The organism is Paenisporosarcina indica (assembly GCF_001939075.1).
GTDB lineage: Bacteria > Bacillota > Bacilli > Bacillales_A > Planococcaceae > Paenisporosarcina > Paenisporosarcina indica.
The window spans coordinates 1-115343 of sequence record NZ_MPTA01000007.1 but is presented as its reverse complement, the minus strand read 5'-3'; the positions used below and the strand labels follow the sequence as shown (position 1 = coordinate 115343).

The following is a 115343-nucleotide window of genomic DNA, read 5'->3' as shown; positions in this document are numbered from 1 at the left end:
AAAGAATATGGCGGAGGAGGACACCCGCTCGCTTCAGGAGCTTCCGTTTACACATGGGATGCAGCAGACGAAGTTATCTCAAAACTTATAAAAATATGTCAGTAAGTTGAAAGGGGGAAGGGTCGATGAATTCTGTCTATCCACAAGTAGGTACATCAGCTGATTTACTCAATAGTACGATTCGATTGGAAGCATTGATTCCTTTCCTTCAACAACAACAAGCTACAGCTGTGGCAATCACTAACCAACGCTTATATGGCGTCTTACCTTTTTATCAATCGGTAAAAAAAGCAGGTCTTCACCCGGTGATTGGATTATCATGCAAAGTTGAATTGACTGAAGGTGTAATCGTCAGTGTTCAATTGTATGCTCAATCTAATCAAGGATATCAAAATCTATTAAAGATTAGTAGTGCATTAGAAGTGAAATCACTTTCTTCGTTGCCCATTAAATGGTTACATGCATATAAAAAAGATTGTCTTGCAGTGGTTACCTTAACAAAGTTAACAACGAGCGAAGAAGCAGCAAATGTGCTGGATATGTTGCAACAGTGCTTAGGAGCAAATCTTTATGCTGGGGTGGAACGACCTGGTGGAGTTGTAGCAGATCTAGAAAATGAATTCATCCTCCTGTGTGAACATAAAAGAATTCAAATTATAGCGACTCATCAAGCAAACTATCTGAGTGCATCAGATGCGTTTGCCTTTGAAGTGGCTCAAGCGATTTCCAATGGAGTAAAACTACAAGACAAACATCGGCAAAAACCTGTGCATGAGCACTTCTATTTGCCTACTCGCCAACAATGGATTGAATGGTTCGCTGACCGTCCCGAATGGCTTGATGAAGCTGAAAAGCTGTTGCTAAGCTGTCACGTTGAATTAACTACCAATCAACTTCATATGCCAAAATTCCCATTACCAGAAAATGTTCAAACAGAAGATGTGTTAAGAGAAAAATGTCTAGCAGGACTTGAAATCCGATTAGCATATGTGGATGATGCCTATTTGAAACGGCTGGAAATGGAGCTACAAGTTATTATTAAAATGGGCTATGCAGACTATTTTCTGATTGTGGCAGATTTTATGGAATATGCAAAAAAACGCTTAATATTGACTGGTCCCGGGCGTGGTTCTTCTGCAAGCTCGCTGGTTGCTTATTCCTTATTCATTACACATGTCGATCCATTGCAATTCGGCTTATTGTTTGAGCGTTTCTTAAATCCCAATCGAGTATCAATGCCCGATATCGATATTGATTTCGCAGATCATCGTAGACAAGAAGTGATTCAATACGTAGCTCAAAAATATGGACAAGCGCATGTTGCGCAGATTGTCACGTATGGGACGTTGTCTTCAAAAGCTGCAGCTAGAGATGTGGCGCGTGTATTTGGATTTGATAGTTCAGTTCTTGAAATGATTTCAAAACAATTGCCGAATAAGCCTGGAATGTCGTTTGAAGAAGCGGTGAAAAGTTCAGTCAACTTGAAAAAATGGATTGAATTGGACGAACTTCATCAGAAGTGGTTCGATGTCGTGAAACAACTAGAAGGGTTGCCTCGAAACTCGTCTACACATGCAGCTGGAATTGTTTTATCACCGGTGCCGTTAGTCGAACTTTTACCTATAGAAGAAGGTCAAGAAGGCATTTATCTAACCCAGTGGCCAATGAAGGAAGTAGAACAAAGTGGTCTTTTGAAGATGGATTTTTTGGGGTTGCGTAATTTAACAATCCTTGAAAGAATTCGCACAATGATCTGGCATGACCAAAAAAAATGGTTGGATTTTGAGAAGATCCCTCTTCACCATGAAGACACGTTTATACTCCTACAGCAAGGAGAGACAACCGGTGTATTCCAATTAGAATCTGACGGAATGCGACAGGCTTTACGCGATATCAAACCAACCCACTTTCTAGATATTGTGGCAGTGAACGCTTTGTACCGACCAGGTCCAATGGATAATATACCAACGTATAAACGTAGAAAACATCAAGAAGAACAAACGGTTTACTTGCATCCGATACTTGAACCGATTTTAAAAGAAACATATGGCGTAATTGTCTACCAAGAACAAATTATGCAAATCGCTTCTACAATGGCTGGTTTTACTTTCGGCGAATCGGACATTTTGAGACGTGCAGTGAGTAAGAAAAATCGTCAAGTGCTGGATGAACAACGACAACACTTTGTAGTCAGTGCACAGCACAATCATTTTTCAAAACAAGAAGCAAATGATGTATATGATTTAATCGTTCGGTTTGCAGACTATGGATTCCCAAAAAGTCATGCCGTGGCATACAGCTTGATTTCGTATCAAATGGCCTATTTAAAAGTTCAATATCCAGCCTATTTCTATGCTTCTCTATTAACTGGTGCAATTGGTAATCAAGAAAAAATAATGCGTTTAATTCAAGAGTTAAAGCAACGCAACATCACTCTTTTACCCCCATCTATACATAAGAGTGGTTTAACTTTTCACGTCGAGAATGGGGCCATTCGTTTTGGATTATCCGCTGTAAAAGGCGTGTCCAATGTGTTTTTAAAGAAGTTAATGGAAAACCGCAAGCAAGTACAACCGATTTGGCAAGATCTCTTTGAACTAGCAGCTAGTTTATCTGCGGAACAATTTTCACGTAAACAAATTGAACCATTAATCAAAGCTGGTGCATTGGATCAGTTTGATCAGGATCGTGCAACCTTGCTTGCTACACTGGATGCAGCAGTTAACTATGCAGAACTGGTAAGACCAAACGTAGAACAAGATTTATTTGATGGAGATGTCCATTCGTTCGGTAAACCGAAGTATGTGAAAAATAGCGACATGCCTGAAATGATAAAATTACAATTCGAATTAGAATCGCTTGGGATGTATATATCAAGTCATCCTGTTGAGCGTTTTAAAAAAGAGCTTCAGCTCCATTCGAAACCGATTCAAGAAATCCAATATAGTAAAAGTGGAGATTCTGTCATGATTGTCGGGATGATTGAAGAAATACATCGAATTCGCACAAAAAAAGGTGAATCGATGGCCTTTGTTACAATCCATGATGAGACGTCAGATGTTTCATGTACCTTTTTCCCGAAAGATTATGCCCATCACAATCTACATTTAAAAGAAAAAAATGTGATTAAAGTAGAGGGTACAGTTGAATGGAGACAAGGGAAAGTACAAATCATTGTCAAAGATAGTAAAGCATTGTCGAAGTAACGATCCAAGATGTCTGATTTTGGGTCGTTTTTTATTTTCCATTGCAACGGAACCAAATTTTTTGTATGATAGTTTTATTGAGTGGTCAGACCACTTTGAAATATATGGAAGTACGAGGGATTGACATGACCAATCAAACGACAAAAATGTACTTACAAATCGTTCGTGAACTTCGACTTCTGATTCAAGCAGAAAACATAAAACCAGGGGAGAAACTACCATCAGAACGGGAATTGGCAGAACGACTACAAGTCGGGAGATCAACCGTTCGAGAAGGATTGCGTAGTTTAGAGCTTCTAGGATTAATCGAGACAAAACGTGGCGAAGGAACGTTTCTAACAGATTATAGAAAACATAAATTAGTGGATGTGCTAGCTACTTTTATTTTACAAGACTCAAAAGCATTAGAAGATGTACAGGTAACACGTGAACTACATGAAAAAGAAGCAATCCGTATTGTTGTAGGATCATCTAAACTTAATCAACTACCTGTATGGACTAGTTTACTTAATCAATTAACAGAAGAAGGCTCAATCATAAGAGAAGATTTGATTCGTGAAATCCTTATTTCGAGCAATAATCGTTTGTCCCTAAAAATGTGGTTTTTATTAAAGCAGTTTGGTGAACATCCATTTCAAGGATATTCCACATTAGAAGAAAAGGGATACATTCAGAAACTAATTGAAGCCATTATCGATGGGGAAATTGAACAAGCGCTAGGCACTTTTGCTGCTTGGACAGATTGGTTATCAAAAGGGAGAGAGATTATATGATTATCCGTGATATATTTTCGAAAAACAGAAAAAAGAAATATGCAACCATTCCAAGCAAGGCTTCAAAAACAGATGTACCCGAGGGAATCATGACGAAATGTCCGGAGTGTAAACATATTGGCTTAACGAAAGATTTGGTCAACAATAAAAAAGTTTGTATAGCATGTAACCATCATTATAAAATGACCGCATATGAACGTGTAGCAATTTTCTTGGACGAAGGATCATTTCAATCAATGGACGATCATTTGCAAACTGTCAATCCGTTAAATTTCCCTGGCTATACGGAAAAGATTAAAGCGGATTCAGCTAAAACAGGATTGAATGAAGCGGTATTAACTGGTACTGGTTCGTTAGATGGACAAAAAATTGTAGTAGCAATCATGGATGCACATTTCCGAATGGGTTCAATGGGGTCTGTTGTCGGTGAAAAAATTACAAGAGCTGTTGAGGAGGCGACGAAACAGGGAGTTCCTTTTATCATATTCACAGCAAGTGGTGGTGCACGTATGCAAGAAGGAGTCCTATCATTGATGCAAATGGCTAAAACCAGTGTTGCATTAAAACGTCACAGCGATAAAGGTCACCTGTTTATTTCCATATTGACACACCCTACTACAGGCGGTGTTTCTGCTAGTTTTGCTTCAATAGGAGATATTAATTTGGCTGAACCAAAAGCATTGATTGGCTTTGCTGGTCGACGAGTCATTGAACAAACGGTTCGCGAAAAACTTCCTGAGGATTTCCAAACTGCCGAATTTTTGTTAGCTCATGGTCAACTAGATGCGGTTGTGCATCGTTTATCTATGAAAGAAACGGTTTCCACACTAGTGAAACTTCATACGAAAGGAGTCAACTAACATGGTAAAAACACTTCCTTTTGAAGAACCAGTCATTCAACTTCGAGAAAAAATCAGTGAGTTGAAGGAATTCACTTCAACTACTGACGTCGATTTGACGGATGAAATACAACATTTAGAAGATCGTCTTATAAAATTGGAAACCGATATTTATACCAATATACGTCCTTGGGATCGAGTCCAAATTGCACGTCATCCTGAACGCCCTACAACTCTTGACTATATTCGAGAAATATTCACGGATTTTATCGAGCTACATGGTGACCGTTTATATGGCGACGACGAAGCAATCGTTGGGGGCATTGCAGCATTTAATGGTGTACCAATTACGATTATTGGTCACCAACGAGGGAAAGATACAAAAGAAAATATTCGACGTAACTTCGGCTTGCCACATCCTGAAGGATACCGTAAAGCACTTCGATTAATGAAACAAGCAGAAAAATTCGGTCGACCGATTATTTGTTTTATTGATACAAAGGGTGCGTATCCTGGGAAAGCCGCAGAAGAACGAGGACAAAGTGAAGCGATTGCACGAAACTTATTTGAAATGGCTGGTTTTAAAGTTCCTGTGATCAGTGTTGTCATTGGAGAAGGTGGAAGTGGTGGGGCACTAGCATTAGGTTTATCGAATCATATTCATATGCTAGAAAACTCGACATACTCTGTAATTTCACCTGAAGGAGCAGCCTCGATTCTCTGGAAAGACGCAGCATTTGCACAAACCGCGGCCGAAGCCATGAAAATTACGGCTCCCGATTTGAAGCAAATGGGAATCATCGATGAAATTATTCCAGAAACCAATGGTGGAGCACATCGCGATACGAAACAACAAGCGATGTTCTTGAAAGAAACATTACAACGATCAATTGATTCATTGAGCAAGTTAAGTAGGGATCAATTAGTTGACAACCGTTATGAAAAATTTAAATCAATCGGTGAATTTATTGAATGAGGATGCGGATTTCGCATCCTTCTTTTTTTGTCGCTGACAACACCTATTCAAACGTGGTAATGTGAGTATAGGTATTTGCAAGGGAGGGAATCTTTAATGAAAAGAATAGGTGTTTTAACTAGTGGTGGAGATGCACCAGGTATGAATGCAGCGGTTCGTGCAGTAGTACGTAAGGCAATCTACCATGAGATAGAAGTTATGGGTGTCCACAATGGCTATCAAGGATTGATTGACGGAAAAATTGAAAAGCTTGACCTAGGATCAGTTGGTGATATTATTCAACGTGGCGGAACGAAATTACATTCAGCTAGATGTCCAGAGTTTATTACCGAGGCAGGACAACAAAAAGCGATTGATCAAATGAAGAAACATGACATTGAAGCACTGATTGTAGTGGGTGGAGATGGTTCTTACCGTGGAGCGATGGCGCTAACGAAAAAAGGATTCCCTTGTATCGGAGTACCAGGAACGATTGACAATGATATACCAGGGACAGATTATACAATTGGATTCGATACTGCACTAAATACAGTAATCGAAGCGATTGATAAAATTCGTGATACAGCGACATCCCATGAACGCACATTCATCATCGAAGTAATGGGGCGAAATGCCGGCGACTTAGCTTTATGGGCAGGTTTGGCTGGTGGTGCCGAAACCATTGTTATTCCCGAAGTAGCATTCGACATTGAGGATATATTATTTCGACTGAGAAGCGGGCATGAACGAGGGAAAAAACATAGTATCATCATTGTGGCAGAAGGTGTAATGTCTGCCAATGCATTTGCAGATTTACTAAAAGAGTATGGTAATATCGAAACGCGTGTTTCAGTTCTAGGTCACATCCAACGTGGTGGATCACCTTCTGCTCGAGATCGGGTATTAGCTAGCCTTTTTGGAGCTCGTGCTGTAGAGGTATTGATGGAAGGGAATGGGGGACTTGCCATTGGCATGCGTAATCATGAAGTGGTAGACTATTCAATGACAGAGGCTTTCGAAGGAAAGCGTTCTACGGATTTATCTATGTATAAACTATCAAAAGAATTAGCCATTTAGTGTAATGGAGAGGATACAACTATGAGAAAAACTAAAATCGTCTGTACAATCGGACCAGCAAGTGAGTCACCAGAAATGCTTGAACAATTAATTGAAGCGGGAATGAACGTTGCACGCTTAAACTTTTCCCATGGAAATCATGAAGAGCACGGGGAACGCATTAAACGTATTCGTGAAGCTTCTAAAAAAACAGGGAAAATTGTCGGGATCTTATTAGATACAAAGGGACCTGAAATTCGTACTCATCAAATGCAGAATGATGCAATTGAATTAGTTTCAGGACAATCATTAGCCATTTCGATGACTGAGGTATTGGGGACAAATGAAATGTTCTCAATCACATATGAACGTTTAATTGAAGATGTATCAGAAGGCTCTGTCATTTTATTGGATGATGGGTTAATTGAACTTCGTGTAACGGATATCGATCAACAAGCTGGAGTAATTCATACAATTGTCTATAATGCAGGAACTTTAAAGAATAAAAAAGGTGTAAATGTTCCAGGAGTATCTGTACAACTACCAGGAATCACAGAAAAAGACGCACAAGATATTTTGTTTGGTATTGAACAAGGTGTTGATTTTGTAGCAGCTTCTTTCGTTCGTCGTGCAAAAGATGTGATGGAGATTCGTGAATTACTAGAAAAGAATAACGGTGAATACATTCAAATCATTCCGAAAATCGAGAACCAAGAAGGTGTCGACAATATTGATGATATCATCATGGTATCTGACGGCTTAATGGTGGCACGGGGAGATTTAGGTGTTGAAATTCCAGCCGAAGAAGTGCCTTTAGTGCAAAAGAGTTTAATTGGAAAATGTAATGAAGCAGGCAAACCAGTAATTACTGCTACGCAAATGTTAGATTCAATGCAACGTAATCCGCGTCCTACCCGTGCAGAAGCAAGTGATGTTGCGAATGCAATTTTTGATGGCACTGATGCAATCATGTTATCAGGGGAAACAGCTGCTGGTTTATATCCAGTTGAATCTGTTAACACGATGCATAAGATTGCGATTCGTACAGAAGAGGCACTTGACTACCGTTCCATTGTATCTGCTAAAAGCAAGAGCAAGGAAGTCAATATGACAGATGCTATCGGTCAAGCGGTTGCTCACACGTCAATTAACTTAAAAGCAAAAGCAATCATTGCACCGACAGAAAGTGGTCATACTGCGAAGATGATTTCAAAATATCGTCAAGGGGCACCTATTATCGCTGTTACTTCTACCGACAGACCTTCTCGTAAATTGTCACTAGTATGGGGTGTGTACCCCATTGTTGGTCAAAAAGTAGGGTCAACTGATGAAGTTTTGGAACTTGCTGTTGAAGAGAGCCTGAAGCATGGGTATGTTAAACATGGAGATCTCGTTATCATAACTGCAGGAGTTCCAGTAGGAGAAGCTGGAACAACGAATTTGATGAAAGTTCATGTGATTGGTGACATCTTGGCAAAAGGACAAGGGATTGGGAAATCGGTTGCGTTTGGTCATACTGTTGTTGCGAATAATGCAGAAGAACTCTTAAATGTTGATACTGCGGGTGCCATCATTGTGACTATTGGTTCCGATCGTGATATGATTCCGGCGATTGAAAATTGTGCTGGACTTATTACGGAGGAAGGCGGCTTAACAAGTCACGCTGCAGTAGTTGGATTAAGTCTAGGAATCCCGGTAATTGTTGGGGTGAAAAATGCTACTAAGTTAATAAGTAACGGACAAGAAATTACGATGGACGCAGAATCCGGTGTCATTTATCATGGGCATGCAAGTGTTCTATAACTTTATTAAGTAAGAGGTGTTCAAAATGAGCATCAATATTGCTCATTTTGAAACTGTTTTTTCATACAAAAGCCTCAACGCAAACGTGTTGAGGCCATTTTTATAGGAGATGAGAATATGAAATGGTTAGTATTAATCTTTATTGTCGTTCCTATAATAGAAATTAGCCTATTAATTTGGTCGGGGAATACATTAGGTCTGTTTCCTACGATTGCTATCATCCTGGGAACAGGAATACTTGGTGCTTATTTAGCGAAGAAACAAGGATTGAAAGCAATCAGAGATATTCAAATCCAAATGAAAAATTTCCAAGCCCCAGGAGACGCAATGGTCAATGCACTGTTTATTTTTGCAGGAGGTCTTTTACTTTTATCTCCAGGATTTGCGACAGATCTATTTGGATTCTTCTTTTTATTTTCACCGACAAGACAGTTATTCAAGCCAATTGTTTATAAATGGATTCGAAGAAAAATGAAAAAAGGGCAAATCATTGTGAGGTAAACCATTGATGTTTACTTAAATGAACGGCAGCCAGTAATAAAAAGGGACTTAATATAATCCCTGGAACACCGAATAGCAATAATGAACATGCACTGATAAAGAATACATGGACAGAACGAATGTGCATGGTGTTTGCCCAAAGGAACGATTCAAGTAATTGACGAGTTAACAATATGAATAAATATAGCAATAGAATAATAATCCCGAGGGTTGTTTGTTTCGTTAGCATGAAAAAGATAGCCATCGGGATTAAAATTATGCCTGTGCCCAAAAATGGCAAGGCATCTGCAAAAGAGATTAAGATCGCTAGACCAATTGGTGATGGAAATTTGAGTGCATAAAAGCTAATGCAAAGCTGGAGAAAAGTCAGTAACAATAAAATGACTCCTACCTTTGTGAACTTCTCAAATAATTTTGTGGCACTTAAAAATAGTGGTTTGAAGGTCTTTCTTGTTTTGGAAGGGATATAAATAAAAAACCAGGTGCGAGATTTTAAAGACTCTTGTAGAGCAAAAAAGAGGGCAATTAGAAATACGAAGGTTTCAATAAATTGTTCGGGAAGATGTTGTATAAACAATGTGACTTTTTTGATTAATCCATCACTTACCATGGATAAAGCTTCAATGATTGATTTCCAATTTCCTATATTTTCATTAAATAAAATTTGGATTTCTTCTAAATGAATACGAAGTGGAAATAAGATCTCAAAGAGTTCCTTAACAAGTAATGTTGCGCCAAATATAATGACCGCTATTAAAGTACTTTCCAATAATAAAGCTGTAATCCATCGAGGTAAGTGACTAGTTTTATATACCCAAAAAGCGAACGGGTGTAAAAAGTAGGCAATCAATACGGCGAGTGTTACAGGGTAAATAAACCAAGTAATGAGCAAAATTAAAACAACAGGTAACCATTTTTTTAGAAATATGCCTATGGTTTCATACACATGTCCACCTCCAAAATTAGTTTAAATAATGTTTGAAAACATAGCTATATCGTTTAGACCGAATATCTCTGCTTTGCGACAAGATATCATGTTTTTTGTGAAAATTGGTGAAAATAGAGTGTTTTCATTCACAAAGAAGTCAAAATTGATTATAATGAACATGTAAGCGATTAAATAAAAAGGTTTATATTGAGCAGATGACCCATCATTCTGCATTTTTTTATGGAATGATGAAGATTAAACAGAAAAAGGAGCGAATATACATGACATCAACAAAAGGATTAGAAGGCGTGGTAGCAACACAATCAGCTATCAGCTCAATTATTGATGACACTCTTACATATGTTGGCTATGATATTGACGATTTAGCTGAAAATGCGAGTTTTGAAGAAGTAATCTACTTGCTTTGGCACCAACGTTTACCAAAAGCAGCTGAATTAGCTGAACTTAAACAACAATTAGCGGATAACATGGCGGTACCTCAAGAAGTACTTAACCATTTCAAAACATATCCAATTGATAAAGTTCACCCAATGACAGCACTTCGTACAACCGTATCTATGCTTGGATTGTATGATGAACATGCAGAAGATATGTCAGTTGAAGCGAACTACTTGAAAGCGATTCAACTACAAGCAAAAATGTCTACTCTAGTTACGGCATTTGCTCGTGTTCGTAAAGGACAAGAACCGATCGCTCCTAAAAATGATTTAAGTTATGCAGCGAACTTCCTATACATGTTAAATGGTGAAATCCCAGCTGCAATTGAAGAAGAAGCTTTCAATAAAGCATTAGTTTTACATGCTGACCATGAATTAAATGCATCGACATTCACTGCACGCGTTTGTGTAGCTACACTTTCAGATGTTTATTCTGGTGTAGTTGCAGCAATCGGTGCTCTTAAAGGTCCACTTCATGGTGGAGCAAACGAGCAAGTAATGAAAATGTTGATGGAAATTGGATCAGTTGATAATGTTGAACCTTACATCAATGCTAAATTAGAAAACAAAGAGAAAATCATGGGCTTCGGTCACCGTGTATACCGCAAAGGTGATCCACGTGCGAAGCATCTACGTGAAATGTCTCGAAAATTAACAACTATTCGTGGAGAAGAAAAATGGTATGACATGTCTGTCAAAATTGAAGGCATCGTAACTGGCCAAAAAAATCTTCCGCCAAATGTTGATTTCTATTCAGCGTCTGTATACCATTCATTGAATATCGATCATGACTTATTTACACCAATCTTTGCTGTATCACGTGTTTCTGGCTGGTTGGCTCACATTTTGGAACAATATTCAAACAACCGTTTAATCCGTCCACGTGCTGAATATACAGGACCTGGTATGCAAAAATATGTGCCAGTGAACGAGCGTTAATTTTTAAAATACAACATTAATCAGGGCTTTCCTTTGAAAAAAGTACGAGCCCTTCGAACAGACATAGGAGGAATTATTCATGACTAACGGTGGCAAAATTTCAGTAGAGAACGGTGTCTTAAACGTTCCAAATAACCCAATTATTCCTTACATCGAAGGTGACGGAATTGGCCCGGATATCTGGGCTGCATCTGCACGCGTATTAGAAGCTTCAGTTGAAAAAGCTTACAACGGTGAGAAATCAATCGTTTGGAAAGAAGTTTTAGCTGGTCAAAAAGCATTCGATCAAACTGGTGAATGGTTACCAGAAGAAACTTTAGATGTAATTCGTGAATATTTAATCGCAATTAAAGGTCCTTTAACAACTCCAGTTGGCGGAGGAATTCGTTCTTTAAACGTTGCTTTACGTCAAGAATTAGATTTATACACATGTCTACGTCCTGTTCGTTACTTTGACGGTGTACCTTCACCAGTAAAACGTCCTGAAGACACTGACATGGTTATTTTCCGTGAAAACACTGAAGATATTTATGCGGGTATCGAGTTCGCTGCTGGTAGTGAAGAAGTTAAAAAAGTCATTGCATTCTTACAAAATGAAATGGGTACTAAAAACATTCGTTTCCCAGAGACTTCTGGGATTGGGATTAAGCCAGTATCAGAAGAAGGAACAAAACGTTTAGTACGTGCTGCTCTTACTTACATCATTAAAGAAGGACGCGAGTCTTTAACATTGGTTCATAAAGGGAACATCATGAAGTTCACTGAAGGAGCTTTCAAAACTTGGGGTTACGAAGTTGCTGAACAAGAATTTGCTGAACAAACTTTCACTTGGAACCAATACGATCAAATTAAAGCTGAACAAGGTGCAGAAGCTGCTGACAAAGCACAAGCTGAAGCATTAGCTGCAGGGAAAATTTTAGTGAAAGATTCGATTGCTGATATCTTCTTACAACAAATTTTAACTCGTCCAAGCGAATTTGATGTTGTTGCTACAATGAACTTGAACGGTGACTACATTTCGGATGCACTTGCTGCACAAGTAGGTGGAATTGGTATTGCTCCTGGAGCAAATATCAACTACATTACTGGACATGCTATTTTTGAAGCTACACATGGTACAGCACCAAAATATGCAGGTTTAGATAAAGTTAACCCATCTTCAGTAATCCTTTCTGGTGTATTAATGCTTGAGCATCTTGGATGGACAGAAGCGGCTAAACTAGTGATGGACTCTATGGAGAAAACAATTTCTTCTAAAGTTGTTACTTACGACTTCGCTCGTATGATGGACGGAGCTACAGAAGTTAAATGTTCTGAGTTCGCTGACGAATTAATCAAAAATCTTTAATTAAGACATAAAGCGCTAAATGTGCACTACATTTAGTAGGAGAGGGTTTCGACCCTCTTTACATATGAATTAAGGGAGTGCTTTTGATGACGATGAAACGTAGAAAGATTTCAGTAATTGGTTCTGGTTTTACTGGTGCTACTACAGCATTCTTCTTAGCTCAAAAAGAATTAGGAGACGTTGTATTAGTTGATATTCCACAAATGGAAAATCCAACTAAAGGGAAAGCACTAGATATGATGGAAGCTGGTCCTGTACAAGGATTTGATGCGAAAATTACTGGTACTTCTAACTACGAGGATACAAAAGACTCGGATATCGTCATCATCACAGCTGGTATCGCACGTAAACCGGGTATGAGCCGTGACGATTTAGTTCAAACAAACCAAAAAGTAATGAAAATAGTTACTGGTGAGATCGTAAAACATTCTCCAAACACAACAATTATCGTCTTGACAAACCCAGTTGATGCAATGACATACACAGTTTATAAAGAATCTGGTTTACCAAAAGAACGTGTAATTGGACAATCAGGAGTTCTGGACACTGCTCGATTCCGTACATTTGTGGCACAAGAATTAAACATGTCTGTTAAAGATGTTACAGGATTTGTTCTAGGTGGTCATGGTGACGATATGGTTCCCTTGGTAAGATACTCTTACGCTGGTGGCATTCCATTGGAAACATTAATCGATGCTGAACGTCTAGAGCAAATCGTTGATCGTACACGTAAAGGTGGAGCAGAAATCGTTGACTTATTAGGAAATGGTTCAGCTTATTACGCTCCAGCTGCTGCTTTAGTTGAAATGGCAGAAGCGATTCTTAAAGACCAACGTCGTGTGTTACCTTCAATTGCTTACCTTGAAGGTGAATATGGTTTAGACGGAATTTACCTAGGTGTTCCAACAGTTCTTGGTGCTGGTGGTATCGAACAAATTATCGAACTTGAATTGACTGAAACTGAAAAAGCTGAGTTAGACAAATCAGCTGCTTCTGTACGTAACGTAATGGATATTTTAGCGTAAGTTAAGAAACAGCTAGCAAGTTAATCGCTTGTTTTCTTCGATAAACGGCCTAAAGCGAAAAGGTATTTTCGATACTGGTCTTTAAAGATATCAAACGAGTTGGTGCTTGGTGCTAGATAAACCTTTAATCGAGTAGGAATCCCTGCTCGATTTTTTTTGTAGTTATTGATACTATGAAGATAGAAATGAACAAGGGGGATATCTGATGCTGTTAGGTAAGAAACGAAAACTCGGCAGAAAAGTCGAAGATATGTCAGTTGGCGAAAAGTTAAAACTAACGGAGAAAATCGAAGATAAGGATTTACTATTATATTTGGGCTTAACTAATGATGGCAATCCATTATATATTCAACACGATTTTGCCTCTCAAACCGTTTATGAAAAACCAATTGTTCCAACCATCATGTTGACGGGGATCGTGACTTCAGCGATATCAAAATATTTACCGGGACCAGGATCACATATCGTGGAACAACAACTAAAATTCCCGAAACCAGTGTATCATTATGCAACGATTGAATTTTTGTTACAAGTTACTTCAGTGAATGTTGAGAAGAACTTAGTGGAGATTGAAGTGATTGCTACGAATGATAAAGGGGATACTGTGATTGAAGGAAAAATCACAGCGACACCACCCCGTTTGGAAAATCATTTAACATCTCAAGCAATGGAAAATTTTTAGAAGACGGTTTCGGTTTAAGATGGGGGTTTTAAATCGATGATGGGGGAAACAAAATGTCAAATAGGATTCTCGTTGTAGATGATGAAAGCTCAATCGTTACCTTGCTAAAATATAATTTGGAAAAAGCAGGTTATATTGTTGAAACTGCAAGCGACGGCCAAGAAGGATTTGATGCGGTACTAGAAAAAAAGCCTGACCTAATTATCCTTGATTTAATGCTTCCCAAAATGGATGGTATTGAAGTTTGCAAAGCATTACGATTACAAAAGATAAACACGCCCATTATTATGTTAACTGCTAAAGACGATGAGTTTGATAAAGTATTAGGACTTGAGCTAGGTGCTGATGATTATATGACAAAACCATTCAGCCCAAGAGAAGTAACGGCTCGTGTTAAGGCAGTTTTGAGAAGATCATATGTACCCGAAGAAGAAATGACTCAAAAAGGAAAAGATCATTCCTATGAATTTGGACCGTTACAAGTATATCCCGATCGATTTGAAGTTTTTCTACGGGAAGAGCCATTGGAATTCACACCGAAAGAATTTGAACTGCTTATACACTTGATGGAAAATAAGAATCGTGTCCTTACACGTGATCAATTATTAAGTGCGGTTTGGAATTATGATTTTGCTGGGGATACTCGAATTGTTGATGTACATATTAGCCATTTACGAGATAAAATCGAAGAAAATAGTCGGAAACCGCAATTTATCAAAACTATTCGAGGAATTGGGTATAAATTTGAGGAGCCAAAAGTGATATGAAATCATTTCGGCATCGGTTACTATTAACGACTCTTGCTTGGATTGGGATTCTATTGGCTGGGCTGTTTATTGTGATTGGTCAATTATTTTCGTTTTATGTGGATGCGGAAGACATAACAACCGTGTGGGTTTCTTTAGCATCCATTTTTATTGTTACCATAATCATATCGGCGGTCATTTGCAATCGAATTATTAGAATACATGCCCAGCCAATTGATAACATCACACAGGTAGCCTTGCAACTGGCAAAAGGCAATTATCGTGCACGTGCTTATGAGACGGAATCACTTGGTACGGCCCAACTTAGTACAACAATTAATATCCTAGCAAGAAATCTACAGGAAATCACTGCAGTCCGTGAAATGGAGCAGGAACGCTTAAAGACCCTTATTGAAAATATGGGCAGTGCGCTTATTATGATTGACAGACAAGGGAGAATTTCGCTTGTTAATAAGTTCTTTATGAATGAATTCGACTTGACGAAGGATGATATTCAAGAGAAGTTTTACAAAGAAATAGATATTCCACATGTACTTGAACGTTTTATTGAGAATATTTTTGTGACTGAATCACCTGCAAGAGATCAACTCGAATTCACATCCGGATTAAACAGAAAGCATCTGGATGTATATGGGGCACCAGTCCTCGGTGAACATGAGCGTTGGTTAGGTATTGTTATTGTCTCGCAGGATATTTCTGAATTGAAACGTCTGGAACAAATCAGAAAAGATTTTGTTGCAAATGTATCACATGAACTAAGAACACCGGTCACTTCAATTAAAGGATTTTCGGAAACGCTTCTTGACGGAGCCTATCAGGATGAAGCCACTTTATTGTCATTTTTGGAAATTATCCATACCGAAAGCAATCGCCTTCAACTTTTGGTGAAGGATTTGTTGGATTTGTCCAAAGTTGAACAAACTGGGTTTCAAGTGGACGTGCATCCAACCGATATGAATGAAGTAATTGGTCGTGCAGTTGAAATGATTAAACCGAGAGTTGAAGAAAAGTCGCTTCACCTGGACGTTCAACAGGAGCCTACCACTGTTCTCGGAGATGCCAATCGACTCATTCAAGTCATGATGAATTTGTTGATTAATGCCATTACATATTCTGCCGCTGATACCACCATTAAAATTCGCCTTTATCATGCGAATGGTCAAGCGGTAATTGAAGTTGAGGATGAAGGGATTGGAATTGAGGCTTCTGAAATTGGAAGGCTTTTTGAGCGTTTTTACAGGGTTGCCCGTGATCGCAGCCGTAATTCCGGGGGTACTGGACTTGGGCTATCGATTGTTAAGCATTTAATAGAGGCTCATCATGGAAAAGTGGAGGTTGAAAGTCAAATTGGCGTCGGCACCACGTTTACCGTATATTTGCCTTTATGGAGTTAATTTTAGGAGGAAAGTATGGACAAGTTACCTTTTTTGCCAATCATTGTTGGCACAGATATGAATGCCTATAATATGGCAATATCTTTTCATGAAGCATATGGCATCAAGCCTATTTTAGTTGGGAAGGACTCTCTCTCTTTTACGTCATTAAGTACCATTACAGAAACGATTGAATATCGTTCCAATCTAGCTGATTCAGATCAATTCGCCAACATTCTGATCGATGTTGCAAAGAAATACCAATCACCTGGCAAAACACTTTTATTGATTGGTACGAATGATTTGTACGTGCGTTTAATAATAGAAAATGCGGATACATTGAAAGAACGTTTCACATTTAACTATATTGATGAGAACTTAATGAACCAATTGCAAGTAAAAGCGAATTTTTACAAACTTTGCGAAGAACATGGTATCGAAACGCCTACAACTTATTTTTATGATTGCAGTTCAACGACACCGTTTGAGGAAGATATGATATATCCAGTCATTATTAAACCAAGCAATGGAATTGAATACAGTCAAAATAAGTTCGCGGGTCAGCAAAAAGTCTACAAAGTTGAAAGTTCAGAAGAGCTGCAGGAAGTCATACAAACCATCACGGCGAGTGGTTATAAAGATGAGCTAGTTATCCAGGATTTTATCCCTGGAGATGATACATTCATGTGGGATTCTGTGATCTATGCCAGTTCGAACAAGAAGACGCAGCTAGTTACGTTCGCACAAGTGGTACTTCAAGAGCATACCGTTACGGCGATCGGAAACTATACGGCATTAATTACTCGCTTTAACGAAGAAATGATGAAAAAACTGCAAAACTTCCTTGAAGCTGTGGGTTATACAGGATTCGCTAACTTTGATTTGAAGTATGATGAACGAGACGGAGTTTTCAAAGTGTTTGAAGTCAATATTCGTCAAGGACGGTCAAGTTATTACGTGACGGCTCTCGGACATAATATGGCACAATACTTTGTGGATGACTTGATTTATCAAAAAGAGAAACCCGTGACGTATTTGAATGAAGATTATTTATTTACAGTTGTCCCGAAAATCGTATTGCGAAAGTTTGTTGACAATACTGAAGTACGGAAGGATGTCATCCGTCTAATCAAAAAAGGGAAGTACGGCAATCCACTGTTTTATAAAAAAGATAGACACTTGAAACGCAAATTCTATATGTTTGCCCGCCAATTGAATTATTATAAGAAATATAAAAACAATCAGTGGTAAAATTTACATTTTATTAACACTGACTTCATAATTGATTGATAAGCTATATATGAAACCCCCTACTACCGTATATTGAAGAAAGAAGAGTCCACAATCGTGGGCTCTTTTTTCTTTTTTAGATAAGAAAGTAAATAGGGACTATCTTTTTGAGGGTGTTTTTCTGGGAGGAAATGGGTGGACGGGTAGAAACTACGTGTGAACGCGTCGAGATGTATCGCGAACTGGTAGAACGTAATCTTGAACGGGTAGAAACGACTCGCGAACAGGTAGAAAGTGATTTGAACGGGTCGAAATCAAATCCCGCTCGCTTCTTTAACAGCAGCGCAGCGAAAACTGGACAATTGTCCCAACATACTTTATTTGTGTCCATTGAAAAGTTCACTCTTATTTTCCATAATAAATAACTAAAGGACCAACGCACTTTGCCGGTTGTTCTTATTTCCAAAGAATTTCACAGCTTAACCTGTTTAACCAATTCTAAATAGAGACAGTATGAGAAAGAGTAAAACGATATAGGGGTGGAAATATTGAAGAGGAATTTATTAATATTGATTGGTCTAGTAGGAATCATTTTATATTTAACAGGGTGTAATAAAGTGGTAAGTGCTCCAAAATTGGAAGTAAAGCAAGTATTGGATGTTACTCAATTTAGCAAAATGCCTCAAAATGAACTGCTAGCTAAACTAGGAGAGCCGCTTAGGAAAGATGAATGGGTTGCTAAAAGTCGTACAGGGAAAGAATATCCTGCAACATCGTACCACTTTGAGATTGATCATGTTCCCATAGAGTTTATCTCAATTGAACATTCGATTGTAGGAATGAATGTCCTAAATCTAGAACATGATGATTACAAATTGAAAATTGAGCAGCATAAAGATATTTTACCATTGATCGGAATATCGCCAAGCAAGGATATGAAGGTATCAGTAGAGAATTCAGTTACTGCGAGGTACTCATCGATAAACGACAAGGTAGACGATGTATGGGCTACCTTAAATAACAAAACGGTAGATTTTCTGAGAGTGACATTTGATTCAAGTTACTTTGATGAGTAATATCTTCTATGAATATGAATTATCCAATAGACGTCATTTTAATTCATCTATCTTAAATGGTAAAATGAATAGAGATGACGTTTTTGAACGTCGACGAGGAGTGGAAAAACTTTGAGCAAAAATAAAGTGTTATTACTTGATGGAAATAGCCTAGCATACCGTGCATTTTTTGCACTCCCATTATTAACGAATGACAGTGGAATCCATACGAATGCAGTTTATGGTTTTACCATGATGTTACAGAAAATATTAGATGAAGAAAAACCAACCCATATGTTGGTTGCTTTCGATGCGGGAAAAACAACATTCCGCCACACGACGTTCGGGGAATACAAAGGCGGACGTCAGAAAACTCCACCTGAGTTATCAGAGCAATTCCCTTATTTACGAAAGTTGCTGACAGCCTATCAGATTCCTCAATATGAACTTGAGATGTATGAAGCAGATGACATCATCGGCACGCTGAGCAAACTAGCGGAAAAAGAAGGGAATGAAGTGGTCATTGTATCTGGAGATAAAGATTTAACTCAACTATCTTCAGATACAACGACGGTTTACATCACCAGAAAAGGCATGACAGATATTGAAAAATATACACCGGCACATATTCAAGAAAAGTATGGTTTAACTCCGATTCAAATCATTGATATGAAAGGACTCATGGGTGATGCTTCAGACAATATTCCAGGAGTTCCTGGTGTTGGAGAGAAGACTGCAATTAAATTACTGCTTGAACATCACTCCGTTGATGGTGTTTATGAAGGGATTTCCAGTCTAAAAGGGAAGTTGAAAGAAAAACTGGAAGCCAATGAAGAACAAGCGAAGATGAGTAAAATACTCGCGACCATTGAAACTCAAGCACCGATTACAGTAGGATTAGATAACCTTGCATATAGTGGACCAAATATGGAGGAAGTCATAAAGATTTGGCAAGAACTTGCGTTTAAAACGTTATTGGAAAAAACCACTTATACACAAGAGGAAGTAACGAAAACAGAAATCAATTTTAAGCAATTAACCGAAATCACTTCAGAACATTTATCAGAAGAAATGGCTGTTCATTTAGAATTGTATGATGAACAATACCATTCTGCGGACATGCTTGGAATCGCACTAGTGGATGATAAGAATGCTTATTTTATTAAAGTAGAAGATGCATTTTCATCAACAACATTCCGTTCATGGTTAATGGATGAAACCAAGAAAAAGCAATTAGTCGATTCAAAGGCAGCTCTTGCCGCTTTTCATCGAAAAGATATCCTCTTAGATGGGGTTGAATTTGATTTTGTTCTAGCTGCCTATATCGTCAATCCAGGCATTACATCTGATGATGTAGCGGTATTGGCACGTGAATTCGGCTATAATGACGTACTTACCAACGAGCAAGTGTATGGTAAAGGAGTCAAAAAATCAGTTCCTGCTGATGAGGTGCTTGGGGAACATATTGTCCGAAAAGCGATGGCTGTATGGAAACTCCGAACAGTGATGGATGATAAATTGAAAGAAAATGAACAATATGAACTTTATCAAGAACTTGAATTACCTTTAGCAACCATTTTAGGGAAAATGGAATCTGACGGAGTAAAGGTAGATCGTCAAACCCTCGTTGACATAGGTGAGGATTTGGCTGGCAAGTTAACGGAAATTGAGCAAACGATTTACCATGCAGCAGGTGAGAACTTCAACATTAACTCGCCAAAACAATTAGGTGTCATTCTATTTGAAAAACTAGGACTTCCGCCATTGAAAAAAACAAAAACGGGTTACTCTACAGCTGCAGACGTTTTGGAAAAGTTAGAAGGGAAGCACGAAGTCATTTCACATATTCTTTTGTACCGACAATTAGGAAAGTTACAATCAACCTACATTGAGGGACTACTGAAAGAAATTCATAAAACGGATGGCAAAATTCATACGAGGTACCAACAAGCGTTAACACAAACTGGACGATTGAGTTCGACAAATCCGAACTTACAAAACATACCGGTACGATTGGAAGAAGGACGTAAAATACGAAAAGCATTCGTGCCATCACAACCAGACTGGATATTGTTTGTAGCAGATTACTCCCAAATTGAATTGCGGGTATTAGCACATATGTCTGATGATGAACAATTAATTGATGCTTTCAGAAATGACTTGGACATCCATACTAAGACCGCGATGGACGTTTTCCACGTTGAAGCAGATGAGGTCACATCCGATATGCGACGTGCGGCTAAAGCGGTTAACTTTGGAATTGTTTATGGAATTAGTGACTACGGTCTATCCCAAAACCTATCCATTACACGTAAAGAAGCAGCTGAATTCATTGAACGCTATTTAAAGAGTTTTCCAGGTGTGAAAGTCTATATGGATGAAATTGTACGAGAAGCAAAACAACAAGGATTCGTCACTACCATATTAAATAGAAGAAGATATTTACCTGATATTACAAGTTCAAACTTTAACATTCGTGGATTTGCAGAACGGACTGCCATGAATACACCAATCCAGGGAAGTGCAGCAGACATAATCAAAAAAGCCATGATTGATATGGCGGATCGTTTGGAGAAAGAAAACTTACAAGCAAAAATGTTACTTCAAGTGCACGATGAATTGATTTTTGAAGCACCTCCTGAAGAGATCCCAATCTTAGAAAAAATCGTACCAGAAGTGATGGAGAATGCCATTGGACTGAAGGTGCCACTAAAAGTGGATTATGCGTTTGGTCCAACGTGGTACGATACGAAGTAAGGAGTTGTCGTATGCCAGAATTACCAGAGGTAGAGGGAGTCGTTAACTCGCTTAGACCTGTAGCTACAGGAAGGACAATTGAGCAGGTAACGATTTCTTCCGTTTTAGAAACATCACGTAAAGCAGGGAAGCAAGCCATCATAAAAGGAGTAGAACTAGCATATTTTCAACAAGTATTGAAAAATGTGAAGATTTCTCGGATCGTAAGACGTTCAAAATATATTTATTTTCATTTAGAGAAAGAAAATGAAATTAGTTTGTTGGTAACACATCTAGGTATGACCGGAGCGTGGTTCTATGTTCAAGTGGTTAGCGACATAACCGAAGAGAAGTTCAGAAAGCATATACATGTGATTTTCAGACTTGATAATGGTATGTTACTTGTCTATGCCGATATCCGGAGATTCGGTGAAATGAGGTTACTTGATTCTGAAGAACAGTTCCCTCCATTATTATTAATGGCCCCTGAACCGTTTGATGAACTGGCACTTGGTCATTTTCTTGAAATGGCCAACCTGTCTAAATATCAACAAAAGTCGATTAAAGAAACCATAATGGATGGGAAAGTAATTTCAGGCTGTGGCAATATTTACGCAACTGAAGCTTTATATCGTATGCATATCCACCCAGCAAGAACTGTGAAGCGAATCAGTAAGAAAAAACAAATTGAACTTTTTCAGACAATTGTCGATGTGTTGAATGAAAGTATTGCTGCAGGAGGAAGTTCCATTTCAGATTATCGGAACATTAATGGAGAAGCAGGTGGTATGCAAGATCGTTTGCAGATGTATAGTAAGAAACATTGTCCTAATTGCCTGATTCCTACTAAACAAGTGGTCCTGGGAGGACGAAACTCATGGTATTGTCCCTCATGTCAAAGATAAAAGGATGAACAAATAATGATTATCGGATTAACAGGAAGTATTGCCAGTGGCAAAAGTACAATTTCTGCCATGCTGAAAGAAAAAGGATTTCCCATCGTTGATGCAGATTTAGTGGCACGAATCGTGGTGGAAAGGGGAACAAAAACCTTACAAGAGATTGAAGAGGTATTTGGAAAAGAAATAATGAACGTTGACGGCACATTGGATCGAGAGGCTCTTGGACAAATTATTTTTCATAACCCAGCCAAAAGAAAACTGTTGAATGATTTGATGCATCCAGCTATACGAGCTGAAATGTTGCGACAGCGGGACAAATTAATCCAAGATGGTCATTCTACTATTATTATGGACATTCCACTGTTATTTGAAAGTAAGTTGCAACATTTTGTAGATAAAATAATGGTTGTTTCGGTTACTGAAGAGACTCAACTTCAACGTTTAATGGAGCGCAATTCTCTTTCTATTGAAGAAGCGATGGCAAGAATTCAGTCACAATTACCAATTTCGGAAAAGGAAAAAGGTGCTGATGCCGTCATTTACAACAACGGATCCAAGGAAGAATCAAAGGAACAACTAGAGCGTTTATTAGACCAGTGGGACATATAATGTCCCAATTTCTGAAAAATAGAACATTTCATTTATGTCAACTTACTGTGGTTATTGGGATTTAATGTGTTATACTAATCTACGGATAAGGATCAACAGTATAACATACTTGTAGGAGGATTTACTTATGTCAGCTTCTATAGCTATTAATGGATTTGGCCGCATTGGCCGTATGTTTTTCCGACAAGCAATACTTCAAGAGGACTTAAATATTGTGGCAATAAATGCCAGTTACCCCGCTGAGACATTAGCACATTTGATTAAGTATGACACAAATCACGGAACATTTTCTGGTGAAGTTGTCGTAGATGAAAACGCTTTAATCGTAAATGGGAAACGCGTTCAAATCGTGAGCGATCGAGACCCATTAAACTTGCCTTGGAAAGAAATGAACATTGATATCGTTATTGAAGCAACTGGTAAATTTAATGCACGTGAAAAAGCAGCATTGCATTTAGAGGCTGGTGCGAAAAAAGTAATTTTGACTGCTCCTGGTAAAAATGAAGACATTACAATTGTTATGGGTGTTAATGATGATCAATTAAACATCGATCAACATGATGTCATTTCAAATGCAAGTTGTACTACAAATTGTCTAGCTCCTGTTGCAAAAGTGTTAAATGATACTTTCGGCATCGAAAATGGATTAATGACAACGATTCACGCCTATACAAATGATCAAAAGAACCTTGACAATCCACATAAAGATTTACGTCGTGCGCGTGCTTGTGCACAGTCAATCATCCCAACATCTACAGGAGCCGCTAAAGCCTTGACTCTAGTGTTACCTGAATTAGAAGGGAAACTACATGGTTTGTCACTTCGTGTTCCAACACCAAATGTATCACTAGTAGACCTTGTAGTAGACTTACAAACGGACGTAACGGTCGAAGAAGTGAATGCAGCATTTATAGAGGCATCAAAGGGCGCAATGACAGGTATTCTTGGATTCACAATGGAACCACTTGTATCAGTTGACTTCAATTCAAATCCACATTCAGCGATCATAGACGGATTGACGACCATGGTAATGGGGTCACGTAAAGTGAAAGTACTCGCTTGGTATGATAACGAATGGGGTTACTCAGCACGTGTAGTGGACTTAACTAAAAAAGTTGCAGTTGCACTAAAAGCAAAAGTGAATTCTTAATTCAAATAATTCCATTCCACTATTTGAAGTGGATGGAATTATTTTTCTGATTCACTTGCATTGTAGCTGGATACATCATATAATGTGATTCGTGTACATAAATCAGTACGCAATTGACTGCTTAAAGGGTTAGGACCTCTCTGGACTAACTTTCCCCCGTGGTGGTCGACTTTGATGATTCAACAACCTTTAAAATAAACTTATCAAAGGGGGAAACGAACCATGGAAACAATGGGGCGTCATGTTATTGCAGAACTATGGGAGTGCGAGTTTGACAAATTGAACGATGTAACATTCATCGAACGTACATTTGTAGAGGCAGCACTTAAATCAGGAGCAGAAGTACGTGAAGTAGCATTCCACAAATTTGCACCACAAGGTGTGAGTGGAGTCGTGATCATTTCAGAATCACATTTAACAATTCATAGCTTCCCAGAACACGGTTACGCAAGTATTGATGTATATACGTGCGGCGATTTAGATCCTACAATTGCTGCTAAATATATTGCTGATGCACTTGGATCACAATCACGTGAATTGACTGAAATTCCACGCGGTATGGGTCCTGTTACAGCGGGCAAAACTCGCGTAACAGCACATGCATAACACATAAACTGTAAAAATGAGTGAGCAGAGGGAGTAATTCCTCTGCTTTTTCGATTTCTATCGTCATTTTTTGTTATAATATGAAAAGAACATAAAACGAAAAACGAATTTCAGGAGAAACTAAAATGAGATGTCCAACTTGCCAATATAATGGAACGCGTGTCGTAGATTCAAGACCAGTTGACGACAACAAAGCAATTCGTAGAAGAAGAGAATGCGAAGATTGCGGATTCCGCTTTACAACATTCGAAAAAGTAGAAGAAATGCCTTTAATCGTTGTCAAAAAAGACGGTTCCCGAGAAGAATTTAGCCATGAGAAAGTATTAAGAGGTGTAATTCGAGCGTGTGAAAAACGACCTGTATCGCTCGATGTGCTTGAGGCGGTAGTATTCTCAATTGAGAAAGATTTACGTCGAATCGGTAATTCGGAAGTGAAATCTGAAAATGTGGGCGAAATGGTTATGGACCATTTAGCGGCAATTGATGAAGTCGCATATGTACGATTTGCTTCGGTATATCGTCAATTTAAAGATATCAACGTCTTTATTGATGAATTAAAAGATTTACTAAAGAGAAACCCAGAAGACAAACAGTAAGGACTTGGAGGACGATGTGGTATGCAACTATTATTTAAAGAACTTCAACCAGTCGATAGCTTCATCATCCAAATGCCATACCCACTTGCTGATAGGGATCGTCATCTAGTGACAATGTTGTATAAACCGATTGTAGGTTCAGATGCCATGAGTTTGTACTTTACTTTGTGGTCAGAATCGGAAGCTCAAACGGTTGAAGAATTGACCCATTATTATTTGATGGACGTCTTGAACATGTCGTTGAAAAAAATATTTGATGCTCGCGTTGCTTTGGAAGCAATTGGGTTGATGAAATCGTGGAAAAAAGATAATGAATTAAAACGCACGTTTATATATGAAATACTATCTCCCTTGGATGCTGCTACGTTTTTTAGTGAACCGATACTAGCGACATCTTTATACAGCGTCATTCATGAAAAAGCATATTTACGAATACGGGAACGATTTGTGAAGAAACCCCTGTTGCAGAGCGGTTATGAAAATGTCTCACGAGATCTACAAGACGTCTTTAAAAGTAATCATGATTACACGAAGCTGAGTCACATTTTCACGCCTGAACAACTGGACCAACCGAGTCGACCAAAAAAATTACCTTTATACTCTCTGGATTTCGATTTTGATTTACTGAAATCAGGATTATCAGATGTCATGATTCCTTCAAACGTTCTTACTTTACCGATCAAAGAACTAATTGCGAAAGTGGCTTTTTTATATTCGTTAAATGCCATTGATATGCAAAAAGTATTAATGATGGCTATTGATGATCAAAATCGGATTACAGAAGAACGTTTGAAAAAAACTGCCGCTGATTATTACAAACTATCAATTTCATCAAAACCACCGCGGATTACTCAGAAATTGGAGCAACAATCGGAAGCCGTGCCACAAGAGGGCAAGCCTTCAAAAGATCAAGCATTAATTAAGTATATGGAAGAAACACCGCCTCTTGAAGTATTACGCGATATTTCAAATGGGAATGAGCCTCTTCCAGTAGAAGTTGATTTAGCGAATGAGCTCATTTTTAAATATGGTTTTCCTCCAGCTGTAGTAAATGTCTTATTGCAATTTGTATTAATCAGGGCGAAAAAGAAATTAAATAAAAATTACGTGCATAAAATTGCAGCCCATTGGCAGCGCGAAAATATACAAACTGCAGAGCAAGCTATTGAGATTTCAAGGAAAGAACATGATCAATACATGGAATGGCAAAATGCTGCTAAAACACCAGCAGCACCATATAAGCGGAAAAATGTGCGCGAAGAGAAAGTGCCAGAATGGTTCTTTAAAGCAAAAGAAGAGCGTGACACGAATTCAGTAACAGAGAATACAGTTTCTCCTGAATTAAAAGAACAACGTAGAAAACTTCTTGAAGAATTAGGCATAAAAGAAGGAAAGGTGAATTAGTTTGGAACCTATTAATGAAACTTTAAAACGAGTCATTAAATCTCCGGACTTTTCAACTCGTTATGAGTCAGTTCGAAATGAAATCATAGAAGATCCTAGCGTTCAGAAGTTTATTTCTGAGAACGACCAACAAATTACTAAATCTGTGGTTGATCGAGGACTTATAAAACTCTATGAATTTTCTGGTCAAAAACAGGACTGTCATGACTGTCCTTCTGTTAGGGAATGTAAAAACATGATGAAAGGGTTTATTCCGAAGCTAGTATTAACTCGTGGAATGATTGATTTGGATTATGTTCAATGTTCACAAAAATTAGTGGAGGATAAGCGAAACCTTGTATCAAAAATGATCTCTAGCATGCACATGCCAAAAGATGTCTTAAAGGCACGATTAGAAGATGTGGATTTTGATGAAGATGGACGGATCATTGCAGGTGTCGCTGCCAATAAATTTATTAATGCTATTAGAGAAACTGGTGAGGTACCAGCAAAAGGCTTATATTTATTTGGCAAGTTTGGTGTTGGTAAATCGTATTTGCTGGGTGCAATAGCAAATGAATTAGCTAGTATGCATATCCAAACTGTTTTGGTATATGTCCCAGAGTTTTTAAAAGAAATGAAAAATTCAATACAAGATCAAACCGTTCACGAAAAAGTCGATTATGTGAAAAAAGCACCTGTATTAATGTTAGACGATATTGGTGCTGAAACCATGTCTCCTTGGACTAGAGATGAAATATTAGGAACCATTTTCCATTATCGAATGGCTGAAAATCTTCCTACCTTCATAACCTCTAACCTCGACTTCAAAGAACTTGAAGCCCATTTGGCTACGACAGCTAAAGGGGATCAGGATTCAGTGAAAGCCGGAAGAATCATGGAACGAATTGTTTCTACAACCGTTCCGATCAAGTTAACCGGGAAAAATAGACGAATCAATCAATAAAACGGGTCAATTAAATAAAATAAATATTTTGAGTTTAATTTAAATTAAGAGTTGCATTTAAGTTTATGCAAGCGTAAAATATGCTCATACCAATAATAAAATGCCAAGAAGAGGACAATATTTGTTTGTACGACTTTCTAGAGAGAGAAGCCATGGCTGGAAGCTTCTTAAGTACGACGATCATTTTACCACCTCGGAGCAGCATCAGTGAAATAACAGTAACTGTTGACGGTAACGGCCCGTTAGCCGACTCAAAGCTTCGTCTTCTTAGTCCTGTGACTAATCAGAAGGAAGAAGGGTGGAACCACGAACTCAAACCTCGTCCCTTTCATAGGACGGGGTTTTTTTGCGTTCAATTTTTAACAAAACAACTAAAATGAGCGTTCATAGAGGAGCAAGCATTTGCGGACTTTTCGAACATCATCAAAAAAAGGAGTGTTCAGCATGTCAGAAATGATTTCATTAAAATTTCCAGATGGCGCGATAAAGGAGTTCCCGAAAGGCACAACAACGGAAGACGTTGCAGCTTCAATCAGCCCTGGCCTTCGCAAAAAAGCGTTAGCTGGTCAACTAGATAACCAACTAGTAGATTTGAAAGCACCGCTACAACATGACGGTGCAATTGCGATTGTCACTCCAGGTTCAGCTGAAGCACTAGAAATGTTGCGACATAGTTCAGCGCATGTCTTGGCACAAGCAGTAAAACGACTTTTCAAAGACGTAAAATTAGGTGTAGGTCCGGTAATTGAAAATGGATTCTATTACGATATCGATTCTCCACAACCAATTACAGCTGAAGACTTGCTGTTGATTGAAAAAGAAATGAAAAAAATCATCAACGAGAACATTGAAATCGTGCGTCATGATGTTTCACGTGCGGAAGCATTTGAAAAGTTCAAAGCAATTGATGATGAATATAAACTCGAATTATTGGAGGCCATCCCAGAAGATGAGCAAGTCTCCATATATGAACAAGGTGAGTTCTTCGACCTTTGTCGTGGTGTACATGTACCAACGACTGGGAAATTAAAAGAATTTAAACTATTGAGTATTGCTGGTGCTTACTGGCGTGGAAATAGCGATAATAAAATGCTTCAACGCATTTATGGTACGGCGTTCTTCACTAAAGATGAATTATCCGCACATTTGAAAATGCTTGAAGAAGCAAAAGAGCGCGATCACCGTAAAATCGGGAAAGAACTTAACTTGTTCATGAACTCACAAAAGGTTGGTCAAGGTTTGCCGATGTGGTTGCCTAAAGGAGCAACAATTCGTCGAATCATTGAACGCTATATTGTAGATAAAGAAGTGAAACTAGGATACGATCACGTCTACACTCCAGTAATGGGTAGCGTGGAATTATACAAAACAAGTGGTCACTGGGATCATTATCAAGACGATATGTTCCCGGTAATGAGTATGGATAACGAAGATCTAGTATTGCGTCCAATGAACTGCCCACATCATATGATGATTTACAAAAACGGCATTCATTCATACCGTAACTTACCGATACGTATAGCTGAACTTGGTACAATGCACCGTTATGAAATGTCTGGAGCATTATCAGGACTTCAACGAGTTCGTGGGATGACATTGAACGATGCACACATCTTCGTTCGTCCCGATCAAATTAAAGATGAGTTAAAACGTGTAGTTCAATTAGTTATCGATGTATATAAAGACTTTAACATCAATGATTATTCATATCGTTTGTCTTATCGTGATCCAGCAGATACAGAAAAATATTTTGATGATGACAATATGTGGAACAAAGCACAAAGCATGCTGAAAGAAGCGATGGATGAGCTTGGACTGGATTACTACGAAGCTGATGGGGAAGCCGCGTTCTATGGTCCTAAGTTGGATGTCATGGTCAAAACTGCAATAGGTAAAGAGGAAACATTATCAACTGTTCAACTTGACTTCTTACTGCCAGAAAAATTCGATCTATCGTATATCGGTGAGGATGGGAAACAACATCGCCCAGTCGTTATTCACCGTGGCGTTGTTTCAACGATGGAGCGTTTTGTTGCTTTCTTAATCGAGGAATATAAAGGTGCTTTCCCAACCTGGTTGGCGCCGGTTCAAGTACAAGTTATTCCAGTATCAAATGAAGTTCACTTCGATTACGCAAAAGGAGTCATTGAAAAACTTCAAGCAGCAGGGTTGCGTGTGGAGATGGATGAACGTGAAGAAAAACTCGGATACAAAATTCGAGAGGCACAAATGCAAAAAATCCCTTACATGTTGGTGCTTGGAGATAAAGAACTTGAAAGCGGCTTTGTAAACGTCCGTAAGTATGGGGAACAAAACTCTGCAAGTATTTCATTTGAGGACTTCCTTTCTAGCATTTTACAAGAAATTAGCTAAACTTTGTTGACACAAGAAATTCTATGTGATATTGTTATTTAGGTTAATGAATACAAAGTTTGTGGTATAAGCAGAGGCTGCCCGCTTCTCACCTGATCGACACTAGAAGTCGTTGACAGGTCGGCACACGATTGAACGTAACGTACAGAGTTGTACTTGCATATATCGGCGGGCGGACATCTATTTAAATGTCCGTCCGTTTTTTTATTGGCCCGGAACGGCGTAACTGACTCTATAGGATTTCCTATTCGAGAGATATGCCCAAACCATGTATTCGCGACACTACCTGGAGGTGGATTACTATTAGCAAAGACATGTATGTAAACGATGGCATTCGCGCACGTGAACTACGAATTATTGACCAAAATGGTGAACAATTAGGAGTTAAAACACGTAACGAAGCGCTTGAGATCGCGGCTAACGTTAATTTGGATCTTGTCCTTGTGGCCCCTCAAGCCAAGCCACCAGTCGCACGTATCATGGACTATGGTAAATTCAAGTTTGAGAATCAAAAGAAAGATCGTGAAGTTCGTAAAAATCAAAAGATTATCGTAATGAAAGAGGTTCGTCTGAGCCCTACAATCGATGAGCATGATTTCCAAACGAAGTTACGTAACGCGATTAAATTCCTTGAAAAAGGCGACAAAGTTAAGGCTTCAATTCGTTTTAAAGGCCGTGCAATTACGCATAAAGAAATTGGCCAGCGCGTATTAGATCGCTTTGCTGAAGCTTGTGCTGAAGTATCGACGGTTGAACAAAAACCGAAGATGGAAGGCCGTAGCATGTTCTTGGTTCTTCAACCTAAGAACGAGAAAAAGTAAGATTGACGAACAGTTTAGGAGGAATTCGACATGCCAAAAATGAAAACTCACCGCGGCGCGGCTAAGCGTTTTAAAAAGACTGGTTCTGGAAAAATTAGACGTGCAAGCGCATACCGCAGTCACTTATTCGCTAACAAGTCTACAAAAGCAAAACGTAAACTTCGTAAGGGTGGACTAGTTTCTTCAGGAGATTACAAACGTATCAAATCACTAATCGCTTACATGAAATAATACACAAAATTAATCGTTCGAAATAATAGCAGGAGGTAATTATTATGCCACGCGTAAAAAGCACACCAGTAACAAAAAGACGTCGTAAGAAAGTCTTGAAATTAGCTAAAGGTTATTACGGAGCTAAAAAATTATTATATAAAGTAGCAAACCAAGCAGTTATGAAATCAGGTAACTATGCTTACCGTGACCGTCGCAACAAAAAACGTGACTTCCGTAGATTATGGATTACACGTATCAACGCGGCAGCACGCATGAATGGTCTTTCTTATAGCCGTTTAATGCACGGTTTGAAATTAGCTGGTATCGAAGTTAACCGTAAAATGTTAGCTGATCTAGCTGTTACTGATGCAGCTGCATTCACACAATTAGCAGATGCTGCTAAAAAATCAATGAACAACTAGTTTTAAATACACAAAAGACTGATGGATTTTCCGTCAGTCTTTTTTTATACTTAAGCTCTATTATACGATCCTGTTGTTTATTGAATAGTTGCGCTTGCTGCACATGCACTCTCGCGTTTTCTATGCATTCTTTAAAAAAACCTAAACATATAGATAAATGATTAATAGATAAAAACACTATATTGCAAGATCGTATTGGAGGAGGGGAAATATGAGTCCAATTATTATTATTATTATCGGATTTTACATCGTCATGTCAATCATTACTTATTTCATCATGGGACATGACAAAGCTGCAGCACGAGCAGGCAAACGTCGCGTGCCAGAACGGACACTATGGAAATTTGCAATCTTTGGTGGCGGTTTGGGTGCTTATCTCGGAATGATTACATATCGTCATAAAACGAAACACCTCTCTTTCCGAATTGGCTTTACCCTACTAGCCATTGCCCAAATAGCCTTATTGATTTGGGCATATAAAACTTTTGGAAGTGACGTCTGAAAACACCAATTCCGCATGGCTAAAAAAAACCGACACAATTGTTCATTTGTGTCGGTTTTCTTGGTTATTTCATCAATTGTTCGATTGGGTTTTTCCAACTAATGCCGGCATCGGGATAATTTTTCAAAATTTCTTTTTCCATAAATAAGAAGTCGTCACGCGTAAAACCTTGTAACTCCATGGGATCTTTGGACCAAACAAAAATAGAAACAATTTCAAGAGCAGTTTTAGTGGTACCTAGATATTTCTCCCCTTCAAATAGTGCACCTTTGTAAGTAATGAAAAAGTTCTTTCGAACATTTTTTCTATCATCATAAAAATAATAAGAGCTATGCTTACGTGCATCATCAAGTTTGCGTTTCGGATCCATTAAATAAGCAATTCCACGATAGAATAAATAGATGATTAATGCAACAATCAAAAAACGAATCAATATCACAATCATAATGAACCCCCTATGTGCAGACATGTTACTATGGTATACGTGTTAAAAGACACTTGGTTTCAAGATAAATGCTAATATTTAATTATGGGAGGAATTTCAATGAATTTACAAAAACTTTTTATATTGCAAAAATCGCTTGATACATATATACAGGCAGAGAAAAACATATCTCATGATGTGTTTTTGGAGAAAGGACTTGCACTTCTGATTGAACTTGCTGAACTTGCAAATGAAACTCGTTGCTTTAAGTTCTGGAGTGACAAGGGTCCTTCTGAAAAAGACGTCCTATTAGAAGAGTATGTCGACTCTATTCATTTTCTATTATCAGTAGGGATTGAAATGAATTTCAATGATTTAGAAAACTGGCCAGAAAATCATGAGGATGAATCACTCACATTATTGTTCTTACATACACAATCATCCATCAATCAGTTTTTACTAGAACCAACAGACGACAATTATAAAGACATTTGGTCGTGGTATGGAGCTATTGCTACGAACCTTGGATTTACACATAGTGAAGTACTTCAAGCTTACCTCGAGAAGAACGAAAAAAATTATGAGCGACAACGCACTGGTTATTAAAGAATATTTTGAATACTGACAGATTTTACATTATAATAATACTCGAAGAGTATATTTAGGAGGGCGAAATAATGACAAAGCTAGATGCAACACTCACAATGCTGAAAGAATTGACAGATGCAAAAGCAATTCCTGGTAATGAACGTGAGTCTCGAGATGTAATGAGAAAATATATAGAGCCATTTGCTGATCGAATGGATTCAGATAACCTTGGGAGCTTAATCGCAGAAAAAGTAGGCGACGCAAACGGCCCAAAAATCATGGTTGCAGGCCACTTGGATGAAGTTGGATTCATGATTTCACAAATAGATGACAAGGGCTTCTTGAAGTTTCAAACAGTAGGTGGTTGGTGGTCACAAGTAATGTTAGCTCAACGAGTGACAATCGTTACGCGTAAAGGGGATTCAATTACAGGTGTAATTGGTTCAAAACCGCCTCATATCTTATCTCCGGAAGCTCGTAAAAAACCGGTTGATATCAAAGATATGTTTATTGACATCGGTGCGTCTTCGAAAGAAGAGGCGATGGAGTGGGGCGTATTACCAGGAGATATGGTCACACCTTACTTTGAATTTTCTGTCATGAACAACGAGAAATTACTTCTTGCAAAAGCTTGGGATAATCGTATCGGCTGTGCAATCGCTATCGATGTGCTAAAAGGCTTGAAAGGTGAGAGCCACCCGAATATCGTGTACGGGGTAGGTGCAGTGCAAGAAGAGGTTGGCCTACGTGGTGCAAGGACTGCTGCTACAAAAATTAAACCGGATATCGGTTTTGCTGTAGACGTTGGTATTGCAGGAGATACACCCGGAATTACAGCAAAAGAATCAACAAGTAAAATGGGTGCAGGTCCACAAATCGTGTTATTTGATGCATCGATGGTATCACATAAAGGTTTACGTGATCTTGTGGTTGATACTGCAGATGAAAACAACATTCCATATCAGTTTGAAAGCATTCCTGGCGGCGGAACTGATGCTGGGGCAATTCACTTAACTGTTAACGGAGTTCCTTCATTGGCAATTGGAATCGCAACTCGCTACATCCATTCTCATGCAGGAATTTTACATCGTGATGACTATGAAAATACAGTGAAGTTAATTATTGAGGTTATCAAGAAATTGGATCGCGACACGGTAAATAGAATTACATTTGAATAAACGATTTTCCAAAAAGCATCGCTTCGGCGATGCTTTTTTTAATGGCAGAAAACGTATATTATTTATTACTTTTAATGTGCACTTGTTTTTTATATTATGAATATTTATAATAATAATTACATAATTATTAATAGGGGTGATTTTAGTGAAGTTATTAGAATATGTAAATTTAAAAGTAGTTGAAAGTTTAAAAGGGAAAGATTTGCTTACTTGGCTTGATTATTCATCAGAAGAAATTGGTCAATTGTTGGATTTAGCAGTTGACCTGAAGGGCTTAGCCAAAAGTAATGTCTATCCTCCATTACTTGCAGAAAAAACACTTGGACTAATTTTTGAAAAACATTCAACACGTACACGTATTTCATTTGAAGTTGGGATGAATCAATTAGGTGGAAAAGCAATGTATATGCATGCAAGAGATTTGCAAATTGGTCGAGGTGAACCCATTTCAGATACTGGGAAGGTTCTTTCCGGATATTTAGACGGTATTATGATACGCGCGAATTCACATAAAATGGTTGAGGAACTAGCAGACGCAGCCACAATACCTGTAATTAATGGCTTAACCGATCTTTTTCATCCGTGCCAGGCTCTTGCGGATTTATTAACAATCTATGAAGTAAAGGGTCACTTATCAGGGCGAAAATTGGCTTACGTTGGTGATGGCAATAATGTGGCACATTCTCTCATCATTGCTTGTGCACATCTCGGAGTTGACATAACGATTGCTTCGCCAAAAGGGTTTGAAATTAGCAATGCCATTTTAGGTAAAGCGCAAAAAATCGCAACATTAAACGGTTCTATCATTCTAACGACCAATAATCCCATCGAAGCAGTGTCAAACGCTGATGTCATATATACGGATGTATGGACCAGCATGGGCCAGGAAGAAGAAACCGCAGCACGACTAAAGGCATTTGAGGGTTACCAAATAAATGATAATCTCGTAAAACATGCAAAGCCGGACTATTTATTTCTGCATTGTCTACCTGCGCATCGTGAAGAAGAAGTGGCAACATCAATCATTGATGGCCCACACTCAGCTGTGTTTCAACAAGCGGAAAATCGCCTGCACGCACAAAAAGCGATTTTGGCTTCAATCCTTTCATAATTTAAAATTAATCTGGTTTAAAAACTTTGACACAATTTTCCCAACGCATCGCTTCGGTGGTGCTTTTTCTATTCATATTTTTTATGCACAGTTCTATGTGATTACTCTTGAAATCAAACCATTTACAGATATCAAAGCCTTTATTAAACACAGAACAAAGTACTTAAATCATGAAATTTATTAATATTTCTAATCTTCCTAGAGCATTTCTCTATCACTTAATATGTTTAGCTAATTCGAAAGCAAGTCGAGAGTCTTATGTCAAAAGTAAGGCGCTTTTCTTATGCCATGAAAACGTTGATTTTGTCCTAATTGAAATAGACCAAAAAAATAATTATGTTAATTTTAGTTTACTTTATGTTAAGTATAGTATACATTATGTATATAATAATTAACATAAAGGAGTGAACTCAATGCTCCATAACCGAGTCAAAGAACTGCGTGCACGGTTTGGATTTTCACAAGGAGAATTAGGTGAGCGAGTTGGGGTAACGAGACAAACAATTGGTTTTATTGAAAAAGGAGATTTTTCACCGTCGATTACTCTTGCATTAAAATTGGCAAGAGAGTTTGAAGTGAAAGTGGATGAATTATTTTGGTTGGAAGGGGATAAATCACAATGAAAAAAGATTTTCGAGTGCAATACCCATTATGGCAAATGACATTTATTGTATTATTAGGATTTATGATTTTCAGTATTAGTGGTGCTTCAACGGAATTTATTCATAATGATGATGAACTAAGATTTGGAGTAGAATTCCCCCCTTTGGAATCCATATTATTAATTAGTTCAATTTTCTTAACTTTTCTCTTAATCGTCGTTTTTTCATTAAAGCTATCGAAGCATAACAAACAATACCCAACTCAAAAGGTATCAATGTGGCAAATACGTCCCATCGAATACTTAGAACAAGATGAAGGCATGACGCACATTACAAGAAGAGCCGCACAAAAAGTTTACACATTCTTCGTCTGGGCACTTCCATTCATGGCAGTTATTTATATGGTGTTTGAAATCCCAAGATATTGGATGATCTTTGGCATTTTATTATTAGCATTTATACAATATTTGATTTTTTACCTTGAAGTACGTAAACATATTGAGGAGGATGAGGAGTGATGTGGGAATATTTTTTAGTTTTTTTAGGGGCGGCAATCCCATGGTTGGAAATAGCATTAGTCATTCCTATAGGGATTGTTTCTGGATTATCGCCATTCTGGGTAATGGTATTGGCATTTGTGGGAAATATGCTAACCGTTGGGGTATTAATTATCGGGTTCGACAAATTTAAAATTTGGTGGATCAAACGACAAGAAGCTAAAGGAAAAACAAAATCAAAACGATCAGACCGTGCGAAGAAAATATGGAGCAGATATGGTTTACCAGGACTCGCACTGCTAGGACCAATTTTAATCGGTACTCATATAGCAGCATTCATCGGGATGACACTAGGGGCTAGTAAAAAATGGACAACACTATGGATGACGGTAAGCATCGCTCTATGGACTTTAGTATTCGGAATCTTAACAGCACTTGGGTTTGATTTCTTTATTCGCGAAATATAAATTAATGGCTATGCAGCATATAACATAACCTGATTGATACATAAACTCATAGATGTAATATTAGAGACGAAATCCAGTGATTTCGTCTTTTTTTGTCTGAGCTTATGTAAGCAAACTTTAAGAAAGAAAATATGAAACTATTTAATAGAAAATCATTAAAATAATAAGTATTATTTGCTAATGTGATAGAATGGTTTTAATATTTGTCACAAAAAATATCCAATTGTAGGTAACTGGTTATAAGGCTTACCTCAGTTTTTTATATTAACTACAAGCGATTTGGGATATCTTCGAACATCAATGAGAATATTCTACTTTGAAGGAACTGGTGATTGTTATGAAAAAAAATTTACAGAATAATAGAGGGATGACTCTCGTTGAAATTCTTGCAGCACTTGTCATACTTTCGTTAGTGTTAATTGCTTCAATGACTTATTTTACTCAATCTGCAAGATTCACGATGCATAATAAAGAAACACTGACTGAAGTTCAGGTAGCTGAAGCTGTAGTGGCTAAGATAAGGGAAAAAAACTCATTTGAGAATTTGATTGGAATCACTAAAAACAATGTTATTGTTCCTAATGAGAACTTAAAAGGAAATAAACTTCTTAATGGAACTTACAAATATACCTTATCGGGATATAAAGTAACAATTACTTTATCAGACGCTCCGAGCTCAGTAAAAGACTATTTAAGGAAAGTAAATATTTCAGTGATACCAAACGAGCATGTAAAAATGGGTAAAAGTCCGTTCTTGACAGATATGTATTTTGAGGTGTCAACACCATGAGGAATGAACGAGGAATTACACTCATTGAATTACTTGCAGTCCTTGCTATAGTAGGTATTATTGCAGTACTTATTTATTCAACTTTATCTCAAGGTATGAATGCATCAGAGAGAAATACAACAAATCAGCATTTGCAACAAGAGGCAAATGTAATCGTCGAGAAAATAAGGAATCAATATTTATTGAATTCACATCAAGCAGGATTCAGTCCAACAATAACATTGATTATAAGTGGGGATCAATTAAAAATTGAGGGTGGAGAAATCTTGTCTTCTGGGTATGAGTATACATTTACAAATCATGATCAAGGATATCCAAAAAAATTAACTATCAATAGATTAAGTAATCAATTGTTTCAGTTGACAATAAAATCCGGAAAAGCTAGTTATTTCATTGACACTACATTTAGTAAATTATAGTAAGAATAAGGAGCGTGTCCATGCGATATTTAACCAACCAAAGAGGTTACATACTCTTAATTGTTTTGATGGTAGTAATTGTCTTTTCAGTCCTAGGTATCAGTCTTCTGTCGCTAAATCAGGGAGCTGCAAAACAGTTCAACAACAAAGAAGAAAGTGTGCAGGCGAGACATGCTGCCGAGATGGGTGCGCTGCATTTTAAATCTGAGGTTACGAAAGAGTGGACAAAAACCAACTCGGAAATTAATGTGTTAATTAATGATTTTAATAGAAATGCAGTAAAGACTAGCACATTAGTAACAAATATTAATAAGAATATTGCCCAAAAAAATAATGAATTTTGTGATAAAATAAAAAACTTTGGTTTTAATGAACCTCAATTATATCAGTTAAAGCCGTTGAATAATGAAATCTCGTGTAATTCGATTCCGTCCAAAAGAACAGAGTGGAATTTTAAATTAAAAAGTAGTAGTTTATTAGACACTGTAAACACTAAACCTGCATCAGTCATTGCTGAAACTAAGCTGAAGACTTACGAGTATAGTATCACAGTCAATGGTGCTAACGTTGTATCTGATCTTAAACACCCAGATTTACCCTTAGATCTTTCGGGACAAGTAAGTACCATAGATACAAACTTAAAATATTATGCGAATTCCATAAGTGTTAAGGACCTTTCAGTGAGTACTAAAGATGTAATATTCGCTAAGGATTTGTTTGTAACCAATAGCCTTAATATGCAACCCCATTCCTGTATCAGTGTAAAAGGAGATTTCACAGTTCTTAAGTCCGTTAACTTAAAATCAAAAGCTGTAATCTTTATTTATGGAAATGCAAATCTACCATCTTCATTAAATTATCACTCAAATCACGGAGGTATATACGTTGCTGGTAAAGTGTTCATAGACGGCAAATTACAAAATCCAAAGCCTTATTTTGATGAGAATATAAAAGGAACGATTGATGGTTGTGCAGTTCCACCAAATTTTGAAATTCTAAATCCTGAGGAGAAAATTGCGGTACCAGAACTAGTTGTGACATATAATTGATTGGCTTTTAATATATAATATAAAACAAAAAGTCTCCGAAAATCGGAGACTTTTCCTATGCCTGAAACGATTGTTCCAAGTGCTTTAATACGGATTCTTTTTCAGTTTCTGGAGCGGATTGCCACCATTTTTCAAAAAATACACCGAGACCAGGTAGTAGATGTTCTTCGCCGCGCTTGATGGCGTCTTCTACGACGTCACGAATTTGTGTTGCATTGTTGCCGACCATGTTGGCAGTGATTGCATCTCGAATTTGAAAGTTCATAATCTCTCCTCCTCACACTTCATTTTGTCCGCTGCCCTCGCCACTTATACATGAATTTGTTACACTAAAAGAAAAAGGCGGTACATACAAATATGAGACGCATTGAATCTATGCAAAATACCCAAGTTAAACACTGGAAAAAACTTGTTACAGTTCGGAAAGAACGAGATAAAACGGGAGAGTTTTTAGTAGAAGGCTTCCATTTAGTCGAAGAAGCATTGAAAAATCAAGAGACTGTACTGGCACTGGTTGTTCGAGAAGGCATGAATATACCTCAAACATGGAATGTCGACAATATCGAAATCATAGAGATCACAATGGACATTGCAAAAGAAATTGCTGAAACTGAGCACTCTCAAGGGATTTATGCACATTGTAGCCAACCGAAAACGACAATCGACCAGCAGCAATCTTGGAAACGACTTTTATTTGTTGATGCCGTACAAGATCCAGGCAATGTTGGGACAATGATTCGTACAGCCGATGCTGCAGGACTTGATGCCGTAATTTTAGGGAAAGGTTCAGCCGATGCATTTAATCCGAAGACCGTTCGATCTGGTCAAGGCTCTCACTTCCATATCCCTGTAGTACGTGGCGAACTTTCGGAATGGGTGCAAACTTGTAAAGAGCAAAACATTCCGGTTTTTGGCACGTCTCTAGATGAGTCGGTCGTATACAATCATATCGAACCGCAAGAACGATTTGCATTAATTATGGGGAATGAAGGCAGTGGATTATCCCCGGAGTTACTTGTACAAACTGATGTTAACTTGAAGATTCCTTTATTTGGACAAGCTGAATCATTGAATGTCGCTGTTGCAACAGGAATATTATTGTACACTTTGGTACCGATTCAAATTGAATCTTGATGAAAAGATAAAACACACGTATAATAGAAACTAATTTGATATGACTAAAAGCTGTGACCGGGAAGAGTAAATGAAGCCCTTTTATTTAGGAAGTTTGCACCGTGACTGAAAGTGTAAATATAAAAGATTCATCGAAGTTCACCCCGTTAGCTGCCGTCAGGACCAGCATTTGCTGTAAAGATGGGCCGGTGAAGAGCCGTTAATTCAATGAAGTGATTACGTCTGGAAAGTCAGCGTAGTAATCAGGGTGGTACCGCGAAATAGTTCCTCGTCCCTTTTATAGGGGCGGGGTTTTTTTATTTTCGAAAGGAGGATGTACAGATGGAAGCACAATTACAACAATTGAAACAAGAAGCCATTGATCAAGTTCAAAACGCTTCAACCGTGAAAGAATTGCAAGACGTACGTGTTGCTTACTTAGGCAAGAAAGGTCCAATTACGGATTTGTTAAAAGGTATGGGGAAACTTCCTGCTGAAGAACGTCCGAAAATGGGGGCACTGGTCAACGTAGTGCGTGAAGAAGTGACAGCAGTTCTTGATGAGCGTCTAGTTTTATTGGAAGAGGTAGCGATTCAACAACAACTTGCGAATGAATCAATCGACGTGACTTTGCCTGGTCGTCCTGTGAAGACAGGAAATCATCATCCACTAACACGTGTGATTGAAGAAATCGAAGACTTATTCATCAATATGGGCTATCAAATTGCAGAAGGCCCAGAAGTTGAGAAGGATTACTATAACTTTGAAGCATTGAATTTGCCTAAAGGGCATCCTGCTCGTGATATGCAGGATTCATTCTATATTTCTGAGGATATTTTACTACGCACCCATACGTCACCAGTGCAAGCACGCACGATGGAAGCGAAGGGTGGGGAACCGATCAAGATTATTTGTCCTGGTAAAGTGTATCGACGTGATAGTGATGATGCGACACATTCACACCAATTCACACAAATCGAAGGTCTGGTTATTGGCGAAAACATTCGCATGAGTGATCTTAAAGGAACACTTTCTATTTTTGCGAAGAAAATGTTCGGTGATGATCGTGAAATTCGCTTGCGTCCAAGTTTCTTCCCATTCACAGAGCCTTCGGTAGAAATGGATATTTCTTGTTTTAAATGTGGTGGAAGTGGCTGTAACGTGTGTAAGAAAACTGGTTGGATTGAGATTTTAGGTGCTGGTATGGTACATCCGAATGTACTGGAAATGGCAGGCTATGATTCGAAGAAACTGTCTGGATTTGCATTTGGTATGGGTCCAGAGCGCATTGCGATGTTGAAATATGGAGTGGAAGACATTCGTCATTTCTATACAAATGATGTGCGATTTGTTTCGCAATTCCACCGGACTGAAGTGTAAGGAGGAGATCACATGCTCGTTTCAACGAAATGGTTAGCAGATTATATAGATACAAAAGGGATAGCTCCGGCTGATCTTGCAGAAATGATTACTCGTTCAGGAATCGAAGTCGATGCGGTAATCGATCGTTCTCACGGAATGACAAATGTAGTTGTCGGTCACGTCCTTGAACGTGTTAAACATCCTGAAGCAGACAAATTGGCCATTTGCCAAGTAGATGTTGGCGAAGAAGTGACACAAATTATTTGTGGTGCACCAAACGTTGCTGCCGGACAAAAAGTAATTGTTGCTCGTCCAGGTGCAGTTTTACCTGGTGGCATAAAGATTAAAAAAGCGAAACTTCGTGGTGAAGAATCAAACGGCATGATTTGTTCACTTCAAGAACTTGCGATTGAAGGAAAACTTGTACCTAAGGCCTATGCTGAAGGAATCTATGTGCTTCCTGAAGATTCCCAACCTGGTGCAGATGCACTTGAATTATTAGGTTTAAACGATATAGTACTTGAACTTGGTTTGACGCCAAACCGTTCAGATGCCATGAGTATGCTAGGGGTGGCCTACGAAGTAGGTGCCATTATTTCCGAGGAAATGAAGTATCCCGAAGTCAACTATGTGTCATCAAGTGAAGTGGCTGAAAATGTCTTGAAACTTCGTGTAGAAGACATGGATGCAAATCCAATGTACGTTGCAAAAGTAGTGAAAAACGTTGTGATTGGTGAATCACCATTGTGGTTACAACAGCGTTTAATGGCAGCGGGCGTTCGCCCACATAACAACGTAGTAGACGTTACGAACTATGTATTGATGGAATATGGTCAACCGCTTCATGCCTTTGATTATGATCGCTTACAAACGGGTGAAATTGTTGTTCGTACGGCACATGCAGGAGAAAAAATCACGACCTTGGACGATCAAGAACGTGAATTGCAACCCCACCATTTAGTCATTACAAATGGGCAAGAAGCAGTCGCGATTGCTGGTGTCATGGGTGGGGCTAATTCAGAAGTTCATGAAGGCACTACGACGGTTGTAATTGAATCAGCTTATTTCAATTCTGCATCAGTTCGTCAGACTTCAAAAGATCATAACTTACGCAGTGATGCAAGTTCACGATTTGAAAAAGGGGTAGACCCAAATCGAGTAGAAGCTGCAGCAGAACGTGCAGCACAATTGATCGCGGAACTTGCGGGTGGAGAAGTTCTTCATGGCAGCGTAAAAGTGGATGAACTGGATAAATCACAAAAAGAAGTTGTGGTTTCACCAGACTTCATTAACAATCGTTTAGGCATGAAAATCCCACTAGAAGAAATGACATCAATCTTGACTCGATTGAAATTTGATTACGAAGCTGCGAATGGCTTGCTTTATATCAATGCACCAACGCGTCGTCAAGATATTCAAATTGAAGAAGACATTGTGGAAGAAATCGCTCGTATTTATGGCTATGATGAAATTCCAATGACTCTTCCTGTAGGGGAAACAACACAAGGCGGTTTAACTCCTTACCAAGCACAGCGTCGAATTGTACGCAACTACTTGGAAAGCGCAGGCTTGCATCAAGCAATTACCTACTCATTAACTTCTAAAGAACTGGCACAAAGTTTTGCATTGGAATCAGCACCAGTAACTGAATTATTGATGCCAATGAGCGAAGAACGCAGTACACTGCGCCAATCATTGATTCCACACTTATTGGAAGCGGCGACATATAACGTGGCACGTAAAGCTGATTCGGTGACGTTATTTGAAACAGGTTCTGTATTCTTGGGTGAAACAGCTGAAGGACTTCCACATGAAGAAGAGCATGTAGCGGCAGTGATGACAGGCAAATGGCTAGACCATAGCTGGCAAGGTGAGCGCAAAACGGTTGATTTCTTCGTCTTAAAAGGAATTGTAGAAGGTTTAGTTGCTAAACTGGGATTAGATCAATTTGTTACATTTGAACAAGCACAAGTAGATGGTCTACATCCTGGGCGAACAGCAGTGATTAAACTTGCAGGTAAATTTGTTGGGTTCGTTGGTCAACTTCATCCGACAGAGCAAAAGAAACGTGACTTAAAAGAAACATACGTTATGGAACTTAATTTGGCGAAATTAGTGACATTCTCATTGGAACCATTAGTGTATACACCAGTTCCACGATTCCCATCAATCACGCGTGATATTGCATTAGTCGTAGAACGCGGGCAAGCTGCAGGTGCACTGCAACAAATTATCCGCAGTGCGGGTGGCAAGTTATTGAAAGATGTACGCATCTTCGATTTATACGAAGGAGATAAGATGGAACCAGGTCAAAAATCGGTCGCATTCTCTCTAACGTATGAAGATCCAGAACGTACATTAACAGACGAAGAAGTAGTGAAAGCACATTCGAAAGTGTTAAAAGCACTCGAAGAACAAGGGAATGCTCAGCTACGAGGTTAATTTCGTGATTTAAAATAAGAGATAGACGTAAAAAGTGCCAGTCACTTTTGCGTCTATCTCTTTTTTTATGGGAAATTAAGGTGAGCGTTGGCTCAGTTGTAATTTTTAGGACTCACGTTGTAATTATGGAGGTTCACGTAGTAAAAAATGCACATCACGTTGTAAAAAAGAGCATTCACGTAGGAATCGAACGAAAAAAGAAGGCGGTTCTAATTTACAATGTGAACATTGAAACTGCCTTCTCTTATAGATTAATCATTGACTATTCTTTAATACATCCTCAATTTTCTGATTTATATCACCAACCGAAAAACTTTCATTTGCTTCATTCGTTAGTTCATATTTCATTTTCAAGTTCAAAATTCTTTCCACACTTTCATCAATACGATCTTCACTAAGTTCTCCAGTTTTCACTGCATGTTCAATAGAATTAATAACGGAAACAATTTTGGCATAATCATGTGCCACTAAAATAAGGTCGCTACCTGCTTTGATTGATTCGACGGAAGAGCTTGTGATATCAAAGTTGTCCGTGATGGCCTTCATTGTCATATCGTCAGTGATTACCACGCCATTAAAACCAAGTTGTTTTCTCAAAACATCTTTGATAATTGGTTTTGACATCGAAGAGGGAAACTTCGGGTCAAGTTTCGGTAGTAAAATATGTGCAATCATGACAATATCAGCGCCATTAGAAATCGCTTGTTTAAATGGGATTAATTCCATTTGGTTTAACTCCTTGAGACTTTTATCAACAATCGGAAGTTTCAAATGGGAGTCTACTGCTGTATCCCCATGGCCTGGAAAATGTTTGATGACTGATATGACTTGTTGCGATTGAAGTCCTTTCATGGTTTGAATTCCTAATTCACTCACTATGCCAGGGTCATTTCCGTAAGAACGATTGCCGATAATGGGATTGTCAGGATTGCTATTGACATCCAATACAGGAGCAAAATTCAAATTGAAACCGAAAGCATTCAATTCTTGCCCTAAAATCGATCCTAGATTAAATGAATAGGAAGGGTTATTAATCTTGCCAGTTTCTTCATTTGTTGGTAGTTTAGTAATCTCTTTTGGGAGTCTCGATATTCGACCACCTTCCTGATCGATACCGAGGAAGAGAGGCAAGCTATTTTGTTCATTTGTCTTTTTTATTTGATTTAGTAGTTGAAGGGTTTGTTTTGAATTTTTCATATTTGATGCGTAAAATATGATGCCACCAACGTGATAGTCATTAATTAAAGACCGGGTGTTTTTTGTGGCAGTTGTACCAGAAATTCCCGCAACGATCATTTGACCAACTTTTTCTTCTAACGTCATTTCTTCGAGTAATGCGGCTACTGTTTGCTGTGGTTCTATTACATTAGTTACAACCGAAATATGGTGAACTTCGGGATTCGGCTGATCAACGGTAGGTTGATTCAAAATCCATTTTAGTTGATAGGTAGTGTTGATTTGATAAACCAGGATAATTTGATTCGTTGTTTGATCTACAAATGAACGAGTTTCATCTGGGGTACCCATTGTGTTTTTTATTTCATTTAACTGGATGTTATGTAAATGAGGGTGATATGAGCGTACGTCAAAAATTAGATTGTTTTTATGACCTACCGTCACATGGTGTGAGGCGAGGTAGTTTTCGTAAATGCCTTGAGTAGTAGTCGCTGAGTCTTTTGAAAGTCCCCAACTTTTCTGGAGTTCATCAAACTCAGTTTGGCCCGCAATTACAGGGGAGTCGAGTACTTTCCCTTTGTTTGCAAGATAAATAAGTTCTTTGATGAGGTCATCTGATTCGATAATTTCATCCTCCTTATAGGGTTTCTCCATATCAAAAGCGACCTGTGATTGTTCTTCGGCGTTCTCATCACCATTTAAGCGCATCTTATCTTCTAAATACAAAATAACAATTGTAGTCAAAAGAATGATTAAAAGGATAAAGCCTAATTTTTTTAACATTTGATTTACCTCCATAACATGTACAGTGTTCTTATTACTAGTGAAAAAGCATCTATATGATTGACGAGTTTAGTTTGTAAAGCGTTACATCAAATTCGTAATCTTCTTATTAAAAAACAGTAGATCATCATTAGAATCACCAAAAAACACCAGAACAAGTCAATAAAATTGATGGACGCTGGTGTTTGATAAAGTATGGAATTTGCAGCATTAATTATTTCTATTTTTACGAGCAATTTCCATGGCTTTTCCGGTATTTGCGAAATGCCTTTTAGTGATGGATGATAAAAATTCATCCCCTTTATCTACTAAAATCCTCGCTGCAATTGCATCTACTTTCGAGCCCGCCCCTTTAGGGATAGTTAATCCCGCTTTTAAACTAAGTTTATCCATCTCTTCTAAAAACGCCACGCGTGCCAGGATGGAAGCGGCAGCAACTGATACATGAAGTTGTTCAGCTTTCGTTGAGAACAAGACATTTTCACGAATAATTTCTTTTTCTGATTTGATATGATTGTAGTAAATGCCACGTTCAGCAAACTGATCGATTAATATATGGTCGGGTTTTAATGGGGCAATTTTATTTAACACATGTTTGAGTGCTTGATTATGTAACAAAGCTTTTATTTTTCCCTGTGACCATCCTTTTGCTTGCACCGTATTGTATTTTTCATTCCCTAGAATTAAAATGCTGTATGAAAGTGTTGTTTTTAAATCGGGAGCAATTTTCCGCATAAGATCATCGGTTAACATTTTTGAGTCCTTCACACCAAGGAATTGAATGAGTTCGATTTTATCGGATGGGACATAACAAGCAGCGACGGTCATGGGCCCAAAAAAATCTCCGGTGCCTGTTTCATCTGAACCAAGGACAGATTTAAAAGCAAATCCATCAGGCAATAAGTCACCTTTAGTTGAACTTGCCTTTTTTTCAGTGGTGCCTTGTATAGTACCCCAAAGTGAAGCTTCACGCGTTGAACCGCCACCTTGAAACAAAACTTTTCCGGATTTATATGCGGTGATTGAGGTATCTGCAAGTTTTGCAGCAAAAACGACGCCTGGAGCATTTCGCTCTATACGATTTTTTGCATAATGGGACATCACTTTTTTTAATTGTGTAGTAGATAATTGAATTACTTCGTTCGACATGAACACGTTCCTTTCTTTGGCTCCTTATTCACATGTGTATCAGTTTCATGGTATGATACGTAATAGGATTTTAATGAGGGGGGTAGGCTGTGTCAGAGCAACATAAAACTCGTATTTCAGTAGATATATATGGACAAACATATAAAATGGTCGGTTCGGAAACGAGCGGACATATGCGTCTCGTTGCCTCTATGGTTGACGATAAAATGCGAGAAATCCATTCGCACAATCCCTCATTAGACAGTGCGAAGTTGGCTGTATTAACTGCAGTGAACACCATGCACGAATATGTGAATTTAAAAGAACAAGTAGAACAACTAGAAGAAGAAATAAAAAGGTTAAAGGGTTGAACAAATGTTAGATATAATTTTATTACTAGTATTATTAACGGGTTTAATTGTAGGAGCCAAAAGAGGCCTTATTGTCCAATTGATTCATATGACCGGATTTATTATCGCACTCATCGTTGCTTACACTTATTATAAACCACTCGCCGAGAAATTTGTGTTGTGGATTCCATACCCAACAGTCGGTTCGAATACAAGTTTAACTTTTGCAATCGATCGACTTGATTTAGACCAGACATTTTATCAATTAATCGCATTTGCACTGATTTTTTTCGCAGTTAAATTCGCTTTGCAACTCGTAGCTTCAATGTTTGATTTCCTATCTTATTTGCCAATACTAGGATTTTTCAGTAAGATTGCAGGTGCTATTTTAGGATTTATTGAATTTTACATATTGTTGTTCATAGTGATGTATGTAATGGCATTATTACCAATTGCAATTTTCCAAAGTTTAATGGAAAACTCAATTTTAGCAGGTTCGATGCTTGATAATACTCCGTTTTTGTCGGAGACGGTTAAAAAATGGTGGTTTATCTATACTGAATAATGACTTCTCTCTTCCCGAGAGGAGTTTTTTTAGAGATTGGGGGATATTTCATGAACAAAAAAATTATCATTAAAACGTTAGAAAAAATAGCTTTATATATGGAATTAAAGGGTGAAAATCCTTTTAAAGTATCCGCATTTCGAAAAGCAGCTCAAGCACTTGAACTAGATGCCAGAAGTCTTGCAGAAATGGATGATGTCACCAAACTAAAAGGAATTGGAAAAGGTACAGCATCTGTGATCGAAGAGTTAATTGAAACCGGTAATTCTTCAGTACTTCAAGAGCTAGAGGAAACTGTCCCAAGTGGTCTTTTACCTTTATTAAAGCTACCAGGTCTTGGAGGCAAGAAAATAGCGAAATTATATGCAGAGCTAAAAGTCGACTCTAAAGAGTCCTTGATGCAAGCATGTTTGGATGGGAAAGTTCGTGGACTGGCTGGATTTGGGGCAAAAACGGAAGAAAAGCTTCTGAAAGAGCTGACACAATTCGAAGAAAGACCAGAACGTTTACCGATATGGCAACTAGAAACAGCGGTACGATTAATCGAAGAAATCCTGAGTGGAATCGAACAAATAGAGAAATTTGCTGTTGCGGGTAGTTTTCGTCGAATAAAAGAGACAAGTAAAGATCTCGATTTTATTATTGCCACGACAAAAGTCGAAGAAGTTAGAGCACAATTATTAGAAAGATTACCTGTAACAGATACGATTGCAGCAGGCGACACAAAAGTTTCAGTAACCATTGATTTTGAAGAGCTAATCGATGTTGATTTCCGATTAGTCGAACCGGCCGCTTATACGACGGCTCTTCACCATTTTACTGGGTCAAAGGATCATAATGTTAAACTTCGTCAGATCGCGAAATCACAAGGTAAGAAGATAAGTGAATACGGAGTCGAGCAAGAAGATGGAACGAACCAAACTTTTGAATCTGAAGAAGAGTTCTTCGCTCATTTTGGACTACCATATTTTCCGCCAACTGTACGTGAGGATTCACGTGAATTTGATCGCCAGGACGAGCTTACAACACTAATTCAAGGAACTGCAATTAAGTCAGATTTACATATGCACACAACTTGGTCTGATGGTGCGCATTCTTTAAGCGAAATGATCCAAGCATGTATGGATAAAGGGTACACACATATCGCGATAACGGATCACTCACATTACTTACGAGTTGCAAATGGACTTTCAGCTGAGCGATTACGTGAGCAAATCTCTGAAATCCGCAAAATTCAGCAGTTATATCCTACTATTCAACTCCTTGCAGGAACGGAAATGGATATATTGCCAGACGGTTCTTTAGACTTTGATGATGAATTACTGGCACAATTAGACTTTGTTATTGCGTCCATTCATTCAAGCTTCAGTCAATCCCAAGAGAAAATTATGGATCGTTTACTCAGTGCCATGAAAAATCCACATGTCGATATGATCGCACATCCCACGGGTCGTATTATCGGACAACGAGTTGGCTATAATCCAGATGTATCTCAATTAATCAAATGGGCTGCAGAATATGGGAAAATACTTGAATTAAATGCAAACCCGTATCGACTTGATCTAGCAACGGACTATTTAATAGAGGCACAAAACTTAAACGTGCCTATCGCGATCAATACAGATGCACATAGCATCGACCAATTACGCTTTATGGATATCGGGGTAAAATATGCCCAAAAAGCATGGCTGAAGGAAGACCTCATCGTAAATACATGGTCTTATGAAAAGTTGAAAAATTATTTAGAAAATTGATGGGTCGAAAAAGCAGAAACCGTATAGCTTTTGAACTCATAATACTTGAAATGGGAGGTGTTTTGGATGATTACCAAACGTGCATTGAAAACACTTGAATTTGATAAAGTACGCGATCAGGTCGCAAGTTTTTGTACATCTTCACTGGGAAGATCTCATCTAGATTTACTCGAACCATCCATCGATTTCGAGAAAGTTGTTCGTTTGTTGGATGAAACAGATGAAGGGTTATCTTTACTACGTGTACGTGGAAATGTGCCAATGGGTGGCGTTTTTGATGTGCGTGGACACGCCAAACGTGCACAAATTGGCGGGATGTTAAGTCCAATCGAATTAATGGAAATTGCAAGTACCATACGTGCAAGTCGAATTCTACGTCAATTCCTTGAAGCGGTAGAAGAATCCGAAGACATTCAAATTCCATACTTTATTGAACGAAAACAGACACTGCCGATCTTAACCGCACTCGAGCATGAAATTATTGCATGTATTGATGATAACGGGACTGTCTTAGATAGTGCCAGCACTCAACTGCGCAGTATTCGTCAACAATTACGTGCACAGGAAAGTCGGGTTCGTGAAAAACTTGAAAGCTATACACGTGGAAAAAACGCAGCGAAAATGTTATCTGATTCGATCATCACAATTCGAAATGATCGTTTTGTAATCCCGGTGAAACAAGAGTACCGTGGAAATTATGGTGGGATTGTACACGATCAATCATCTTCAGGACAAACTTTATTTATTGAACCAGATGCTGTTGTACAAGCAAACAATGAAATTCGTCGATTGAAAATGAAAGAACAAGAAGAAATTGAACGAATCTTAATTGCATTGTCTCTTGAGGTGCAAGTGGTGGCTCACGATTTATTTTTACTCGTGCAAATTTTAGGTGAAATAGATGTAATCCTGGCAAAAGCTAAATATGGGCAAGCAAATAAATGTACAAAACCAACCGTCAACCAAAATGGTACTATTCGTTTGGTAAAAGCACGTCATCCCCTATTGAATATGGAAGAAGCTGTTGCAAACACCATTGAGTTTGGCGATGACATAACATCCATTGTCATTACCGGGCCCAATACAGGTGGAAAGACCGTTACACTAAAAACAGTAGGTTTGTGTACATTAATGGGACAAGCAGGACTCCCAATCCCGGTATTGGACGGTTCAGAAATTGCCGTTTTCGATCAAGTATTTGCGGATATCGGAGACGAACAATCAATCGAGCAAAGTTTGAGTACATTTTCTTCTCATATGGTAAACATCGTTGACATTTTATCGAAATTTGATGATCGAAGCCTTGTATTATTTGATGAATTAGGAGCGGGAACAGATCCGCAAGAAGGTGCTGCACTTGCAATTTCGATTTTAGATGAAGTTCATGGTCGAGGGGCTCGTGTAATGGCGACAACCCATTATCCTGAGTTGAAAGCATACGGATATAATCGACCTGGAGTTGCGAATGCCAGTGTTGAATTTGATGTGGAAACATTAAGTCCGACATACAAATTATTAATCGGGATTCCTGGTCGTAGTAATGCCTTTGAAATTTCAAGACGACTAGGTTTGCCACAACATATTATTAAGTATGCACAATCATTTACAGGTACCGACCGTCACGAAGTAGAATCAATGATTGCTTCACTTGAAGTGAGTCGCAAACAATCTGAAAAAGATGCGGAACAAGCAAGTGCTTTACGCATTGAATCAGAACGAATCCGCGAAGACCTATCAAGCCAACTGCTAAAGTTGGATGAACAAAAAGAGGCACTCGAACAAAAAGCAAAAGATAAAGCACGTAAAATAATTGATGACGCGAAAAGAGAATCGGAAAGCATCATTGCTGAGCTCAAAAAGATGCAAAAGAATGTCCAGCACATCGTCAAAGATCATGAGTTGATCGATGTTCGCAAGAGACTTGAAAAAGCTACTCCAGAAAATGCCGTGTTGAAGAAACAAAAACAAGTAAATGAACGCCAATTGACTTTGACTAAAGGTGATGAAGTAAAAGTCTTAAGTTATGGTCAAAAAGGAACATTACTAGATAAAGTTTCAGACTCTGAATGGAGTGTTCAAATCGGTATTTTGAAAATGAAAGTCCATGAATCTGATCTGGAATACATGAAACCGGAGAAGCAAAAACAACCGGTTGCAATGACCAATGTAAAAGGCCGCGGTGATGCCTATGTCAAACTAGAGTTAGATTTACGAGGAGAGCGCTATGAAAATGCCGTACTCCGTGCAGAAAAATACATTGACGATGCAGTCTTATCTAACTATCATCAAGTATCCATTATTCACGGGAAAGGGACTGGGGCTCTTAGACAAGGGATTCAACAATTTTTAAAGAATCATTCTCGTGTTAAAAGCTATCGATTTGGAGAAGCCGGTGAGGGTGGTCACGGTGTTACAGTGGTTGAATTAAAATGATTTTGAAACCTTATGCCTTTTCAATCGTACAAGGTAAAAACGTTGAAGGAGCAAGCATATGTTAACTATGGTTTTTTGGGAATCCCCATTAGTTCAATCAGCAGGATATTTTAGTGTCGTGGTTTTGTGCTTGATCATATCGATGGTATTATTTGAAATCGTTACAAAATATAAAAACTGGGAAGAGATTCAAAAAGGGAATGTGGCAGTAGCACTGGCAACTGGAGGGAAAATCTTCGGTGTTTCAAATGTTTTTCGTTATTCCATTGAAAAGCATAATTCTTTGCCTGAAATGATTGGCTGGGGTTTATTCGGTTTTGTCTTACTAATCGTCGCCTATTTCTTATTTGAGTTTTTAACACCGAAATTCAAGATTGATAAAGAAATTGAAAAAGATAATCGTTCCGTTGGGTTTATTTCATTATCGATTTCAGTAGGATTGTCATATGTCATTGGGGCCAGTATTTCTTAGGAGCGGATAACGTTGGAAAAGCTTTCAAAAATTTTGTTAGTTGTTTGCGTAGGTTTTATTGTTGTCGGCATAGTTTATCTATATTTACAATAGGCTATGTTAAAGTTGCTGTTTTAAATATAATACAAGAGTGCATGAGCGGAACATCTGGCAATCAAATGTTCTATAACCAGAATCGTTTAACTACACTATATTATAAGCACGAGCATGCATGGGATGTGAAAAATGTCCCATGTTTTTTCTCTAATAATTGTAAGCGGATTCATTATTCACTATAATAAGGAATAAGAATATTCTAACGATTATAAAAAGGGGGAAAGATAAGTGACAGCAAAACCTTGGTTATCACAATATCCACCAGAAATTCCGCATAATCTTTCATATGAATCGAAACCAGTCCAGGAGTATTTGACCCGAGCTAATCAAGAATACCCAGAAAAAGTTGCCATCCATTTTCTGGGGAGGGATATGACGTATCGTGAACTCTATGAATCTTCATTAAAGTTTGCTAATTATTTACGTTCTCTTGGCATTCAGACAGGAGATCGGGTAGCGATCATGTTGCCAAACTGCCCTCAAAATGTGATTGGTTACTACGGGATCTTATATGCAGGGGGCATTGTAGTTCAAACCAATCCGCTATATACGGAACGTGAAATTGCTTACCAAATGAAGGACTCTGGTGCCAAAGCCATTTTGTCTCTTGATATTTTATATCCCCGCATTTCAAAGGTAGTGAAAGAAACGAGCTTGGAAAATGTCATCATTACTGGTATCAAGGATTATCTGCCTTTCCCGAAAAATTTAGTTTATCCGTTTATCCAAAAGAAACAATATGGGTTCTCAGTCAAAGTTGAACACAGTGGAACAAATCATTTGTTCACGGAAGTATTGAAAATCGGGAAAGCTGAAAAAATAGATGTTCCTTTTGACTTTGAAGAAGACGTAGCCATTTTACAATATACAGGTGGGACGACAGGATTTCCGAAAGGCGTCATGTTGTCACATAAAAACTTAATTGCGAACGCGTCCATGTGTGATGCGTGGTTGTATCAAAGTAAAAAAGGTGAAGGCACGATTTTAGGAATTCTTCCATTCTTCCATGTATATGGGATGACAACTGTTCTTATATTGTCAGTTATGCTTGGAAATCGGATGGTCTTATTGCCTAAGTTTGACGCCGAAACAGCTTTGAAAACCATCGATAAACAAAAGCCGACTTTATTCCCGGGTGCTCCAACAATCTATATTGGGTTATTGAATCATCCTGACATAGCAAAATATGATTTATCATCCATAACTGCATGTTTAAGCGGCTCTGCACCGTTACCTATTGAAGTACAAGAAAAATTTGAAAGAATAACAGGTGGTAAATTAGTAGAAGGCTATGGTCTAACGGAGTCATCACCAGTGACCCATGCCAACTTTGTTTGGGCTAAAAATCGTGTCAAAGGATCAGTTGGTGTTCCTTGGCCTGATACCGATGCAGCCATTTTTCAAGTTGATTCAACTGAACCATTACCAGCAGGTGAAATTGGCGAGATTTGTGTTCGTGGTCCACAAATTATGAAAGGGTATTGGAACCGACCTGATGAAACTGAAAATACACTACGTGATGGCTGGTTATTAACTGGCGATTTAGGTTATATGAATGAAAAGGGTTATTTCTTTGTGGTAGATCGCAAGAAAGATATGATTATCGCAGGCGGATTTAATATATATCCTCGTGAAATTGAAGAAGTACTTTATGAACATCCTGCAATTCAAGAGTGCGTAGTTGCGGGTATTCCTGATCCTTATCGTGGCGAAACAGTAAAAGCGTATATTGTTTTAAAAGAAGGCGAAAATGTATCAGAAGAAGATTTAAATACTTTCTGTAGAGAACATCTGGCAGCATTTAAAGTGCCTAGATTCTATGAGTTTAAAAAAGAGTTACCTAAAACAGCAGTAGGTAAAATTCTTCGTCGTACATTAATAGAAGAAGAAAAAGAAAAGAATAAAGAAGCCATTGCCACTTCGTAACATAACTTGACAATATAAGAGCTGAAGTCTAAGATAAATTTATGAATGAATACTCATTCATAAATTTATCTTTTTTGGTGGTGATATCTATTAAACGAGACAAGCCGAAGTATAAACAAATAATTGACGCGGCGGTTGTGGTGATTGCTGAAAACGGGTATCACCAGGCTCAAGTTGCTAAGATCGCAAAACAAGCAGGCGTCGCTGACGGAACCATCTATCTTTATTTTAAAAATAAAGAAGATATTTTAATTTCCGTCTTTGAAGAAAAAATGGGTCTATTTGTTGAGAATTTAAAAGAAATTATTAATGATGAAATTTCCACATCTGATAAATTACTTAAAATGGTGGAAAATCATTTCCGAGTATTAGCCACAGATCATCATTTAGCCATTGTAACTCAATTAGAATTAAGACAATCAAACAAAGAAATCCGCTTAAGAATCAATGGAGTGTTAAAAGAGTACCTTACTTTACTAGATGATATATTGTTAGAAGGATTAGAAAATGGCGAATTCGATGAATATTTAGATATACGTCTTGCTAGACATATGGTTTTTGGTACAATTGATGAAACGATTACTACTTGGGTCATGAATGAACAAAAGTATGATTTGCTGCAATTGGCACCGAAAGTTCATAAATTACTACTAAGTGGGATGAAAGCATAAGTGAAGGGATGGACGTGTATGGAGTTTTTAAGTTGGACTGTGGAAGACCATGTTGCGAAAGTATCGATTAATCGACCACCAGCAAATGCATTATCACGCGCACTTATTCTCGAAGTCAATGAATTATTGAGTGCTGTTGAACATGATGAGAGCGTTCGTGTCATTGTGTTACACGGAGAAGGACGATTTTTCTCAGCAGGTGCAGATATAAAAGAATTTACGAAAATTAAAACTGGTGAAGAATTTTCTGAGTTGGCTGCAAGCGGACAAGAAATCTTTGAACGAGTGGAAAGATTCTCTAAACCCGTGATTGCTTCCATACATGGTGCTGCACTTGGTGGAGGACTTGAACTCGCAATGAGTTGTCATATTCGGACTGTCTCTGAAAATGCTAAACTAGGGTTGCCAGAATTACAGTTAGGTTTGATTCCAGGTTTTGCGGGGACACAACGCTTACCTCGATTGGTTGGTATGCCTAAAGCAGCAGAAATGTTGCTCACAAGCGAACCAATCAGCGGAGTTGAGGCAGTTCAATGGGGCTTAGCAAACCGTGCCTACACGGAAGATGAATTGTTAGCTAAAACTATGGAACTAGCAACTAAGATTGCTAAGAAGAGTCCAGTTGCCATGAAAGCTGCAATTGAGATGCTACAATTTGTAAAAACTGCTGCTTATGAAGAAGGCGTGAAGGCTGAAGCATTATCTTTTGGAACCGTTTTCGTTTCAGAAGATGCCCAAGAAGGAATTTCTGCTTTCATTGAAAAACGAGAACCAACTTTCAAAGGAAAATAATCACAAGTACTGGGAGGTCTGCAACATGAATATTTATGTGTTGATAAAACGTACATTTGATACGGAAGAAAAAATTGTCGTTTCTGGTGGCAAAATTCAAGAAGACGGTGCTGAATTTATCATAAACCCTTATGATGAATACGCGATTGAAGAAGCAATCCAAGTACGCGACGCACATGGTGGCGAAGTGACTGTATTGACAATGGGTGGAGAAGATGCTGAAAAGCAACTTCGTACAGCTCTCGCAATGGGAGCGGATAAAGCAGTATTAATTAACATTGAAGATGACCTGGATGAATTGGACCAATTTACAGCTGCACAATTATTGGCAGACTACTTAAAAGATAAAAATCCAGACTTAATTTTAGCGGGTAATGTAGCAATCGACGGTGGATCTGGACAAGTTGGACCACGTGTTGCTGACTTATTAGAAATTAATTATGTAACAACAATCACTAAATTAGAAATCAATGGTTCTCAAGTCAACATCGTTCGCGATGTGGAAGGCGATTCCGAAATGATTGAAACGTCATTACCACTTTTAGTTACAGCTCAACAAGGATTAAATGAACCGCGTTATCCGTCTTTACCTGGAATCATGAAAGCGAAAAAGAAACCGCTTGAAGAAGTCGAGTTAGACGATTTAGATATCGATGAAGATGATGTAGTAGCAAAAACGGAGACACTTGAAATTTATTTGCCTCCTAAAAAAGAAGCGGGTCGTGTATTACAAGGCGATCTTTCAAACCAAGTACAAGAATTAGTACAATTACTTCGTACAGAAGCAAAAGTCATTTAATCGAAACTGAAGATTTGTAATTGGAGGGAAACACATCATGACAAAAAAAGTAATCGTATTAGGTGAAGTACGTGAAGGTGCATTACGTAATGTATCTTTTGAAGCGATTGGAGCTGCAAAGAAAATTTCAGTCGGTGGAGAAATTGTAGCGGTTCTTCTAGGAGAATCTATACAATCCCTTGGAGCTGAAATGATCCATTACGGTGCAGACCGTGTGGTAACTGTTGAGCATCCTCATTTAAAATCATATACATCTGACGGCTTCAGCCAAGCATTTATGGCAGTAGTTGAAAGTGAAAAGCCAGATGCGGTTGTCTTCGGACACACAGCATTAGGAAAAGACTTGTCACCTAAAGTAGCAAGTAAGCTAAAATCAGGACTAGTCTCTGATGTAACTGGGATTGAAGGTGAAGGGGATGGAGCAGTATTTATTCGTCCAATCTTCTCTGGTAAAGCGTTTGAGAAAGTGAAAGTCAAAGATGGTATTGTGTTTGTGACTGTACGTCCTAACAACATTGAGCCTTTAGCTCATGATGCAAGTCGTTCTGGAGATGTTTCATCTATCTCTGTAGACATTACGAACCTTCGTACAATCATTAAAGAAGTTGTCCGTAAATCATCTGAAGGTGTAGATCTATCTGAAGCGAAAGTTGTCATTGCTGGTGGTCGTGGCGTGAAGAGTGAAGAAGGCTTTGAGCCATTAAAAGAATTAGCGAAAGTTCTAAATGGTGCTGTTGGTGCCTCTCGTGGTGCGTGTGACGCTGATTACTGTGATTATTCTCTTCAAATCGGACAAACTGGGAAAGTGGTAACACCTGACCTTTATATTGCTGCTGGTATTTCTGGTGCAATCCAACATTTAGCAGGTATGTCGAACTCGAAAATTATCGTTGCGATCAATAAAGATCCTGAAGCAAACATTTTCAAAGTGGCAGATTACGGCATCGTTGGTGATTTGTTTGAAGTCATTCCGATGTTGACTGAAGAATTCAAGAAACTTAAAGCAAACTAACTACAATTAAGCTCCGTAAAGTGAAAACTTGCGGGGCTTTGTTTTTTGAAATTAAAAAATTCGAGATTATCCCGAACCCAGTGTTCAAAATTTTTCTTGTTCTATAGAGGACACTGAAAAAGTTCATCATCCAAGACTGAACTAAGTATTCCCTATAATTCCCGCTTGACGCTTTGTGGATGCCTCCCGCGAGAAGCCAGGCAGAAGATCACTGCCCGTCTTCTCGCTCTGGCTACCACTCGAATGGTGCCTACGCTAGTTCTGAGACAAAGTGAAAAATGCTATTTCTAATAATAAAGGTGTTGTTAGCTAGAAGGCTGATGTTTTGTATAAAGTGAAAGAGTGCATTTGCACCTATCCCAGCTTTTGTGCGACGAGCTTGCGCAGGAGCAAGCCGCAAGAGTGTGAAGAATGAGACCAACAAGTATGTGTTTTCATACTTGTGGGCTCATGTGGAACGTGCGGCCAGTGCAAATGTACGATAAGCAACGGTATAGCTTTGATATTCTATATAAAGAGGCTGTTGATTTGGATAAAAACGGGTATCAAAGGATGGATCATGCTTAATTTGATAAACTTTTTTTGTTGAGCAAAATAGTCGCACCGCTATTTTCACCATGCTATACTACGTTTAGAGTTTGTATTTAAAGGAGGATTTTTTATGGCAATTGTACACGGAACAGATCAAAACTTTTCAAGCGAAACTACAGACGGCTTAGTATTAGTCGATTTTTGGGCACCTTGGTGTGGACCATGTAAAATGATCGCTCCAGTATTAGAAGAACTAGACGCTGATATGAGCGGTAAAGTTAAAATCGTTAAAGTTGATGTAGATGAAAACCAAGAAACTGCTAGCAACTTCGGTATTATGTCAATTCCAACTTTGTTACTTTTCAAAGATGGTCAACAAGTTGATAAAGTAGTAGGCTATAATCCGAAAGAAGCATTAGTTGAATTAATTAACAAACACGCATAAGCTTCCATTCAATTGGGACAATATTAAAAAAACCGGGTACCCTAGGGCGCCCGGTTTTTTCAACAGGTGATGATAAATATGAATGATTTAATACAACAAAAATGCGCGATATTACCGGACCAACCTGGCGTTTATTTGATGAAGGACAGGCAAGGGACGATTATTTATGTTGGGAAAGCCAAAGTGTTGAAAAATCGTGTACGCTCATACTTCACGGGCAGTCATGATGGAAAAACACAACGCCTTGTCAATGAAATCGAGGACTTTGAATACATCGTTACGTCTTCAAATATCGAAGCATTAATTTTAGAATTAACACTAATTAAAAAGCATGACCCCAAATACAACATCATGCTTAAAGATGATAAGACATATCCATATCTTAAGATTACTGGAGAGAAACATCCGAAACTGATTACGACACGAATTGTGAAAAAAGATAAAGGGAAATATTTTGGACCTTATCCGAATGCCTTCGCTGCAAGTGAGACGAAAAAGCTTTTAGATCGTTTATATCCACTGCGCAAATGTTCGACGTTACCGGATCGTGTATGTCTATATTTTCATTTAGGGCAATGTTTAGCTCCTTGTGTTAAACCAATTGAACAAGCTACCTATAGCGAAATCATTGATGAAATCACCAAGTTTTTAAATGGTGGTTACCAACAGGTAAAACAAAGCCTGACCGAAAAAATGTCATCAGCTGCGGAAAACTTGGAATTTGAGCGAGCGAAAGAGTATCGAGATCAAATTACACATATTGAAACCGTCATGGAAAAGCAAAAAATGGCAACGACCGATTTTACCAATCGTGATGTTTTTGGCTACGCCGTTGATAAAGGGTGGATGTGTGTGCAAGTCTTCTTTGTTCGTCAAGGCAAGCTGATTGAACGTGATGTTTCACTTTTCCCGTTATATCAAGATCCTGAAGATGAGTTTTTCACTTTTTTAGGTCAATTTTATGATCAACCACATCATATCAAACCAAAAGAAATCTTATTGCCGCATTCGGCAGATTTAGAATTAGCGAAGCAGTTACTCGAAGTAAATGTAGCGTCACCAAGTCGAGGCAAAAAGAAAGAAATGATCGATTTAGCGACTAAAAATGCTGAAATTGCCATTAACGAAAAGTTTCAACTAATTAATCGTCAAGAACAACGAACAATCGGGGCAGTCGAGGAGCTCGGTGAAGCGATGAACATCGCGCCACCATTAAGAATCGAAGCATTTGATAACTCCCATATTTATGGTGCAGATGCTGTGTCTGCAATGGTGTCGTTTATTGATGGCAAACCAAATCGAAAAGATTACCGTAAATACAAAACAAAAACGGCTGCTCGGCATGATGATTACGGTGCCATGCGAGAAGTAGTTCGCAGACGGTATACGCGAGTGTTGAAAGATGGATTGCCTTTACCAGATTTAATCGTGATAGATGGCGGGAAAGGCCAGATGGAGATTGCTAGAGAAATCATTGAAGATGAACTGGGATTATCCATTCCGATTGCGGGACTTGCCAAGGATGCAAAACACCAAACATCATCCTTGTTATACGGTGATCCGCCACAAATCATCCCGCTTAAACGGACAAGTGAAGGGTTTTATTTACTTCAAAGAATTCAAGACGAAGTGCATCGATTTGCCATTACGTTCCATCGACAACAACGTGGGAAACAAACCGTTGCTTCAGCTTTAGATGGTTTTGAAGGTGTGGGACCAAAGCGGAAAAAAATGTTGTTAAAACACTTCGGTTCTGTTAAACGAATTAAAGAAGCTACCGTCGAAGATTTAAAACAATCAGGACTTCCTTTGCAAATTGCTGAAACGATGGCAGCTTATTTTAAAAATGAATCTTTGTCAAAAGAGTGAGAATATGGTATTGTAAACTCACTGAAATTGAATCACTAAAATGAGTGGACAAATGAGCGCGTATTTCATGCGCTGTTTGGACACTTACTTAATAAGTGGTGATAGAGGCGCGAAAATCATGAGTATCATTCTGGAGGATGAACAGATCCGACGACAGAATGTAAAAGGGAAATTCGCCGAAGTTCGACATTGACTGTTTCTAATGTCGCGCTGGTTTTGCATTGAAAAAATGCAGGATTGTCAGAATCTAATCGATTCTGGAGGGCTATCTCACATGGACGCTTCTTTGGAACGGACATGCTTGGAGACAGCTTTTCACGGATTTCGTGGATAAGCTGTTTTTTTATTAGCTTCTTTGGATCATAAAGGGAGAGTTTACAATGAGTCGTATCGTCATGAAATTTGGTGGGACATCGGTAGGCAGCACCGAACGCATTCGCAATGTTGCCAAACGTATTATGGGAGAAACTGCAAAAGGTCACGAAATTGTTGTAGTTGTCTCTGCTATGGGGAAAACAACCGACGAACTGGTTCGCCTTGCCGAAGATTTGTCGGCTGAGCCGTCAAAACGTGAAATGGATATGTTGTTGTCAACGGGTGAACAAGTGACAATTGCCCTTCTTACAATGGCATTAATACATATGGGACAAGAAGCTGTGTCTTTTACAGGATGGCAAGCTAGAATTGAAACGGAGTCTGTTCACCGTAATGCACGTATTGAATTTATTGATACTTCAAGAATGGAACAAGCATTAAAAGAGGGGAAAGTGGTCGTTGTCGCTGGATTCCAAGGCGTAGATGCTGCCGGTGAAATTACAACTCTTGGTCGTGGTGGATCGGATACAACAGCCGTGGCGATCGGAGCTTCATTACATGCGGATCAATGCGATATTTATACTGATGTTGATGGTGTGTATACATCAGACCCTCGATTTGTGGAGGGAGCTCGTAAACTTCAAGAATTGTCTTACGACGAAATGTTGGAATTGGCGAATTTAGGAGCGGGTGTGTTGCATCCACGGGCTGTTGAGTTTGCTAAAAATTTTGGAATGCCACTTAGTGTTCGTTCGAGTTTAACTGAGGAACCAGGCACCGTATTATTGGAGGAACCAACAATGGAAAAAAACCTAGTCGTGCGCGGTGTCGCATTTGAACCTGAAATTGTCCGTCTGACGATCGGATATAAAGTACCATTTAACGGCTCATTAGCTAAAATTTTCACAACGCTTGCAAAACACCATGTAAACGTAGATATTATTGTACAAAGCATAATGGATGGGACACAACCAAGTGTTTCTTTCTCCATTAAAAAAGTGGATTTTGCCGAGACCATCCAAGTGTTGGAAAGCAATAAAGACGAACTTGGCTACCAATCCTCTAATTTTGAAGTTGGATTATCAAAAGTTTCGATTGTTGGTTCTGGCATGGTTTCTAATCCAGGTGTTGCTGCTCAAATGTTTGATCGTCTTCGCAAGGAAGGAATCCCGGTGAAGATGGTTAGTACATCAGAAATTAAAGTATCAGTTGTTATACCTGAGAGCGATATGATGAAAGCAACAAATGCGCTGCATGATGAATTTAATTTAGCTAGCATTCGAGTATAGATTCGATTCATGATAAAATAAATCTATCATTATCATGAGGGGCAGTGAGTGAAATGAATTGGCATATCGTTGAAGACTTAATCAAAAAAGCACAACGTGATGGAGATTTTGATAATTTAAAAGGGGCAGGGAAACCGTTGCCGCCTGATGAATTTGCTCACTATCCAGATGATATTCGAATGGCAATGCGAATTCTGAAAAATTCAGGACATGATGAAGAAGTCCAATTCGTGAAAGAACAAATGGGCGATTTACAGCAACAAATAAAAAAAGCCACTTCCGAAGAAAAAACAGAGCTCGAGAAGCAATATAACTTTAAACTGACTCAAATGAATCAGATATTATCAAGAAAAGGGATTCAAACTAACAGCACTGCATTTAAACAATACCAAACACAAATTGAAGATAAGTTTAAATGGGATTAAAAAAGCTGGAGACACTTTATGTATTTAATGTGTCTCCAGCTTTTATTTTCTTAGGTTTAAAATTAATCGCACTTTCTGAAGTTGATGTCTGAAAAAAGTGACTCGACTTCTCTAAAGCAGAAATGCCCGACAAATACTCGCATTTTAAGCTAAATTATGAATTTCTAAATCTTTTCTTTCAAATCCCATTTTACATGAAATTGAACATTATTCGTTTTTATGGATTTTTCTTCAAAGCATTCAGTCAAATATCCACTTAGTTTTTGTTGTTGCTGTGCTATGAAACCTGCTTCTAATCGGAAACAACGTTTGGTAATTTGAAGTGAATCGTTTTCTCCTGATAAAACGTAAAACGCTTCATCTTTGTTAAGACGTTCGAGTGTTAATATCCCCCATCCAGCTTCTTGGAAAAATGAAGTGGCCTCATCCATTGTGAACATGGGGAATTTCCGTGCGAGATCTTTTCCTGCCCAATATAGAATATCATCTTCATGTTTACCTAAAATGTTAGAAAGAACATGATCCCGAATTAACTCGTATCCAAAATTTGGTACCGTCTTAATATCTGTTGTTGTCATTTGAATCCCGCTTTCTAACTTATTTCACGTAATACTTTTAAGAATATAACTAGAATTCTAAACAAGATAGAAAAAGTTTGTAAATACGAGGAAATACCTGCATTTTTTGTCGATTCTAGTAGGCTAGCTTGCCTTGACGCTCCCTAATGATGAGAGTACAATAGACATGTCATAATATTGTACCATGATGAGATATGCAGTCAATATTGCTTTCGTTGTAAAACGAAAGTATGTCCTTGCCTGCCTATTTTCAGTATTAAAAGGGGGTAACATTCTTGTCGAGAGATCGTGAATTTTATTTGCGTCGATTACATTCACTTGTTGGAATAATTCCAGTCGGTTTGTTCGTGACGCAGCATTTGGTTGTTAACCATTTCGCAACAAAGGGAGCAGAATCATTTAACACAGCTGTTCACTTTATGGAAAGTTTACCATTCGTCTTATTTTTGGAATGGTTTGTCATTTATCTACCTCTGATGTTCCATGCGTTCTATGGTCTGTACATAGCTTTTACAGCTAAAAACAACCCACAACGTTTTGGTACATTCCGTAACTGGATGTTTGTTTTACAACGAATCACAGGAGTCATTCTTGTCGTGTTTATTGCATGGCATATTTTTGAAACAAGATTCCAAAAAGCAATTGGTGCTGATGAAGTTAACTACGACATGATGGCTGATATATTAGCGAATCCATTAATGTTTGCATTCTACGTGGTTGGTGTTATCTCTGCAACATTCCACTTAGCAAACGGTGTTTGGTCATTCTTAGTAAGCTGGGGTATCACTCAATCACCTAAGTCACAACGTATTTCAACATACGTGACGATTGGGATCTTCTTGGTATTGTCTGTAATCGGTGTTCGAGCACTTCTTGCATTCGTGTAAAAAGTAAATCGATGGCACTTGATTACAATTTAAAAGAGGAGTGAGAAGAATCATGGCAAAAAGCAAATTGATTGTTGTCGGCGGTGGACTAGCTGGTTTAATGGCAACAATGAAAGCAGCAGAAGAAGGTACACAAGTAGAATTATTCTCTTTAGTTCCTGTTAAACGCTCACACTCAGTATGTGCACAGGGCGGAATTAACGGAGCATTAAATACAAAAGGTGAAGGCGATTCACCGGACATCCACTTTGATGATACTGTATACGGTGGGGATTTCTTAGCGAACCAACCACCTGTAAAAGCATTGGCTGAAGCGGCACCTGGTATCATTCGATTATTTGACCGTATGGGTGTTATGTTTAACCGCACACCAGAAGGTTTATTAGATTTCCGTCGTTTTGGCGGAACAATGTACCATCGTACAGCTTTCGCTGGTGCAACGACAGGACAACAATTACTATACGCACTTGATGAACAAGTTAGACGCTATGAAGTTGACGGCCTTGTAACGAAATATGAGGGTTGGGAATTCCTTGGTGCAATCATTGATAACGATGGCGTATGTCGCGGAGTCATGGCACAAAACCTAAAAACAATGGAAATCCGAGCTTTCCGTGGTGACGCTGTCATTATGGCAACTGGTGGTCCTGGGATCATCTTCGGAAAATCTACTAACTCAATTATTAATACAGGATCTGCAGCTTCAATCGTTTATCAACAAGGTGCAGCTTATGCAAACGGCGAATTCATTCAAATTCACCCAACTGCAATCCCTGGAGATGACAAACTTCGTCTGATGTCAGAATCAGCTCGTGGTGAAGGTGGACGTATTTGGACATACAAAGACGGTAAACCTTGGTACTTCCTGGAAGAAAAATATCCAGCTTACGGTAACTTGGTACCACGTGATATCGCTACTCGCGAAATCTTTGACGTATGTGTTAACCAAAAACTTGGTGTTAACGGTGAAAACATGGTGTTCTTGGATCTTTCTCACAAAGACCCGAAAGAATTGGATGTTAAACTTGGTGGAATCATTGAAATATACGAGAAATTCACTGGTGAAGATCCACGTAAACTTCCAATGAAAATCTTCCCAGCGGTGCACTATTCAATGGGTGGACTATGGGTCGACTACGATCAAATGACAACAATCCCTGGTTTATTCGCAGCTGGTGAATGTGATTACTCTCAACATGGTGCAAACCGTCTTGGAGCGAACTCTTTACTTTCTGCTATCTATGGTGGGATGGTTGCAGGTCCAAATGCCGTTAAATATATGGCTGGACTTAAAACACATGCAGAAGATATGCCATCTACAATTTTCGATGAGCACATTGCTGTTGAACAACAAAAATGGGACGAAATCATGTCACTTAACGGGACTGAAAACGCCTACATCTTGCATAAAGAGCTTGGCGAATGGATGACTGACAACGTAACGGTTGTACGTCACAATGACCGTCTAAAGGCGACTGATGATAAAATTCTTGAGCTTCTAGAACGTTTTAACAATATCAACATTAATGACACTCAAAAGTGGTCCAACCAAGGTGCGACCTTCACACGTCAGTTGAAAAACATGTTATACTTAGCGCGCGTAATTACAATTGGTGCATTACAACGTAACGAGAGTCGTGGTGCGCATTACAAGCCAGATTTCCCGGAACGTAATGACGAAGAATTCATGAAAACAACGATGGCTAAATTCGATCCAGCGACTGGTGCGCCAATCATTCATTATGAAGAAATCGATGTTTCATTAATTCCACCACGTAAACGTGACTATTCATCGAAAGGGGATTAATAACATGAACGCAACAGCAACAAAAACCGTCGTTTTTGAGATCCTTCGCCAAGATACAACGGATTCAACACCATATCTTGAAAAGTTTGAACTTGACTATCGTCCAAATATGAACGTGATTTCTGCGTTAATGGAAATTCGACGTAATCCAGTAAACATTGATGGGAAAGCAACAACACCTGTTAACTGGGATATGAACTGTTTGGAAGAAGTATGTGGAGCGTGTTCAATGGTCATCAATGGCCGACCACGTCAATCATGTACAGCTCTTGTCGACAAATTAGAACACCCAATTCGTTTGGAACCAATGAAAACATTCCCAGTTGTCCGCGATCTTATCGTTGACCGCGAGCGCATGTTTGATTCATTGAAAAAAGTGAAAGCTTGGGTTCCAATTGATGGTTCTTATGATCTTGGTGATGGTCCACGTATGCCTGAACGTAAACGTCAATGGGCATATGAGTTATCTAAATGTATGACTTGTGGTGTATGTTTGGAAGCATGTCCAAATGTAAACAGTGGTTCAGACTTCATCGGTCCTGCACCATTATCACAAGTACGTCTTATGAATGCTCACCCAACTGGTGCCATGAATAGAGACGAACGTCTAAACGCAATCATGGGTGAAGGCGGATTAGCTAACTGTGGTAACTCTCAAAACTGTGTAGTCGCATGTCCAAAAGGAATTCCTTTGACAACGTCTATCGCAGCACTTAACCGTGATACAACAGTTCAAATGTTTAAAAACTTCTTCGGAAGCGACCACATGGTTGACTAAGAAGAATCTATATAAAACAGTCCCACGCAATCAATGCGTGGGGCTGTTTTTTTATAAATTTATGAAAATTGGATACTATCCGAACACAGTGTTCAAAGCTTTTCCTACCCTATATAGATAACTGGCCTAAATGAATTCATGTTGTAGCAGTAAAGTGTCCATAGCACCTGGAATTCTAAAAATGTCAGTGAAATGATAAAAGCTCTTAAGGTCATGGTATCAATCAGGCATCCATAGCGACCTGAGAACCTGCATGTGACAGTGATCTTTATCGGTTTTCAAACACAATAAAGGACTCAGCGTCATTTTTCTAGGTTTTTCTAATGGATTACAGTTTTGGGGGATTAAGTTGATCAGGTAAGGGCGAAAGTTGATTAGTTAGAGCGAAAGTTGATTAGGTTGGGGTGAAAGTTGATCAGGTTAGAGCAAAAGTTGATCATGTCCAGCCAAAAGTTACTCTCGTCCCTAACACCCTCAATAATAATTCCACATAAAACTTTTCACTTTTCCTAAAACTTTGCTACAATAATAATAACAATGAATGGTTATTCATTTCCTAAACCAACATTAAAGGGGTCAATAAATATGCGTGCATCTTACATACAAGAACCAATACAATGGGCAAGTGAATTTCGTTTTTTTGTTCCAGTCCAAGTTCGTTTTAGTGATACGGATATGTATGGTCACTTGAACAATACCTATAATTTTTCATATTTTGAGTTTGCCAGAATTGAATACTTTAAACATATTGGTTTAATGAATGATTGGCTCAATCCGGAGGGACACACAATTCCTGTAGTGGCCGATCTTCAGTGTGATTATGTGAAGCAAGTGTTCTTTGATGAAAAGCTTAGAATTCATGTGAAGTCAGCATCTGTGGGCACGTCTTCAGTCGATATTCATTACCATGCGACAAACGAAAAAGGAGATACACTTTTCACGGGGAGAGGCACAATTGTTCAGATAAGCAAAAAGACAGGAAAAGGTTTTCCTTGGTCAGAAGAAGAAAAATCATTATTCTTAGCGAATTAGCCGTCACCGCTCCACCCTTTCTGACATACGTTACTAGGAAGAGTGGATAGGAGGGGCGCATGTTGTCAGAACGGGCACATCATCGTTCATTATTAACAGGACGAGAACGAGAAATTTTTCAATTGTTAGTGCGTGATTATTCAACGAAAGATATTTCTACACAATTGCAAATCAGTGAAAAAACTGTAAGAAATCACATCTCAAATACTATCCAAAAATTAGGTGTATCAGGGCGAGCGCAAGCTATATTAGAACTGCTACGTCTTGGAGAACTAGCTCTAGATTGAGTGGGTCTTGCCATTTTCATTAAAAAACGTCACAATGAATAGACAAGTAACCGTATTCAGGGAGTGTATATAGCACATGACAGAGCAAACACCGCAACATCAACATGATTCAGTACAAGTCGCATTTTTAGAAAAAGAGCTTCGATATATTTCAGGAATCATTAAACAAAAAGGTCGCGAAATCCTAAGTAACTATACGATTACGCCACCACAATTTGTAGCATTACAGTGGTTATTTGAACATGGTGACATGACGATTGGTGACCTATCAACTAAAATGTACTTAGCATTTAGTACAACAACTGATTTAGTCGATCGCATGGAAAAAAATGAATTGGTGTTACGAGTGCGTGACGAGTCGGACCGTCGAGTTGTGCGCATTCATTTATTAAAAGAAGGCGAACGGATTATAGAAGAAGTGATTCAAAAACGCCAAGTATATTTGCAAGATATTCTTTCGGATTTTGATGCACCAGCAGTTCAACAATTATCCGTGTTACTTAAAAAACTTCATGTAGAAATGAAACAGAATTGAGGCGAAACTCGTGAATGCACCAATCGGCGTGATCGATTCAGGTGTAGGCGGCTTAACGGTTGTCAAAGAACTTATGCGACGATTGCCCAATGAACAATTCATCTACATTGGAGATACAGCAAGATGTCCTTATGGTCCGCGATCATCAAATGAAGTGCGGAAATTCACATGGCAATTGGCAGAATCACTTAAAACACATTCTATCAAAATGCTTGTAGTCGCATGCAACACCGCAACAGCTGTCGCACTTGAATCATTACAAAAAAATTGCCCATTCCCGGTCATTGGCGTTATTTTTCCGGGAGCTCGGGCTGCTATTAAAGCAACTAAGAGATCTGAAATCTGTATTTTAGGAACAGCTGGTACGATTAAAAGTGGTGCCTATGAGCGCGCTTTAAAAGCTTTATCAACATCGTGTCAAACTGTATCACTTGCTTGTCCATCATTTGTACCACTTGTAGAGAGTGGCGAATATGAAGGGGATTTCGCTAAAGAAATGGTGGCAAAAACGCTTGAACCATTGCAAAAAGAAGCATTTGATACGCTAATTTTAGGGTGTACGCATTATCCATTATTACAAGAACATATTAAAGAAGTAGTTGGACCGAATGTTACCGTGTTATCTTCTGCTGAAGAAACTGCGGATGATGTTTATGAGACACTAACCTATTTTAATATCCAATGTAATCAAGCAAATGCAATGCCACACTTGTTCTATACAACTGGGTCTATCCCGATGTTTAGAACGATTATTGAAAATTGGCTTGAGATTCCAAGTCCGATCATTGAACAAATAAGTTTTAAATAATACCCGGGATTCCTGTGAAAAGGAATCACCGGGTTTTGATTGGTATCAACCATATATGTTAAAATCAGTGTGCGAACGTATTCGAGGAGGCAATATATTTATGAGAAATGATGGACGAAACACCAAACAACTAAGACCAGTGACAATTGAAACGGATTACTTGGTACACCCAGAAGGCTCAGTACTGATTACGGTCGGGCAAACCAAAGTGATTTGCACCGCTACAATTGAAGACCGTGTTCCACATTTTTTACGTAATCAAGGAAAAGGCTGGATTACTGCTGAATATTCGATGCTACCTAGAGCAACAGGCTCAAGAAATCAGCGTGAAGCGTCTAAAGGGAAAATTGGTGGACGAACAATGGAAATTCAACGTCTAATTGGACGAGCATTACGAGCAGTCGTAAATCTAGAAGCATTAGGTGAACGTACAATTTGGATCGATTGTGACGTAATCCAAGCAGATGGGGGTACACGTACCGCTTCCATAACGGGTGCATTTGTAGCGATGACAATGGCGATTGCGAAACTACAAGACGAAAAGCAACTACCTATTTTTCCAATCACTGATTTCTTAGCAGCGACAAGTGTGGGAATCGACGCAGAATTAGGTGCTATTTTGGACTTGAATTATATTGAGGACTCTTCGGCAAACGTGGATATGAATATTATCCAAACTGGATCGGGACAGTTTGTAGAACTTCAAGGGACTGGAGAAGAAGCTACGTTTACAAGACAGCAATTAAACGAAATGCTCGACCTCGGAGATGAAGGAATACAGCAACTAATTGCCATTCAAAAAGAAGTGCTTGGAAAAACTGCAGACCGTATCGGTATGAAATTAGGTGAATTGTCATGAAACAGGTAATTATTGCAACGAAAAATAAAGGCAAAGCAAAAGACTTTGAAGCGATTTTCAATCCATATGGTTTTGAAGTTTTGACACTTCATGATGTAGCGGATGATATGGACGTTGAAGAGACGGGGACTACGTTTGAGGAAAATGCGATTTTAAAAGCGGAGGCGCTTGCTGAACGATTGCAAACATTTGTGATAGCAGATGATAGCGGATTGGCAATTGACGTTTTAAACGGGGCACCAGGCGTCTATTCAGCACGCTACGCAGGTGAAGAAAAAAGTGATGAAGCGAACATGGAAAAGGTACTAACTGAATTGGCAGACGTGAAAGACAATGAACGAACCGCACGTTTCTGTTGTGCAATCGCCTTAGCAGGACCAAACATGGAAACGAAAACGGCATTCGGAATGTGTGAAGGCGTAATTGCTCGCGAGAAAAAAGGGACAAATGGTTTCGGGTACGATCCAATTTTCTATGTGACTAAACTGGGTAAAATGATGGCCGAGTTGTCACCGGCGGAAAAAGCAGCCATTTCGCACCGAGGTAACGCAATTAAGCAGATTGAAGCAGAATTACCAAAAATGTTGAAATAAGGTGGTTGGCCAATGCGTATATTAGTGATGAGTGACACCCATGGGGAATATAGATGTATAAATCAGGTTCGGCAATACGTCGGCCCAGTAGATGCAATCTTTCATTGCGGGGACAGTGAGCTCGATGCACACCATGAATCACTAAAGGATGCATTTGTTGTGAGTGGCAATTGTGATTGGGATTCCTCATTTCCGAATGATGTCATCACAGAAGTGGCTGGAAGTCGCATTTTCATGGCTCATGGCCATTTGTTTCAAGTGAAGTCAACAATGATGCCGCTGAGTTACCGTGCTCAAGAAGTTACAGCAGATGTTGTATTATTCGGCCACTCGCATTTAATGGGTGCAGAACTCGTCAACGATACACTATTCGTCAATCCCGGTAGTTTGTCCATCCCAAGAGGACGCAAAGAAAAGAGCTACGCCATCATCGAGAAAACAATCGGTGAGTGGCGAGTCACTTTCTTTTCTGAGCAGCATGAGGAACTAGAAAAGTGCATATTTTCTTTTATTAAAAAATAGTGTTGACTTTTACTCCAATTATTTCTATAATAAATCTTGTCCTTCAGTTCTGAAACGAATTGATATACACAAGTCTCAGTAGCTCAGCTGGATAGAGCAACGCCCTTCTAAGGCGTCGGTCGGGGGTTCGAATCCCTCCTGGGACGTAATTAAGACTTTGAGCAACTCAATAAATTCAATGGATTGACGATACTAGGTAATTCTAAAGGTATTCTAACTTTACGAAATTCACCTAAAAAATCGTCCACCAAAATCAACTTCCTAAATTATATTTAGGAGGTTTTTTTGTGACTAAAAAAGTAGGAATATTTGATGTTTCAATTAAAACTGAGATATTGAAAACGAAAAAGGCAGCCCCAAAAGGAATGACTGTGGAAAAAGCATTGTCCTTAATACATCAACAAATGAAATTGAATGGTTTTCGTGAGGGAACTTTAAATGATTACAATTTAATTTTTAACCAATTCGCAGAAGAAGTTCAAATTCAATATTTGGAAGATATTAATGTGAATACGATTTATAAATGGCTTGAAAGCATGAATGTATCGCAATCGACTAAAAGTACTCGTTTAAAGTGCTTGAAAGCCGTTTTAAGCAAGTGTTACAACAATGGTTGGTTATCTTATCAATCAAAATTTTGGTTAACTGTCTAAATTAAACTCTTTAAGAAGGTGAAAAAGGGAACGAAACAAAACGATCTAAATATTTTGCTCTTATTATTGGATATGTCGACTTTTATGGGCTTACGAGATGCCATAGCAATATTAACTCTATTTAAAACTGGAGTTCGTATCAATACATTGGGACACATTAAAGAAAGCAATTTTGATTTTGAAAATAAAATCTTAAATCATGAAGGTTCAATCATGAAAAATCACAATTATCTCAAATTACCTTTAGATGACCAACTCGTTGGATTGTACAAAGTATTAATTGAACAAAACGAAAAAATCCGTTCGCATTACAAACAAGACAATGAATTTTTATTTATAACTGTGAAAGGTGCAACCATATGGGGCAATTGATAATTTTAAAAATTCTTTTTCCAACGTGATTTCTAAATTAGAAAATGAACTTTGGCGAGATTTGTTAAATATTGTATTGAATTAGTATCTTGAAATAAAAGGTAGCCTTATGCTGGAAAATAAAATTATTTCAACTCAGATAGCTTTAGAACAATTAGCATGGACATATCTTGTTAATCAAGAACAGATGATAGACAAAGAGGCATATAAAAAGTTGCGAGCAACGGATATCCTTAGACTTCTTTGTTATCAATTAAAAATACCAAAGGAGATCACGAATGATTATTATGGTGAATTAGTTGAAAAATATAAAAATGATAGCGTATTTAAGTTCGTAGATTACAGAATAATCTTGTGCATCCAGAGAAGAAAAAAGTTTCAACAAATCGGATAAGCATACGAAATTTATCGTTTACTATCATGGTGTTAATTTTCTCGAAAAGGCAATAACAAGAATTTGTGGATTCAAGGAAAAGTTATAGGAGTTGAATGAATAACTTAATGATAGAAGGAGTGAAGAAAATATTTGGTAAAAAGAAGGATTCACGATTAAAAGCATTAGAAAAAATAAAGAAACAAGAAAAAAAGGAAAATGATTTGGTGGATAAAAAATTGAACAATCTTTATAAACGGTTAGTGGAGTTTAAGAAAAACAGGTAATGAATAACCTTTGCTTTAGTTAAACAAACGAATAAAAATCAAATTAAAAAAGAGTTCAGTTAAGGTTAACTGCGCTCTTTTAATTTATATAATCATTTTTTTATATCAAAATTATCTTTGATATACTTCATTTCCTCCGCTGGACTCATAATTCCTGTTGTGATCTCGGGCCGAATGTGAAAAATCATCCTTAACCCAACGATTTAAAATTTCAAAATAAACTGATTCATGCTCAAAATTATCGTCATGTTGATGAACTTCAACTACTTCAAGCAATCTTTCTACACGTTCTTAAACTATACAGTCAGAAATGTTTAACTAGTATTAATGGATTTTTGACTTATTTGTACGAGAACCTACTAATTTTTACATTATTCTGATAAAATATAAAAGTGGAATTATTTACTATTTACTTACCACTTTTCTTTTCACAATAGAAGAATGATTCGACCAGCGATATGGTTTTTTCAAAAGAAACAATTTCACCTAATCAACAACACTATTCAAATGTGTGGAGGTATTGAAATGGAAAGAGTATTAAGCGGTTTGCATCCCGAAAATGTATTCTACTTTTTTGAAGAGATTTCCCGGATTCCGCGTTGTAGCGGGAATGAGCAGGCTATCAGTGACTATCTGGTTGCGTTTGCGAAGGAGCGAAGGCTAAAGGTAAAGCGCGACGCAGCACTCAATGTGGTGATTGACAAACCGGCGTCTCCGGGCTATGAAGACCGTCCAAAGGTCATCCTGCAAGGACATATGGACATGGTTTGTGTAAAGAACCTGGGAGTTGAGCATGACTTTGAAAAAGACCCGATTGAACTAGTGATTGACGGAGAGTTCCTGCGTGCAAACGGAACCTCTCTGGGTGCGGACGATGGCAATGCGATTGCGATCTGTCTTGCAATACTGGATAATGACGAAATTGTACACCCAGCTCTGGAAGTTGTATTTACAACCGGAGAGGAGGTCGGAATGCAGGGAGTCATGGCGATGGACGTAACAATGCTGGACGGCGATTATTGGATTAGTTTGGACTACTCTCAGGATTCCGATGTTCTAGTCTCCAGCGCTGGGAGCAGTAATAATTACTTTACGGTGAAGACGGCAAAAAAAGCAATTGGTCATCCGAAATCAAAAAAAGCACTGTGCATTCGGATTGACTCCCTGACAAGCGGCCATAGCGGAATTGAGATAATCAAGGGGCGTGCAAATGCAAACCGGATTCTCGGTGAGATTCTCAGCAAACTAGAAAACATAGCACCTATTGAGCTTGCTGAGATTTCAGGAGGAACGAAAAATAATGTGATCCCAGCTGCAGCGCAGGCGACAATCTGCTGTGAGACTGAGGTAGCAGAACAGTTAAAACAAGTGACAGAAGACTTGGTGAAGCAGCTGAAACTCGAATACTGTGAAACAGACCCGATAATGAATGTGGAGTGTGTTTTCTGTGAGATGCCAGAATACGCCTATTCGAAGGTTGTGACAAAAACAGTAGTGACACTTCTGAACTTGGTTCCAAATGGGCTCCAAAACTATCTGGATGTTTCACGGACATTCACAAAATCCTCTGCAAATCTGGGTGTGGTATATGAGACAGAACAGGGGGTTGAGATGCAATCTATGACCCGAAGCAACAGTGAATATGAACATGACCAGATTCTGCGCCGTATGGAACAATTGGCGGAACTTTGTGGAGTGGAATATCGCTGCGAAGGGCGGATTCCAGTGTGGGAGTACGATCCGAACTCAAGCTTAGCCAGACAAGTACAGGATATATGGGAAAGGCTACGCGGCACTCGTCCTGAGACTAACATCATCCATGCAGGAGTGGAAACCGGCCTGATTATAGGGAAAATGCGAGAGCAAGGAAGAATGCTTCAGGCTATCAACGTGGGTGTGCGTAACTATGATGTTCATACGCCGAGAGAACGGATGGAGATTACATCACTGGGACGAACTTATGAATTGATTATCGGAATTCTAAAGGAGATACAGTAAAGGTGAAAACCAGAACTATAAGGAGACCTACTATGATGAAGAAGATTAGAATAGGTAGCGGAGCAGGATATGCTGGCGACAGGCTGGAGCCTGCTCTCGTATTACTTGAAAAGGGAAAACTCGACTACATAGGCTTCGAGTGTCTGGCTGAAAGGACCATAGCTATTGCTCAACAGCAGAGGCTTAAGGATCCCGAAAAAGGATACAACGAACTTTTGGAATACAGAATGGAAAAAATACTGCCCCTGGCATACAAGAACAAAGTCAAAGTCATCACGAATATGGGTGCGGCAAATCCCGAAAGTGCTCTTGAAGTCGTGAGAAAAATGGCCGAGGACAAGAACCTTAAGGGAATGAAAATAGCAGCCGTTCTTGGAGATAACATATTTGACAATATAGAAAAGTATTCGGACACCATTGTTTGGGAAACGGGAAAACCGCTCAATGGTCTGGACGGAGAGATAGTGTCTGCCAATGCCTATTTAGGCATGGAAGGCATTGTGAAAGCACTCCAGGAAGGCGCTGACGTTATAATTACCGGAAGAGTTTCAGACCCTGCCTTGTTTCTGGCGCCCCTAGTCTACGAGTTCGGATGGTTCGTTGAAGACTACGATAAGATTGGCAAGGGCATTCTGATAGGACATCTACTTGAATGCGCCAGCCAAGTTACTGGAGGCTATTATGCGGAACCAGGGAAGAAGGATGTTAAAGATCTGTGGAATCTCGGATTTCCTATTGCAGAAGTGGATGAATCTGGTGATGCTGTCATTACGAAGGTTGAAGGAACCGGCGGAACCGTAACCACGTCCACTTGCACCGAACAGCTCCTGTATGAAATTCACAATCCTGAAAAATACTTTACACCGGACTGTGTAGCCGACTTCTCAAAAGTCACAATGGAACAGGTCGGCAAGGATAAGGTTGCCGTAAGTGGTGCAACAGGACGTGAAAAAACGGATACTCTTAAGGCAAGCATAGGATACAAGGATGGCTTCATTGGAGAGGGTGAAATGAGCTATGGAGGACCAGGCTGCCTGGAAAGGGCTAAGCTTGCCGCTGAAATTGTCAGGAAAAGGCTGGAGATGCAGGAGGTTGAAATGGATGAAACCAGAATAGACTTCATTGGAATAAACTCCATATACAGGAACGATTCAAGAGAAATCATTTGCTACCCGGAAGAGGTGCGACTGAGATTCGCAGCAAGAACCAAGGACAGGGAAAGTGCCGTCATGGTTGGGAATGAAGTGGAGACACTGTATACGAACGGCCCCTGCAGTGGAGGCGGTGCTGCAAAATATGTGAAGGAAATAATGTCTGTAGCCTCCATACTCGTTCCAAGGGATGGCATAAAAGCAGAAATCATCTGCAAAGAGGTGCTTTAACATGAAGCTTTGGGAAATAGCTCATTCTCGTACCGGAGACAAGGGAAATATTTCAAACATATCCCTGATTGTATATGACAAGAAGGATTATGAAAAGGTATGCGAAAAGATCACGGCAAATGTGGTTGCAGAATGGTTTAAGAACATCGTAAAGGGAGAGGTAATAAGATATGAACTGCCTCAGCTGGGTGCCATGAATTTTGTAATGCACGACGCTCTTGGCGGTGGCGTGACCAGGTCCCTTGCATTAGACAAGCATGGAAAAAGCCTTAGTTCGTACCTTCTAGACATTGAAATTGAACTTGATTAGAAAAAAAGTGTCTGAATATTAAGATGCTTCTTCATAGTATGCGTACATTGATTGCTGCACAGTACAACACACACTGCATGAAAAGAATGAAACAGTTAATGGTGAAAATCGTCAGTTAGCAAACGGTCTTATAGATTCAAGAACGTATGAGGAATGGAATTCTAAATATGTAATGGAGTAAATTAGATATATATATCTAGGAAAGGTCACTGGCTTTCTAAAGAGCTTTTTATTACGGCATAAAGTAATAATGATAATAGAAGGGTAAAAAGATTTATAATTTTACCTAAAAAACACAAATAATAAAACTAAATACCTAATTGGATATTTACTGGGATATATATTCCATTTATAATAGAGTTGACATGTTAAGAGAAAAACTTTGTTTATCGATTAGACATGTAATTCTATTAGAGAGGGATGAATAAATGAAAAAACTATTATTAATCTTTTTAGTTTTAATGACCTTTTTAGCGAGCTGTGGGAATGAAAGTGACCTTTCAAAAGAAGCAGAAGCAAAGGAAACTGAAAAAGGTAGAACAGAAGCGAAAGAAGACAAACAACATACTTATAAAGAAGGAGATATAGTACTCGGTCAGCCTATTGACTTTACTGTTATGAATTTTCTTACTCCAGAAAGTGTTGCAATTACTATCAATGATATGAAACTAGCAAAGGTATTCCCAATGAGTGAGGAATTAAAGGAAATATACAAAAAAGATAGAAATACATACTTAGATACTCAGGCAAAGTTATTATATGAAATGATTAATTATGATCATGACCATCTGATAATTAATTTGTCTTTCGTAAACAAAACAACAATTGATTTACAACCATTTAATAAAATAAAATTTGTAGTTGAAAATGTTAATGGTATGCAAGTAGAAGTCGATATGCTAATGGAGCAAGAGCAAAAGATTCAAACATTTGAAAATGGAATCTTGTCACCTGAAGGATCAAGCGATGGAGTATTTGTACTTGAGATACCGGAAGGTACAGAGATTGATAAGATGTATATGATGGCTGGTGATGGTAATTCTAGAGATTACTCTGATATCTACTACATTAACCCTGAAGATATTGAAAAAATAGAAGAGTACTCTTCTTCTATGTAATTAAAGGACTTTATGGTCCTTTTTTTGTCTTTAAAAATTGTTTTTTTGCCTTTTGGCATTTGAAGGATACGCAACTAGCAAGCGCTATTAAACTAGCTCTAGCTGGGAAGGACATGATACCGATATCGCAACTGGTCAAATCGTTAAAACACTAATTGAATTAGACAGTAGGCAGACAATAGCAATTAAGTATCAGCCCTCATGGGTTGCGGCGAAGTTTTGCAAGAATAAAATTCAAGCAGGATTCAGCATATTTACTGTAAATGCTTAAATGTGCCATAGTGATATTTCAATATTACAGTAATAAATTGCGATTTATTCAACCGATTTAGATAAAGCTATTGATCGTGGTAATGATTAATAAAGACTAAAAATATTACACGAATAGTATGAAAACTAATTGACTTCCGTGTATTTACGTTTATACTAATTTTAACCATTTATGATTTTTGGAGGAAAAGAAAGTGATTAGAAAAGTTTTAATAAACATGGCATGGGTAATTGCTGTAGTAGGTGTAATATACGCCTTCGTGTGGTCAACTTCCGCAATACCTGTAATACAGGAAGTAGGTGGAGCCGAAATATACGAAGATATAAATGCTACTCTACAAGGAATTGTCGATAATTCTGACGGGGTCATAGCAGAAATGTCATCCGAGCACACAGGTTCTTACTATCAAGTTGATGTATTTATCTTTGATACGGCTTGGACAGGATTTAGTGTCTCTGATAAAGAGTCGTTTGCTACAAAAACAGGGACAGAGGTCCAAGACGCACTCCCGGATTCAACAATTGTTTCATTCTACGAAATGGAAAGTGGCATCCTCGTCGCAGATGGTGACGTATTCGGAGAATATACGGTAATAGACTAAGAGAAAATATTGAAACACTATGAGTAAACAACGAAACGAACTTATATCAGAAATTCCGTATTGAGCAATCGCGAGAGGTATCGAAAGACATTAGAAATAGAGATCTTGCTAAGAAGCTGATAGTAAGAAAACCGCGTCTTTTCCTAACGGAGAAGGCTCTTTTTTTGTTTATTATAACTTTTACAACTGGACAAGCATCATTCGAAAGCAACACACATAATGTGGAAAAAGTTATAGACAAAAGAAAACGGAGGAAAACGACTAGATTTATCGTACCTGATTGCCGTCCAGTTCGATATCCACCTCACCATGGGTATCGAGACGGCAAGAAAGCCAGTTATATCATTTTCGAAGTTTTCACCTCGGCTATCATGATAGGAGTTGCCTTAAAAGCTTACTCAAAAAACAAAGGTATTGGTGAAGAAAAGCTATCCTTTGAGGGTAGCTTTTTCTTGTTACTTTTAATAGTTCGAAAAGTGTACTTTTACGAACTTTTTAATTGTTGATGTATATTCAAAAACTCCTTACAGAAGGGGTTAATTAGCTATAAGTTTATAAGAAAAACCAGTCTTACGGATGAAACAATTAGGTCTAGTTTAAGAGTATGATAATAATAAAAGATACTATATATGGGAATTGCCTATACTGCCTATTCCTATGGTCGTTTCTCCCAAGGTGCAATCGTTCCGATAATATGTTCCGATTTTTCTTCTCGAATGGCTTTTATGACACCATCGGAAATCTCTTCATTTGTCAACCATCGGGACATATCACTTTCTATCTTGAACCCAAGCAGGATTTGATGATAGTGAACATGTATTGGAACTGCCGTTTTGGCTTTGATTTCATGTAAGTTCGAACTACTGCCATTCAAGTGGAATAATTTCCATGGCTGGGAATTAGAAAGGGATTCTGTTAAACATGGAATCACATTTTGTCCGGTTGAATGGATCCAAGCAACTACCAAGTGAATTGGACCATTCTTTTTTTGTATACGATGTAATTGTTCCGCTAATTCTTTGGTATTCGTGTAATCAACTAAGACTGGTGTCATCTGTGCAGGATTTTGTTCTAAGAGCCGTTGCATCTTCTCGGGATACCGACCAATTACAGAAGCGTGATAACCATTTACCGATAACCATACGGAAACGTTGGTCAGCATGCCTGTACCGCCAATGACAAGTGCATGTTTCAATTAAATCATTCCTTTGCTGAGTGAAATGGTGTTCTTCTAAATTGAATTATTTCCTTGTTGAAATGTTAGAAAGGGTGAAATCAATGACTGCTTTACTGGAAGCGTCTAACTGTTTGTTGTTATCTACAGGTCAAAAGAAATTGGAAAGTCTCTGGCGGAACGACCCGTGTTACAAATTCATGTTTTCGCTAAAAGGCTCCATGCAGTACCAAAGCAGACGAAACGATTTTTCATTAACTGAAAATGAGTTCATGGTCTTCAATCCGCATGACGAACATAGACAGATTTCAGTAGAAGACCATAAATTTTTGGTTGAACTGGATTCGGCATTTCTCAACGAGGCGACGGCTGCCATTTCTGTCATTCGGGAGGATCTTTTCTTTGCGCAAACGACACAAAAAAATCCACTCGTTGAGCAATGGGTCCAATTTGTTCAGCAGTATATGCTAATGGAAGGGCAAAATGGAAGCCGGTCTTCTGAAGTGTTCTTAGAGCACAGCTTTGCTCAATTAAGTCTATTGTTGGTCAAGACAACCATTGGGACACATACCTCTAATCTGAATACTCAACCTTTTCGCTCCACCCAGCCGGCACTTGTTCAGGTGATGGAGGCCTTAAAAGATGATTATCAGCATGCCTGGAGTCTAGATGAAATGGCAGCGCTACTAGATATTGGCAAATTTCAATTTGCTCACCTTTTTAAAGAAAGAATTGGCGTTTCACCTTATTCTTGGCTCCAACTATATCGGCTTGTCAGAACTCAGGATTTGCTTTTGCATACCCAACGGTCCATTACGGATATTGCGATTAGCTGCGGGTTTTCTTCCGTTGCCGTTTACAATCAGTTATTTAAACGACTCTACGGATTTTCGCCTAGCTTTTTCCGTAGAAACAATTCGAATCAAATAGAAAACTGAGCAAAAGACCATCATACTGCCGCAGAAAATAAAGAGGGAACTAATCTCGATGAAAGTAGCGAGTGCGCCAAATAGCATCAAGGAAATCACATTAGATCCATAGAGAATGACCGCATTAAAACTGAATGCCCTACCTAGTTTATAGCTTGGAACCAGTGTCTGAATCAAATAAACACGGGTAAGACCGGTGTTTGGCAGTCCGATTGCAACAATCAGCACACCTAGCAAGTAAAGGGGAAGGTTTGTTGCAAATCCCAAGACAAAAATTCCGATTCCCCATACGATAGAGCCACAAAGATAAAGGGCGAAAGTTAATCTTTTCCAGAGAAACGGAATGACCACATTGACAATGATTACACCTGCGCCAAACCATCCCAATAAGAGACTATAAAGTTCTTCGCCCTGACTCGGATAGTTTTTTAGAAGCAGCAAGAGCAATCCGACCTGCCAAACCCAAGTGTTGAAAAAGACCATCAAAAACGTCGCCATAAACAAGGTTTTAATCGTCACTTCTTCTTTTACCCACCGAAAGAAATCAAAAATCGATTGGAAGATTCCTTGATTTTTCTCTACAAGTGCATTATCCTCGTGGATCGGTTGAACCCAATGAATTTTTAAGATGAAAAATGCACTCAAAACATACGTAAGCGCATCAAGCGAGTAAAAATGAATGGTGTTCCCTGAACTCAATAGACCGATACTGAAAACAGGACCGAGCACCTGGACCCCTCTCGTGACAATATCAAGCAGACTATTAACCGTCGTTCGGTCATCCACTGGCGTGACGAGAGGCAAAACAGCCCGGTACGCTGGATTATAAAAACAGCCGAGACTCTGAATTACAAAACTTACGAATAGCAAATGCCAGAAAGCTAAACTCTCTAGTTGATAGATGACAACCAGTGAGAGAATGATCGGAACCCGAATAAGATCAATCCATAACAATAGCCTTTTTTTATTGACACGGTCTGCGATGGCACCGCCAATTAAACCGAATAACAAATAGGGGACGGCCTGTGAAATGGCGATTACTGTGGTAAGGCTAGCCGATTGAGTCAGTTCATAGGATATAAAAAGAAAGGCAAGCCCTGCAAGTACATTGCCTAACTGTGAAATGCCAGCCCCTGCCAAATAATATAAAACGCTTTTATTCTTCAATGCATTTCGATACATCGTAATCACCTCATTTACAGGTTACGCTGTATTTTTTTGCTCATCTATATGAATCTTGCTGTTTTTCATGGCAATATTCAGTAGAGTAATTATTGGAATTGGTTTTAGCCCTTCTATATAGGGAGCAGCCAAAGACCAAATGGATAAATCAAATAACCCAGTAATCTTGTTAATACAAGGTTCCTGGGTTTCTTCCAATTCATATTCAATGTTAAAAATGAAACTCCTTTGTGTTGAATTCGGAGTGTATAGCCGATAATGTGGCGAATCCCACCAAACATTTCTAAACGACAAAAGCTACCACGTAATCATAATTGGTAGCTCCCTCATCACTTACCTCTATACTATTTTCCGTTAGATCCAAAACTCATATGCTGATAGCGTCCTTGAATAATTTGGTTGACGCCATATGAAATTAATCCAACTGCCACTATAGCCAGTAAAAACTGGCCGAATGGTTGGCTTGCTAACTCTGTTAAAGCACCGCCAAGCCCTTTTGATTCATCAGGGTTATGTGTGTATGCTGTGCGGATGAAGAAAAATCCGACCATACTTAGAACAATCCCCCGTGAAATCAGACCTAGTTTACCTGACAATCGTGCAATTTTACGTTCCTTATCATTCATTTCATAGGTTTTGAATTTAGACATGAATTTCTCTTTTACACCACTATAAAGTTCGTAAACGCCATATCCAATAATAATTGCTCCTACTAATCCAACTAACCATACGCCAAATGGCTGTTCCATTAACTTAGCCGAAATCGTTTTCTCCGAATTGCCACCACTAGCGTTCCCTGTGTGACTAGCTAATTTTATTGCACCAAATGCTAAATTCGTATAAATGACTCCACTGATGAAATAACCAGTTCTTTTAATCAGGCCTTTTGTATTAGTTCCTTCATTTTCAGGATCCTTAATCGCTTTAATAAAATCCCATATGATGTAACCGATTAAACTAATTCCGATAATCCATAATGCAACTTCACCAAATCGCATTTCGGCGATTGATTGAAGAGCACCAGATGTCCCAGTCATATCGCCTCCGGGTCCGAATGCTGCTAACGCTGCGAGTACCCCAACCATTCCGTACACGATACCTTTAGCCATATAACCTAAACGACCAAAACGACGCACCCACGGTTTCATTTCTCTCATTTTCTCTTTTGTTGCTGTTTTTGCCGGCGAATTCATATAATGCACACTTCCTCTACAATTCTCTTATTATATGAAGTCCCCGTTTCATCGTAAAAAGAAACAACCATTATTTACAAGCGTGACAATTCACCCAGAAAATAATGTTTCTGAGAAAAATGGAGAAATTCTTTCAATGCTCACTTTGGTTATAGATTAATGAGCCTTTCCTAGCAGAGAGGTTCTTTTTTTTGATTTTTATTGATGCTGCTTTATCTGACACCTTTTCTTTGAAGTCTTCTTTTTTCTTAAATAGAGCATTTAATAATTTCATCTAAAATCTACTTAAAGAAATTATTATGATTAATTCATCTATCCAATATATAACCCTCTAAATACAAACAGTTAATGTGAATTACGCTAGACTTCACAACCAAACATCTTAACTACGACTTATACTAAAATGTTCAAAATGCTTTGACAATAGTAGGATTAAACAAAAAGTTTTGGAAATCTATTAATAATGGAAGACGTTACCACGTAGGAACAATAGTATTTTGCATACTTTCCTTTCGGGTGTGCTATCCTAGGTAATCTAGGAAAGGAGGGGGAACAATGAATAAAAAGCGTATCGAATCTTTGGACTCATTACGGGGTGTTGCAGCATTAATTGTTGTGATTTTTCATTGTTTAACTTCATATGTAATATTCTACAACGCTAATAATCATGTTTTCGAAAATAAAGTTATGGAAGTTATAACACTTTCGCCATTAAAAATAGTATGGGCAGGGAACGAAGCTGTTTTATTATTTTTCGTTTTAAGTGGTTTTGTATTATCTTTACCTGTTTTTAATGGAAAACCTCAATTATATTCAGCTTATATCGTTAAGAGGTTTTTTAGAATTTATATACCATATATAGTCATAATGTTAGTCTCCACATTACTTGCCGTTACTTTTTTTGATTTCAAAGAGAATGCTGGGTTAAGTGAGATTTACGAAAACAGGTGGGATCATCAAGTAACCTTAAAAGCTTTTGTATCTTTTCTGTTCATGATTCCAGAGGATTTATCAAATGTTAATGGTGTAGTTTGGTCTTTGTTCCATGAAATGCGAATTTCTATTGTATTTCCTTTATTCGTTTTAATCATTTATAAATATAAATTTATAAAATCTTTTACACTATCAATGGCTTTAATTATTTTTGGGATAGCGTTTTTCCAAGGTTTGAAAACCCTGACAGACAATGAATTTGTTGAAAGTATCTGGAGTGATTTCACAATGTCCGCCTGGTTTACAGTTTTCTTTGTTTGTGGTTCTATTTTAGCAAAGTACCGTAATCGGGTAGAGTTTATAAACCGAACAAAATGGTGGGTTAAATTAGGTGTGTTTGTTTTCTCATTAATCTTAATTAATTCAAAAGGTTTTTTGATACCGTTGAATCTAAATTTTTGGATGATTGAACAAGGAATCGCACTAATCGGTATTATTATCTTATTTGTAGTAATACTTAATTCGGATTTAGCAGATAAATTATTAACTCGAAAGCCATTACTGTGGTTAGGCAAAGTTTCATATAGCTTATACCTGGTCCATGTACCGGTAATCATGGTTACTACAATACTTTTGAGAAACATAATTACTTTGGAATGGTCTTTTGTTGTCGCGGTGATTCTATCTTTAGTTGTTGCTGAAATCACTTATAAGTGGGTAGAGGCTCCTACAATAAAAATCGGTAAGAGATTATCGGACTTGATAATTAACAGGAAAAGAAAACAAAAAAGTTGAGTAGGTCAACAATGAAAATCATAATAGGACTTATATAGCGAAGTAAAGAAACCCAAATTATATGAAGCAGTTAGTTTTAATGCAATAGGCCGGGGTTTCCTACAGAAACGATTACAGAATTCAGTGTTATTAGCTCGTTAATTAAGAAATATAAATGACACAAAAGTTGTCAAGACATTCCATCTGAGTGCTTCTTGATTATCATAGAAACAAGAAGGAGTAATTCCTTTTTTGTTGAACTTTTAAAGTTGTGTTCATCGATACGGATTTTCAGGGGGCAGAAAAGTGGATAATGAAATAGTATTTTTAGGTGAAAGAATAATAGAGAATAAATTTCACATCGCAAAAAATGTAAACGATAGAAGATTAGCTGAATATACAGAGGATTTAAGAGAGCAGGTAGCTCCCTATGAGAATGAATTAATCAATATTCGTGCTCATTTTATTAGCCTATTTGGAGAAGTACTAAGGGACCAATTAGATGAAGAAAAATCCATTGAAATAATTTCAAATTGGGGTAATGAAACTGGGGAATTGATTTTCAAATCGGGTGCACCACTTGAAGAGGCCTTAAAAGATACGAGATATTATCGTTCATATATTTGGAGAGAAATTAAAAATGAAATAGAGAAAAACAATATGTCAATCGATATAGTGTTTAAAATAGGTTCGATTATTGACCCTTTAATGGATCATGCTGCATATGCCTTTAGCCTAACGTATATTACTCATTTTAAATCTACAATGATAAATGCTAAAACCGCAGTATTGGAATTATCTGTTCCGGTTGTACCTTTAAAAAGAGGCGTAGCCATATTGCCATTAATCGGGAATATTGATACGGAAAGAGCAAAATTATTGATTGAAGAAACTTTAAAAACAGCTAACAGACTACAACTCGAAAAATTAATAATTGACTTATCTGGTGTTTACATTGTAGATACAATGGTAGCTGGTGAGATTTTCAAAGTAATTGATGCTCTCAAGCTACTAGGTGTTGAATCAATCTTGACTGGAATTCGACCAGAAGTTGCTCAGACTATTATTGGTATTGGACTGGATTTCAGCGGGATAAAAATGACAGCAAATGTAGAGCAAGCTCTAGGTGATTTTGTTTGAAAATTTTTTAACATATAAGCGATTAAGAAAGCAGGACTCATTCGAGTTGTGCTTTTTGTTTACCCCAAAAAATGATAGAGATTGAGGAGATATGTAGTATTACGGCATGAGCACGCCAAGAAAGCGAACATCAGACAGCGAACTTATGTGAATGTACAGATATTAATCATTGACGATCCAACAGGAAAAACCGATGACTTTATCTGCAAAATACAAGGGTGAAGATTAAGTTATGAGAATAATTAGAGTCTAACCAGGGCCGCGTAAGTGATGCTATAATAGGGAAATCAGATTAATTGGGAATAACGAGCCTAATTAACAAGAAGCAATTCGAAACTTCTACCTGTGATTAAATTCGGATTCACTATCGGAGGTGTAAATATGAATAAAAAATGGACGATTGAAAATATAAGGGAGTATGTTAAGAAGAATTCAGATTGTGAATTACTTTCTAAAGAGTATGTAGGATACTCGCAAAAACTACTGTTAAAATGTTCATGTGGAAATAATTTTGAAAAAACATTAACTAAATTTAAAACTAGCAATCAGAAAAAATGTCCAAATTGTTCAGAAGTTAGAACATCACGTTGATTTTCAGAGGTTTTGAAAAAGGGGGGGGATATTGCTCTTATTACATGCCCTCTTTAAATTTAGTTTAATAAGTCAAAAGAAACCGCTCATGAACAGTGACTCTTCACGTTCAAGAGCGGTTATTCTTTTGAGGATAATAGAAAGAAAACGATAGGTATTAGCTTTTGCATGAATAAGAAAACGTAAACTGTTTTTACTACTAAAGTAATGTCTCGCAATTTGCAATCTAGCACTTCACTCTTATGATTCGACAAATAATGACTTTATTTGATGAAAAACGACAAAAAGGGTATAAAAGAAGTATAATTCTTTCTTACGTTATGATTGATTGATGAGAGGAGGGAATCCGCTTGTTTGAAACCTTGTTAGTAAATATTTTGTTTTTGATCCTCCCGGTCTTATTTTTTGCGGTCTTTTTTGAGAATCATATAAACATTTTCAATAAATGGTTCATCGTCATCGTTTCCTCGATATCAATGAGTCTTTGCATGCTATACCCAATCCAACTGGAGATTGGGTTTATATTTGATTTACGTTATATCCCTTTTATCATTGTGGCACTTTATGGCGGGCACAAAATGGTGTTCCCATTATATCTCCTATTAAATATTTACCGAATGATAATCGGTGGAGAAGGAACCATGCAATCATTCCTTTTTTCGACAGTTATTTTTATAGCGATTCCATTGTTAAGTAAGACATTCAATAAATCTGCAACAAGGACACGATTGATCATGGGGATCAGTGCAGCAGTGTTTACGATGGGTCTGTATTTAATGGTGCTCAGCTCATTTTTCGATGAATTGACCCACGGGTATTGGTTGCTCGTTTTCTCTGCACTTACAACACACATCATCGTGATCGCCTTGAATTTGTTGATGATGGAAAGAATCCTTTTCAATATCAAAAGTCGTGAAAATTTTCTTCATTCAGAGCGTCTACATGTGATGAGTGAGCTTTCGGCAAGTGTATCGCATGAAATCAGAAACCCACTCACAGTGACCAAAGGATTTATACAAATTGTAAAAGAATCGACTAACATTAACTCGGATGAAAAAATGTATCTAGACTATTCTTTGAATGAACTGGAACGGGCAGAAAACATTTTGAATGACTTTTTGGCATTCGCTAAACCCCAATCAGCGCATATGGTGCATGACACGATGGTAAAAGAAGTGGAGTATGTGAAAAATATATTGATGCCATATGCTCTGATGTATCAAGTTGACATACAGTGTAGGTTCAACAGTTCTCTCAAGATAAGGTACGATAAAAACCAAATGCAGCAGTGTTTAATTAATTTATGCAAAAATGGCATAGAATCGATGAAAGATGTCGGGGGAACTTTACTAATTGAGGGATATGAACAGGATCGAAACATGATGATTTCAATTAAAGACAACGGCATTGGCATGACAAATGATGAGATTTTACAATTAGGCAAGCCGTATTACTCTACGAAAAAAGAGGGTACAGGTTTAGGAATGCTCATGGTATATGGAACCATAAGCAAAGTAAAAGGCGAAATCCGTGTGGAAAGCAAAAAGGGGAAGGGCACCACTTTCTTGATTACCATACCAACTAAAAATAAGTAAACGCATTATCAGTCGCGTCCATTTTTGGTTTTGTGCTACTATTATACGCAAGAGAAAGGCGGAATCCACAATGCGTAAAAAGTACGGAAAACTTCAAACAAAAGAAAACATCATCGTCTTTCCGGGTATGGTGGACAGGCTTATATCTGAAGGACTTAAACATGCTGAAGATTTTCAATATGATTTAGCCGTGGATTCAATTAGACAAGCATTGACCTACATAGAAGCAGATGAACAAACACTGGGTGTCTATGCGTATTCATTGTACGAAGTTCGAGAATATGAAGAAGCTTGCGCCATTTGCGAGGAATTATTAAAACTAGGACCCACTTATTACTTCGAAACGATGGAGCTATATGTGACCGTGTTAATGGAACTCCGTCGTTTTGGAGAGGTCAAAGAAATAGTGGAATCACTGTTGGAAGAAGGGGTTATTCCCCCTGAAAAAATCGAAAATTTCGAACAACTACTAGAATTGAATTCACGAGTCTCAAAACAAAAAGAGCACCTCCCGTTAGAAGATGCTCCGCATAATAATCAAATTGATGCCACGTACTTCCAATTAGAAACTTTTTCACAGTTTTCAGAGGATAAGCAGCAACAATTATTGGTTGAATTGGACGGGGAAGACTTAACATCAATTGAAAATGACCTTGTGACATTAATCGAAGATCAGCTTATCTCACCGATTACCAAATCATTTGCGTTACTCCTGATGGTTCATCAAGGAATTAATCGAACGGTAACAATTGAAAAACTAGGTCATCAAGCTGAAGTTACACCAAATAGTTTGCCAGAACCGTCTCAAAGTTCGAAAGTGGAGGCTGTTTTGCATCTAACTGGTGAAGAGTTAGTGCAAAATCCAACCAAGCTTGAGATGGTCCATGATTTGATCATTCGACACTCATTTGCAACCTATCCATTTGAGTGGTTTTCTTTTAATGAGAAGGAAGTTGCAGAAGCATACATATGTTACGTGGGGGCAATGCTTGGGGAAGACGTGCCGAATGTCGGAGAGTTGAATGACTTAATCGTGAAGATTGATGTGCTTTTTGAAATGCGTGGTTTGTGAAAAAAGTTGAAAGTATGATGAGTTATGCTATACTAGAATGGTTGTCAAAATCATATAGAAACATGATTATAACAAGTGAATTTAATGATGGAGGTTGAATATATGTCAGTAACATGGGAAAAACAAGAGGGTAACACAGGTATTCTAACAGTAGAAGTAGAAGCGGTAAAAGTAAACGAAGGTTTAGACAAAGCTTTCAAAAAAGTTGTAAAAGAAATTAACGTACCAGGTTTCCGTAAAGGGAAAATGCCACGTAAAATGTTTGAACAACGTTTTGGTGCTGAATCTTTATACCAAGATGCTTTAGACTTCATTCTTCCAGATGCATATGCAGCTGCAGTTGATGAAGCTGGAATCGATCCTGTTGATCGCCCGGAAATCGACATCGAAAAAATGGAGCAAGGCGAAAACCTTATCTTCAAAGCTACAGTTACAGTACGTCCTGAAGTAACACTTGGCGACTATAAAGGGATTGAAGTAACTGAACAAGACAAAAATGTAACAGACGAAGAAATTGAAGCACAATTAAAAGATCAACAAACTCGCTTAGCTGAGTTAGTAATCAAAGAAGATGAAGCAATCGTTGATGGTGATACTGCAGTAATCGACTTTGAAGGTTTCTTAGGTGAAGAAGCGTTTGAAGGCGGAGCTGGAGAAGATCACGAACTTGTAATTGGTTCTGGTTCATTCATTCCTGGATTCGAAGAGCAATTAATCGGCTTAAAAGCTGGTGAACAAAAAGATGTGGTAGTAACTTTCCCTGAAGAATACCATGCAGCTGAACTTGCTGGTAAAGAAGCGACTTTCAAAGTAACAGTGAAAGAAGTTAAAGGAAGAGAACTTCCTGAATTAAACGATGATTTCGCTAAAGAAGTTGATAGCGAAGTTGAAAGTATCGATGCACTTCGTACTAAATTAAAAGAGAAAACTGCTGAAGAGAAAAAAGTTGCTTCAGAAACAGCTCTTAAAGATGATTTAGTAGAAAAAGTTGCTGAAAATGCAACAATCGACATTCCACAAGTAATGATCGATTCAGAAGTTGAAAATATGCTTAAAGATTTTGCTCAACGTTTGCAATCACAAGGGATGAACCTTGACCTTTACTACCAATTCTCAGGTCAAGATGAAAAAGCTCTTCGTGCTCAAATGACTGAAGATGCAGGTAAACGTGTGAAAGTTTCATTAACACTTGAAGCGATCGCTGAGGCTGAAGGTCTAACAGCATCTGAAGATGAATTAAATGCAGAAATCGAAAAAATGTCAGCTCAATTCAACATGACTGCTGAGCAAATCCACACAGCACTAGGTGGAACGAATGCATTAGAAAACGATATCCGTATGCAAAAAACAATTGACTTCTTAGTTGAAAACGCTAAAATTTCAAAATAATTTCCATACTAGCTTTATGAAAACAAGGTACGGACATCATATCCGTGCCTTGTTTTCTCTCATACATAGGTAGTAAATTAAGATTAAATCAAAAGATATGAGATACTGGAAAATTGACTTCCGAGTATTCTTCAGACTTATTAGTTGATTCTGTAAGAATAATCTTGTAAGATTGTGGCTTGAATAGGGGTGAATATTTTGTTCAAATTTAATGATGAAAAAGGGAATTTAAAGTGTTCCTTCTGTGGTAAATCCCAAGAACAAGTTCGTAAACTGGTCGCAGGACCCGGTGTATATATTTGTGACGAATGTATTGATTTATGTACAGAAATCGTTGAAGAAGAACTCGGTACAGAAGAAGAAACTGAGTTTAAAGAAGTTCCAAAACCGAAAGAGATTCTTTCGATTCTCGATGATTATGTAATCGGTCAAGAGCGAGCAAAAAAATCACTTGCCGTAGCCGTGTATAACCATTACAAACGAATTAATTCAAATAGTAAAATTGATGATGTCGAATTATCAAAATCAAATATCGTAATTTTGGGACCAACAGGTAGTGGTAAAACGTTACTTGCTCAAACACTTGCACGCATCTTGAACGTGCCATTTGCAATTGCGGATGCAACTTCATTAACAGAAGCTGGATACGTTGGGGAAGATGTTGAAAACATTCTCCTTAAATTAATCCAATCAGCTGATTACGATGTTGAAAAAGCTGAAAAAGGCATTATTTATATCGATGAAATCGATAAAGTTGCACGTAAATCTGAGAATCCATCCATCACACGTGATGTTTCAGGTGAAGGTGTACAACAAGCGCTTCTGAAAATTTTAGAAGGCACTGTTGCAAGCGTTCCTCCACAAGGCGGACGCAAACATCCTCATCAAGAATTCATTCAAATCGATACAACGAACATTTTGTTCATTGTTGGTGGTGCATTTGACGGAATTGACCAAATCATTAAACGTCGTTTAGGGCAAAAAGTGATTGGTTTTGGATCGGATCCTAATAAAAAAGATCCAGATGAGGCTTCATTATTATCTCAATTAATTCCAGAGGATTTATTGAAATTCGGGTTAATTCCAGAGTTTATTGGTCGTTTACCTGTATTGGCAAGCTTGGAACAATTAGATGAGAACGCACTTGTTCAAATCTTGACTGAACCGAAGAATGCTTTAGTGAAACAATATCAAAAAATGATTGAATTGGATGATGTGCAATTAACATTTGAAGATGATGCATTAATTGAAATTGCGAAACTTGCAATCGAGCGTAAAACTGGAGCGCGTGGACTTCGTTCAATTATTGAATCGATTATGTTAGAAGTCATGTATGAATTGCCTTCACGTGAAGATATTAAAGAGTGTGTCATCACAAAAGAATCGGTTACTGAAGAATCTTCACATCCGAAATTGATTTTAGAAGACGGTACCGTTTTAGAACAAAAAGATGAAAAGACTTCAGCGTAAGTTGAGCTGAGAAAGAAAAGCTGGCTTCGGACGTGCGTATGCATACGCACAGATCGGATGTCAGCTTTTTCTTAACTATGTTTGATTTTCGGATAAATCGGACAAAATTGAACGGAGGTGACTTTCCACATGACAAAGGAAACGAAAGAAAAGGTTGTTCCGTTATTACCGTTACGAGGATTATTAGTTTTTCCGACGATGGTGTTACATATTGATGTAGGGCGTGAACGATCTGTTGCAGCATTAGAACAAGCCTTATTGACAGATAGCATCGTCTTTTTAGCGGCACAAAAAGATATGTCAGTAGAACAACCTGTAAAAGAAGATCTTTATCAAGTCGGTACATTGGCGCATATCAACCAGATGGTTAAATTGCCAAATGGAACAATACGTGTATTGGTTGAAGGTGTGGACCGTGCCACTTGGACCAGTTACACAGAAAGTGAAAAGTACGCAACAGTCGCTGTTACAACATCATCAGATGAAACAGAGAAAACACCTGAACATGAAGCCCTAATGCGTATGCTTCTTCAGTACTTTGAGAAATACTCGAAATTATCGAAAAAAGTAACTTCTGAAACATATGACACCGTTTCAGATATTGAAGAACCAGGGCGTTTAGCCGATATGATCGCTTCTTACTTGCCACTGAAAATGACTGCGAAACAAGAAGTATTGGAAATTTTCGATGTTCTTGCTAGGTTGGAGTGGCTAGTCAATCGTTTGCACAATGAACAAGAAGTGATTGATATGGAAAAGAAAATTTCGGAACGTGTCAAAGTAGCGATGGAACGGACACAAAAAGAATTCTACTTGCGTGAACAAATGAAAGCCATTCAAACTGAACTCGGGGATAAAGAAGGGAAGACCGGAGAAATTGCCGATCTTCGCAAAAAAATCGAAGAGTCCGGAATGCCTGAATCGACACTAAAGGTTGCGGAAAAAGAGCTAGATCGTTATGAAAAATTGCCAGCAGCAGCTGCTGAAAGTGGCATTATTCGTAACTATTTAGATTGGCTAGTAGCTCTTCCTTGGACAGAGTCAACGGCAGACCGATTAGATATCAACCATGCAGAGAAAATATTAAATCGTGATCATGATGGTCTTGAAAGCGTGAAAGAACGTGTGCTGGAGTACTTAGCCGTAAGACAACTTACCAATTCTCTTCGCGGTCCAATTTTATGTTTAGCAGGGCCTCCTGGAGTTGGTAAAACATCACTTGCTCGCTCAATTGCCGAATCATTAGGACGTCAGTTTGTACGCATTTCTTTAGGTGGCGTTCGGGATGAATCTGAGATTCGTGGACACCGTCGTACGTATGTAGGTGCAATGCCTGGTCGTATTATTCAAGGAATGAAAAAAGCTGGGAAAATAAACCCTGTTTTCTTATTGGATGAAATCGATAAAATGTCGAATGACTTCCGTGGGGATCCTTCTTCAGCAATGCTGGAAGTATTGGATCCGGAACAAAATCATAATTTTAGCGATCATTACATTGAAGAAACGTATAACTTATCAAACGTGTTGTTTATTGCGACAGCCAACGATCTAAGCTCCATTCCTGGACCACTGCGCGACCGGATGGAAATCATTTCAATTGCGGGCTACACGGAACTTGAAAAGCAATTGATTGCAAAAAATCATTTGCTGCCTAAACAATTAGAAGAACATGGCTTAACTAAATCAACCCTACAACTTCGTGATGATGCAATCTTAGATTTGATTCGCTATTATACACGTGAAGCAGGCGTACGTAGTTTAGAGCGTCAAATTGCTACAATTTGTCGTAAGGCAGCCAAACAAGTCGTTTCGAGTGATAAAAAGCGAATTATCATTACCCCTTCAACTTTGGAAGAACTTATTGGAAAACATAAGTTCCGTTATGGACAAGCAGAAACGGAAAATCAAATTGGGGTAGCAACAGGACTGGCTTATACATCTGTTGGTGGAGACACGCTTCAAATCGAAGTGGCATTATCCCCTGGTAAAGGCAAATTGCTGTTAACCGGTAAACTAGGCGATGTCATGAAAGAATCGGCACAAACTGCTTTATCGTTTGTCCGATCAAAAGCGGATGAATTAGGCTTGGATGTTGATTTCCATGAAACAAATGACATTCATATCCATGTTCCTGAAGGTGCTGTACCAAAAGATGGCCCTTCTGCAGGAATCACGATTGCAACTGCACTCGTTTCAGCCTTGTTGAAACGTCCAATTCGAAGAGAAGTTGGGATGACAGGCGAAATCACATTGCGTGGCCGTGTCTTGCCAATCGGTGGTCTCAAAGAGAAAACATTGAGTGCGCATCGAGCAGGATTGACAACGATCATTTTACCGAAAGACAATGAACGTGATATAGAAGATATACCTGAAAGTGTGCGTGAAGATTTAACGTTCAAACTTGTTTCGCATGCGGATGAAGTGCTAGAAATAGCACTAGAAGGAGGCGGCATGCAATGAAAGTGCATAACGTAGAATTGGTAATAAGTGCGGTCAGACAAGCGCAATATCCGGAAGATGGTTTTCCGGAGTTCGCTCTTGCTGGCCGTTCAAATGTTGGAAAATCTTCATTTATTAATAAAATGATAGGCCGCAAGAGTATGGCGAGGATCTCCTCGAAACCTGGGAAAACACAAACATTGAACTTCTATAAAATTGAAGAAAAACTGTTTTTCGTTGATGTTCCTGGTTATGGGTATGCGAAAGTATCGAAAACTTCTCGTGAAGCATGGAGTAAGATGATCGAGGAATATATCATGAATCGGGACTTACTGAAAGCGGTCATTCAAATCGTGGATTTACGTCATCCACCGAGTGACGACGACTGTATGATGTACGATTTCCTTAAGTATCACCAAATTCCTTGTATCGTGATTGCAACCAAAGCGGATAAAATACCAAAAGGCAAATGGGAAAAACACAAGAAAATGGTACGTGACGAGCTTGATATGGAAGTGCATGATACATTGATTCTGTTTTCATCTGAAACTGGTATGGGATTTGATGCAGCTTGGGCTGAAATCGAACGCCGTATGATTCTTGAATAGAACGGTTAAACTCTCTAAGAAGCTTTATGCTTTTTGGAGAGTTTTTTGTTTTCGAAAAAATTATATGTATATTGTCGGAAAATGGGGTATAGAATTAAACATAAATCTCATATAAAGCTAGCTATTAACAGACAATTTCGCCTACGAGCAAAAGGATTGTCCCTTTTCAAACGATTTGATACACTTACATTATAATTATTATAATGTAACAAAATACTCAGCTTTGATTTCATAGCTTGTTCACATTTGAAACCTTGATTTCAAAATGGCTATGTTATAATTAAGGCATGAAATAGAACGTGAGAGGTGTCATGAAACCATGCATACCATCGTAGTGGGTGTTAATTTTCGCACAGCGCCGGTAGAAATTCGTGAAAAATTATCCTTCATTGAATCCGAATTACCGCAGGCGATGCAAGCACTGCAAGAGCAGAAAAGTATACTAGAAAATGTAATCGTTTCGACATGTAACCGTACCGAGATTTATGCGGTCGTGGATCAATTGCATACCGGACGATATTATATTAAGCAATTCCTGGCTAACTGGTTTAAAATACCGATGGAATCATTTTCATCGTACCTGTTTATTTATGAAATGGACGGGGCTATGGAGCATTTATTCCGAGTAACAGCCGGAATCGATTCAATGGTGCTTGGAGAAACACAAATTCTTGGTCAAGTACGTAAAAGCTTCTTGGAAGGTCAAGAACACAGTACGACAGGGACCGTGTTTAATCAATTGTTTAAACAGTCAATAACATTAGCAAAACGTGCACATGCTGAAACCGCAATCGGAGAAAATGCCGTGTCTGTTTCATATGCAGCCGTTGAACTTGGAAAGAAAATTTTTGGTTCGCTTAAGCAAAAGCATGTTGTCATTTTAGGCGCCGGTAAGATGGGTGAACTTGCAACTAAAAACCTTCACGGCAGTGGAGCGGGTAAAATTACGGTCATTAACCGTACGTTAGAAAAAGCACAAATTCTTGCTGAGAAATTTGACGGACAAGCTAAATCCATGCAAGAACTTCAATGTGCACTACTTGAAGCAGATATCTTAATCAGTTCAACGGGATCTACTGATTTCGTTATTGATTTGGAGTTAATGCAATTTGTTGAACGTTTACGCAAAGGAAAACCATTATTCATGGTCGATATCGCAGTCCCTCGTGATCTAGATCCACGAATCGGCGATATTCCGAATGTATTCTTATATGATATAGATGATTTACAAGGTATTGTAGAAGCAAACTTAGCGGAACGTGAACGTGCTGCAAGTGAAATCATGTTGATGATTGAAGAAGAACTTGTTCAGTTCAAAGAATGGCTCGGTACTTTAGGTGTCGTTCCGGTTATTTCAGCACTTCGTCAAAAAGCAATGCAAATTCAAACTGACACGATGGCTAGTATTGAAAACAAAATGCCAGAACTGACAGATCGTGAACGCAAAATTTTAAATAAACATACAAAATCAATAATCAATCAATTATTGAAAGATCCGATTTTACAAGCGAAAGAACTTGCTGCTTCGCCGAATTCTCAAGCACAACTCCAATTATTCCAACAAATATTTGGAATTGAAGAAGAAGTAGCGCAAGAAAAAGAACGACAAATGATTGCGTTAAAAGAACGCATATCAAAAAGTGAAGAATCAATTAAAGCAATGATTCCTGGCTATTCATATTAATTCAAATGAGGAGGCGTTTTCGTATCTGTATGGTAAACTATACATGCGAAAACGTCTTTTTATTTAAGGGATATGTTATAGATTAGCCAAACTTTTCTATTTTTATCGTACATTTGCGCTTTGTGCACGTTCCGCATGAGCCAACAAGTATGAAAACCACATACTTGTGGGTCTCAAGCAACACGCTCAGCGGGCATGCTCCTGCGCAAGCTCGTCGCAGAAAGACTTTGCAGGCGCAAATGCACTCTTTCGTTTTCATTCTAAATCAATAGCCTTCTATATAAATAGCCACATTATTTATCGATATGGAGCAAAACTACGGAGACTCCCGCGGGAAAGCGGAGTAGTTTTGCGAAATATCATTTAGGTTGGGGGTTAACTCTACAAGTAAAAGGGCAACTTAATGTCGTAAGGAAAAAAGGGGTAAGGTAGTGGCGGATTTAACCATGACAAGGCTGCATGAAGGTATGGTGATCCTCTACGCAATCAGTCTTGTATTTTACTTCATTGATTATTTAGATAAAGATTCAAAAGCACACCGAATTGCATTCTGGATACTAGGAACTGTGTGGTTCTTACAAACAATCTTTCTAGTGCTCTATATTGTTGAAACGAAACGATTTCCAATATTAACACTGTTTGAAGGGATTTATTTCTATGCGTGGTTATTAATTTCGTTATCTATTGTGCTCCACGTAACCTATCGAGTAATGGTGCCAGTGTTTTTCCTTAATGTAATCGGATTTATTTTCATGACCATACATACATTCGCACCTGTACAAATAGAAAAATCCCCTATTGGTGAAGCACTCATTTCCGAGTTGCTATTCATTCATGTGACATTTGCGATATTGTCATATGTTGCTTTCTCGTTATCTTTTGTTTTTTCAACGCTGTACCATATATTGTACCGTTTGTTGAAGAAGAAAAAATGGACAAAACAGTTTGGCAAACTGCCTTCATTAGATCAAACCGAAAAAGGGATGACGGTTTCGATTGTTATAGGTATCCCTTTCTTACTCGTCAGCTTGATTCTTGGACTGCAATGGGCTTATGTATCACTCAATGAATTTTCACTGGTTGATATGAAAATCATTGGTTCATTTATATTGTTATTTGTTTATGGCTATTTATTTTATCGACGCCAAAAGGGGACATTACATGGGACAAGTTATGCATGGGGTCATGTATATGCATTTTTGTTAGTGTTAGTGAACTTCTTTTTAGGGAGCCGTTTATCGGAGTTTCATTTTTGGTATTAAAACTGACATAATTTTAGAGGGGTTGTTATAGTAGTGAGAAAAATTATCGTAGGATCTAGAAGAAGTAAACTAGCATTGACACAAACGAATTGGTTTATTAACCAAATGAAGCAAGCAGGAGCACCATTTGAATTCGAAGTAAAAGAAATTGTAACTAAAGGTGATCAAATTTTGGACGTGCAACTGTCAAAAGTGGGCGGTAAAGGATTGTTCGTAAAAGAAATCGAGCAAGCTTTATACGACAAAGAAATTGATTTTGCAGTTCACAGCATGAAGGACATGCCAGCAGAACTACCTGAAGGACTAGTAATTGGGTGCGTTCCGCCTAGAGAAGATGCACGTGATGCGTTCATTTCGACGAATCATGTGAAATTTATGGATTTACCGGAAGGTGCGGTCGTTGGTACAAGTAGTTTGCGTCGCGGATCACAGTTATTATTACTTCGCCCTGACCTTGAAATTAAATGGATCAGAGGGAATGTTGATTCTCGTTTAGCGAAATTGGAAACAGAAGAATACGATGCAATCATTTTAGCAGCAGCGGGCTTAAAACGCCTCGGTTGGAGCGACGATGTGGTGACGGAATATCTATCAACTGAAGCATGTTTACCAGCAGTAGGCCAAGGTGCTTTAGCGATTGAGTGCCGTGAAGACGATGAAGAATTATTAGCTGAACTTGCTAAAATCACGCATGAAGATACATGGAAAGCTGTGCAAGCAGAACGGGCATTTTTACTTGCAATGGATGGTGGTTGCCAAGTGCCAATCGCAGGATTTGCTACAGTTAATGATGGTAAAGTCGAGTTTGCGGGCCTTGTAACATCTCCAGATGCACAGCAAGTATTTAAAGACATGACTACGAATAGCGATCCAGAAACTGCGGGTAAAGCTGTAGCGAAAATATTGAGTGACCAAGGAGCATACGATTTAATCCAACAAGTTAGAGCCGATTTGAATGTCTAAAGAGTGTGATTTGCGAGGACAAACGATTGTCTTTACAGGTCAACCAAGGACGAATGAAGCGTTGCTGGAAGTGGAACGAATGGGTGGGCGAAGTCAGATTTTCCCACTCATACAAACACATGAAGTAACCACACAAGACGAAACGTTTATCGCTGAACTGCGCTCCTATGATTGGCTTATTTTTACCAGTCAAAATGCAGTGGCTGCCTTTGAACAAAAACTAGTAAGACATAATGTTCGTATAAATCATCTTCCATGTAAGATTGCGGCAGTGGGAAGTAAAACAGCGGAAGCGATACAAAAAGTTGGATTTCGTGTGTCGTTTATGCCGACTATTTATAGTGCGGATGTTTTTATACAACAATTTCCTATGGCCTCTAGCCGTTCGGAGAGATGCTTGTTTATCAAAGGGTCGCTAGCAAAAAAAACAATTAAAGAAGGTCTAGTACAGTCAGTCGATGAATGGACTGTGTATGAAACTTTGCCAGATGTTAAGACTGCGATAGAATTATTACCGTATATAGAACAACATGCCAACAGTATCGTGATCTTTGCTAGTCCATCAGCGGTTGAAGTATATGCACGTGAAATTGCCCCAACAACGGGTTGGAATCGAATTACGACAGCGGCAATCGGTCATGTGACAGCGGCTGCGTTAGAAAAACATGGAGCACCGGTTCATATTCAGCCGAAAACCTATACCTATTTAGCACTCATTAAGAAAATCGCCCAATGGAAGGAAGTCTCAAAACAAATGAAAGAACTTCAATTTAACAGACATCGTCGTTTACGTACCAGCGACACACTTCGTGCCATGGTTCGTGAAACTTATTTACATACAAATGATTTAATTTATCCGATTTTCGTCGCTGAAGGCGAAAATATCAAGAATCCAATTGCCTCCATGCCTGGTGTTTTCCAATTTTCACTGGACCATCTTGGTGCTGAAGTGGATGAAGTCGTGTCGCTAGGTATTCCATCGATCATTTTATTCGGTATTCCACTTGAAAAGGATGCTGAAGGAACACAAGCTTTTCACGATCACGGCATCGTACAAGAAGCAATTCGTTTCGTCAAAGAGCGTCATCCTGATTTAATGGTGATTGCAGATACATGTTTATGTGAATACACAGATCATGGTCACTGTGGAGTGATTGAAAACGGCAAGGTTTTGAACGATCCTACGCTAGATTTATTGTCTCGTACAGCAATAGCTCAAGCAAAAGCCGGCGCAGATATTATCGCACCATCAAACATGATGGACGGATTTGTGGCGGCAATTCGCTACGGATTAGATGAAGCAGGCTTTGCACATATTCCGATAATGTCATACGCAGTTAAATACTCTTCTGCGTATTACGGTCCATTCCGTGATGCAGCGAACAGTGCACCTCAATTTGGCGACCGTAAAACATATCAAATGGATTATGCGAACCGCAATGAAGCAATGCGTGAAGCGGCATCTGATGTTGAAGAAGGCGCAGATTTCTTGATTGTTAAACCAGCACTTTCCTATTTAGACATCGTCCGCGATGTGAAGAATAACTTTGATTTACCGATAGTCGCATACAACGTCAGCGGAGAATATGCCATGGTTAAAGCGGCAGCTCAAAATGGCTGGATTGATGAACAAAAGATTGTACTTGAAACACTTACAAGTATGAAACGTGCAGGTGCAGATTTAATCATGACGTATCACGCGAAAGATGCAGCACGCTGGTTGGAGGAGAAATAATGGGACGTATTTATGAAAAATCAAAACAAGCATTTAGTGAGGCAATTAATTTAATGCCAGGTGGGGTTAATAGCCCAGTTCGTGCGTTTAAATCAGTCGATATGGATCCAATCTTCATGGCGAGTGGGAAAGGTGCAACGATTACGGACATCGATGGCAATGACTACATCGACTATGTATTATCATGGGGTCCCCTTATTTTAGGACATTCTCATCCTGATGTGGTTTCTGCGATTCAAAAAGTGGCGACATCTGGTACTAGCTTTGGTGCACCAACTTTGATTGAAAATGACTTAGCAAAACTTGTGATGGAACGCGTTCCATCAATTGAAATGATCCGAATGGTGTCTTCAGGTACAGAAGCAACGATGAGTGCACTTCGTTTGGCTCGTGGATACACAGGTCGCGATAAAATCTTGAAATTTGAAGGTTGTTACCATGGACATGGAGATAGTCTATTGATTAAGGCTGGATCTGGTGTTGCTACACTTGGTTTACCTGATAGCCCGGGTGTTCCTGAATCGGTAGCGAAAAACACGATTACCGTTGCATATAATGACTTGGAAAGCGTACGTGCGGTTTTTGAACAATATGGGAACGATCTTGCTGCCATTATCGTAGAACCGGTAGCTGGAAATATGGGCGTAGTTCCGCCTAATCCTGGATTCCTTGATGGTCTTCGTGAACTTTGTTCGGAAAACGGAACAGTCCTTATTTTTGATGAAGTCATGACTGGTTTCCGCGTTGGCTACAATTGTGCACAAGGACATTTTGATGTAACACCTGATTTAACTTGCCTTGGCAAAGTAATTGGTGGGGGACTTCCTGTAGGTGCGTACGGTGGGAAACTAGAAATTATGTCTCAAATCGCACCAAGCGGTCCAATCTATCAAGCAGGAACTTTATCAGGTAATCCACTAGCGATGACAGCTGGTTTTGAAACATTATCACGTTTAACGCCAGAAACGTATGACCACTTCAATCGCCTTGCTGATCAATTAGAGGCTGGTTTCCGTGAAGCAGCATCCAAATATCATATCCCGCATACAGTAAACCGTGCAGGATCAATGATTGGATTCTTCTTTACGGATGAGTCTGTGACGAATTATGATGTGGCTAAAACTTCTGATCTACAATTGTTTGCGAAATATTACCGATTGATGGCTGAAGAAGGCATATTCTTGCCACCTTCACAATTTGAAGGCATGTTCTTATCTGCTGCCCATACATCTGAGGATATTGCCAAAACAGTTGCAGCATTCCATAAAGTGTTTGCACAATTATCATAAATCGAAAATCCTGGTACTCGGATGAGTATCAGGATTTTTTTATTGATAAATGGAAAGATTCTTAAATTCTGAAAGAATGAAAATCATGTCGGTCCAAAGTACCCTGGAATCCTTTCAAGTGCCAGTAGTTTAATAATCGAAGTCATATCCCACATCATAATAAATAAAGAAATATGTAGCAGTATGGCGTCCAAAGCGATCTGAATCCCTTCCTATGTCTGTGAAATCTTATGTTCGTGGCGTAACTATTTCCAAAAGTGATAACTTTCCACCTCTTTCATCTGCTATCATAAAACAGAATAGTTTCGCTTTACTAAAGATACATACACTATTAAGAGGTGAGATTTCCTGAACAACAAATTACTCATATTACGAACTTTCATCATAGCTGCAGCGACCGGGTTTTTATTTCAACAAGTGGGCATCTTTTTACCATGGTTACTCGGTCCAATGGCTTCCCTTTTACTATTACGACAATACACAAAAATAGAATTTGAATGGCCAAGACTGTTACAGAGAATTGGCCTAATCTTTCTTGGCATTCAAATCGGATCTGCCTTTACCAAAACATCAGTAGAGCTCATGTGGCAGGATTTCCCGTTAATGATCCTCATGACATTTTCCGTTGTAGGGATTGCCTTATTACTTAGTTATTTATTTATGCGGATGTCAGGTGAAACCACTGCCACGAGTGTCCTTGGTTCTTTACCGGGTGGACTATCACAAATGGTACTGATTAGTGAAGAAATAAAAACAGCCAATTCGACCGTGGTCACCATGATGCAAACTTTCCGTATCTTTGTGGTCGTTACCGTGGTGCCATTTTTTACGGCATTCCTTCCAAAAGGTACACATTTGAAAAACTTATCAATCGATGAATTAACCCAATTTAATATGACCCATTTTCTTGTTTTTGTGATCCTTGGTACATCCTTTTTTATAGGAATGAAAAAGATTCATTTTCCAGTACCTGAACTTATGGCTCCCATTCTTTCGATGGCCATTGTGCAATTCATCACGAATCATCCAGTAGTCGAAGTGCCTTCCATTGTGTTGATTCTTTCACAAATATTTGTCGGTGCTCATTTAGGACTATCACTGGAAAAAGTAAGAGACAAATTAACTTTTCGCTTGTTCGGTGCGATTGTTTTGACGAATTTATTGTTAATCGCATTTTGTATATTCATTACATACATACTGACAATGATTCACCCACAAAATACATTTTTAGATTTCTTTATTAGTGCAGCACCTGGTGGAATTGCAGAAATGTCAATCACAGCAATAGAGACTGGTGCGGACTTGTCCACGGTCACAAGTTTTCATTTATTTAGAATTTTCTTTATTTTGCTTATTGCTGGACCACTATTGACGTATGGAATGAAAAAATGGTTAAAAGCATAATTGTTTCAAGTAGATTCCTTTCAATAATTGAAAGCATAATGGCATGTTCTCTCGCATAAAATCTTTCACATAGCTTTGTGAAGGAGGACAAGAAATGAATCAAGTAAATTGGAATCTTCAAGAAGAATTTTATTTCCCTAAGAGTTTTGGTTTACCATGTAACGCACCTAAGGTAGAAGTAAAGCCGCAAGTTGAATTTCAACAATTAAATGGGGTGTGCAGTTTACATGGTGTTTACCATATCGCGGCGAATGTCGATTTTCAACCAGGTGAACATGAACACCATGGCACTTCTGAATGGACGTCAATTGAGGATTTGGACTTAAATGGAGAAACCGGTTATTTTGAATATGCCGTTCCATTGTTTGTTGAATTGCCACCTACTTATGTCCATGGGAATGTGAAACCAGAAATCCAATTATCAGACGTGAAGTCATCTGTGACGAAAGATAAGACGTTAAAAGTAGAGTGGAATGTCACGTGTTCCTATGAAAAACCTCAACCACCGGAGTCCTCATCAGTTGAAAGCAGCAGTTCATCGTCATCATCAGCAGAAGAGATGATCTTTATTGAGGAATCTCCCGTGGTGGAAGAGGAAAGTACATTGCCATTTTTCTTACGTGATCTAAAAGACAGTTACTCTGTATATGAAGTTAAATAATATTTTTATAAAACAAAAATAAAATGCAGCTCATGATACACAAAAGTAAAAAATCGAATGTTGTTGGGATGAAAATGGTGCGAATTAATTCGAAAACTGTAAGGGGTAATATAATGTCTTTACAATAAAAACGAGTCATCCTTAGCCATGGTGGCAAGAGATAGGGATTGTATCCTCTTCTCATGTAAATTCCTCCTTTCAAAAATACTTGACGACTAGACGTCAAGTCCTATACAATAATCACATCTTAGCAATATAATATGATTTACAACTAAATAAAGATGCATCGATTGGGAAGAGTAAAATGCTGTTGTTTTCCGTAGAGAGGAAACGCTTGGTGAAAGTTTCCGTTAACACACATTTGAATGTCGCCCAGGAGCAGTTTCTGTGAAACTAGAAGTAGCAGAAACCGGTTAAAAGCCGTTATATAAACTTGAGAGCGTGATGATTCTTTTTGGTCATCTGCGAATAAAGGTGGTACCGCGAACAACTCCTTCGTCCTTTTTGTGACGATTGGAGTTTTTTTGTATTCAAAAAATAGGAGGAACTTTTTATGACGGAACAACAACCACAACTTTCGACGAAGTATGATCCTAAAACAATTGAACAAGGACGCTACGAATGGTGGCTCAAAGGTAAGTATTTTGAAGCACAACCGGAAAGCGGGAAAGAACCATACACAATTGTCATCCCACCCCCAAACGTTACAGGTAAACTTCATTTAGGGCATGCTTGGGATACAACGCTCCAAGATATTCTCATTCGCATGAAACGCATGCAAGGATATGATGCACTATGGCTACCTGGTATGGACCATGCAGGGATTGCGACGCAAGCGAAAGTAGAACAAAAACTTCGTGCTGAAGGAACTACACGCTATGATTTAGGGCGTGAAGCATTTGTTCAGGAAACATGGAAATGGAAAGAAGAATACGCCGATCATATTCGTATGCAATGGGCAAAACTTGGATTAGGCCTGGATTATTCTCGTGAGCGATTTACACTTGATGAAGGCTTATCAAATGCAGTAAAAGAAGTATTTGTTAACCTTTATAACAAACAGCTCATTTACCGTGGGGAGCGAATCATTAACTGGGATCCAGCAACAAAAACAGCGTTATCTGATATTGAAGTAATCCATCAAGATATTCAGGGTGCTTTCTATCATATGCAGTACCCTTTAACAGATGGCACAGGTCATATTGAAGTTGCAACGACACGTCCAGAAACCATGCTTGGCGATACGGCTGTTGCCGTTCATCCTGAAGACGAACGTTATATGCATTTAATCGGCAAAACTGTCACGTTACCAATCGTAGGTCGTGAAATTAAAATCGTTGCAGATGATTACGTGGATATGGAGTTTGGTAGTGGAGCGGTTAAGATTACTCCAGCACATGACCCGAATGACTTTGAAATCGGTAATCGTCATAATCTTGAACGTGTGTTAGTGATGAATGAAGACGGAACGATGAATGGCTTGGCAGGTAAGTATGAAGGCATGGATCGTTTCGAATGCCGTAAACAGATCGTTGCTGACCTTCAAGAAGCAGGCGTGTTGTTTAAAATTGAAGAGCATATGCATTCAGTAGGGCATTCTGAACGTAGCGGTGCTGTAGTAGAGCCTTACTTGTCAACTCAATGGTTCGTTAAAATGCAACCACTTGCAGATGAAGCGATTAAATTGCAACAAGGTGAAGGCAAAGTCGAGTTCGTTCCAGATCGTTTTGAAAACACCTATCTACGATGGATGGAAAATATTCGCGACTGGTGTATTTCACGTCAATTGTGGTGGGGACACCGAATTCCAGCTTGGTATCATAATGAAACAGGCGAAATTTATGTGGGTCACGAAGCACCGGCTGATATCGAAAACTGGAAACAAGATGAAGACGTTCTAGATACATGGTTCTCATCAGCTTTATGGCCGTTTTCAACAATGGGCTGGCCAGACGAATCAAACGAAGAATTCAAACGCTATTACCCAACGAATGCGTTAGTAACAGGGTATGACATTATTGCCTTCTGGGTTTCACGAATGATATTCCAAGGAATTGAATTCACAGGAAAAAGACCTTTTGACGATGTATTGATTCACGGGCTCGTTCGTGCAGAAGATGGACGCAAAATGTCGAAATCTCTTGGCAACGGTATCGACCCAATGGATGTTATCGAAAAATATGGTGCAGATGCACTTCGTTACTTCTTATCGACGGGTTCATCTCCAGGTCAAGATCTACGTTTTTCTATTGAAAAAGTAGAATCTGTCTGGAACTTTGCCAATAAAATTTGGAATGCCTCACGATTTGCCATGATGAATATGGAAGGCATGAAGTTCGAAGACATTGATTTAAGCGGAGAAAAATCAGTTGCGGATGCATGGATTTTAACTCGTTTGAACGAAACGATCGATCAAGTAACAAAACTTGCCGAGAAATATGAGTTTGGTGAAGTGGGCCGTGCTCTTTACAACTTCATCTGGGATGATTTCTGTGACTGGTATATCGAAATGGCGAAACTTCCATTATACGGTGAAGACGAAGAAGCGAAGAAAATGACGCGTTCAGTATTAGCGTATGTTTTAGATAATACGATGCGATTACTTCACCCATTCATGCCCTTTATCACGGAAGAAATTTGGCAAAGCTTACCGCACGAAGGTGAATCGATTACAATAGCTGCATGGCCAACTGTAAACGACTCATTAACAGACAGTGCAAAAGCATCGAACATGAAGCTGCTTTCGGATATTATTCGCTCAGTTCGTACGATTCGTGCGGAAGTTCAAACACCTATGAGCAAAAAAGTACCGTTATATATTTCAGCAAAAGATGGAGAGACGCTAGCTGTTTTAGAAGCAAATGCGATGTATTTAGAGAAATTCTGTAACCCAGAACCTTTGGTGTTGGGTCAAGGAATCGAAGCTCCAGGTCAATCGATGTCAAGTGTCGTATCAGGTGCACAACTGTTCTTGCCATTGGAAGGCTTAATCGATATCGCAGCAGAAACTGCACGATTAGAGAAAGAACTTGAGAAATGGGCAAAAGAAGTGAAACTTGTTCAAGGTAAATTATCAAACGAACGTTTCGTATCAAAAGCACCAGAAGCAGTCGTAGCAGAAGAACGCGCAAAACAACAAGACTATCAAGAAAAATACACCATCGTTGAAAAACGTTTGGCTGAATTAAAGAATCTGTAAAATGAAGGGTGTCCCCAAAATTTGGGACACCTTTTTTGATATATAGAATAAATAAAGGGGTCTCAGTGAAAGTTATAAATGCACCTTAATTTGTGGCTGCGCTTGACCCGTCGAGGTAGTATCTTTAAAGCATAGAAACACCAAACGCTAGTAGAACATTTCCCCTCGATGCATAGCCACAATTGCCCTATAAATTGTGACTCAAATCAGCAATCCACACTCTAGTGGAACGCACGAAACCTAGTCACAAAAATTCTTTTACCAACAAGAAATAATTTCATATCTTTTCTACAAATGAACATGATAAAATTAAGTGAATTCTCAGACGCACTGAGAGTATTTCGTTTTAGGAGTGACCTATGTGTTTACATCAGTTGATAAAGTAATTGAATACATATATTCTATGGATCAGAAAACGGAGCGTAATGGTCGGTTAAGCCGCATCTCTGCGATCTTGGAGGTCCTTGGTAATCCACATGAAGGATTCCGTTCTGTGCACATTGCAGGGTCAAACGGCAAAGGGTCTACCTTGAATGCCCTGAAAGAAATACTAACCGCTGAAGGTCTTCTGGTGGGTAGTTTCATATCACCACACCTTGAAAGAGTAAACGAACGCATTATGATGAATGATGTGATGATTACAGATGAACAATTTATCCAATATATGAATCACATCTACCCATTATTGCAAGAAGGACAAGTTGGCGATGGATCAAATTTCTTTGAGATCTTAACGGTCATCGCGTTTATGTACTACAATGACATGAAGGTTGACATTGCTTTAATTGAAACGGGCATCGGTGGGAAATTTGATTCAACAAATGTCATAACACCACTTTTGTCAATCTTAACTTCAATCGCACTCGACCATACCCACATACTAGGGAATACATTAAAAGAAATTGCAACTGAAAAAGCGGGCATCATAAAAGCTCAAGTCCCCGTCATCAGTGCAGTGAAAGACAAGCAATCCGTCGCTGTAATCGAGGCTAAAGCCAAAGCTGAACAAGCACCGATTTATCAACTGTATAATGAATTCATGATTGAAAACGTGATGCAAGAAGCACACTATCAACGTTTTTCTTACCAATTAAATAATGAAACATTTAATGATTTACAATTGAAAATGATGGGGCATCACCAAGTTGAAAATGCATCACTGGCGATTACTGCTGCATTGTTATTAAATAAATATCATTCTTTCACGATTTCTGAAGAAAGCATTCGTCGAGGGCTTGTCACTTCTAGTTGGGCAGGAAGATTTGAAGAAATCACGCCAAATATCCTTATTGACGGAGCACATAACCCAGCGGGAATGGATGTGCTGTTACAAACGATTGATCAACGCTTCCCGTCGAAAAAAGTGCATGTCGTCTATACGGCAATCAAGGATAAAGACATTGGTTCTGTACTAAAAATGCTGGATGAAATCGCAAGTACATTAACCATCACTGAAATTCATGCGAAGAATGCAGCATTGGGAGAAGACATTGTTAAAGAAAGTCAACATCCTAATAAGAAGCTGATAACTGATTGGCAACAAGCGATCGATTACGCACTGTCATTAGCGGACGATTCTAGCATCGTGTTAGTAACCGGCTCACTCTATTTCATGTCTGAAGCACGACCATATTTGAAGCTAAAAGCTCATTCGGAAGTCGTATAATCAAGACCCTGCCTTTCCTTGGGGAGGTCACTGAAAAAGTCTATTCAATCTAAACAAGCGAGCCTTTCTTCGATAGATGGAGGAAAGGCTCGCTTCTTATTTTTATACACTGTACTTAATTATATGTGATCCATTTGCTTAGCCTCAACAAGCGTAGGCGCCTTTCAAGTGGTAGCCGGCTTCTCGCGAGATGCCTCAAAGCGCTGAAATGTTATTAACTGATACTTAGTCCAGTCTATAAAGGTGAATTTTTTCACTACTCTCTTCTTGAGAGGTTGGGTTCTTTTAATGTAAGGAAAGGGGACATCAAGATGATTCCAAAATTTGAGGACTACAAAAAACGTTTTCAATTAGAAAGTAAGAATGCTATTGAACCAGGTCTTGACTCAATCACTCGGGCATTGGAGAAAGTAGGCAATCCGCATAAGAAGCTACAATTCGTTCACGTAGCGGGTACTAACGGCAAAGGATCAACCATTGCCATGATGAATAGTATGCTGCAAGCACATGACATAAAAACTGCCTGCTTTTACTCCCCTTGTTTTGTGGATGTGCATGACCAAATTCAATTAAATGGACAAAACATCACGAAAGAACAACTGGATCATGTTTGCCAGTTAGCCAAGGCAGCGGGAATAAGTGGCACAGTTACAGACTTTGAGTTATTGACGGTTCTGGCTTTTCTTTCATTTGAACAATTCAATCCGAAGATTGTCTTACTGGAAACGGGAATGGGGGGACGGTTTGATAGTACCAATGTCATAAAGCCGTTAATTTCCGTCATTCCAAGCATTGCAATCGAGCATGAACAATTTTTGGGCAAAACAATCGAAGAAGTTGCTATGCACAAAGCGGGGATTGTTAAGGATGGCATACCTTTAATAATTGGACCATTAGATCAAGTTGCAGAACAGGTGATGGAGATTGAAACAGCTCAACACCGGTCTCCTTTAATGAAAATAAACACGGATTTCTTTTTTGAAAACGGTCACTACAAAGATTTTGCTGGCCATTCATTCTCAAATTTGTCGGTACCTTTTCATGGTCCACACCAACAAAACAATGCGGCACTGGCGATTCTTGCTGTCATTTATTTAGTTGAAAAAATGAATTTGCAGGTTAATGAAGAATTGATTCGAACAGGATTACAAACAGCTTTCATTCCGGGACGTTTTGAAAAGATGACAGATACATTATATTTTGATGGAGCTCATAACCCAGCAAGTGCACAAGCTCTTGTCGATACAATAAGAGGAATATTTCCAGATACACCGATTCACTTTTATGTCGGCATGATTGAAGGGAAAGATGCAGAAAAGATATTGCGGATCTTTGAAGAAATATCTTCTATTTTCACATTTATTGATTTTCCAGATTCACGAAGTATGTCTTCGCAGAAATTGTCGAGGATTAGCAAAGCTGCCGTCAGGAGAATGACTAAAGAACCAGTCAAAGATATTATGGAAACAATTTCAGAAAAACATGTGACAATAGTAACGGGTTCACTGTATCTTTTAGCAAATTTAAGATTAAATACTCATCAAAAGCTAGAAAATAATAAAAACTTAAGAGATGACAAAACTTTCTAACTTTGATACGATTAATTTCATGATAGATAAATTGTACTAGGATTGAAGGGACAGTTCATGGAGATTTCAAACCACGCAAGACGATTGATTTGGGTCATTTGGGCAGTAACTGTTCCTATTGGTCTTTATCTGGTTTATTATTTTGCACCACCTGGTCAAATTAATTGGCCAATGCTTGCTGGCTATGCCGCCTTGGCCATATTAACCACGTACTTCCCATTTAAAGTAGCAGGAATAACGATTTTTTTGGCACAGTGGATTAATCTTGCTATATTTTTGAAATATGGATTATTTGTGGAAATGATGATTATGCAATTCGCCGTTATCCCACTAGCTTTTCAATTAAAGATTACATTCAATGATTTTTACCGAGTGTTTTTTAATTCATTCATGTTCTTTATGGTTTCCATCATCAGCGGAATATCTGTTATACTAATGGGCTTTAAAGTTGGGACAACCGATGTATTTGACATCATTTTATTTGGTTTTATTTATCAAGCGATTAATATGTTTGTAAATCATGTATTGTTATATTCTTATTTACAATTAACGAAACAAGAGCATGAAGGGTTCTTTGGACAAGACACAATATGGGATTTTGCTGGGTTAGTAGTCACCTTCCCATTTGGCATTATGTTGTACTTACTCGATGTACATGTCGGGCCGATTGCCTTTGTTTTACTCGGAGTCCCATTTTTCATGATCTCTTTCTTAGTACGCTTATATAGCAATTCGGAGCGGGTCAATGAAGATTTAAATCAAGCAAGTGAGATTGGACATGAACTGGCCGAGAGATTAAGTGGAAAAGCGATTGTTGACTTATTTTTGTCTAGAATCACGAAAATGCTACCAGTGGATTATGCCTATATTATTGATATCGAAGATGGAGAGCTGCAATTTTTAAAAGCTGTTGAAAACAAAAAAGAAGTCCCTGTTTTTCAAACACATCTAGAAATACTCACGAGCGTTGTTGGGATTGTATATAAAAACGACAATTCAATTCTATTTAGCAGACAAGCGGAGTGGCATAGAAGTAATACGGATTTCTTGCCAGTCGACACCGAAAGTATTATCTCTGTCCCCATCAAGCGTAATCATACACTAGAAGGGATTTTAGTCATTGCCTCACGAAAAAAATATGCCTTTGAAACGCATCAACTTCAAATATTGAGTCTCCTTTGTTCTTACTTTGCCGTTTCTCTTGAAAAAGCAAAATACGTACAAGAAGCCGTATCGAAAAGTGAACGTTGTGGTTTAACGAAACTATACAATTATCGATATTTAGACCAACAACTGGAAATCAAAATGAACGAATTGTTAAATGGTGAACTTCGTCAGCTGTCATTAATCATGATGGATCTTGATCGATTCAAAGGGATTAATGACACCTACGGACACCAAAGCGGAAATGATATTCTGTTCAATCTAGCACGCTTCTTAGAAAAAGAAATTGGGGATCAAGGCATACTAGCCCGATATGGGGGAGAAGAATTTGTCGTGATTTTACCAAACTACTCTAAAAAGGAATCAGTTATTTTAGCAGAATCATTACGTGCTAAAATAGAGTCCACAACTTTCGAAGTGCAATCCGATTTAGGAGACCTGCCACAAATAGAGCACGTCAACATAACCATTAGCATAGGTGTTTCCACTGCTCCGGAAGACTGTGACGACGCCATGGCTCTTATTCGAAATGCGGATCGTGCACTTTATATAGGGGCTAAGCAAAAAGGTAGGAATCGGGTTGCGGAGTATATAAAGTAACATTGAGAAAGTTTGTAATGAGCCTATCTAGCGGGCTCTTTTTTTGTTGATTTATTAATAAATCAAGAAATAGTTTAAATATAATGACAAACCATTAAAAACAGTAGATAATACAGAGTAATTATACAGAAATGAGTAGATTATTATGAAAATAATGGAAAAATATCATACTCAAAGAGGTTTGACGCTTGTAGAAGTACTAGCAGCCCTCGTTATATTAGGAATAGTTTTCATCGGATATATGACCATTTTTCCACAGATGACTTTAACTAATGAAAAGACTGAGACAAAATTGGATACCATGAATTTGGCTAGGGAAGAAATGTCCAAGTTAACAAGCCTAACATATACAGAAACTGATTTAATGAATCTTTCAAATAAATTCATGATTGTGTTGAATGTCAATGATCAAGGGATGCCAGAACCAACTAAACCTTACACTGTTACTATGACAGGAGAAAACACCGAATATAAATCCTATAAAGTTGAAAATAAAAATAGTGATTATACCTTCACGGTAAATGTCTTTAATGTTGAAGAATTAGAGGGAAGTGTTTCGTTATATAAGGTCATTCTGAAAATTTATACAGGGGGGACAACTCCAAATAGTGAAACCTATGGATATCTCAAAGTATCAATTTAAGGTGGCAAAATTCCATGAAATATATTAAAAACGAAAAAGGGATAACTTTAGTAGAGTTGATAGCAGCATTAGCTCTAGTGACAATTGTAGCTATTTTAATTATGACCACCTTATCCATCGGGATTCAACGTTCAGTGATAGAAGGTGAAAAGACGCGAATCCAACAAGAGGCAAATTTAATGGTTTCTAAATTATTGGACATTCATCAAAAGGGAAATTGCTATCAATTGGAGATAACGCCTACCAAAGACTTAGTCGTCATATTTTACAACAATATTACGAAAACCACATGCGGGAGTGAAATTGCAAAGAGTCAGCCAATCAATAGCCAAAACTATAACATTAGAACTACTAATCCTTCCGAAATCTTCAAAATAATTAATCCGCGTTCTAATAATAATGCCATTAGTATCGTGTTATCATTAGATAGTAGAAGTACAATTACTTATGAAATAAATACTACACTATCGAGATATAAAACGAACTGAGGGGATTATCATGAGATACTTAAAAAATAATGAGGGTTATGCTTTGTTATTGGTGCTATTCTTAATTGTAATGTTTGTTAGTGTTTCCGCTGTAATTGCCAGTGCGTCATTCAATCATTCGAAACAAGAAGTTACGGTTGATATTAATAATCAAACTATTGTAGCTGCTGAAATGGGTGTTGATTACTTTAAAATCATCGGTGAAAATCAATATAATAATGTAAAATTCACGCACTATAATAAATTAATAGAAGAGATAAATACTTTATATACATCTGCCAATCCTAAATTCAAGGATCTTAGCGAAACTGAAAAAAATGCAAGATTGAAGCTTATAAAAGACAACTATCTAAACAGAATTGGAACGGAATTAGCAAAATTTTTTACGAACTATAAAAATGAAATCCCTGTTAATCCTAAACTCCACTACGAGATAGTCAACAATTCTACAGAATTACCACTGGATCTACCGACCGATCTACCAAAATATGAAATTGTTGGCAACAAAGTGGTGTTGACTGTAAAGGTTAAAGGCGTCTCAATTAACGAGGAGTCTATATTAACTTATGAGATGAGCATTCCAGAACCTGAACTAATTATTACACCTGTACAATCCAAAGTCACTCCTCCGTGGATACCTCCAAGTTTTGCGGATATGGAAACGACTATCAAGAATCCACCTACAAATTTACCCGCATGTAAGGACTTGATTCCGCTCGATAATAAAATGTGTAAAGGTGATAATAGTCTTAATCTGAAACAATTGAATAATACAACGGTTTACACAAATAACTATGATTATGGAACAGGGAACATAAACTATTCTCTTAAAAAATCAACATTCTATAATAATGGTACATGGAAATTGCATAATGCGATTGGTATGAGCGACGTTACGGTATTTTCTACCGGGAGTGTGACAGTTAAAAATATTGATGCTTCAAGTACCTACTTTCAAATTAAGGGGGATTTTACTGGTGATCAAGTACAATTAAGTAATTCCTCATTTAACATTGTTGGTAATTTTACATCAACGAAACACTTTTATGCTGTGAATACGAATATTTGTGTGAATGGTAACGTAACACTAGAGAAAAAGACTGAGCTTTTGAATACGAAAATATACTATACAGGTAATCTAATACCTTCAAAGTTAGCTGGAACGAATGTAAAAAAAGTAGATGTCACAACTCTTAAAAAAGAGTGTCCTGTAAAAAACCCTAATTACCCTGAAATAACTAATCCGGATATACCACAAAATCCAATTGTTAGCGCCTTTTGGGATGATCCTTATCTAGAAGTGAAATATTAATGTGAATAATATTGATAAATTCATGTATAAGATTACTAATGAAAAAAAGAGTA

Annotated in this window: 112 protein-coding genes, 1 tRNA gene, 2 pseudogenes, 1 riboswitch and 2 other annotated features (1 of these 118 running past the window's edge); of the genes and pseudogenes, 102 read left to right on the top strand and 13 right to left on the bottom strand. The window is 38.3% G+C overall.

Features of this window, described 5'->3' with window-relative positions; translation table 11 throughout:
* From GY23_RS15205 to GY23_RS15170, 8 genes are all read left to right on the top strand, one after another.
* Positions 1-105: the 3' end of a DHH family phosphoesterase gene (locus tag GY23_RS15205; protein WP_075620058.1), read on the top strand. 831 nt of this gene lie to the left of the window's left edge; the window shows 105 of its 936 coding nt (coding positions 832-936); its start codon lies beyond the left edge, outside the window; it ends in the stop codon at positions 103-105.
* A gap of 20 nt (positions 106-125) precedes the next feature.
* Positions 126-3206, top strand: a complete 3081-nt coding sequence (gene dnaE, locus GY23_RS15200) for a DNA polymerase III subunit alpha (RefSeq protein ID WP_075620057.1) — start codon at positions 126-128, stop codon at positions 3204-3206.
* Between the two features lie 65 nt (positions 3207-3271).
* Positions 3272-3979, top strand: a complete 708-nt coding sequence (locus GY23_RS15195; protein ID WP_425435001.1) for a FadR/GntR family transcriptional regulator — start codon at positions 3272-3274, stop codon at positions 3977-3979.
* A complete protein-coding gene (gene accD, locus GY23_RS15190; RefSeq protein WP_075620055.1) occupies positions 3976-4839 on the top strand; it encodes an acetyl-CoA carboxylase, carboxyltransferase subunit beta in 864 nt (287 codons plus the stop codon). Before GY23_RS15195 ends, accD begins: the two co-directional genes overlap by 4 nt.
* Position 4840: 1 nt before the next feature.
* The gene (accA, locus tag GY23_RS15185; protein WP_075620054.1) at positions 4841-5794 is read left to right on the top strand and encodes an acetyl-CoA carboxylase carboxyl transferase subunit alpha; all 954 of its coding nucleotides are present in this window, start codon (positions 4841-4843) and stop codon (positions 5792-5794) included.
* A 96-nt stretch (positions 5795-5890) separates the two neighbouring features.
* The gene (pfkA, locus tag GY23_RS15180) at positions 5891-6850 is read left to right on the top strand and encodes a 6-phosphofructokinase (protein WP_075620053.1); all 960 of its coding nucleotides are present in this window, start codon (positions 5891-5893) and stop codon (positions 6848-6850) included.
* 21 nt (positions 6851-6871) lie between these two features.
* Positions 6872-8632, top strand: coding sequence for a pyruvate kinase (gene pyk, locus GY23_RS15175; RefSeq protein WP_075620052.1), 1761 nt, complete (start codon positions 6872-6874; stop codon positions 8630-8632).
* Positions 8633-8749: 117 nt separating this feature from the next.
* Complete coding sequence (locus tag GY23_RS15170) at positions 8750-9133, top strand: FxsA family protein (protein WP_075620051.1); 384 nt, start codon at positions 8750-8752, stop codon at positions 9131-9133.
* Here GY23_RS15170 and GY23_RS15165 read toward each other — a convergent pair.
* A complete protein-coding gene (locus GY23_RS15165; RefSeq protein WP_075620050.1) occupies positions 9120-10079 on the bottom strand; it encodes an AI-2E family transporter in 960 nt (319 codons plus the stop codon). The genes GY23_RS15170 and GY23_RS15165 overlap by 14 nt on opposite strands.
* A 263-nt stretch (positions 10080-10342) precedes the next feature.
* On the opposite strand from GY23_RS15165, the gene citZ reads away from it, so the two are divergent.
* From citZ to GY23_RS15050, 22 genes are all read left to right on the top strand, one after another.
* Positions 10343-11458 (top strand): citrate synthase, encoded by a 1116-nt coding sequence (gene citZ, locus GY23_RS15160; protein ID WP_075620049.1) that lies wholly within the window; start codon positions 10343-10345, stop codon positions 11456-11458.
* A gap of 79 nt (positions 11459-11537) precedes the next feature.
* Entirely contained in the window at positions 11538-12806 is a 1269-nt protein-coding gene (gene icd, locus GY23_RS15155) for an NADP-dependent isocitrate dehydrogenase (protein ID WP_075620048.1), read from the top strand.
* 86 nt (positions 12807-12892) lie between these two features.
* Complete coding sequence (gene mdh / locus GY23_RS15150) at positions 12893-13831, top strand: malate dehydrogenase (protein WP_075620047.1); 939 nt, start codon at positions 12893-12895, stop codon at positions 13829-13831.
* 205 nt (positions 13832-14036) lie between these two features.
* Positions 14037-14513, top strand: a complete 477-nt coding sequence (locus GY23_RS15145) for a MaoC/PaaZ C-terminal domain-containing protein (protein ID WP_075620046.1) — start codon at positions 14037-14039, stop codon at positions 14511-14513.
* A gap of 53 nt (positions 14514-14566) precedes the next feature.
* Positions 14567-15280: a response regulator transcription factor gene (locus GY23_RS15140; RefSeq protein WP_075620045.1), complete on the top strand. Its 714-nt coding sequence runs from the start codon at positions 14567-14569 to the stop codon at positions 15278-15280.
* The gene (gene pnpS, locus GY23_RS15135; RefSeq protein WP_075620044.1) at positions 15277-16674 is read left to right on the top strand and encodes a two-component system histidine kinase PnpS; all 1398 of its coding nucleotides are present in this window, start codon (positions 15277-15279) and stop codon (positions 16672-16674) included. The genes GY23_RS15140 and pnpS overlap by 4 nt, the downstream gene beginning before the upstream one ends.
* A 15-nt stretch (positions 16675-16689) precedes the next feature.
* Positions 16690-17904 carry a carboxylate--amine ligase gene (locus GY23_RS15130; protein ID WP_075620043.1) on the top strand — a complete coding sequence of 405 codons (1215 nt, stop codon included), beginning with the start codon at positions 16690-16692 and terminating at the stop codon, positions 17902-17904.
* Between the two features lie 170 nt (positions 17905-18074).
* A complete protein-coding gene (locus GY23_RS15125; RefSeq protein ID WP_075620042.1) occupies positions 18075-18308 on the top strand; it encodes a hypothetical protein in 234 nt (77 codons plus the stop codon).
* A gap of 123 nt (positions 18309-18431) precedes the next feature.
* The gene (locus GY23_RS15120) at positions 18432-18959 is read left to right on the top strand and encodes a hypothetical protein (protein ID WP_075620041.1); all 528 of its coding nucleotides are present in this window, start codon (positions 18432-18434) and stop codon (positions 18957-18959) included.
* A 111-nt stretch (positions 18960-19070) separates the two neighbouring features.
* Positions 19071-21695 (top strand): DNA polymerase I, encoded by a 2625-nt coding sequence (gene polA / locus GY23_RS15115; RefSeq protein ID WP_075620040.1) that lies wholly within the window; start codon positions 19071-19073, stop codon positions 21693-21695.
* A gap of 11 nt (positions 21696-21706) precedes the next feature.
* Positions 21707-22579: a bifunctional DNA-formamidopyrimidine glycosylase/DNA-(apurinic or apyrimidinic site) lyase gene (mutM, locus tag GY23_RS15110; RefSeq protein WP_075620039.1), complete on the top strand. Its 873-nt coding sequence runs from the start codon at positions 21707-21709 to the stop codon at positions 22577-22579.
* A gap of 15 nt (positions 22580-22594) precedes the next feature.
* Positions 22595-23185 (top strand): dephospho-CoA kinase, encoded by a 591-nt coding sequence (gene coaE / locus GY23_RS15105; RefSeq protein WP_075620038.1) that lies wholly within the window; start codon positions 22595-22597, stop codon positions 23183-23185.
* A 127-nt stretch (positions 23186-23312) separates the two neighbouring features.
* The gene (locus GY23_RS15100; protein ID WP_075620037.1) at positions 23313-24335 is read left to right on the top strand and encodes a glyceraldehyde-3-phosphate dehydrogenase; all 1023 of its coding nucleotides are present in this window, start codon (positions 23313-23315) and stop codon (positions 24333-24335) included.
* Between the two features lie 222 nt (positions 24336-24557).
* On the top strand, positions 24558-24941 hold the full coding sequence (speD, locus tag GY23_RS15095) for an adenosylmethionine decarboxylase (protein ID WP_075620036.1): 384 nt from the start codon (positions 24558-24560) through the stop codon (positions 24939-24941).
* Between the two features lie 125 nt (positions 24942-25066).
* Entirely contained in the window at positions 25067-25537 is a 471-nt protein-coding gene (gene nrdR / locus GY23_RS15090) for a transcriptional regulator NrdR (protein WP_075620035.1), read from the top strand.
* A gap of 21 nt (positions 25538-25558) precedes the next feature.
* Positions 25559-26941 (top strand): replication initiation and membrane attachment family protein, encoded by a 1383-nt coding sequence (locus GY23_RS15085; protein ID WP_075620034.1) that lies wholly within the window; start codon positions 25559-25561, stop codon positions 26939-26941.
* Position 26942: 1 nt separating this feature from the next.
* Complete coding sequence (gene dnaI / locus GY23_RS15080) at positions 26943-27887, top strand: primosomal protein DnaI (protein WP_075620033.1); 945 nt, start codon at positions 26943-26945, stop codon at positions 27885-27887.
* A gap of 444 nt (positions 27888-28331) precedes the next feature.
* Positions 28332-30260 carry a threonine--tRNA ligase gene (gene thrS, locus GY23_RS15070; protein ID WP_075620031.1) on the top strand — a complete coding sequence of 643 codons (1929 nt, stop codon included), beginning with the start codon at positions 28332-28334 and terminating at the stop codon, positions 30258-30260.
* A 314-nt stretch (positions 30261-30574) separates the two neighbouring features.
* A complete protein-coding gene (gene infC / locus GY23_RS15065) occupies positions 30575-31081 on the top strand; it encodes a translation initiation factor IF-3 (protein WP_139311138.1) in 507 nt (168 codons plus the stop codon).
* A 30-nt stretch (positions 31082-31111) separates the two neighbouring features.
* Entirely contained in the window at positions 31112-31312 is a 201-nt protein-coding gene (rpmI, locus tag GY23_RS15060; RefSeq protein ID WP_016426709.1) for a 50S ribosomal protein L35, read from the top strand.
* A 44-nt stretch (positions 31313-31356) separates the two neighbouring features.
* Positions 31357-31716: a 50S ribosomal protein L20 gene (rplT, locus tag GY23_RS15055; protein ID WP_075620029.1), complete on the top strand. Its 360-nt coding sequence runs from the start codon at positions 31357-31359 to the stop codon at positions 31714-31716.
* Between the two features lie 211 nt (positions 31717-31927).
* A complete protein-coding gene (locus GY23_RS15050; RefSeq protein ID WP_075620028.1) occupies positions 31928-32218 on the top strand; it encodes a DUF1294 domain-containing protein in 291 nt (96 codons plus the stop codon).
* Between the two features lie 64 nt (positions 32219-32282).
* On the opposite strand, the gene GY23_RS15045 is transcribed toward GY23_RS15050, so the two are convergent.
* Entirely contained in the window at positions 32283-32663 is a 381-nt protein-coding gene (locus GY23_RS15045; protein WP_211270691.1) for a sigma-w pathway protein ysdB, read from the bottom strand.
* Between the two features lie 99 nt (positions 32664-32762).
* Here GY23_RS15045 and GY23_RS15040 point away from each other — a divergent pair, with 99 nt between their 5' ends.
* The 9 genes from GY23_RS15040 to GY23_RS15000 all read left to right on the top strand — a co-directional run bounded on the left by GY23_RS15040 (position 32763) and on the right by GY23_RS15000 (position 39343).
* Positions 32763-33248, top strand: a complete 486-nt coding sequence (locus GY23_RS15040; RefSeq protein ID WP_075620027.1) for a dUTP diphosphatase — start codon at positions 32763-32765, stop codon at positions 33246-33248.
* A gap of 71 nt (positions 33249-33319) precedes the next feature.
* A complete protein-coding gene (locus GY23_RS15035; RefSeq protein WP_075620026.1) occupies positions 33320-34408 on the top strand; it encodes a M42 family metallopeptidase in 1089 nt (362 codons plus the stop codon).
* A gap of 145 nt (positions 34409-34553) precedes the next feature.
* Positions 34554-35519: an ornithine carbamoyltransferase gene (gene argF / locus GY23_RS15030; RefSeq protein ID WP_075620025.1), complete on the top strand. Its 966-nt coding sequence runs from the start codon at positions 34554-34556 to the stop codon at positions 35517-35519.
* A gap of 413 nt (positions 35520-35932) precedes the next feature.
* On the top strand, positions 35933-36142 hold the full coding sequence (locus tag GY23_RS15025) for a helix-turn-helix transcriptional regulator (RefSeq protein WP_075620024.1): 210 nt from the start codon (positions 35933-35935) through the stop codon (positions 36140-36142).
* A complete protein-coding gene (locus GY23_RS15020) occupies positions 36139-36639 on the top strand; it encodes a hypothetical protein (RefSeq protein WP_075620023.1) in 501 nt (166 codons plus the stop codon). Before GY23_RS15025 ends, GY23_RS15020 begins: the two co-directional genes overlap by 4 nt.
* Positions 36639-37085 (top strand): small multi-drug export protein, encoded by a 447-nt coding sequence (locus tag GY23_RS15015; protein WP_075620022.1) that lies wholly within the window; start codon positions 36639-36641, stop codon positions 37083-37085. Before GY23_RS15020 ends, GY23_RS15015 begins: the two co-directional genes overlap by 1 nt.
* Before the next feature lie 337 nt (positions 37086-37422).
* Entirely contained in the window at positions 37423-37875 is a 453-nt protein-coding gene (locus GY23_RS15010; RefSeq protein WP_075620155.1) for a type IV pilus modification PilV family protein, read from the top strand.
* Entirely contained in the window at positions 37872-38294 is a 423-nt protein-coding gene (locus tag GY23_RS15005; protein WP_075620021.1) for a type II secretion system protein, read from the top strand. The genes GY23_RS15010 and GY23_RS15005 overlap by 4 nt, the downstream gene beginning before the upstream one ends.
* 20 nt (positions 38295-38314) lie before the next feature.
* Positions 38315-39343: a type II secretion system protein gene (locus GY23_RS15000; RefSeq protein ID WP_075620020.1), complete on the top strand. Its 1029-nt coding sequence runs from the start codon at positions 38315-38317 to the stop codon at positions 39341-39343.
* Between the two features lie 55 nt (positions 39344-39398).
* On the opposite strand, the gene sspI is transcribed toward GY23_RS15000, so the two are convergent.
* Complete coding sequence (gene sspI, locus GY23_RS14995; protein ID WP_075620019.1) at positions 39399-39608, bottom strand: small acid-soluble spore protein SspI; 210 nt, start codon at positions 39606-39608, stop codon at positions 39399-39401.
* Between the two features lie 92 nt (positions 39609-39700).
* Between sspI and GY23_RS14990 the strand changes: the two genes are divergently transcribed.
* The 3 genes from GY23_RS14990 to pheT all read left to right on the top strand — a co-directional run bounded on the left by GY23_RS14990 (position 39701) and on the right by pheT (position 44260).
* Positions 39701-40477 carry a TrmH family RNA methyltransferase gene (locus GY23_RS14990; protein ID WP_075620018.1) on the top strand — a complete coding sequence of 259 codons (777 nt, stop codon included), beginning with the start codon at positions 39701-39703 and terminating at the stop codon, positions 40475-40477.
* A 44-nt stretch (positions 40478-40521) separates the two neighbouring features.
* Positions 40522-40756 (top strand) — a binding site (T-box leader).
* A 42-nt stretch (positions 40757-40798) separates the two neighbouring features.
* Positions 40799-41836, top strand: coding sequence for a phenylalanine--tRNA ligase subunit alpha (pheS, locus tag GY23_RS14985; protein ID WP_075620017.1), 1038 nt, complete (start codon positions 40799-40801; stop codon positions 41834-41836).
* A 12-nt stretch (positions 41837-41848) separates the two neighbouring features.
* Complete coding sequence (gene pheT, locus GY23_RS14980) at positions 41849-44260, top strand: phenylalanine--tRNA ligase subunit beta (protein WP_075620016.1); 2412 nt, start codon at positions 41849-41851, stop codon at positions 44258-44260.
* A 255-nt stretch (positions 44261-44515) separates the two neighbouring features.
* Here the strand turns inward: pheT and nagZ are convergent, their stop codons facing one another.
* Together nagZ and rnhC are read right to left on the bottom strand one after the other, a co-directional pair.
* Positions 44516-46219 carry a beta-N-acetylhexosaminidase gene (gene nagZ, locus GY23_RS14975; protein ID WP_075620015.1) on the bottom strand — a complete coding sequence of 568 codons (1704 nt, stop codon included), beginning with the start codon at positions 46217-46219 and terminating at the stop codon, positions 44516-44518.
* A gap of 210 nt (positions 46220-46429) precedes the next feature.
* Complete coding sequence (gene rnhC, locus GY23_RS14970) at positions 46430-47368, bottom strand: ribonuclease HIII (protein WP_075620014.1); 939 nt, start codon at positions 47366-47368, stop codon at positions 46430-46432.
* An 89-nt stretch (positions 47369-47457) separates the two neighbouring features.
* Between rnhC and zapA the strand changes: the two genes are divergently transcribed.
* The 14 genes from zapA to GY23_RS14900 all read left to right on the top strand — a co-directional run bounded on the left by zapA (position 47458) and on the right by GY23_RS14900 (position 63091).
* Positions 47458-47718 carry a cell division protein ZapA gene (zapA, locus tag GY23_RS14965; protein WP_075620013.1) on the top strand — a complete coding sequence of 87 codons (261 nt, stop codon included), beginning with the start codon at positions 47458-47460 and terminating at the stop codon, positions 47716-47718.
* Positions 47719-47722: 4 nt separating this feature from the next.
* Positions 47723-48262, top strand: coding sequence for a CvpA family protein (locus GY23_RS14960; RefSeq protein WP_075620012.1), 540 nt, complete (start codon positions 47723-47725; stop codon positions 48260-48262).
* A gap of 50 nt (positions 48263-48312) precedes the next feature.
* Positions 48313-50016 (top strand): DNA polymerase/3'-5' exonuclease PolX, encoded by a 1704-nt coding sequence (gene polX / locus GY23_RS14955; protein ID WP_075620011.1) that lies wholly within the window; start codon positions 48313-48315, stop codon positions 50014-50016.
* A gap of 66 nt (positions 50017-50082) precedes the next feature.
* On the top strand, positions 50083-52449 hold the full coding sequence (locus GY23_RS14950; protein WP_075620010.1) for an endonuclease MutS2: 2367 nt from the start codon (positions 50083-50085) through the stop codon (positions 52447-52449).
* A 58-nt stretch (positions 52450-52507) separates the two neighbouring features.
* Entirely contained in the window at positions 52508-52921 is a 414-nt protein-coding gene (locus tag GY23_RS14945; protein WP_075620009.1) for a DUF350 domain-containing protein, read from the top strand.
* A 324-nt stretch (positions 52922-53245) separates the two neighbouring features.
* On the top strand, positions 53246-54943 hold the full coding sequence (locus GY23_RS14940; RefSeq protein ID WP_075620008.1) for an AMP-binding protein: 1698 nt from the start codon (positions 53246-53248) through the stop codon (positions 54941-54943).
* Between the two features lie 89 nt (positions 54944-55032).
* Positions 55033-55614, top strand: a complete 582-nt coding sequence (locus tag GY23_RS14935) for a fatty acid metabolism transcriptional regulator FadR (protein ID WP_075620154.1) — start codon at positions 55033-55035, stop codon at positions 55612-55614.
* Between the two features lie 18 nt (positions 55615-55632).
* Positions 55633-56406, top strand: a complete 774-nt coding sequence (locus GY23_RS14930; RefSeq protein ID WP_075620007.1) for an enoyl-CoA hydratase — start codon at positions 55633-55635, stop codon at positions 56404-56406.
* Between the two features lie 25 nt (positions 56407-56431).
* A complete protein-coding gene (locus tag GY23_RS14925) occupies positions 56432-57205 on the top strand; it encodes an electron transfer flavoprotein subunit beta/FixA family protein (protein WP_075620006.1) in 774 nt (257 codons plus the stop codon).
* 37 nt (positions 57206-57242) lie between these two features.
* Positions 57243-58217 carry an electron transfer flavoprotein subunit alpha/FixB family protein gene (locus tag GY23_RS14920; protein ID WP_075620005.1) on the top strand — a complete coding sequence of 325 codons (975 nt, stop codon included), beginning with the start codon at positions 57243-57245 and terminating at the stop codon, positions 58215-58217.
* Between the two features lie 661 nt (positions 58218-58878).
* Complete coding sequence (gene trxA / locus GY23_RS14915; protein WP_075620004.1) at positions 58879-59193, top strand: thioredoxin; 315 nt, start codon at positions 58879-58881, stop codon at positions 59191-59193.
* 78 nt (positions 59194-59271) lie between these two features.
* Entirely contained in the window at positions 59272-61062 is a 1791-nt protein-coding gene (gene uvrC, locus GY23_RS14910; protein WP_075620003.1) for an excinuclease ABC subunit UvrC, read from the top strand.
* 94 nt (positions 61063-61156) lie between these two features.
* Positions 61157-61338, top strand: a riboswitch (Lysine riboswitch).
* Positions 61339-61442: 104 nt separating this feature from the next.
* Complete coding sequence (locus tag GY23_RS14905) at positions 61443-62666, top strand: aspartate kinase (RefSeq protein ID WP_075620002.1); 1224 nt, start codon at positions 61443-61445, stop codon at positions 62664-62666.
* Between the two features lie 53 nt (positions 62667-62719).
* Positions 62720-63091: a DnaJ family domain-containing protein gene (locus tag GY23_RS14900; RefSeq protein ID WP_075620001.1), complete on the top strand. Its 372-nt coding sequence runs from the start codon at positions 62720-62722 to the stop codon at positions 63089-63091.
* Positions 63092-63255: 164 nt separating this feature from the next.
* On the opposite strand, the gene GY23_RS14895 is transcribed toward GY23_RS14900, so the two are convergent.
* Positions 63256-63669 carry a YslB family protein gene (locus GY23_RS14895; protein WP_075620000.1) on the bottom strand — a complete coding sequence of 138 codons (414 nt, stop codon included), beginning with the start codon at positions 63667-63669 and terminating at the stop codon, positions 63256-63258.
* 275 nt (positions 63670-63944) lie between these two features.
* Here GY23_RS14895 and GY23_RS14890 point away from each other — a divergent pair, with 275 nt between their 5' ends.
* From GY23_RS14890 to GY23_RS18355, 15 genes are all read left to right on the top strand, one after another.
* On the top strand, positions 63945-64556 hold the full coding sequence (locus GY23_RS14890; protein ID WP_075619999.1) for a succinate dehydrogenase cytochrome b558 subunit: 612 nt from the start codon (positions 63945-63947) through the stop codon (positions 64554-64556).
* Positions 64557-64608: 52 nt separating this feature from the next.
* On the top strand, positions 64609-66363 hold the full coding sequence (gene sdhA / locus GY23_RS14885) for a succinate dehydrogenase flavoprotein subunit (protein ID WP_075619998.1): 1755 nt from the start codon (positions 64609-64611) through the stop codon (positions 66361-66363).
* A gap of 4 nt (positions 66364-66367) precedes the next feature.
* A complete protein-coding gene (gene sdhB, locus GY23_RS14880) occupies positions 66368-67141 on the top strand; it encodes a succinate dehydrogenase iron-sulfur subunit (protein WP_075619997.1) in 774 nt (257 codons plus the stop codon).
* Positions 67142-67726: 585 nt separating this feature from the next.
* Positions 67727-68173: an acyl-CoA thioesterase gene (locus GY23_RS14875; protein WP_075619996.1), complete on the top strand. Its 447-nt coding sequence runs from the start codon at positions 67727-67729 to the stop codon at positions 68171-68173.
* A gap of 59 nt (positions 68174-68232) precedes the next feature.
* On the top strand, positions 68233-68460 hold the full coding sequence (locus GY23_RS14870) for a helix-turn-helix domain-containing protein (protein ID WP_075619995.1): 228 nt from the start codon (positions 68233-68235) through the stop codon (positions 68458-68460).
* A gap of 76 nt (positions 68461-68536) precedes the next feature.
* On the top strand, positions 68537-68995 hold the full coding sequence (locus tag GY23_RS14865) for a MarR family winged helix-turn-helix transcriptional regulator (RefSeq protein ID WP_075619994.1): 459 nt from the start codon (positions 68537-68539) through the stop codon (positions 68993-68995).
* Positions 68996-69005: 10 nt separating this feature from the next.
* Positions 69006-69803, top strand: coding sequence for a glutamate racemase (racE, locus tag GY23_RS14860; protein WP_075619993.1), 798 nt, complete (start codon positions 69006-69008; stop codon positions 69801-69803).
* Between the two features lie 100 nt (positions 69804-69903).
* A complete protein-coding gene (gene rph / locus GY23_RS14855) occupies positions 69904-70662 on the top strand; it encodes a ribonuclease PH (RefSeq protein WP_075619992.1) in 759 nt (252 codons plus the stop codon).
* Positions 70659-71255, top strand: coding sequence for an XTP/dITP diphosphatase (locus GY23_RS14850; RefSeq protein ID WP_075619991.1), 597 nt, complete (start codon positions 70659-70661; stop codon positions 71253-71255). The genes rph and GY23_RS14850 overlap by 4 nt, the downstream gene beginning before the upstream one ends.
* Before the next feature lie 12 nt (positions 71256-71267).
* Positions 71268-71777 carry a metallophosphoesterase gene (locus GY23_RS14845; RefSeq protein ID WP_075619990.1) on the top strand — a complete coding sequence of 170 codons (510 nt, stop codon included), beginning with the start codon at positions 71268-71270 and terminating at the stop codon, positions 71775-71777.
* 72 nt (positions 71778-71849) lie between these two features.
* Positions 71850-71923 (top strand) — tRNA-Arg (locus GY23_RS14840).
* A gap of 141 nt (positions 71924-72064) precedes the next feature.
* Entirely contained in the window at positions 72065-72430 is a 366-nt protein-coding gene (locus GY23_RS14835) for a phage integrase SAM-like domain-containing protein (protein ID WP_075619989.1), read from the top strand.
* Between the two features lie 72 nt (positions 72431-72502).
* Complete coding sequence (locus GY23_RS14830; protein ID WP_211270690.1) at positions 72503-72802, top strand: tyrosine-type recombinase/integrase; 300 nt, start codon at positions 72503-72505, stop codon at positions 72800-72802.
* Between the two features lie 109 nt (positions 72803-72911).
* On the top strand, positions 72912-73196 hold the full coding sequence (locus GY23_RS14825; RefSeq protein ID WP_075619987.1) for a hypothetical protein: 285 nt from the start codon (positions 72912-72914) through the stop codon (positions 73194-73196).
* A 95-nt stretch (positions 73197-73291) separates the two neighbouring features.
* A complete protein-coding gene (locus GY23_RS18355; RefSeq protein WP_161487617.1) occupies positions 73292-73462 on the top strand; it encodes a hypothetical protein in 171 nt (56 codons plus the stop codon).
* A gap of 111 nt (positions 73463-73573) precedes the next feature.
* Here GY23_RS18355 and GY23_RS19070 read toward each other — a convergent pair.
* A pseudogene (locus tag GY23_RS19070) lies at positions 73574-73741 on the bottom strand (DUF6241 domain-containing protein); the annotation flags it as partial.
* Positions 73742-73903: 162 nt separating this feature from the next.
* Between GY23_RS19070 and pepD the strand changes: the two are divergent.
* From pepD to GY23_RS14795, 6 genes are all read left to right on the top strand, one after another.
* Positions 73904-75460: a beta-Ala-His dipeptidase gene (gene pepD, locus GY23_RS14820; protein WP_084544155.1), complete on the top strand. Its 1557-nt coding sequence runs from the start codon at positions 73904-73906 to the stop codon at positions 75458-75460.
* Positions 75461-75492: 32 nt separating this feature from the next.
* Positions 75493-76842 carry an acyclic terpene utilization AtuA family protein gene (locus tag GY23_RS14815; RefSeq protein ID WP_245827677.1) on the top strand — a complete coding sequence of 450 codons (1350 nt, stop codon included), beginning with the start codon at positions 75493-75495 and terminating at the stop codon, positions 76840-76842.
* A 1-nt stretch (position 76843) separates the two neighbouring features.
* Complete coding sequence (locus GY23_RS14810; RefSeq protein WP_075619985.1) at positions 76844-77152, top strand: AtuA-related protein; 309 nt, start codon at positions 76844-76846, stop codon at positions 77150-77152.
* A 428-nt stretch (positions 77153-77580) separates the two neighbouring features.
* Positions 77581-78270 carry a hypothetical protein gene (locus GY23_RS14805; protein ID WP_075619984.1) on the top strand — a complete coding sequence of 230 codons (690 nt, stop codon included), beginning with the start codon at positions 77581-77583 and terminating at the stop codon, positions 78268-78270.
* Between the two features lie 464 nt (positions 78271-78734).
* Complete coding sequence (locus GY23_RS14800; protein WP_075619983.1) at positions 78735-79142, top strand: hypothetical protein; 408 nt, start codon at positions 78735-78737, stop codon at positions 79140-79142.
* A 164-nt stretch (positions 79143-79306) separates the two neighbouring features.
* On the top strand, positions 79307-79648 hold the full coding sequence (locus GY23_RS14795; protein ID WP_075619982.1) for a hypothetical protein: 342 nt from the start codon (positions 79307-79309) through the stop codon (positions 79646-79648).
* A gap of 149 nt (positions 79649-79797) precedes the next feature.
* Here the strand turns inward: GY23_RS14795 and GY23_RS14790 are convergent, their stop codons facing one another.
* Entirely contained in the window at positions 79798-80337 is a 540-nt protein-coding gene (locus GY23_RS14790) for a Rossmann-fold NAD(P)-binding domain-containing protein (RefSeq protein WP_075619981.1), read from the bottom strand.
* Positions 80338-80420: 83 nt separating this feature from the next.
* Between GY23_RS14790 and GY23_RS18835 the strand changes: the two genes are divergently transcribed.
* Positions 80421-81254, top strand: coding sequence for a helix-turn-helix domain-containing protein (locus GY23_RS18835; protein WP_245827676.1), 834 nt, complete (start codon positions 80421-80423; stop codon positions 81252-81254).
* Here the strand turns inward: GY23_RS18835 and GY23_RS14780 are convergent.
* The 4 genes from GY23_RS14780 to GY23_RS18595 form a co-directional block, all read right to left on the bottom strand.
* The gene (locus GY23_RS14780) at positions 81183-82427 is read right to left on the bottom strand and encodes an MFS transporter (protein WP_075619980.1); all 1245 of its coding nucleotides are present in this window, start codon (positions 82425-82427) and stop codon (positions 81183-81185) included. The genes GY23_RS18835 and GY23_RS14780 overlap by 72 nt on opposite strands.
* A gap of 21 nt (positions 82428-82448) precedes the next feature.
* A complete protein-coding gene (locus GY23_RS18350; protein WP_161487616.1) occupies positions 82449-82625 on the bottom strand; it encodes a hypothetical protein in 177 nt (58 codons plus the stop codon).
* Between the two features lie 146 nt (positions 82626-82771).
* The gene (locus GY23_RS14775; protein WP_075619979.1) at positions 82772-83620 is read right to left on the bottom strand and encodes a DUF1206 domain-containing protein; all 849 of its coding nucleotides are present in this window, start codon (positions 83618-83620) and stop codon (positions 82772-82774) included.
* Between the two features lie 133 nt (positions 83621-83753).
* A complete protein-coding gene (locus GY23_RS18595; RefSeq protein WP_211270689.1) occupies positions 83754-83894 on the bottom strand; it encodes a hypothetical protein in 141 nt (46 codons plus the stop codon).
* A gap of 281 nt (positions 83895-84175) precedes the next feature.
* On the opposite strand from GY23_RS18595, the gene GY23_RS14770 reads away from it, so the two are divergent.
* From GY23_RS14770 to GY23_RS14690, 17 genes and pseudogenes are all read left to right on the top strand, one after another.
* Positions 84176-85348: an acyltransferase family protein gene (locus GY23_RS14770; RefSeq protein ID WP_075619978.1), complete on the top strand. Its 1173-nt coding sequence runs from the start codon at positions 84176-84178 to the stop codon at positions 85346-85348.
* 285 nt (positions 85349-85633) lie between these two features.
* Complete coding sequence (locus GY23_RS14765; protein WP_075619977.1) at positions 85634-86467, top strand: STAS domain-containing protein; 834 nt, start codon at positions 85634-85636, stop codon at positions 86465-86467.
* Positions 86468-86848: 381 nt separating this feature from the next.
* Positions 86849-87058: a hypothetical protein gene (locus tag GY23_RS14760; RefSeq protein ID WP_075619976.1), complete on the top strand. Its 210-nt coding sequence runs from the start codon at positions 86849-86851 to the stop codon at positions 87056-87058.
* Positions 87059-87408: 350 nt separating this feature from the next.
* Positions 87409-88653, top strand: a complete 1245-nt coding sequence (locus GY23_RS14755; protein ID WP_075619975.1) for an ATP-binding protein — start codon at positions 87409-87411, stop codon at positions 88651-88653.
* Positions 88654-88723: 70 nt separating this feature from the next.
* Positions 88724-89725: a DUF3196 family protein gene (locus GY23_RS14750; RefSeq protein WP_075619974.1), complete on the top strand. Its 1002-nt coding sequence runs from the start codon at positions 88724-88726 to the stop codon at positions 89723-89725.
* 102 nt (positions 89726-89827) lie between these two features.
* On the top strand, positions 89828-91114 hold the full coding sequence (tig, locus tag GY23_RS14745; RefSeq protein ID WP_075619973.1) for a trigger factor: 1287 nt from the start codon (positions 89828-89830) through the stop codon (positions 91112-91114).
* 198 nt (positions 91115-91312) lie between these two features.
* Positions 91313-92584 (top strand): ATP-dependent protease ATP-binding subunit ClpX, encoded by a 1272-nt coding sequence (gene clpX / locus GY23_RS14740; protein WP_075619972.1) that lies wholly within the window; start codon positions 91313-91315, stop codon positions 92582-92584.
* 129 nt (positions 92585-92713) lie between these two features.
* The gene (gene lon, locus GY23_RS14735; protein ID WP_075619971.1) at positions 92714-95044 is read left to right on the top strand and encodes an endopeptidase La; all 2331 of its coding nucleotides are present in this window, start codon (positions 92714-92716) and stop codon (positions 95042-95044) included.
* A complete protein-coding gene (gene yihA, locus GY23_RS14730) occupies positions 95041-95631 on the top strand; it encodes a ribosome biogenesis GTP-binding protein YihA/YsxC (RefSeq protein ID WP_075619970.1) in 591 nt (196 codons plus the stop codon). Before lon ends, yihA begins: the two co-directional genes overlap by 4 nt.
* Before the next feature lie 319 nt (positions 95632-95950).
* Positions 95951-97315 carry a glutamyl-tRNA reductase gene (gene hemA / locus GY23_RS14725; RefSeq protein WP_075619969.1) on the top strand — a complete coding sequence of 455 codons (1365 nt, stop codon included), beginning with the start codon at positions 95951-95953 and terminating at the stop codon, positions 97313-97315.
* A gap of 431 nt (positions 97316-97746) precedes the next feature.
* Positions 97747-98577, top strand: a complete 831-nt coding sequence (locus GY23_RS14720; RefSeq protein WP_075619968.1) for a cytochrome C assembly family protein — start codon at positions 97747-97749, stop codon at positions 98575-98577.
* 33 nt (positions 98578-98610) lie between these two features.
* The gene (hemC, locus tag GY23_RS14715) at positions 98611-99540 is read left to right on the top strand and encodes a hydroxymethylbilane synthase (RefSeq protein WP_075619967.1); all 930 of its coding nucleotides are present in this window, start codon (positions 98611-98613) and stop codon (positions 99538-99540) included.
* A pseudogene (locus tag GY23_RS18830) lies at positions 99533-100246 on the top strand (uroporphyrinogen-III synthase); the annotation flags it as partial. The gene hemC and the pseudogene GY23_RS18830, both read left to right, overlap by 8 nt.
* Before the next feature lie 48 nt (positions 100247-100294).
* A complete protein-coding gene (hemB, locus tag GY23_RS18825; RefSeq protein ID WP_075620151.1) occupies positions 100295-101275 on the top strand; it encodes a porphobilinogen synthase in 981 nt (326 codons plus the stop codon).
* Positions 101275-102564 carry a glutamate-1-semialdehyde 2,1-aminomutase gene (gene hemL, locus GY23_RS14700; protein ID WP_075619966.1) on the top strand — a complete coding sequence of 430 codons (1290 nt, stop codon included), beginning with the start codon at positions 101275-101277 and terminating at the stop codon, positions 102562-102564. Before hemB ends, hemL begins: the two co-directional genes overlap by 1 nt.
* Positions 102565-102912: 348 nt before the next feature.
* On the top strand, positions 102913-103968 hold the full coding sequence (locus tag GY23_RS14695) for an AbrB family transcriptional regulator (protein ID WP_075619965.1): 1056 nt from the start codon (positions 102913-102915) through the stop codon (positions 103966-103968).
* Positions 103969-104062: 94 nt separating this feature from the next.
* A complete protein-coding gene (locus GY23_RS14690) occupies positions 104063-104629 on the top strand; it encodes a hypothetical protein (protein WP_075619964.1) in 567 nt (188 codons plus the stop codon).
* Here the strand turns inward: GY23_RS14690 and GY23_RS18820 are convergent.
* Positions 104622-104813, bottom strand: coding sequence for a hypothetical protein (locus tag GY23_RS18820; protein WP_075619963.1), 192 nt, complete (start codon positions 104811-104813; stop codon positions 104622-104624). The genes GY23_RS14690 and GY23_RS18820 overlap by 8 nt on opposite strands.
* Positions 104814-104906: 93 nt before the next feature.
* Positions 104907-105135, top strand: a binding site (T-box leader).
* Positions 105136-105182: 47 nt separating this feature from the next.
* Here GY23_RS18820 and GY23_RS14680 point away from each other — a divergent pair.
* The 7 genes from GY23_RS14680 to GY23_RS14650 all read left to right on the top strand — a co-directional run bounded on the left by GY23_RS14680 (position 105183) and on the right by GY23_RS14650 (position 115290).
* Positions 105183-107828 (top strand): valine--tRNA ligase, encoded by a 2646-nt coding sequence (locus tag GY23_RS14680; protein WP_075619962.1) that lies wholly within the window; start codon positions 105183-105185, stop codon positions 107826-107828.
* 361 nt (positions 107829-108189) lie between these two features.
* Positions 108190-109494, top strand: coding sequence for a bifunctional folylpolyglutamate synthase/dihydrofolate synthase (locus GY23_RS14675; RefSeq protein WP_075619961.1), 1305 nt, complete (start codon positions 108190-108192; stop codon positions 109492-109494).
* Positions 109495-109805: 311 nt separating this feature from the next.
* The gene (locus tag GY23_RS14670; RefSeq protein WP_075619960.1) at positions 109806-111083 is read left to right on the top strand and encodes a bifunctional folylpolyglutamate synthase/dihydrofolate synthase; all 1278 of its coding nucleotides are present in this window, start codon (positions 109806-109808) and stop codon (positions 111081-111083) included.
* 57 nt (positions 111084-111140) lie between these two features.
* Complete coding sequence (locus tag GY23_RS14665; protein ID WP_075619959.1) at positions 111141-112847, top strand: sensor domain-containing diguanylate cyclase; 1707 nt, start codon at positions 111141-111143, stop codon at positions 112845-112847.
* Positions 112848-112992: 145 nt separating this feature from the next.
* On the top strand, positions 112993-113490 hold the full coding sequence (locus GY23_RS14660) for a type IV pilus modification PilV family protein (RefSeq protein WP_075619958.1): 498 nt from the start codon (positions 112993-112995) through the stop codon (positions 113488-113490).
* A gap of 14 nt (positions 113491-113504) precedes the next feature.
* Positions 113505-113978 (top strand): prepilin-type N-terminal cleavage/methylation domain-containing protein, encoded by a 474-nt coding sequence (locus GY23_RS14655; protein WP_075619957.1) that lies wholly within the window; start codon positions 113505-113507, stop codon positions 113976-113978.
* A gap of 10 nt (positions 113979-113988) precedes the next feature.
* Positions 113989-115290 (top strand): hypothetical protein, encoded by a 1302-nt coding sequence (locus GY23_RS14650; RefSeq protein WP_075619956.1) that lies wholly within the window; start codon positions 113989-113991, stop codon positions 115288-115290.
* Positions 115291-115343: the final 53 nt, after the last annotated feature.

Bases quoted from the DNA above. Each gene is read 5' to 3' on its own strand.
- dnaE (WP_075620057.1), top strand. From the start codon at position 126: ATGAATTCTGTCTATCCACAAGTAGGTACATCAGCTGATTTACTCAAT.
- GY23_RS15195 (WP_425435001.1), top strand. From the start codon at position 3,272: ATGATAGTTTTATTGAGTGGTCAGACCACTTTGAAATATATGGAAGTA.
- accD (WP_075620055.1), top strand. From the start codon at position 3,976: ATGATTATCCGTGATATATTTTCGAAAAACAGAAAAAAGAAATATGCA.
- accA (WP_075620054.1), top strand. From the start codon at position 4,841: ATGGTAAAAACACTTCCTTTTGAAGAACCAGTCATTCAACTTCGAGAA.
- pfkA (WP_075620053.1), top strand. From the start codon at position 5,891: ATGAAAAGAATAGGTGTTTTAACTAGTGGTGGAGATGCACCAGGTATG.
- pyk (WP_075620052.1), top strand. From the start codon at position 6,872: ATGAGAAAAACTAAAATCGTCTGTACAATCGGACCAGCAAGTGAGTCA.
- GY23_RS15170 (WP_075620051.1), top strand. From the start codon at position 8,750: ATGAAATGGTTAGTATTAATCTTTATTGTCGTTCCTATAATAGAAATT.
- citZ (WP_075620049.1), top strand. From the start codon at position 10,343: ATGACATCAACAAAAGGATTAGAAGGCGTGGTAGCAACACAATCAGCT.
- icd (WP_075620048.1), top strand. From the start codon at position 11,538: ATGACTAACGGTGGCAAAATTTCAGTAGAGAACGGTGTCTTAAACGTT.
- mdh (WP_075620047.1), top strand. From the start codon at position 12,893: ATGACGATGAAACGTAGAAAGATTTCAGTAATTGGTTCTGGTTTTACT.
- GY23_RS15145 (WP_075620046.1), top strand. From the start codon at position 14,037: ATGCTGTTAGGTAAGAAACGAAAACTCGGCAGAAAAGTCGAAGATATG.
- GY23_RS15140 (WP_075620045.1), top strand. From the start codon at position 14,567: ATGTCAAATAGGATTCTCGTTGTAGATGATGAAAGCTCAATCGTTACC.
- pnpS (WP_075620044.1), top strand. From the start codon at position 15,277: ATGAAATCATTTCGGCATCGGTTACTATTAACGACTCTTGCTTGGATT.
- GY23_RS15130 (WP_075620043.1), top strand. From the start codon at position 16,690: ATGGACAAGTTACCTTTTTTGCCAATCATTGTTGGCACAGATATGAAT.
- GY23_RS15125 (WP_075620042.1), top strand. From the start codon at position 18,075: ATGGGTGGACGGGTAGAAACTACGTGTGAACGCGTCGAGATGTATCGC.
- mutM (WP_075620039.1), top strand. From the start codon at position 21,707: ATGCCAGAATTACCAGAGGTAGAGGGAGTCGTTAACTCGCTTAGACCT.
- coaE (WP_075620038.1), top strand. From the start codon at position 22,595: ATGATTATCGGATTAACAGGAAGTATTGCCAGTGGCAAAAGTACAATT.
- GY23_RS15100 (WP_075620037.1), top strand. From the start codon at position 23,313: ATGTCAGCTTCTATAGCTATTAATGGATTTGGCCGCATTGGCCGTATG.
- speD (WP_075620036.1), top strand. From the start codon at position 24,558: ATGGAAACAATGGGGCGTCATGTTATTGCAGAACTATGGGAGTGCGAG.
- nrdR (WP_075620035.1), top strand. From the start codon at position 25,067: ATGAGATGTCCAACTTGCCAATATAATGGAACGCGTGTCGTAGATTCA.
- GY23_RS15085 (WP_075620034.1), top strand. From the start codon at position 25,559: ATGCAACTATTATTTAAAGAACTTCAACCAGTCGATAGCTTCATCATC.
- thrS (WP_075620031.1), top strand. From the start codon at position 28,332: ATGTCAGAAATGATTTCATTAAAATTTCCAGATGGCGCGATAAAGGAG.
- infC (WP_139311138.1), top strand. From the start codon at position 30,575: ATGTATGTAAACGATGGCATTCGCGCACGTGAACTACGAATTATTGAC.
- rpmI (WP_016426709.1), top strand. From the start codon at position 31,112: ATGCCAAAAATGAAAACTCACCGCGGCGCGGCTAAGCGTTTTAAAAAG.
- rplT (WP_075620029.1), top strand. From the start codon at position 31,357: ATGCCACGCGTAAAAAGCACACCAGTAACAAAAAGACGTCGTAAGAAA.
- GY23_RS15050 (WP_075620028.1), top strand. From the start codon at position 31,928: ATGAGTCCAATTATTATTATTATTATCGGATTTTACATCGTCATGTCA.
- GY23_RS15045 (WP_211270691.1), bottom strand. From the start codon at position 32,663: ATGATTGTGATATTGATTCGTTTTTTGATTGTTGCATTAATCATCTAT.
- GY23_RS15040 (WP_075620027.1), top strand. From the start codon at position 32,763: ATGAATTTACAAAAACTTTTTATATTGCAAAAATCGCTTGATACATAT.
- GY23_RS15035 (WP_075620026.1), top strand. From the start codon at position 33,320: ATGACAAAGCTAGATGCAACACTCACAATGCTGAAAGAATTGACAGAT.
- GY23_RS15025 (WP_075620024.1), top strand. From the start codon at position 35,933: ATGCTCCATAACCGAGTCAAAGAACTGCGTGCACGGTTTGGATTTTCA.
- GY23_RS15020 (WP_075620023.1), top strand. From the start codon at position 36,139: ATGAAAAAAGATTTTCGAGTGCAATACCCATTATGGCAAATGACATTT.
- GY23_RS15015 (WP_075620022.1), top strand. From the start codon at position 36,639: ATGTGGGAATATTTTTTAGTTTTTTTAGGGGCGGCAATCCCATGGTTG.
- GY23_RS15010 (WP_075620155.1), top strand. From the start codon at position 37,423: ATGAAAAAAAATTTACAGAATAATAGAGGGATGACTCTCGTTGAAATT.
- GY23_RS15005 (WP_075620021.1), top strand. From the start codon at position 37,872: ATGAGGAATGAACGAGGAATTACACTCATTGAATTACTTGCAGTCCTT.
- GY23_RS15000 (WP_075620020.1), top strand. From the start codon at position 38,315: ATGCGATATTTAACCAACCAAAGAGGTTACATACTCTTAATTGTTTTG.
- sspI (WP_075620019.1), bottom strand. From the start codon at position 39,608: ATGAACTTTCAAATTCGAGATGCAATCACTGCCAACATGGTCGGCAAC.
- GY23_RS14990 (WP_075620018.1), top strand. From the start codon at position 39,701: ATGAGACGCATTGAATCTATGCAAAATACCCAAGTTAAACACTGGAAA.
- pheS (WP_075620017.1), top strand. From the start codon at position 40,799: ATGGAAGCACAATTACAACAATTGAAACAAGAAGCCATTGATCAAGTT.
- pheT (WP_075620016.1), top strand. From the start codon at position 41,849: ATGCTCGTTTCAACGAAATGGTTAGCAGATTATATAGATACAAAAGGG.
- nagZ (WP_075620015.1), bottom strand. From the start codon at position 46,219: ATGTTAAAAAAATTAGGCTTTATCCTTTTAATCATTCTTTTGACTACA.
- rnhC (WP_075620014.1), bottom strand. From the start codon at position 47,368: ATGTCGAACGAAGTAATTCAATTATCTACTACACAATTAAAAAAAGTG.
- GY23_RS14960 (WP_075620012.1), top strand. From the start codon at position 47,723: ATGTTAGATATAATTTTATTACTAGTATTATTAACGGGTTTAATTGTA.
- polX (WP_075620011.1), top strand. From the start codon at position 48,313: ATGAACAAAAAAATTATCATTAAAACGTTAGAAAAAATAGCTTTATAT.
- GY23_RS14950 (WP_075620010.1), top strand. From the start codon at position 50,083: ATGATTACCAAACGTGCATTGAAAACACTTGAATTTGATAAAGTACGC.
- GY23_RS14945 (WP_075620009.1), top strand. From the start codon at position 52,508: ATGTTAACTATGGTTTTTTGGGAATCCCCATTAGTTCAATCAGCAGGA.
- GY23_RS14930 (WP_075620007.1), top strand. From the start codon at position 55,633: ATGGAGTTTTTAAGTTGGACTGTGGAAGACCATGTTGCGAAAGTATCG.
- GY23_RS14925 (WP_075620006.1), top strand. From the start codon at position 56,432: ATGAATATTTATGTGTTGATAAAACGTACATTTGATACGGAAGAAAAA.
- GY23_RS14920 (WP_075620005.1), top strand. From the start codon at position 57,243: ATGACAAAAAAAGTAATCGTATTAGGTGAAGTACGTGAAGGTGCATTA.
- trxA (WP_075620004.1), top strand. From the start codon at position 58,879: ATGGCAATTGTACACGGAACAGATCAAAACTTTTCAAGCGAAACTACA.
- uvrC (WP_075620003.1), top strand. From the start codon at position 59,272: ATGAATGATTTAATACAACAAAAATGCGCGATATTACCGGACCAACCT.
- GY23_RS14905 (WP_075620002.1), top strand. From the start codon at position 61,443: ATGAGTCGTATCGTCATGAAATTTGGTGGGACATCGGTAGGCAGCACC.
- GY23_RS14900 (WP_075620001.1), top strand. From the start codon at position 62,720: ATGAATTGGCATATCGTTGAAGACTTAATCAAAAAAGCACAACGTGAT.
- GY23_RS14895 (WP_075620000.1), bottom strand. From the start codon at position 63,669: ATGACAACAACAGATATTAAGACGGTACCAAATTTTGGATACGAGTTA.
- sdhA (WP_075619998.1), top strand. From the start codon at position 64,609: ATGGCAAAAAGCAAATTGATTGTTGTCGGCGGTGGACTAGCTGGTTTA.
- sdhB (WP_075619997.1), top strand. From the start codon at position 66,368: ATGAACGCAACAGCAACAAAAACCGTCGTTTTTGAGATCCTTCGCCAA.
- GY23_RS14875 (WP_075619996.1), top strand. From the start codon at position 67,727: ATGCGTGCATCTTACATACAAGAACCAATACAATGGGCAAGTGAATTT.
- GY23_RS14870 (WP_075619995.1), top strand. From the start codon at position 68,233: ATGTTGTCAGAACGGGCACATCATCGTTCATTATTAACAGGACGAGAA.
- GY23_RS14865 (WP_075619994.1), top strand. From the start codon at position 68,537: ATGACAGAGCAAACACCGCAACATCAACATGATTCAGTACAAGTCGCA.
- rph (WP_075619992.1), top strand. From the start codon at position 69,904: ATGAGAAATGATGGACGAAACACCAAACAACTAAGACCAGTGACAATT.
- GY23_RS14850 (WP_075619991.1), top strand. From the start codon at position 70,659: ATGAAACAGGTAATTATTGCAACGAAAAATAAAGGCAAAGCAAAAGAC.
- GY23_RS14845 (WP_075619990.1), top strand. From the start codon at position 71,268: ATGCGTATATTAGTGATGAGTGACACCCATGGGGAATATAGATGTATA.
- GY23_RS14830 (WP_211270690.1), top strand. From the start codon at position 72,503: ATGTCGACTTTTATGGGCTTACGAGATGCCATAGCAATATTAACTCTA.
- GY23_RS14825 (WP_075619987.1), top strand. From the start codon at position 72,912: ATGCTGGAAAATAAAATTATTTCAACTCAGATAGCTTTAGAACAATTA.
- GY23_RS18355 (WP_161487617.1), top strand. From the start codon at position 73,292: ATGAATAACTTAATGATAGAAGGAGTGAAGAAAATATTTGGTAAAAAG.
- pepD (WP_084544155.1), top strand. From the start codon at position 73,904: ATGATTCGACCAGCGATATGGTTTTTTCAAAAGAAACAATTTCACCTA.
- GY23_RS14815 (WP_245827677.1), top strand. From the start codon at position 75,493: ATGATGAAGAAGATTAGAATAGGTAGCGGAGCAGGATATGCTGGCGAC.
- GY23_RS14810 (WP_075619985.1), top strand. From the start codon at position 76,844: ATGAAGCTTTGGGAAATAGCTCATTCTCGTACCGGAGACAAGGGAAAT.
- GY23_RS14805 (WP_075619984.1), top strand. From the start codon at position 77,581: ATGAAAAAACTATTATTAATCTTTTTAGTTTTAATGACCTTTTTAGCG.
- GY23_RS18835 (WP_245827676.1), top strand. From the start codon at position 80,421: ATGACTGCTTTACTGGAAGCGTCTAACTGTTTGTTGTTATCTACAGGT.
- GY23_RS14780 (WP_075619980.1), bottom strand. From the start codon at position 82,427: ATGTATCGAAATGCATTGAAGAATAAAAGCGTTTTATATTATTTGGCA.
- GY23_RS14775 (WP_075619979.1), bottom strand. From the start codon at position 83,620: ATGAATTCGCCGGCAAAAACAGCAACAAAAGAGAAAATGAGAGAAATG.
- GY23_RS18595 (WP_211270689.1), bottom strand. From the start codon at position 83,894: ATGAAATTATTAAATGCTCTATTTAAGAAAAAAGAAGACTTCAAAGAA.
- GY23_RS14770 (WP_075619978.1), top strand. From the start codon at position 84,176: ATGAATAAAAAGCGTATCGAATCTTTGGACTCATTACGGGGTGTTGCA.
- GY23_RS14760 (WP_075619976.1), top strand. From the start codon at position 86,849: ATGAATAAAAAATGGACGATTGAAAATATAAGGGAGTATGTTAAGAAG.
- GY23_RS14750 (WP_075619974.1), top strand. From the start codon at position 88,724: ATGCGTAAAAAGTACGGAAAACTTCAAACAAAAGAAAACATCATCGTC.
- tig (WP_075619973.1), top strand. From the start codon at position 89,828: ATGTCAGTAACATGGGAAAAACAAGAGGGTAACACAGGTATTCTAACA.
- lon (WP_075619971.1), top strand. From the start codon at position 92,714: ATGACAAAGGAAACGAAAGAAAAGGTTGTTCCGTTATTACCGTTACGA.
- yihA (WP_075619970.1), top strand. From the start codon at position 95,041: ATGAAAGTGCATAACGTAGAATTGGTAATAAGTGCGGTCAGACAAGCG.
- hemA (WP_075619969.1), top strand. From the start codon at position 95,951: ATGCATACCATCGTAGTGGGTGTTAATTTTCGCACAGCGCCGGTAGAA.
- hemB (WP_075620151.1), top strand. From the start codon at position 100,295: ATGAAAGAACTTCAATTTAACAGACATCGTCGTTTACGTACCAGCGAC.
- hemL (WP_075619966.1), top strand. From the start codon at position 101,275: ATGGGACGTATTTATGAAAAATCAAAACAAGCATTTAGTGAGGCAATT.
- GY23_RS14690 (WP_075619964.1), top strand. From the start codon at position 104,063: ATGAATCAAGTAAATTGGAATCTTCAAGAAGAATTTTATTTCCCTAAG.
- GY23_RS18820 (WP_075619963.1), bottom strand. From the start codon at position 104,813: ATGAGAAGAGGATACAATCCCTATCTCTTGCCACCATGGCTAAGGATG.
- GY23_RS14680 (WP_075619962.1), top strand. From the start codon at position 105,183: ATGACGGAACAACAACCACAACTTTCGACGAAGTATGATCCTAAAACA.
- GY23_RS14670 (WP_075619960.1), top strand. From the start codon at position 109,806: ATGATTCCAAAATTTGAGGACTACAAAAAACGTTTTCAATTAGAAAGT.
- GY23_RS14665 (WP_075619959.1), top strand. From the start codon at position 111,141: ATGGAGATTTCAAACCACGCAAGACGATTGATTTGGGTCATTTGGGCA.
- GY23_RS14660 (WP_075619958.1), top strand. From the start codon at position 112,993: ATGAAAATAATGGAAAAATATCATACTCAAAGAGGTTTGACGCTTGTA.
- GY23_RS14655 (WP_075619957.1), top strand. From the start codon at position 113,505: ATGAAATATATTAAAAACGAAAAAGGGATAACTTTAGTAGAGTTGATA.
- GY23_RS14650 (WP_075619956.1), top strand. From the start codon at position 113,989: ATGAGATACTTAAAAAATAATGAGGGTTATGCTTTGTTATTGGTGCTA.